The sequence below is a fragment of the Aeromonas sp. 75A genome (genome assembly GCF_051919425.1).
Taxonomy (GTDB): domain Bacteria; phylum Pseudomonadota; class Gammaproteobacteria; order Enterobacterales; family Aeromonadaceae; genus Aeromonas; species Aeromonas veronii.
Genome location: NZ_JBQBES010000002.1, coordinates 3,032,844 through 3,147,589 on the forward strand (window position 1 = coordinate 3,032,844; position 114,746 = coordinate 3,147,589).

General features: G+C 60.3%; 95 protein-coding genes, 5 tRNA genes, 3 pseudogenes and 3 riboswitches (2 of these 106 cut by a window edge). Of the genes and pseudogenes, 49 read left to right on the plus strand and 54 right to left on the minus strand.

What is annotated here, in order from left to right; translation table 11 throughout:
• Positions 1-726, plus strand: partial view of a hybrid sensor histidine kinase/response regulator gene (locus tag ACTG2T_RS14235; RefSeq protein WP_330125653.1) — the final stretch only. It extends 2,730 nt beyond the left edge of the window; the window shows 726 of its 3,456 coding nt (coding positions 2,731-3,456); its start codon lies off the left edge, out of view; it ends in the stop codon at positions 724-726.
• Between the two features lie 234 nt (positions 727-960).
• Positions 961-1,048, plus strand: a riboswitch (cyclic di-GMP riboswitch).
• 102 nt (positions 1,049-1,150) lie between these two features.
• Entirely contained in the window at positions 1,151-3,745 is a 2,595-nt protein-coding gene (locus tag ACTG2T_RS14240; protein ID WP_330125652.1) for a glycosyl hydrolase family 18 protein, read from the plus strand.
• A gap of 130 nt (positions 3,746-3,875) precedes the next feature.
• Here ACTG2T_RS14240 and ACTG2T_RS14245 read toward each other — a convergent pair whose 3' ends face one another.
• On the minus strand, positions 3,876-5,111 hold the full coding sequence (locus ACTG2T_RS14245; RefSeq protein ID WP_330125651.1) for a sensor domain-containing diguanylate cyclase: 1,236 nt from the start codon (positions 5,109-5,111) through the stop codon (positions 3,876-3,878).
• Positions 5,112-5,426: 315 nt separating this feature from the next.
• Positions 5,427-5,514, plus strand: a riboswitch (cyclic di-GMP riboswitch).
• A 104-nt stretch (positions 5,515-5,618) separates the two neighbouring features.
• On the opposite strand from ACTG2T_RS14245, the gene ACTG2T_RS14250 reads away from it, so the two are divergent.
• From ACTG2T_RS14250 to ACTG2T_RS14285, 8 genes are all read left to right on the plus strand, one after another.
• Positions 5,619-8,231: a glycosyl hydrolase family 18 protein gene (locus tag ACTG2T_RS14250; RefSeq protein WP_330125650.1), complete on the plus strand. Its 2,613-nt coding sequence runs from the start codon at positions 5,619-5,621 to the stop codon at positions 8,229-8,231.
• A gap of 73 nt (positions 8,232-8,304) precedes the next feature.
• Positions 8,305-11,286: a M66 family metalloprotease gene (locus ACTG2T_RS14255; RefSeq protein WP_330125649.1), complete on the plus strand. Its 2,982-nt coding sequence runs from the start codon at positions 8,305-8,307 to the stop codon at positions 11,284-11,286.
• 79 nt (positions 11,287-11,365) lie between these two features.
• The gene (locus tag ACTG2T_RS14260; RefSeq protein ID WP_330125648.1) at positions 11,366-13,282 is read left to right on the plus strand and encodes a glycoside hydrolase family 19 protein; all 1,917 of its coding nucleotides are present in this window, start codon (positions 11,366-11,368) and stop codon (positions 13,280-13,282) included.
• Between the two features lie 742 nt (positions 13,283-14,024).
• Positions 14,025-14,100, plus strand: a tRNA-Ala gene (locus ACTG2T_RS14265).
• A gap of 28 nt (positions 14,101-14,128) precedes the next feature.
• Positions 14,129-14,204 (plus strand) — tRNA-Ala (locus ACTG2T_RS14270).
• A gap of 63 nt (positions 14,205-14,267) precedes the next feature.
• Positions 14,268-14,343 (plus strand) — tRNA-Ala (locus ACTG2T_RS14275).
• Between the two features lie 48 nt (positions 14,344-14,391).
• Positions 14,392-14,467: transfer RNA gene (locus ACTG2T_RS14280), tRNA-Ala, on the plus strand.
• A gap of 34 nt (positions 14,468-14,501) precedes the next feature.
• Positions 14,502-14,577: transfer RNA gene (locus tag ACTG2T_RS14285), tRNA-Ala, on the plus strand.
• A gap of 168 nt (positions 14,578-14,745) precedes the next feature.
• On the opposite strand, the gene ACTG2T_RS14290 is transcribed toward ACTG2T_RS14285, so the two are convergent.
• On the minus strand, positions 14,746-16,941 hold the full coding sequence (locus tag ACTG2T_RS14290) for an ExeM/NucH family extracellular endonuclease (protein WP_227274214.1): 2,196 nt from the start codon (positions 16,939-16,941) through the stop codon (positions 14,746-14,748).
• A gap of 292 nt (positions 16,942-17,233) precedes the next feature.
• Positions 17,234-17,316, plus strand: a riboswitch (cyclic di-GMP riboswitch).
• A gap of 115 nt (positions 17,317-17,431) precedes the next feature.
• Between ACTG2T_RS14290 and ACTG2T_RS14295 the strand changes: the two genes are divergently transcribed.
• Both ACTG2T_RS14295 and ACTG2T_RS14300 read left to right on the plus strand, forming a co-directional pair.
• Positions 17,432-20,461, plus strand: coding sequence for a glycosyl hydrolase family 18 protein (locus ACTG2T_RS14295; RefSeq protein ID WP_330125264.1), 3,030 nt, complete (start codon positions 17,432-17,434; stop codon positions 20,459-20,461).
• 139 nt (positions 20,462-20,600) lie between these two features.
• Positions 20,601-21,545 carry a chemotaxis protein CheV gene (locus ACTG2T_RS14300; protein WP_005335238.1) on the plus strand — a complete coding sequence of 315 codons (945 nt, stop codon included), beginning with the start codon at positions 20,601-20,603 and terminating at the stop codon, positions 21,543-21,545.
• A 182-nt stretch (positions 21,546-21,727) separates the two neighbouring features.
• Here ACTG2T_RS14300 and ACTG2T_RS14305 read toward each other — a convergent pair whose 3' ends face one another.
• Positions 21,728-22,339, minus strand: a complete 612-nt coding sequence (locus tag ACTG2T_RS14305) for an arylesterase (RefSeq protein WP_201988184.1) — start codon at positions 22,337-22,339, stop codon at positions 21,728-21,730.
• 56 nt (positions 22,340-22,395) lie between these two features.
• On the opposite strand from ACTG2T_RS14305, the gene ACTG2T_RS14310 reads away from it, so the two are divergent.
• Both ACTG2T_RS14310 and ACTG2T_RS14315 read left to right on the plus strand, forming a co-directional pair.
• The gene (locus ACTG2T_RS14310) at positions 22,396-23,091 is read left to right on the plus strand and encodes an ABC transporter ATP-binding protein (RefSeq protein ID WP_236319110.1); all 696 of its coding nucleotides are present in this window, start codon (positions 22,396-22,398) and stop codon (positions 23,089-23,091) included.
• A gap of 36 nt (positions 23,092-23,127) precedes the next feature.
• Positions 23,128-25,575 (plus strand): ABC transporter permease, encoded by a 2,448-nt coding sequence (locus ACTG2T_RS14315; protein WP_330125263.1) that lies wholly within the window; start codon positions 23,128-23,130, stop codon positions 25,573-25,575.
• A 126-nt stretch (positions 25,576-25,701) separates the two neighbouring features.
• Here the strand turns inward: ACTG2T_RS14315 and ACTG2T_RS14320 are convergent, their stop codons facing one another.
• Positions 25,702-26,607 (minus strand): TIGR01777 family oxidoreductase, encoded by a 906-nt coding sequence (locus ACTG2T_RS14320; protein WP_330125262.1) that lies wholly within the window; start codon positions 26,605-26,607, stop codon positions 25,702-25,704.
• Between the two features lie 252 nt (positions 26,608-26,859).
• Between ACTG2T_RS14320 and ACTG2T_RS14325 the strand changes: the two genes are divergently transcribed.
• Positions 26,860-28,389, plus strand: a complete 1,530-nt coding sequence (locus ACTG2T_RS14325; RefSeq protein WP_139477394.1) for an EAL domain-containing protein — start codon at positions 26,860-26,862, stop codon at positions 28,387-28,389.
• Positions 28,390-28,461: 72 nt separating this feature from the next.
• On the opposite strand, the pseudogene ACTG2T_RS14330 reads toward ACTG2T_RS14325, so the two are convergent.
• Positions 28,462-29,639 (minus strand): annotated as a pseudogene (locus ACTG2T_RS14330) (PLP-dependent aminotransferase family protein).
• Between the two features lie 349 nt (positions 29,640-29,988).
• Here ACTG2T_RS14330 and trmB point away from each other — a divergent pair.
• From trmB to ACTG2T_RS14360, 6 genes are all read left to right on the plus strand, one after another.
• Positions 29,989-30,702: a tRNA (guanosine(46)-N7)-methyltransferase TrmB gene (gene trmB / locus ACTG2T_RS14335; RefSeq protein WP_124928700.1), complete on the plus strand. Its 714-nt coding sequence runs from the start codon at positions 29,989-29,991 to the stop codon at positions 30,700-30,702.
• A gap of 48 nt (positions 30,703-30,750) precedes the next feature.
• Positions 30,751-31,083, plus strand: a complete 333-nt coding sequence (locus ACTG2T_RS14340) for a YggL family protein (RefSeq protein ID WP_005348158.1) — start codon at positions 30,751-30,753, stop codon at positions 31,081-31,083.
• A 122-nt stretch (positions 31,084-31,205) separates the two neighbouring features.
• Entirely contained in the window at positions 31,206-32,126 is a 921-nt protein-coding gene (gene glsB, locus ACTG2T_RS14345; RefSeq protein WP_005348151.1) for a glutaminase B, read from the plus strand.
• Positions 32,127-32,155: 29 nt separating this feature from the next.
• Positions 32,156-33,451, plus strand: a complete 1,296-nt coding sequence (locus ACTG2T_RS14350; RefSeq protein WP_064335634.1) for a sulfurtransferase — start codon at positions 32,156-32,158, stop codon at positions 33,449-33,451.
• Between the two features lie 203 nt (positions 33,452-33,654).
• Positions 33,655-33,864 carry a YgdI/YgdR family lipoprotein gene (locus tag ACTG2T_RS14355; RefSeq protein ID WP_330125261.1) on the plus strand — a complete coding sequence of 70 codons (210 nt, stop codon included), beginning with the start codon at positions 33,655-33,657 and terminating at the stop codon, positions 33,862-33,864.
• Between the two features lie 167 nt (positions 33,865-34,031).
• Positions 34,032-34,433, plus strand: a complete 402-nt coding sequence (locus tag ACTG2T_RS14360; protein ID WP_005335217.1) for a DUF2541 family protein — start codon at positions 34,032-34,034, stop codon at positions 34,431-34,433.
• Between the two features lie 83 nt (positions 34,434-34,516).
• Here ACTG2T_RS14360 and mog read toward each other — a convergent pair whose 3' ends face one another.
• Positions 34,517-35,047: a molybdopterin adenylyltransferase gene (gene mog / locus ACTG2T_RS14365; RefSeq protein ID WP_005348144.1), complete on the minus strand. Its 531-nt coding sequence runs from the start codon at positions 35,045-35,047 to the stop codon at positions 34,517-34,519.
• Positions 35,048-35,440: 393 nt separating this feature from the next.
• On the opposite strand from mog, the gene ACTG2T_RS14370 reads away from it, so the two are divergent.
• The 4 genes from ACTG2T_RS14370 (at position 35,441) to folA (ending at position 37,783) form a co-directional block, all read left to right on the plus strand.
• Positions 35,441-35,776 carry a DUF3135 domain-containing protein gene (locus tag ACTG2T_RS14370; protein ID WP_231720113.1) on the plus strand — a complete coding sequence of 112 codons (336 nt, stop codon included), beginning with the start codon at positions 35,441-35,443 and terminating at the stop codon, positions 35,774-35,776.
• Positions 35,777-36,011: 235 nt separating this feature from the next.
• Complete coding sequence (locus ACTG2T_RS14375) at positions 36,012-36,809, plus strand: threonine/serine exporter family protein (protein WP_005348133.1); 798 nt, start codon at positions 36,012-36,014, stop codon at positions 36,807-36,809.
• Positions 36,806-37,273: a threonine/serine exporter family protein gene (locus ACTG2T_RS14380; RefSeq protein WP_026035076.1), complete on the plus strand. Its 468-nt coding sequence runs from the start codon at positions 36,806-36,808 to the stop codon at positions 37,271-37,273. The genes ACTG2T_RS14375 and ACTG2T_RS14380 overlap by 4 nt, the downstream gene beginning before the upstream one ends.
• Before the next feature lie 18 nt (positions 37,274-37,291).
• Positions 37,292-37,783, plus strand: a complete 492-nt coding sequence (folA, locus tag ACTG2T_RS14385; RefSeq protein ID WP_330125260.1) for a type 3 dihydrofolate reductase — start codon at positions 37,292-37,294, stop codon at positions 37,781-37,783.
• A 78-nt stretch (positions 37,784-37,861) separates the two neighbouring features.
• Here the strand turns inward: folA and ACTG2T_RS14390 are convergent, their stop codons facing one another.
• The 5 genes and pseudogenes from ACTG2T_RS14390 to prfB all read right to left on the minus strand — a co-directional run bounded on the left by ACTG2T_RS14390 (position 37,862) and on the right by prfB (position 45,036).
• Complete coding sequence (locus tag ACTG2T_RS14390; protein WP_330125259.1) at positions 37,862-38,656, minus strand: phosphoadenylyl-sulfate reductase; 795 nt, start codon at positions 38,654-38,656, stop codon at positions 37,862-37,864.
• Entirely contained in the window at positions 38,646-40,370 is a 1,725-nt protein-coding gene (gene cysI, locus ACTG2T_RS14395) for an assimilatory sulfite reductase (NADPH) hemoprotein subunit (RefSeq protein ID WP_330125258.1), read from the minus strand. Before cysI ends, ACTG2T_RS14390 begins: the two co-directional genes overlap by 11 nt.
• Positions 40,370-42,159 (minus strand): annotated as a pseudogene (locus ACTG2T_RS14400) (assimilatory sulfite reductase (NADPH) flavoprotein subunit). Before ACTG2T_RS14400 ends, cysI begins: the two are co-directional and overlap by 1 nt.
• 226 nt (positions 42,160-42,385) lie before the next feature.
• A complete protein-coding gene (gene lysS, locus ACTG2T_RS14405) occupies positions 42,386-43,921 on the minus strand; it encodes a lysine--tRNA ligase (protein ID WP_005335201.1) in 1,536 nt (511 codons plus the stop codon).
• 16 nt (positions 43,922-43,937) lie between these two features.
• Positions 43,938-45,036, minus strand: a protein-coding gene (gene prfB, locus ACTG2T_RS14410) for a peptide chain release factor 2 (protein ID WP_330125257.1) whose coding sequence is annotated in 2 segments (ribosomal slippage) — positions 43,938-44,960 and positions 44,962-45,036 — 1,098 coding nt in all. Because the reading frame shifts where the segments join, the coding sequence is not laid out codon by codon here.
• Positions 45,037-45,292: 256 nt separating this feature from the next.
• Here prfB and ACTG2T_RS14415 point away from each other — a divergent pair.
• Positions 45,293-47,164 carry a methyl-accepting chemotaxis protein gene (locus ACTG2T_RS14415; RefSeq protein ID WP_330125267.1) on the plus strand — a complete coding sequence of 624 codons (1,872 nt, stop codon included), beginning with the start codon at positions 45,293-45,295 and terminating at the stop codon, positions 47,162-47,164.
• 240 nt (positions 47,165-47,404) lie between these two features.
• On the opposite strand, the gene gltS is transcribed toward ACTG2T_RS14415, so the two are convergent.
• Complete coding sequence (gene gltS, locus ACTG2T_RS14420) at positions 47,405-48,604, minus strand: sodium/glutamate symporter (RefSeq protein WP_005348115.1); 1,200 nt, start codon at positions 48,602-48,604, stop codon at positions 47,405-47,407.
• A gap of 446 nt (positions 48,605-49,050) precedes the next feature.
• On the opposite strand from gltS, the gene ansA reads away from it, so the two are divergent.
• Positions 49,051-50,058 (plus strand): asparaginase, encoded by a 1,008-nt coding sequence (ansA, locus tag ACTG2T_RS14425; RefSeq protein WP_021229726.1) that lies wholly within the window; start codon positions 49,051-49,053, stop codon positions 50,056-50,058.
• A gap of 251 nt (positions 50,059-50,309) precedes the next feature.
• Here ansA and ACTG2T_RS14430 read toward each other — a convergent pair whose 3' ends face one another.
• Positions 50,310-50,603, minus strand: coding sequence for a YeaC family protein (locus ACTG2T_RS14430; protein WP_042061025.1), 294 nt, complete (start codon positions 50,601-50,603; stop codon positions 50,310-50,312).
• Between the two features lie 39 nt (positions 50,604-50,642).
• Positions 50,643-52,076 carry a glyceraldehyde-3-phosphate dehydrogenase gene (locus ACTG2T_RS14435; protein WP_330125256.1) on the minus strand — a complete coding sequence of 478 codons (1,434 nt, stop codon included), beginning with the start codon at positions 52,074-52,076 and terminating at the stop codon, positions 50,643-50,645.
• A gap of 211 nt (positions 52,077-52,287) precedes the next feature.
• Here ACTG2T_RS14435 and ACTG2T_RS14440 point away from each other — a divergent pair, with 211 nt between their 5' ends.
• Both ACTG2T_RS14440 and ACTG2T_RS14445 read left to right on the plus strand, forming a co-directional pair.
• Complete coding sequence (locus tag ACTG2T_RS14440) at positions 52,288-53,088, plus strand: DUF2989 domain-containing protein (protein WP_058057173.1); 801 nt, start codon at positions 52,288-52,290, stop codon at positions 53,086-53,088.
• A gap of 7 nt (positions 53,089-53,095) precedes the next feature.
• Positions 53,096-53,659 (plus strand): NUDIX domain-containing protein, encoded by a 564-nt coding sequence (locus tag ACTG2T_RS14445; protein WP_058059287.1) that lies wholly within the window; start codon positions 53,096-53,098, stop codon positions 53,657-53,659.
• Positions 53,660-53,765: 106 nt separating this feature from the next.
• Here the strand turns inward: ACTG2T_RS14445 and lipA are convergent, their stop codons facing one another.
• The 14 genes from lipA to leuS form a co-directional block, all read right to left on the minus strand.
• Positions 53,766-54,731: a lipoyl synthase gene (gene lipA / locus ACTG2T_RS14450; RefSeq protein WP_041209955.1), complete on the minus strand. Its 966-nt coding sequence runs from the start codon at positions 54,729-54,731 to the stop codon at positions 53,766-53,768.
• Positions 54,728-55,405, minus strand: a complete 678-nt coding sequence (gene lipB, locus ACTG2T_RS14455; protein ID WP_040066806.1) for a lipoyl(octanoyl) transferase LipB — start codon at positions 55,403-55,405, stop codon at positions 54,728-54,730. The genes lipA and lipB overlap by 4 nt, the downstream gene beginning before the upstream one ends.
• A gap of 62 nt (positions 55,406-55,467) precedes the next feature.
• On the minus strand, positions 55,468-55,731 hold the full coding sequence (gene ybeD, locus ACTG2T_RS14460; protein WP_005335178.1) for a DUF493 family protein YbeD: 264 nt from the start codon (positions 55,729-55,731) through the stop codon (positions 55,468-55,470).
• A 292-nt stretch (positions 55,732-56,023) separates the two neighbouring features.
• The gene (locus ACTG2T_RS14465; RefSeq protein ID WP_005335176.1) at positions 56,024-57,220 is read right to left on the minus strand and encodes a D-alanyl-D-alanine carboxypeptidase family protein; all 1,197 of its coding nucleotides are present in this window, start codon (positions 57,218-57,220) and stop codon (positions 56,024-56,026) included.
• A 186-nt stretch (positions 57,221-57,406) separates the two neighbouring features.
• On the minus strand, positions 57,407-58,372 hold the full coding sequence (locus ACTG2T_RS14470) for a septal ring lytic transglycosylase RlpA family protein (protein ID WP_330125255.1): 966 nt from the start codon (positions 58,370-58,372) through the stop codon (positions 57,407-57,409).
• Entirely contained in the window at positions 58,314-59,312 is a 999-nt protein-coding gene (gene mltB, locus ACTG2T_RS14475) for a lytic murein transglycosylase B (protein WP_244774905.1), read from the minus strand. Before mltB ends, ACTG2T_RS14470 begins: the two co-directional genes overlap by 59 nt.
• A complete protein-coding gene (rodA, locus tag ACTG2T_RS14480; RefSeq protein WP_005335170.1) occupies positions 59,312-60,415 on the minus strand; it encodes a rod shape-determining protein RodA in 1,104 nt (367 codons plus the stop codon). The genes mltB and rodA overlap by 1 nt, the downstream gene beginning before the upstream one ends.
• Positions 60,408-62,330, minus strand: coding sequence for a penicillin-binding protein 2 (gene mrdA / locus ACTG2T_RS14485; protein WP_005335168.1), 1,923 nt, complete (start codon positions 62,328-62,330; stop codon positions 60,408-60,410). The genes rodA and mrdA overlap by 8 nt, the downstream gene beginning before the upstream one ends.
• A gap of 103 nt (positions 62,331-62,433) precedes the next feature.
• On the minus strand, positions 62,434-62,901 hold the full coding sequence (rlmH, locus tag ACTG2T_RS14490) for a 23S rRNA (pseudouridine(1915)-N(3))-methyltransferase RlmH (protein WP_075113486.1): 468 nt from the start codon (positions 62,899-62,901) through the stop codon (positions 62,434-62,436).
• Between the two features lie 19 nt (positions 62,902-62,920).
• On the minus strand, positions 62,921-63,262 hold the full coding sequence (gene rsfS, locus ACTG2T_RS14495; RefSeq protein ID WP_005335165.1) for a ribosome silencing factor: 342 nt from the start codon (positions 63,260-63,262) through the stop codon (positions 62,921-62,923).
• A gap of 103 nt (positions 63,263-63,365) precedes the next feature.
• Positions 63,366-64,016, minus strand: a complete 651-nt coding sequence (gene nadD, locus ACTG2T_RS14500; protein ID WP_330125254.1) for a nicotinate-nucleotide adenylyltransferase — start codon at positions 64,014-64,016, stop codon at positions 63,366-63,368.
• Positions 64,010-65,047 (minus strand): DNA polymerase III subunit delta, encoded by a 1,038-nt coding sequence (gene holA, locus ACTG2T_RS14505; RefSeq protein ID WP_042054737.1) that lies wholly within the window; start codon positions 65,045-65,047, stop codon positions 64,010-64,012. Before holA ends, nadD begins: the two co-directional genes overlap by 7 nt.
• A complete protein-coding gene (locus ACTG2T_RS14510) occupies positions 65,047-65,529 on the minus strand; it encodes an LPS-assembly lipoprotein LptE (protein WP_005335160.1) in 483 nt (160 codons plus the stop codon). The genes holA and ACTG2T_RS14510 overlap by 1 nt, the downstream gene beginning before the upstream one ends.
• A gap of 205 nt (positions 65,530-65,734) precedes the next feature.
• The gene (gene leuS, locus ACTG2T_RS14515; protein WP_330125253.1) at positions 65,735-68,311 is read right to left on the minus strand and encodes a leucine--tRNA ligase; all 2,577 of its coding nucleotides are present in this window, start codon (positions 68,309-68,311) and stop codon (positions 65,735-65,737) included.
• Between the two features lie 145 nt (positions 68,312-68,456).
• On the opposite strand from leuS, the gene ACTG2T_RS14520 reads away from it, so the two are divergent.
• Complete coding sequence (locus ACTG2T_RS14520; RefSeq protein WP_330125252.1) at positions 68,457-68,951, plus strand: zinc ribbon-containing protein; 495 nt, start codon at positions 68,457-68,459, stop codon at positions 68,949-68,951.
• Positions 68,952-69,033: 82 nt separating this feature from the next.
• Here the strand turns inward: ACTG2T_RS14520 and ACTG2T_RS14525 are convergent, their stop codons facing one another.
• The 3 genes from ACTG2T_RS14525 to fldB form a co-directional block, all read right to left on the minus strand.
• A complete protein-coding gene (locus ACTG2T_RS14525) occupies positions 69,034-70,374 on the minus strand; it encodes a TldD/PmbA family protein (RefSeq protein WP_330125251.1) in 1,341 nt (446 codons plus the stop codon).
• Positions 70,374-71,774 carry a TldD/PmbA family protein gene (locus tag ACTG2T_RS14530; protein ID WP_330125250.1) on the minus strand — a complete coding sequence of 467 codons (1,401 nt, stop codon included), beginning with the start codon at positions 71,772-71,774 and terminating at the stop codon, positions 70,374-70,376. The genes ACTG2T_RS14525 and ACTG2T_RS14530 overlap by 1 nt, the downstream gene beginning before the upstream one ends.
• Positions 71,775-71,976: 202 nt before the next feature.
• Positions 71,977-72,495 carry a flavodoxin FldB gene (fldB, locus tag ACTG2T_RS14535; protein WP_042082737.1) on the minus strand — a complete coding sequence of 173 codons (519 nt, stop codon included), beginning with the start codon at positions 72,493-72,495 and terminating at the stop codon, positions 71,977-71,979.
• Positions 72,496-72,745: 250 nt separating this feature from the next.
• Here fldB and xerD point away from each other — a divergent pair, with 250 nt between their 5' ends.
• Complete coding sequence (gene xerD, locus ACTG2T_RS14540) at positions 72,746-73,645, plus strand: site-specific tyrosine recombinase XerD (RefSeq protein ID WP_005354107.1); 900 nt, start codon at positions 72,746-72,748, stop codon at positions 73,643-73,645.
• 72 nt (positions 73,646-73,717) lie between these two features.
• On the opposite strand, the gene mscL is transcribed toward xerD, so the two are convergent.
• Complete coding sequence (gene mscL / locus ACTG2T_RS14545) at positions 73,718-74,128, minus strand: large-conductance mechanosensitive channel protein MscL (RefSeq protein ID WP_047438040.1); 411 nt, start codon at positions 74,126-74,128, stop codon at positions 73,718-73,720.
• A gap of 316 nt (positions 74,129-74,444) precedes the next feature.
• Between mscL and ACTG2T_RS14550 the strand changes: the two genes are divergently transcribed.
• From ACTG2T_RS14550 to ACTG2T_RS14560, 3 genes are all read left to right on the plus strand, one after another.
• Positions 74,445-75,092, plus strand: a complete 648-nt coding sequence (locus ACTG2T_RS14550) for a disulfide isomerase DsbC N-terminal domain-containing protein (protein ID WP_005335146.1) — start codon at positions 74,445-74,447, stop codon at positions 75,090-75,092.
• Complete coding sequence (gene recJ, locus ACTG2T_RS14555; RefSeq protein ID WP_330125249.1) at positions 75,058-76,788, plus strand: single-stranded-DNA-specific exonuclease RecJ; 1,731 nt, start codon at positions 75,058-75,060, stop codon at positions 76,786-76,788. The genes ACTG2T_RS14550 and recJ overlap by 35 nt, the downstream gene beginning before the upstream one ends.
• A 157-nt stretch (positions 76,789-76,945) precedes the next feature.
• Positions 76,946-78,130 (plus strand): MerR family transcriptional regulator, encoded by a 1,185-nt coding sequence (locus tag ACTG2T_RS14560; RefSeq protein ID WP_330125248.1) that lies wholly within the window; start codon positions 76,946-76,948, stop codon positions 78,128-78,130.
• Positions 78,131-78,197: 67 nt separating this feature from the next.
• Here ACTG2T_RS14560 and lnt read toward each other — a convergent pair whose 3' ends face one another.
• The 5 genes from lnt to miaB all read right to left on the minus strand — a co-directional run bounded on the left by lnt (position 78,198) and on the right by miaB (position 83,869).
• Positions 78,198-79,742, minus strand: a complete 1,545-nt coding sequence (lnt, locus tag ACTG2T_RS14565) for an apolipoprotein N-acyltransferase (RefSeq protein ID WP_139398865.1) — start codon at positions 79,740-79,742, stop codon at positions 78,198-78,200.
• Between the two features lie 148 nt (positions 79,743-79,890).
• Complete coding sequence (gene corC / locus ACTG2T_RS14570; protein WP_005354092.1) at positions 79,891-80,775, minus strand: CNNM family magnesium/cobalt transport protein CorC; 885 nt, start codon at positions 80,773-80,775, stop codon at positions 79,891-79,893.
• Positions 80,776-80,870: 95 nt separating this feature from the next.
• Positions 80,871-81,335, minus strand: a complete 465-nt coding sequence (gene ybeY / locus ACTG2T_RS14575; protein WP_005354089.1) for an rRNA maturation RNase YbeY — start codon at positions 81,333-81,335, stop codon at positions 80,871-80,873.
• The gene (locus tag ACTG2T_RS14580) at positions 81,332-82,381 is read right to left on the minus strand and encodes a PhoH family protein (RefSeq protein ID WP_330125247.1); all 1,050 of its coding nucleotides are present in this window, start codon (positions 82,379-82,381) and stop codon (positions 81,332-81,334) included. Before ACTG2T_RS14580 ends, ybeY begins: the two co-directional genes overlap by 4 nt.
• Before the next feature lie 54 nt (positions 82,382-82,435).
• Positions 82,436-83,869, minus strand: a complete 1,434-nt coding sequence (miaB, locus tag ACTG2T_RS14585; protein ID WP_005335132.1) for a tRNA (N6-isopentenyl adenosine(37)-C2)-methylthiotransferase MiaB — start codon at positions 83,867-83,869, stop codon at positions 82,436-82,438.
• Between the two features lie 265 nt (positions 83,870-84,134).
• Here miaB and ACTG2T_RS14590 point away from each other — a divergent pair, with 265 nt between their 5' ends.
• The 4 genes from ACTG2T_RS14590 (at position 84,135) to ACTG2T_RS14605 (ending at position 87,841) form a co-directional block, all read left to right on the plus strand.
• Positions 84,135-85,298 (plus strand): FAD-dependent oxidoreductase, encoded by a 1,164-nt coding sequence (locus ACTG2T_RS14590; protein WP_159157473.1) that lies wholly within the window; start codon positions 84,135-84,137, stop codon positions 85,296-85,298.
• Positions 85,299-85,347: 49 nt separating this feature from the next.
• Complete coding sequence (locus tag ACTG2T_RS14595; RefSeq protein WP_330125246.1) at positions 85,348-85,914, plus strand: cysteine hydrolase family protein; 567 nt, start codon at positions 85,348-85,350, stop codon at positions 85,912-85,914.
• A 132-nt stretch (positions 85,915-86,046) separates the two neighbouring features.
• On the plus strand, positions 86,047-86,703 hold the full coding sequence (locus tag ACTG2T_RS14600) for an excalibur calcium-binding domain-containing protein (RefSeq protein ID WP_330125266.1): 657 nt from the start codon (positions 86,047-86,049) through the stop codon (positions 86,701-86,703).
• Between the two features lie 199 nt (positions 86,704-86,902).
• Positions 86,903-87,841, plus strand: a complete 939-nt coding sequence (locus ACTG2T_RS14605; protein ID WP_058057154.1) for a sensor domain-containing diguanylate cyclase — start codon at positions 86,903-86,905, stop codon at positions 87,839-87,841.
• Positions 87,842-87,935: 94 nt separating this feature from the next.
• On the opposite strand, the gene ACTG2T_RS14610 is transcribed toward ACTG2T_RS14605, so the two are convergent.
• On the minus strand, positions 87,936-88,844 hold the full coding sequence (locus ACTG2T_RS14610; RefSeq protein ID WP_330125245.1) for a LysR family transcriptional regulator: 909 nt from the start codon (positions 88,842-88,844) through the stop codon (positions 87,936-87,938).
• Between the two features lie 115 nt (positions 88,845-88,959).
• Between ACTG2T_RS14610 and ACTG2T_RS14615 the strand changes: the two genes are divergently transcribed.
• Both ACTG2T_RS14615 and ACTG2T_RS14620 read left to right on the plus strand, forming a co-directional pair.
• On the plus strand, positions 88,960-89,205 hold the full coding sequence (locus ACTG2T_RS14615; RefSeq protein ID WP_330125244.1) for a hypothetical protein: 246 nt from the start codon (positions 88,960-88,962) through the stop codon (positions 89,203-89,205).
• 20 nt (positions 89,206-89,225) lie between these two features.
• Positions 89,226-89,873 carry an HAD-IA family hydrolase gene (locus tag ACTG2T_RS14620; protein WP_330125243.1) on the plus strand — a complete coding sequence of 216 codons (648 nt, stop codon included), beginning with the start codon at positions 89,226-89,228 and terminating at the stop codon, positions 89,871-89,873.
• Positions 89,874-89,986: 113 nt separating this feature from the next.
• Here ACTG2T_RS14620 and ACTG2T_RS14625 read toward each other — a convergent pair whose 3' ends face one another.
• Positions 89,987-90,589, minus strand: a complete 603-nt coding sequence (locus tag ACTG2T_RS14625; protein WP_005335120.1) for a nitroreductase family protein — start codon at positions 90,587-90,589, stop codon at positions 89,987-89,989.
• A 248-nt stretch (positions 90,590-90,837) separates the two neighbouring features.
• On the opposite strand from ACTG2T_RS14625, the pseudogene ACTG2T_RS14630 reads away from it, so the two are divergent.
• A pseudogene (locus tag ACTG2T_RS14630) lies at positions 90,838-92,387 on the plus strand (diguanylate cyclase domain-containing protein).
• A 247-nt stretch (positions 92,388-92,634) separates the two neighbouring features.
• Entirely contained in the window at positions 92,635-93,117 is a 483-nt protein-coding gene (locus ACTG2T_RS14635; RefSeq protein WP_043822238.1) for a YMGG-like glycine zipper-containing protein, read from the plus strand.
• A gap of 80 nt (positions 93,118-93,197) precedes the next feature.
• On the opposite strand, the gene ACTG2T_RS14640 is transcribed toward ACTG2T_RS14635, so the two are convergent.
• The 5 genes from ACTG2T_RS14640 to ACTG2T_RS14660 all read right to left on the minus strand — a co-directional run bounded on the left by ACTG2T_RS14640 (position 93,198) and on the right by ACTG2T_RS14660 (position 98,145).
• Positions 93,198-94,154 carry a D-2-hydroxyacid dehydrogenase gene (locus ACTG2T_RS14640; RefSeq protein ID WP_005362328.1) on the minus strand — a complete coding sequence of 319 codons (957 nt, stop codon included), beginning with the start codon at positions 94,152-94,154 and terminating at the stop codon, positions 93,198-93,200.
• 145 nt (positions 94,155-94,299) lie between these two features.
• Positions 94,300-95,064 carry a DUF3530 family protein gene (locus ACTG2T_RS14645; protein WP_330125242.1) on the minus strand — a complete coding sequence of 255 codons (765 nt, stop codon included), beginning with the start codon at positions 95,062-95,064 and terminating at the stop codon, positions 94,300-94,302.
• 134 nt (positions 95,065-95,198) lie between these two features.
• A complete protein-coding gene (gene efp, locus ACTG2T_RS14650) occupies positions 95,199-95,765 on the minus strand; it encodes an elongation factor P (RefSeq protein ID WP_005335100.1) in 567 nt (188 codons plus the stop codon).
• 45 nt (positions 95,766-95,810) lie between these two features.
• A complete protein-coding gene (gene earP, locus ACTG2T_RS14655) occupies positions 95,811-97,007 on the minus strand; it encodes an elongation factor P maturation arginine rhamnosyltransferase EarP (RefSeq protein WP_330125241.1) in 1,197 nt (398 codons plus the stop codon).
• A gap of 94 nt (positions 97,008-97,101) precedes the next feature.
• On the minus strand, positions 97,102-98,145 hold the full coding sequence (locus ACTG2T_RS14660) for a GMP reductase (protein WP_139439959.1): 1,044 nt from the start codon (positions 98,143-98,145) through the stop codon (positions 97,102-97,104).
• A gap of 381 nt (positions 98,146-98,526) precedes the next feature.
• Between ACTG2T_RS14660 and rloA3 the strand changes: the two genes are divergently transcribed.
• The 3 genes from rloA3 to ACTG2T_RS14675 all read left to right on the plus strand — a co-directional run bounded on the left by rloA3 (position 98,527) and on the right by ACTG2T_RS14675 (position 100,962).
• On the plus strand, positions 98,527-99,021 hold the full coding sequence (gene rloA3 / locus ACTG2T_RS14665) for a retropepsin-like aspartic peptidase RloA3 (protein ID WP_005335097.1): 495 nt from the start codon (positions 98,527-98,529) through the stop codon (positions 99,019-99,021).
• Positions 99,022-99,159: 138 nt separating this feature from the next.
• Complete coding sequence (locus ACTG2T_RS14670; RefSeq protein ID WP_234881970.1) at positions 99,160-99,636, plus strand: CesT family type III secretion system chaperone; 477 nt, start codon at positions 99,160-99,162, stop codon at positions 99,634-99,636.
• Positions 99,637-99,669: 33 nt separating this feature from the next.
• Positions 99,670-100,962, plus strand: a complete 1,293-nt coding sequence (locus tag ACTG2T_RS14675) for a phospholipase (protein ID WP_330125240.1) — start codon at positions 99,670-99,672, stop codon at positions 100,960-100,962.
• A 94-nt stretch (positions 100,963-101,056) separates the two neighbouring features.
• Here the strand turns inward: ACTG2T_RS14675 and ACTG2T_RS14680 are convergent, their stop codons facing one another.
• The 7 genes from ACTG2T_RS14680 to ACTG2T_RS14710 all read right to left on the minus strand — a co-directional run bounded on the left by ACTG2T_RS14680 (position 101,057) and on the right by ACTG2T_RS14710 (position 107,646).
• Entirely contained in the window at positions 101,057-102,499 is a 1,443-nt protein-coding gene (locus ACTG2T_RS14680) for an ATP-binding protein (RefSeq protein ID WP_330125239.1), read from the minus strand.
• Positions 102,496-103,182 (minus strand): response regulator, encoded by a 687-nt coding sequence (locus ACTG2T_RS14685; RefSeq protein WP_139429381.1) that lies wholly within the window; start codon positions 103,180-103,182, stop codon positions 102,496-102,498. The genes ACTG2T_RS14680 and ACTG2T_RS14685 overlap by 4 nt, the downstream gene beginning before the upstream one ends.
• Before the next feature lie 130 nt (positions 103,183-103,312).
• Positions 103,313-103,945 (minus strand): tetratricopeptide repeat protein, encoded by a 633-nt coding sequence (locus ACTG2T_RS14690; protein ID WP_139494120.1) that lies wholly within the window; start codon positions 103,943-103,945, stop codon positions 103,313-103,315.
• A gap of 1 nt (position 103,946) precedes the next feature.
• Positions 103,947-104,816: an SDR family oxidoreductase gene (locus ACTG2T_RS14695; RefSeq protein WP_330125238.1), complete on the minus strand. Its 870-nt coding sequence runs from the start codon at positions 104,814-104,816 to the stop codon at positions 103,947-103,949.
• A 42-nt stretch (positions 104,817-104,858) separates the two neighbouring features.
• Positions 104,859-105,512, minus strand: coding sequence for a TenA family transcriptional regulator (locus ACTG2T_RS14700; RefSeq protein WP_005362310.1), 654 nt, complete (start codon positions 105,510-105,512; stop codon positions 104,859-104,861).
• Positions 105,509-106,975, minus strand: a complete 1,467-nt coding sequence (locus tag ACTG2T_RS14705; RefSeq protein WP_330125237.1) for an AMP-dependent synthetase/ligase — start codon at positions 106,973-106,975, stop codon at positions 105,509-105,511. Before ACTG2T_RS14705 ends, ACTG2T_RS14700 begins: the two co-directional genes overlap by 4 nt.
• Positions 106,972-107,646 (minus strand): thermostable hemolysin, encoded by a 675-nt coding sequence (locus ACTG2T_RS14710; RefSeq protein ID WP_330125236.1) that lies wholly within the window; start codon positions 107,644-107,646, stop codon positions 106,972-106,974. The genes ACTG2T_RS14705 and ACTG2T_RS14710 overlap by 4 nt, the downstream gene beginning before the upstream one ends.
• A gap of 144 nt (positions 107,647-107,790) precedes the next feature.
• Here ACTG2T_RS14710 and ACTG2T_RS14715 point away from each other — a divergent pair, with 144 nt between their 5' ends.
• On the plus strand, positions 107,791-108,438 hold the full coding sequence (locus ACTG2T_RS14715) for a class I SAM-dependent methyltransferase (protein ID WP_330125235.1): 648 nt from the start codon (positions 107,791-107,793) through the stop codon (positions 108,436-108,438).
• Positions 108,439-108,479: 41 nt separating this feature from the next.
• Here ACTG2T_RS14715 and ACTG2T_RS14720 read toward each other — a convergent pair whose 3' ends face one another.
• Both ACTG2T_RS14720 and ACTG2T_RS14725 read right to left on the minus strand, forming a co-directional pair.
• On the minus strand, positions 108,480-109,868 hold the full coding sequence (locus ACTG2T_RS14720) for an NAD(P)/FAD-dependent oxidoreductase (protein ID WP_330125234.1): 1,389 nt from the start codon (positions 109,866-109,868) through the stop codon (positions 108,480-108,482).
• Positions 109,869-109,896: 28 nt separating this feature from the next.
• A complete protein-coding gene (locus tag ACTG2T_RS14725) occupies positions 109,897-110,820 on the minus strand; it encodes an ABC transporter six-transmembrane domain-containing protein (protein WP_330125233.1) in 924 nt (307 codons plus the stop codon).
• A gap of 107 nt (positions 110,821-110,927) precedes the next feature.
• Between ACTG2T_RS14725 and ACTG2T_RS14730 the strand changes: the two genes are divergently transcribed.
• The 3 genes from ACTG2T_RS14730 (at position 110,928) to ACTG2T_RS14740 (ending at position 113,696) form a co-directional block, all read left to right on the plus strand.
• Positions 110,928-111,521 (plus strand): TetR/AcrR family transcriptional regulator, encoded by a 594-nt coding sequence (locus tag ACTG2T_RS14730; RefSeq protein ID WP_109867214.1) that lies wholly within the window; start codon positions 110,928-110,930, stop codon positions 111,519-111,521.
• A gap of 107 nt (positions 111,522-111,628) precedes the next feature.
• Complete coding sequence (locus tag ACTG2T_RS14735; RefSeq protein WP_330125232.1) at positions 111,629-112,831, plus strand: winged helix-turn-helix domain-containing protein; 1,203 nt, start codon at positions 111,629-111,631, stop codon at positions 112,829-112,831.
• A 115-nt stretch (positions 112,832-112,946) separates the two neighbouring features.
• The gene (locus tag ACTG2T_RS14740) at positions 112,947-113,696 is read left to right on the plus strand and encodes a substrate-binding periplasmic protein (protein ID WP_330125265.1); all 750 of its coding nucleotides are present in this window, start codon (positions 112,947-112,949) and stop codon (positions 113,694-113,696) included.
• A 98-nt stretch (positions 113,697-113,794) separates the two neighbouring features.
• Here the strand turns inward: ACTG2T_RS14740 and ACTG2T_RS14745 are convergent, their stop codons facing one another.
• A protein-coding gene (locus tag ACTG2T_RS14745; protein WP_330125231.1) for a M20 family metallopeptidase crosses the window boundary here: on the minus strand, positions 113,795-114,746 show its 3' portion. It continues 173 nt past the right edge of the window; the window shows 952 of its 1,125 coding nt (coding positions 174-1,125); the start codon falls outside the window, past its right edge; the stop codon is at positions 113,795-113,797.

Genomic DNA, 114,746 nt, shown 5'->3' on the forward strand with positions numbered 1-114,746 from the left:
AACTTCCTCACCAATGCGTTTCGCTACAACCCGGGCGGCAGGGTGCTGCTTGGTTGCCGCCGGATGGGGGACAAGATCCGCATCGAGGTGTGGGACAACGGCCCCGGCATCCCGCAGGACAAGCGGGAGGCTATTTTTGACGAGTTCTCCCGTCTCGATCACTCCCGTACCGCCAAGGAGCAGGGGCTGGGTCTGGGGCTCGCCATCGCCCGCGGCATCTCGCTGGTGCTCGGTCATCAGCTCACATTGCAGAGCTGGCCGGGCAAGGGATCGGTCTTTGCGGTGACCCTCAATCTGGCGACCCGGCCGGTCACGGCCCATCAGCTGGCGGCGCCGGTGGTGCGTGACAGCCAGCTGGAAGGGGTAGCCGTGCTCTGTATCGACAACGAGCGGGACATTCTGACCGCCATGAGCACCCTGCTCGGCCGTTGGGGCTGCGAGGTGCGCTGCGCCGTCGATCTGGCCGAAGCCGAGGAGCTGGTGGCAGACGGGTTTGTGCCAAGACTGGTGCTCTCTGACTACCACCTCGACGATGGCAAGACCGGGTTGGAGGCGCTCGCTGCCCTGCAACGGGTGTGTGGCGACGAGCTGGGGGGCATCATCATCAGCGCTGATCGCAAGAGCGAGCTGCAGGCGCAGATCCGCGAGCGTGGGTATGGCTACATCAGCAAACCGGTCAAACCACTCAAACTGCGGGCCCTGATGAACAGTCTGCTGCTGCGCTAGCCACATCCGGGGCGGCTAGCCGTGAACCTGCTCACAAAACCGTACAATGATCCTGTGGCCCGTGGTCATGGATGAATGCCGAAAACAGAGATTTATTGGCGAAGATCTCTTCATCTCCCTGCGTAATCGCCGCCAGTTACAGTATTGGCTTGCCACTGTCGGTCAACGCCGACAGTGGCAGACCGGATTGGCTCACTCTATAGTCGGGATGCGATTTTTTGCATCGCAAATGAAGTAACCGAAGGGCAAACCGATCGCAAGATCGGGACGCAAAGCTTCCGGTCCAGAGATGAGCCGTACTTGAGATAGCGGGGCCACCACAGGTTGTTGTGCACCTTTGCCAAGAGGCCGCACTGCCGTCTGCGTTACCTGTCAGGGCGTAGCCCTTTTCGTTGCCAACATAACGAAATAGGGAAATAAAAAAATGCTAAGTCCAAAGCCTACCATGCTGGCCCTCGCGGTCGGTCTGTGCTGCGCCTCGTCCGCTTATGCTGCGGTGCCCGGCAAGCCGACCATCGGATGGGGCCCCACCAAGTTTTCCATCGTTGAAGTCGATCAGGCGGCCACTGCCTACAACAATCTGGTCAGGGTAAAGGATGCCGCCGATGTGGAGGTGAACTGGAACCTCTGGAGCGGCGATCTGGGCCAGAGTGCCAAGGTACTGCTCAATGGTCAGGAGGTGTGGTCCGGCCCCTCGGCCGCAGCGGGCAGCGCCAAATTCAAGGTGAAGAAAGGGGGGCGCTACCAGATGCAGGTGGCGCTGTGCAACGCCGATGGCTGTACCCTCTCTGATGCCAAGGAGATCGTGGTCGCCGATACCGACGGCAGCCATCTGGCGCCACTCAAGGCGCCGCTGCAGGAGAACAACAAGCCCTATGCCAACAAGTCCGGCAAGGTGGTGGGGACTTACTATGTGGAGTGGGGCGTCTATGGCCGCAAGTTTACGGTGGACAAGATCCCGGCCCAGAACCTGACCCATATCCTCTATGGTTTCACCCCCATCTGCGGCGGGGATGGCCTCAACGACAGCCTCAAGGAGATCGAAGGGAGCTTCCAGGCGTTGCAACGGGCGTGTGCCGGCCGGGCCGACTTCAAGGTGGCGATGCACGATCCCTGGGCCGCCATCCAGATGCCGCAAGGCAGCCTCACTGCCCATGACGAGCCCTACAAGGGCAACTTTGGCGCCCTGATGGCGCTCAAGCAGGCCTATCCGAACCTCAAGATCCTCCCCTCGGTCGGCGGCTGGACCCTCTCCGATCCCTTCTATTTCCTCGGTGACAAAACCAAGCGCGATGTGTTTGTCGGCTCGGTGAAAGAGTTCCTGCAGACCTGGAAGTTCTTCGATGGTGTGGATATCGACTGGGAGTACCCGGGCGGACAGGGCGCCAACCCGAAACTGGGCAGCCCGAGCGATGGTGCCACCTATGTGGCCCTGATGAAGGAGCTGCGGGCCATGCTCGACGAGCTGGAGGCAGAGACCGGTCGCCAGTATGAGCTCACCTCGGCCATCGGGGCGGGGGGCGACAAGATCCAGGATGTGGACTACAAGGCGGCCCAGCCCTACATGGACCACATCTTCATGATGACCTACGACTACAACGGCGCCTGGAGCAACACCGAGCTGGGCCACCAGACCAACCTCTATCCGGCGAGCTGGGACCCCGATACCAAGTACACCACCGACAAGGCGGTCAATCAGCTGCTGGCGCAGGGGGTTGAACCGGGCAAGCTGGTGGTCGGTGCCGCCATGTATGGCCGTGGCTGGACCGGGGTGAGCGGTTATCAGGGCAACAATCCCTTCACCGGCAAGGCGACCGGCAAGGTGAAAGGCACCTGGGAGGACGGGGTGGTGGATTACCGCGACATCGTCAACAACCGGATGGGGGCTGGCTGGGAGAAGGGCTACGACGAGGTGGCCGAGGCGCCCTATCTGTTCAAGGCTTCGACCGGCGATCTCATCACCTATGACAACGAGCGCTCGGTCAAGGCCAAGGGGCAGTATGTGCTGGCCAACAAGCTGGGTGGCCTCTTCTCCTGGGAGATCGACGCCGACAACGGCGACATCCTCAATGCCATGCACGAGGGGTTGGGCCACGGCGAGGGGACGACTCCACCAGCCAACAAGCCGCCGCTGGCCAACGCGGGCAGTGACCTCAAGGTGACCGGTCCGACCGAGGTGACGCTGGATGGTTCGGCCTCACACGATCCGGAAAACAGCACTCTCAGCTACAGCTGGAAGCAGATCTCCGGCCCGCAGGCTGCCCTGCTTGATGCCACTCAGGCCAAGGCCCGCGTGGTGCTGGATGCCGTGACTGCCGACATCAATCTGGTGTTCGAGCTGACGGTGACCGATGACCAGCAGTTGAGTGCCAAGGATCAGGTTGTTGTCACCAACAAGGCGCCGCAGGCCAATCTGGCGCCGGTGGTGAGTCTACCTGCTACGGCCTCTGTGGAGGCGGGCAAGCAGGTGACCATCAAGGCGACCGCCTCTGATCCGAACGGTGATCCGTTGACCTATCAGTGGAGCGTACCGGCAGGCATCACCGCAACGGGTCAGAACAGCGCCACTCTGGTGGTGACCGGCCCGAGCGTCACCAGCGACACCGGCTATGACTTGAGCGTCACCGTCTCCGACGGCGGGCTGGATGCCAGCGCGGCAACCCGTCTGACGGTCAAACCGGCCAGCAGCGGCGGTGGTTGCACGGCAACCGATCCGGATGCGGCCAACTGGCCAGTCTGGAAAGCGGCAAGCACCTATAACAGCGGCGACAAGGTGAGCCACAACCAGCTGGTGTGGCAGGCCAAGTACTGGACCCAGGGCAACGAACCTAGCCGCACCGCGGATCAGTGGCTGCTGGTGAGCAAGGTGCAACTGGGTTGGGATGCCAATGTGGCCTACAACGGTGGCGAGCTCACCACCCATAACGGCCGTCAGTGGAAGGCGCAGTACTGGACCAAGGGTAATGAGCCCGGCAAACACGACGTCTGGCAGGATGTGGGAGCCGCCAGCTGTAAATAAGCATTGAATGGTGGCGGGGCATGCCAGTCATGCCCCGTTTTTTCTCCCCGCTTCGCCACATTCTGGCGGGTCTACCAATCGGTTTCCCCACCCAGCTTCTCTTTTGTGCCTGCAAAGCAGCCCTTCCGGGCTAGTGATTAATGCTCTCCCCGATAGCTGGCATCTGTGCCGCACGCTGCTCTTTGTGGTGCCGCTTGTGTTGATACATGCCGGCATCGGCTCTGGCAAACGCGGCGGCAAAGTCGCCGCGATAGGGGGCCATCCCCATGCTGCACGAGATAGTGGGAGAGGCGCTGGCCAGCATGGCCGTCAGCCTGGCCATCGTCTGTTGCAGCTCGGTCGGTGTCAGAGTGGTGAGCAGCACAAACTCATCCCCGCCGAAGCGGGCGGCAATCACCCCCTGACCGAAGTGCTGGCGTATGCCGTCTGCGATAAGGCGCAGGGCCTGATCACCCGCCAAATGGCCACTGCTGTCATTGAGCTGTTTGAGATTATCCATGTCGATCAGCAGCAGGGTGCCTTCCGGCTGCCCCTGCAGAGCGAGTTCGAATTGCTGGCGATTGGCGAGCCCGGTCAGCTGGTCGGTATTGGCCAGCTGATAGATGCGGCGGGACTGCTGATAGATAGTGATGGCGTGGCGAATATCCCGCGCCAGGATCGCCATCAGGTGGCTGTCGTAGCGGGTAAAGGCATTACGTTTGCTGCTGTCCATATTGATCATGCCGTAGAGCTGACCATCGATATGGATCGGGGTCGCCAGCGTGGCCTGGATGGGCAGGTCGGTGCAGTTGACCAGCAGCTCTCTGTCCTGTTCGGACAGGGGCATGGTGGCATTTATCTTCGACAGGTCGTTGATCAGCAAGGTTTTGTTGCAGCGCCCCTGAGTCAGCTTGTACTGAAAGGTGTGCTCCAGCGGCAGATTGATCCGCCGCAGTTTCACCAGATCCATGCCGATGGCCGCTTCATACCTCAACATGCCTGTGCCCGGCAGCAGCTTGATCAGGCAGCCCATCTCGGCTCCCGGGATCAACATTACGGCTCGTCTGAGCAGGTCCTCCAGAAAGGCCTCTTCGGTCTGGTATTGCGCCGAGTTGCGGGCCAGTTCGGCGGTGGTTTCGTTGATCTTGAGCGCCTCACTCAGATGCTGCCACTGGCGGTGCAGATGGTAGCGGTAGTGGCGATAGAGCCAGAAGGTGCAGATAAGGTAGCTCTGGACTAGCAAGGTGCTGGCAAGCGGCGCCCTTTGCCAGCCATTGAGGCTGTTGATAAGCCAGATCATCCCGGCCAGTGGCAAGGCATAAATCGTCAAACGAACAAATTTGTCGTATCTGGATAACCGGGTGCGTGAGGGCAATTCGCTGGGCATGAAGACACCTGCTGGCCATGCAAAGCGGCGATTATAAATTCATTAGTTGCGATACAGATGGGTCTTTTGTCGCATATTGTTCTTACTCATTGATTTTTCTCAATTTGGTGTGATGCAGATCAAAAAAATGGTGTGAGGTATCTGGTTGGAGGTGATGAGATTATGTCTGCATATCCGGCTGTTTTTTAAACATTAATTTCTTGAAAGTGGGTAATTGTCGGGGTTGGTAACTGGTGGGCTGGCAATGGTCCGATTTGCTTACTTATCAGAATTACCCTACAGTCAATCGGCGATTATTTATCGCCAGAAATAACGTTGTGACAAGGGCAAACCGATTGAAAAGTCGGGACGCAAAGCTTCCGGTCTAAGGGTCAAGACGACCTAGGATAGCGGGGCCACCACAGTAGAATGCAGGCTGCCTTTGCCAAGGGGTGGCCGTTTTTGTGTCACCTGTCGTGTTGCGTTGCCCTTTCGTTTTTCCCATAACGAAACGAAAAGGAAAGCAATATGCTAAGTCCAAAACCCGCACTGCTGGCCATGATGGTCGGTACCCTGCTCGCCTCCTCCGCCGCTTATGCGGCAGCTCCCGGCAAACCCGCCATCGGTTGGGGCCCCACCAAGTTTGCCATCGTCGAAGTCAGCCAGTCCGCGACCGCTTATAACGAGCTGGTCAAGGTGAAGGATGGCGCCGATGTGACCGTCACCTGGAATCTCTGGAACGGCGATATCGGCCAGAGTGCCAAGGTGCTGCTGGATGGCAAGGAAGTCTGGTCCGGTCCCTCTTCCGCCGCTGGCACTGCCACCTTCAAGGTGCACAAGGGGGGCCGCTATCAGATGCAGGTCGCGCTGTGCAACGGCGATGGCTGCACCCTGTCTGATGCCAAGGAGATCGTGGTCGCCGATACCGACGGCAGCCACCTCGCACCACTCAAGCCAGCCCTGCAGGAGAATAACAAACCCTATGTCAACAAGTCCGGCAAGGTGGTCGGCACCTACTATGTGGAGTGGGGGGTCTATGATCGCAACTTCACCGTGGACAAGTTGCCGGCCCAGAACCTGACCCATATCCTCTATGGCTTCACCCCGATCTGTGGCGGTGATGGCCTCAACGACAGCCTCAAAGAGATTGCCGGCAGCTTCCAGGCGCTGCAACGTGCCTGTGCCGGGCGCAAGGATTTCCAGGTCGCCATTCACGATCCCTGGGCCGCGCTGCAAAAAGGGCAGGGGTCACTGGTCGCCTGGGATGAGCCCTACAAGGGCAACTTCGGCAATCTGATGGCCCTCAAACAGGCCTATCCGGACCTGAAGATCCTCCCCTCAGTCGGTGGCTGGACCCTCTCCGACCCCTTCTTCTTTATGCATGACAAGGCCAAGCGTGACGTGTTCGTCGCCTCGGTCAAAGAGTTCCTGCAGACCTGGAAGTTCTTCGACGGTGTCGATATCGACTATGAGTTCCCGGGCGGCGACGGTGCCAACCCCAATCTGGGGGACAAGACCAAAGATGGTGAAACCTATGTGCTGATCATGAAAGATCTGCGCGCCATGCTCGACGAGCTGGAGGCCGAGACCGGTCGCACCTATCAGCTCACCTCCGCCATCGGTGCCGGTTACGACAAGATCGAGGATGTGGATTACAAGGCTGCCCAGCAGTACATGGACCACCTCTTCGTGATGAGTTACGACTACAACGGTGCCTGGAGCAATACCTCCCTGGGTCATCAGGCCAACCTCTATCAGGCCACCAACGGCTCGGCCAACAAGCGCTACAACACTGATGCAGCGGTACAGCAACTGCTGGCGCAAGGGGTCGACTCCGAGAAGCTGGTGATCGGTGCCGCCGCCTACGGTCGCGGCTGGAAAGGGGTGAGCGGATATCAGGGCAACGATCCCTTCACCGGCACCGCCACCGGCAAGATCAAAGGCACCTGGGAAGATGGCGTGCTGGATTATCGCCACATCGTCAACAGCCATATGGGCGCAGGCTGGGAGTACAACTACGACGAGACTGCCGAAGCGGCCACCCTGTTCAAGCCCTCCACCGGCGAGCTGATCACCTATGACGACGAGCGCTCGGTCAAGGCGAAAGGCCAATACGTGCTGGCCAACAAGCTGGGCGGGCTCTTCTCCTGGGAGATCGATGCCGACAACGGCGATATCCTCAACGCCATGCATGAAGGTCTCGGCCACGGTGAAGGGGTTACCCCACCAGCCAACAAGCCGCCAGTGGCTAACGCGGGCAGCGATGTGGCGGTGACCGGCCCGGCTACCCTGACGCTGGATGGCTCAGCCTCCCACGATCCGGAAAAAGGCTCCCTGACCTACAGCTGGAAGCAGGTCTCCGGTCCGCAAGCCGTGCTGGGTGATACCACGCAGGCCAAGGTGCGGGTCGATGTGAATGCCGTCAGTGCCGATACCGCGCTGGTGTTCGAGCTGGCAGTGACCGACGACCACAACCTCACCGCTCGCGATCAGGTGGTAGTCACCAACAAGGCGCCGCAGCCCAACCTGCCTCCGGTGGTGACTTTGCCTGCCAGCGTCAAGGTGGAAGAGGGCAAGCAGGTGACCATCACCGCCAAGGCATCCGACCCCAACGACGACGAGCTGATCTATCAATGGCAAGTGCCTGCCGGTATCACGGCGACCGGCCAGAACAGCGCCACCCTGGTGGTCACCGGCCCGGTGGTCGATGTCGAAACCGGTTATGACCTCTCTGTGACCGTCTCCGATGGCGCGCTCGACGCCAACGCGGCAACCCGCCTCATCGTTACCCCGATCAACGAAGGTGGTGAGGGGGGCTCTTGCAACACCACCGACCCGGAAGCGACCAACGTTCCCGCATGGCAGGTCAGCAAGGTCTACAACGGCGGTGACAAGGTGAGCCACAACCAGCTGGTATGGCAGGCCAAGTACTGGACTCAGGGTAATGAGCCGAGCCGCGCCGCCGATCAGTGGGCGCTGGTGAGTCAGGTTGATCTGGGTTGGAACGCAGCCGTTGCCTACAACGGCGGGGATCTCACCAACCACAACGGCCGTCAGTGGAAGGCCAAGTGGTGGACTCAAGGCAATGAGCCGGGCAAGCACGATGTCTGGCTGGATATCGGGGCAGCAAGCTGTAACTGAGGCCTCCTCACCGATGACGGGGCATGGCGACATGCCCCTCATTCCCGGTAGCAATATGAACGAGAACCCGACAATGACCACAAATGTGACCCGAATCGCTGCCCTCATCATGGCAACCCTGGCGGCTGGCCCCTTGTCTGCCACCACCTCGCCCCTGATATTCAATGACACGACACCGCAAAGCGATCTGGCGGGTAGCTTGGCTGCCAGCGTGCAGTTTGCCCAGAGCCAGATCCTGCCGTCCCATCCCAAAGAGGGGGATCGCCAACCCATCCTGACTAGCCTGCGCAAGAGCCTGCTGCTGGTGAAACCACTCCAGGCCGACGGGGTGACACCCATGACGGTGGAGGCCCGTGACGGCAGCGGCAAGCTGCTGGGCTCCCTGACCTTGTCGCCGCCATCGGCGCTGCCAGAGACTGTCTACCACCTCGCGGGGGCTCCCGAAGGCGGAGTGAGCTTCGTCCCTGAGAGCGGTACCACTGCCATCATCAGCAACAGTGCTGATTTGGCCAAACTGAACGACAAGAGCGGCGCCTTCCTCAAGGATCGGCTGACTGGTCGCGCGCTGGTGGAGATCCAGACTGCCGACGGCCGCTGGGTTCGGGATATCTACCTGCCCGTGAGCCCGGAGCTGGAGGGCAAGATGGTGCGGATCCGCTCCAGCGCCGGTTATAACTCGACGGCCTTCTATGGCGAGCGACAGGTGACCGTCTCCCGTGGCCAGACCCTGCAGTTCAAGTTTGCCAATGGGCAGTGGTTCCGCGAGGGGGAGCTGGAGAACAACCGCATCACCTATGCAGCGGATACCTGGAGCGGCGAATTGCCTGCCGAGTGGATCCAGCCCGGACTGAACTTCTCCGTTCGTCAGGGCAATCTCAGTGGTGAACTGCGTGACATCAAGGTCGGCGCCCCCGGCGAGCTGCTGCTGCACACCATCGACATCGGCATGCTCACCACACCACGGGATCGCTTTGCCTTTGCCAATGACATGGAGGCCCATCGCGAATACTTCCAGACCATTCCGGCCAGCCGGATGATTGTCAGTCAGTATGCACCGCTCTCCCTGCCTGAGGTGATGCTGCCCAACGGCACCCTGCTGACCGACTTTGACCCGAGCGAAGGGGGCTGGCATGGCGGCACCATGCGTCAGCGCATCGGCAAGGAGCTTATCTCCCACGGCATCGACAATGCCAACTACGGCATCAACAGCAGTGCCGGTGAAGGGGAGGGGAGCCATCCCTTTGTGGTGGCCCAGCTGACGGCGCACAACAGCCGCGGCAAATATGCCAATGGGGTTCAGGTGCACGGTGGCTCCGGTGGCGGTGGCATCGTCACGCTGGATGATTCGCTGGGCAACGAGTTCAGCCACGAGGTGGGTCACAACTTCGGCCTTGGCCACTATGTAGATGGTTTCCGCGGCTCGGTTCATCGCAGTGCCGATCAGCTCAACTCCAGTTGGGGCTGGGACAGTGACAAACACCGTTTCATCCCCAACTTCTCGCCGACCCGCACCAATGAGGATGCCTGTCTGGATGGCCAGTGCCAGCCACCGTTCGATGGCCGCAAGTTTGGCCACGATGCGATGGCGGGCGGCCGCCCTCTCTCCGGCGCCAACCGTTTCACCCTCTATACCCCCAATTCGGCCGCCATCATCCAGCGTTTTCTGGAGAGCAAGGCGGTGTTCGATGCCAACTCGGCCACCGGCTTTAGCAAGTGGAACAGTGCGATGGCCAGGATGGAGCCCTATCAGCACACAATCGAGGGGATCGAGAAGGTCGATGCCCCCATGGATGCCCTGAGCGAGGCAGGACTGAGTGCCCTGCTGGCGGATTATGGCTTGGTCAGGGTCGTCATGTGGGACGGTCGCTGGACCCGTGATATCCGGGTGCCGGTTGCCTCTGCGGACAACCGCGGGCGCAGTCTGACCATCGATCACGGGGCCGGTTACAACAGCCACCTCTTTATCAACGGCAAGGATATCTTGGTGAGCAGGGGCTTCAAGAAGAGCTTCACCTCGGATGGCCTGAGCTGGGTGGAGGTCTCCCCCATCGATACCAAGGTTGCACGCAAGCCCGAGCAGTTCGGCGTGCCGGTGACCACCCTGGTGGGCTATTACGATCCGCAAGGAGCCCTGCGCAGTTATATCTATCCGGCGCTGCACGGTGCTTACGGCTTCACCTATCCGGATGACAGTAGCACCCTGTCCGGCAATGACTGCCAGTTGCAGGTGGAGACCCGCGATGGTCTGCAGCGCTTCAGGCTGGCCAATCACAGGGCGGCGAGCAGCGTCATGAACAAGTTCCACATCAACCTGCCCACCGCCAGCGAGCCCGGACGCGCCACCATCCAGTGCCGTGGCCAGACACTGGTACAGCAGAGCTTGTTGCCACCGCAGCAGACCCTCTCCTTTACCGTCAACGGGTGGCCGCTGGAGCAGGGCGTGGTTGAGAACCAGCCTCCGGTGGTAACCGTACCGGCACAACTCGGCGGCATCGGCGGTGAGTGGCTGACCATCACTGCCGAGGCGAGCGATCCCGAGGGCGATGCGCTGAGCTACCGCTGGCACTTCCCGGCGGGCTGGCAGGCAGAAGGCGAGACCAGCGCCAACCTGCGTCTGCTGCCGCCGGCAGTCACCACCAGCGAGCAGCATGAGCTGAGTGTGAGCGTCTCGGACGGGGTACATCAAAGCGAAGGGCGCGTCGTGCTGACGCTGGAGCCCGTGGTCGACGGCTCTTGCAACACCACAGATCCGGAAGCGGCGAATGTTCCCGCATGGCAGGCCAGCAAGGTCTATAACGGCGGCGACAAGGTGAGCCACAACCAGCTGGTCTGGCGTGCCAAGTATTGGACTCAGGGCAATGAACCGGGCCGCGTCGCCGATCAGTGGGCGCTGGCGAGTCAGGTTGAGCTGGGCTGGAGCGCGACCGTTGCCTACAACGGCGGTGAGCTGACCAACCACAACGGCCGTCAGTGGAAGGCCAAGTGGTGGACTCAAGGCAACGAGCCGGGCAAACACGATGTCTGGCTGGATGTCGGGGCGGCAAGCTGCCCCTAGGTTGAGTCCATGATGAAGATGGCGGAGCCTGTTCAGGCAGGCTCCGCCTTTTGCCACAAAACCATAGAGAGCAACAATAATGAAAAAAAACCGCATCACCCTTCTGCTTGCCGGCATGGTGCTGAGCGGCCACCTGTGGGCGGCCGAGGCATACGACATCAACAAATCCTACCCGGGCGGCAGCCAGGTCAATTACAACGGCCAGGTTTTCGAGGCCAAGTGGTGGGTCAACCCGGGTCAGACTCCGGGCATGGCGGCCGCCAATGAGTGGGATACCCCGTGGAAGCTTGTCGGCGAAGGGGAGGTGACCCCGCCGGACACCGGTGGCGATGACAAGCCCAATCCGCCGACGCCTACCCCGCCGGATGGCAGCACCACCCCCGTCTATATGAGCCAGGCCGAGCTGGATGCCAAAGAGAAGGCGCTGACCGACTTCCCGGCGATGGAAGCGGTCAAGGCTTCCATCGCTACTCGGGACAATCTGGTGGTCGAGGCTGTGCAGCCGGGCCGTGCCGACAACCCGGGTAACGTCAAGCGGGTCGAAAGCCTGCTGAGCGAGAGCCAGTTCAACTACCTGTTCCCGCTGCGCGCCCCCGAGTACACCTATCGTGGCCTGTTGCAGGCGGCGGCCAAGTTCCCGGCCCTGTGCAGCGACTACAGCGATGGCCGCGATGCCGATGCCATCTGCCGCAAGACGTTGGCGACCATGTTCGCTCACTTCGCCCAGGAGACCGGCGGCCATGAAAACTGGCGCCCGGAGGCCGAGTGGCGTCAGGCGCTGGTCTACGTGCGCGAGATGGGATGGAATGAGACCATGCGCGGTGGTTACAACGCCGAGTGCCGTCCCGATGTGTGGCAGGGTCAGCAGTGGCCGTGCGGTACTTTCGACAATGGCGAGTTCAAGAGCTACTTTGGCCGCGGCGCCAAGCAGCTCTCCTACAACTACAACTACGGCCCCTTCTCCGAGGCGATGTTTGGTACGGTGCGCACCCTGCTCGACCGCCCCGATCTGGTGGCCGACACCTGGCTGAACCTGGCCAGTGCGGTGTTCTTCTATACCTATCCGCAGCCGCCCAAGCCCTCCATGCTCCATGTCATCGATGGCACCTGGCAGCCGAATGACCATGACAAGCAGAACGGTCTGGTGCCGGGCTTCGGGGTCACCACCCAGATCATCAATGGCGGGGTGGAGTGCGGCGGCCCGGTCGAGCATGCCCAGTCCCAGAATCGCATCAACTACTACCGCGAGTTTGCCAACTACCTCGGGGTGGCGGTGCCATCCGATGAGGTGCTGGGTTGCAAGAACATGAAGGTGTTTGACGACAAGGGCGCCGGTGCCTTGCCCATCTATTGGGAGCAGGACTGGAGCTATGTGGCAGAGAACCCCAACGGCGGCAAGAGCTATGCGTGCAAGCTGGTGGGCTACCAGACCCGCTTCAGCGCCTTCAAGGCAGGGGATTACAGCCGCTGCGTTCAGCACTTCTATCCGGAGGTGGTGATCGAGGATAACGGCGGTGGCACCAACCAGCCACCGGTGGCCAATATCACCGGCCCGGCGCAGGCCGAAGGTGGCAGCAAGGTAACGCTCTCTGGTCAGCACTCCAGCGATCCGGAAGGCAAGCCGCTCTCCTATGCCTGGACTATTCCGGCTGGTGCTTCAGCCCCGGCACTGGATCAGGTGACGCTGGAGTTGACTCTGCCCAAGCCGGCCAGCGATACCAAGCTGGAGCTCAAACTGACGGTCACAGATGAAGGTAATCTGAGCCGCAGCACCACCCATAGCCTGCTGGTGAAAGGAGAGGAGGGGGGCGTAACGCCGCCTGACTATCCGGCCTATAAAGAGGGGACTCCCTACAAGGCAGGCGAGCGGGTCAGCAATGGCGGTGCCAGCTACGAGTGCAAACCGCACCCCTATACTGGCTGGTGTGCCGGTGCCGCCTGGGCCTATGAGCCGGGCAAGGGAACCGCGTGGAGTGATGCCTGGATCAAGCTGTGATCCGGCATTAAGCCGAAGCAATAAAAGATGGGGCCTGCGGGCCCCATTCTTGTTTGGTGGAGTTCAGGTTTGGCCGTGGAACATCTGGCCCGGACAGGACAGCGCCTCGAAAGGGCTGTGTGATGATGTGTGTTGTTGTTTTATTACATTTTTCGTGAAAGGCTTTCAGCAATTATTTGCCGTAGCGGAAGTAGTATTCACGGGTGGAGGGGGCATAGGCATCTTTCTCTACAACGCCGTTCTTGGTGGTTGCACCGCGCAGGTGGAACAGGACTGCCAGATTCTCAAACATGGTTTACCTCATCGCTCTGTCATTTATGGTTATGGTGTGTGACCTGGGTCACGGTTTGATCCTATGGTCATTTGTGAGCCAGATCAACTTTCTGTGTTGTAAATTTACAAAAATCATGGAAAGGGTTTTCAAATGCAATGCCCTTTATGGAAAGGCTTTCCCGAGGTGACGGGGGAGAAGCTGATTACCAGCCAGCATAGAGAGGTCTGAGAGCGGGGGGCGTTGCACGGGGAAAGGGGCTTGCTGCACGGCCTCTCCTGTATAGGTGCTTGAGCCGATTTGTGACATAAAACAGAGAGATAGCACGCGCCTTGCTGGTAAAAACAGCGAACTGCTGCAATTTTGACTAAACGAATCAGTCGCGGTTATTTTAGGGTTGACAGCAAAGCGGGTGATGCCTATCATGCGCCTCCGTTGCCGGAGATAACTTCGTCAGCGCCGAGGTGAGTTGGGGTTATAGCTCAGCTGGGAGAGCGCTTGCATGGCATGCAAGAGGTCCGCGGTTCGATCCCGCGTAGCTCCACCAAATTCTCCTCGAACAATCTGGAATCAAAGGGGTTATAGCTCAGCTGGGAGAGCGCTTGCATGGCATGCAAGAGGTCCGCGGTTCGATCCCGCGTAGCTCCACCAGGTTCCTGATTGACATGAAGTACCCAGGGCAGTGCGGTGTGTATCACCCAAGCCGACCTTTGTGGGGTTATAGCTCAGCTGGGAGAGCGCTTGCATGGCATGCAAGAGGTCCGCGGTTCGATCCCGCGTAGCTCCACCATTATTTAGGATGAATGGCCGCCAGAACCATTCATTCAATACCGAATTTGGGGTTATAGCTCAGCTGGGAGAGCGCTTGCATGGCATGCAAGAGGTCCGCGGTTCGATCCCGCGTAGCTCCACCAAATTCAGAATGACTACCGGTCATTCACAAAAATCGGGGTTATAGCTCAGCTGGGAGAGCGCTTGCATGGCATGCAAGAGGTCCGCGGTTCGATCCCGCGTAGCTCCACCAAATTCTTGTTACAAGAAGCAAAAGGCCACCGCATCGCGGTGGCCTTTTGTTTTCTCCATCATTTATTTTCTCCATACGCCCGCGCCTTTCATTTGTAAATCCAATGACCTGAATGAAAAAGCCCGCGAGACTCGCGGGCTTTCTTGCACTATTCAGATGCGCTTGTGGTTAACGGCGACGTCGCCAGGCCAGCGGTAACAGGGCCAGCAGGCCGAGTCCCAGTGCACCACCGCCTGAGGAGGTGTCAGGTTTGCCGGCATCACCCTTCATGTTCAGATCGACGATGATGGGGTCGTGGTCGGAGGCGCTGAAGGGGTTATCAGATTTGACCAGGGCGTCGGTGAACTTGGCCGCGTACTCGAACTGATTGCTTTCGAAGGCGTTGATATGCCAGTCGGCTACGCCGGCCACCTTGCTGGTCAGCGCCGGGTTGGCGAGGGCGTAGTCGAGGGTGCCGAGCTCGCTGTCATAGCTGTAGGAGATGGCTTTCTCCTTGTTGAACTTGACGTTGAGATCGATCAGGCCATAGCTGCGAGTCACCTCGCGACCGAGCTGTTCATAGGATTGCTCACCGATAAAGGTGTGGGAGGCAGATACGATCTTGCGTTCGCTGGTGGCTGGATTGTAATCGGTCAGCACCCGGATCGGGTCCTCCTTGGCGTAGGAGTTGAAGTCGCCCACCAGCAGTACCTGTCCCGGCAGCTTGCTGACGGCTTCACCCAGCACCTTGGCCGCGGTCACGCGGAACTCGGTACACTTGCCCTGCAGGTCGGCCGGTTCTGTCTTGCCATCGCCGTTTTCATAGCAGCCTGACCCCTTGGACTTGAGGTGGTTGACCACCAGCGTCAGCGGATCCTTGCTGCCGGCGACGGTAAAGGTCTGCACCAGTGAATCGCGCTGACCGGCTGTCTTGGCCACACCACCAGTGGTGTAGCGCTGCTCCGGCAGCTTGATGACGCTGGCATCTCCGCTGGGGGTGAGCAGGGCAGGACGGTAGATCATCGCCACCATGATGGCGTCGCCGCCGAAGAACTTGCCATCGGTAAGGGCAGTGACCGGCAGACGCACATAGGCGTAGTGTTTGCTCGCATCTTTCTGCTGTTCGTTGAGGCGGGTCACCAGATTGTTGATGGCGGAGTTGTCGCCAAAGCCGTTGTTCTCCATCTCCATCAGGCCGAGCAGATCGGCATCCATTTCGGTGATGGCGTTGACGATTTTGGTGCGCTGTTTGTCGAACCCGGTCAGTGTCTTGGCTCCGCGGTTACAACTGTTTACTTTTGGATCTGTGTTATCTGCATCCGCCTGATCTTTGCACAAGACGTTGAGCGCGCCGCCAATGCTGGAGTGGCTGGTGAAGTAGTTGAGCACGTTGAAGCTGCCGATCCGCAGATCGCTGCCACTGGCCCGGGCGGGAGCTGGCTGGCGGTCATCTTCCGGTGTGCGCAGCAGGGAGCCGGCGCTCAGGGTGACATCGCTGGGTACCACCAGACGGAAGGCATCCTTGTTGTAAATCACCACCCCTTCCAGGCCATCGAGCTGATCACCGATACGCAGATAGCCCTGATCTGCATCCAGCGCAGGGAACCAAGGCAGGGCTCCATTTTGTACTTTGAAATCAGACTCGACCACCAGACGGTTGCTGCCATTTTTGGCGGCCAGAGCGACCGCTTCCGGGCTGCTGGCGACATGGAGCTGGGTCGGCTTGATAAGCGGCGCCTTATGGGAGAGTTCCAGGTTAGTGCGAGAGGCCTTGTAGTCGAAGCTGAAGTTGCGGGTCAGGTGGAGATCGCTGCTGCTGTCGAGCCGTACCCGCATCCCCTCGTGGCGATTGAGCGCTTGGGTCAGCGTCTCCTCTTCATTGACCTGCAGTATGCTGGTTGGCACCGTCAGCCCTTGTGCGGTGACCTGCAGGCGGGCTTTGTTGGCCTCGAAGGTGGGTTTGAGCTGGGTGCCGCCGTAATACTCCTCGACCCTGGCTTCGAGGCAGACTTCAGCCCCTGGCTTGATGTCGGCATATTTGGTCGCAAAGTCCTTGTCGCTCAGGAAGACAAAGATGCCATCTGAGGTGGCCGGATTACCATCCCCGACGGGATCGGTCAGATAGAAGCCTCTGGTCAGACTCTGGCCGAGGGTGGTGACGACACCGCGCACCATGAAGGTACCCGGACTGATTTTTCCCGTGATGTTGCCGTTTTTATCGGTCACCGTGTCGGTTGCGAACTGGCTCCCTGAGCCTGTTCCCTGAATAGTCGGAATGGGGGTGAGTTGCGCCGGATCGGAGGGGCAGACGAAGGCGGCGTGGGCACCGGGGGCAGCGAGGGCCAGCCCTACGGCCAGCGACAGCAGGGTACGAGTACCTTTCATAGTATTCCTTTTTTATTTTTGCCAGTGATTCCATAGCCTTGGCTCGTTGACCAAGGGCGCGCATTGTCACATTTCTGGCATGTCATACCAGTGAGCTAACGCACATTAAATGAATCTGGGAAGGTGCGGGAAAGCGTTTTTATGATCCCAGTAACGATATGATTTTTTTGATAATTCAATCAATTTTAACCCTGTGATCATGACGCTTTCGTGGCAGGGGATAATTCTCTTTGAGAATAAAGATTGAGGGGATCTTGTCGCCTTCCTATACTGGGTTCGTTCCTCACGGAACCCAGGTAAAGGGCAAACCGGCAGTGATGTCGGGGCGCAATGCTTCCGGTCTCGATCGTGGATCCAGATAGCGGGGTTTCCCTGGGTGAGGGGTGGTTTTTGTGGCAGGTCCATTGCCAGTTGTCTGCGCCCATCATGCAGGTTGCGATTGTTCTTTGCCTTGGTGACCAAGCCAAGACAAAACAAGGAAGATAACAATATGCAACAGCTCTTCAGACCCAGCAGGCTTGCCATGCTGGTCGCCCTTGCGGCTGCGCCCGCCTGGGCTCAGGCCGCTTATCCCGCCTATAAATCCGGTACTGCCTACAAGGCTGGCGATATCGTCAGCAACGTCGGTGCCCTCTATGAATGCAAAGAATTTCCCTATTCAGGCTGGTGCGGGGCATCCCCCTATCACTATGAGCCGGGGGTCGGTGTGGTCTGGGCAGATGCCTGGAAGCCCTATGGTGGCGAGGTGCCCCCTCCGGCGCTCGGCGTTGCCGTCAGCTCGCCAGCTGCTGGCGCCAGCTTCAACGAAGGTACCAGTGTGGCGCTGGCGGTGACCTTGAGCGGTCCGGTGACGGCGCTGGCCAAGGTGGAATATCTTGTCGACGGCAAGCTGGTCGCCACGGCGAGCGCCTCGCCCTGGAGTGCCAGCTGGAGCGCCGCCGGAGTGGGAGGCCATACCCTCAAGGCACGGGCGCTGGATAAAGACGGCAAGGTGCTGAGCGAGGCGGATTCGCGCTTCAACGTCGCCGCCGTGGTGGCGCCGGAGGCGCCCAAGGTGAGCATCAGCAGCCCGGCCAGCGGCGCCAAGGTGACCCTGGGTCGCAGTGTGGCGGTGAGCGGTAACGTCACCGATGCCAACAACGATGTGGCCAAAGTCGAGCTCTATGTCGACGGCAAGAAGGTGGGCGAAGATACCACTGCCCCCTGGCAGGTTAACTGGACACCGGATGCCAAAGGCAGTGCCGCCCTCAAGCTGGTGGCCACTGACAAGACCAATCTGAGCGGCGAGTCGGCGGCAGTGACCGTCAATGTCGAGGAGGCCGCGCTGCCGCCCACCGGTGGCAACCTCTCTTGTGACATTCGCCAGATCTATCGCCCGGATGGTTACGAGTGCATGGGGGATGACCATGCCCGTCGGGTCATCGGCTACTTCACCTCCTGGCGCACCGGCAAGAACGGCCTGCCCGCCTATCTGGTGAGCGATATTCCATGGAACAAGATCACCCACATCAACTACGCCTTCGCGGCGGTGGATGAGCAGAGCCACACCATCAAGGTGGACGATGCAGCCACCAAGATGACTTGGGATGGCGTGCCGGGTGCCGAGATGGATCCTGAATTTGCCTACAAGGGCCACTTCAACCTGCTGTCGAAGTACAAGAAGCAGTATCCGGACGTGAAGACCCTCATCTCGGTCGGCGGCTGGGCCGATACGCGCGGCTTCTACACCGCCACTACCAAGGGTGACTGCTCGGTCAATACTGCCGGTATCAACACCCTGGCTGACTCGGCGGTGAGTTTTATCCGCCAGTACGGTTTTGACGGGGTCGATATCGACTACGAATACCCCACCTCGATGAAGGATGCGGGCAATCCCAACGACTTCCCGCTCTCCAACCAGTGCCGGGCCAAGCTGTTTGCCAATTACGAGGTGCTGATGAAGACCTTGCGGGCGCGGCTCGACAACGCTGGTAACGAAGATGGCCGCAAGTATATGCTGACCATCGCCTCACCGGCTTCTGCCTATCTGCTGCGCGGGATGGAGAACTTCCAGGTCACCCAGTACCTCGATTACGTCAACCTGATGACCTATGACTTCCACGGTGCCTGGAACCACTTTGTCGGTCACAACGCTGCCCTGTTCGACAACAATGCCGACCCCGAGCTCTCCCATTGGGGCGTCTATACCCAGACCCAGTTTGGCGGTATCGGTTACCTCAACGCCGCTTGGTCTGCCCACTACTTCCGTGGTGCGCTGGCGGCTGGCAAGATCAACGTTGGCGTGCCCTACTACACCCGCGGTTGGCAGGGGGTGAGCGGTGGCAGTCATGGGTTGGGTGGCAAGGCAGCCCTTCCGAGCCAGGACGAGTGCCAGCCGGGCACAGGTGGCAGCACCATTCCGTGCGGCAACGGGGCGGTCGGCATCGACAACATCTGGCATGATCTCGACAAGAACGGCAAAGAGATCGGCGGTGGCGCTGTGCCCATGTGGCATGCCAAAAACCTGGAGCATGCAGCCAGCCTCGGCATCACCACGCTGCCGAGTTATGGCACTGCCTGGGGTCTGGATCCCAACAATCCGGCTCACGTGATGCAGGGCAAGTATGTGCGTTACTACGATGACAAGGCCCACGCGCCCTGGCTGTGGAACGAAGAGAAGAAGGTGTTCCTCTCAACCGAAGATGAAGAGTCCATGGGCCACAAGCTCGACTACATCATCAAGCGCGGTCTGGGTGGCGTGATGTTCTGGGAGATGGCGGGTGACTACGCCTTCGATCCGGCCAAGAACGAGTACGGTATGGGCAGTACCCTGACCACCCTGGCTTATGAGAAGTTTGCCAAGGCAACTCCGTACAACACCAAGCAAAACGATCTGGCCGCGCCGAGCGCCCAGCTCGACATCCAGGTCAGCCTCTCCGGCTTCAAGGAAGGGGACTCCAACTATCCGATCAACCCGAAACTCAAGCTGGTCAACAAGTCGACCCAGACCATTCCGGGCGGCGCGCGCATCGAGTTTCTGGTGCCCACCTCTACCTCTGACACCATCACGGATCAGAGTGGCATGGGCCTGAAAGTGGTGGAGAGCGGTGGCAACGACAACTCGGAAGGTATTGCCAATGAGAAGGATTTCCACAAGGTCGCCATGAACCTGCCGGGTTGGCAGACTCTGGCACCGGGGGCCGAGCTTGAAGTCGCCATGACCTACTACCTGCCCGCCGCTGGCGTGCCGAGCGGTATGCGTATCATCAGCGGCAGCCAGACCATTGGTCTCAAGGCCGAGTTCCCGACCCTGCCGGAGGCCGTGCTGGGCTCGGGTGGTGGCGAGAATCCGGGTACCAGCTGCAGCAGCCAGAACGTTAATCCGGCGGCCTACAAGGCCTATCCGAGCTGGCCGCAGGGGGATCATGCCAATGGCGGCGATCGCATCACCCATAACAAGGTGGTGTGGCAAGCGAACTGGTGGACCAGCAGCGAGCCCAAGGCAACCGATGGCAGCTGGAAGTCTGTCTGTAGCTATTGATTTTAAAATCAATGAGATAAGTGAGGCTTCGGCCTCACTTTTTTTGTCTGGTTGGTCGCTCTGGTTGAAAATGCGCCTGCCTTTCCTGGCGGGCAGCCTCTATAATAGAGTCGATTAATAATCAGATGGATATCAGCGTATGGCGAGTATATTGGATTCCGTTGATCAACGAACTCAACTGGTGGGTGAAAACCGACTCGAGTTGTTGATGTTTCGTCTCGGCACCCGTCAGATGTTCGCCATCAACGTCTTCAAGGTACGGGAAGTGGTCAAGTTGCCCCATCTGAGCAAGATGCCGGGCTCCCATCACAATATCAGTGGGGTGGCCAATATCCGCGGTACCTCGATCCCGGTGATCAACCTGCGTAGCGCCATCGGCATGCGTCCCATGCCCATCGACAGTGAATCCAACCTCATCATCACCGAGTACAACCGCACCATTCAGGGCTTTTTGGTGGGGCAGGTGGCCAACATCGTCAACATGACCTGGAAGGATATCCTGCCGCCGCCGCGCTCCGCCGGGCGCGCCAACTACCTCACTGCCATCACCCGCATTCCCGAAGATGGAGTGGATCAGATCGTCGAGATCATCGATGTGGAGAAGGTGCTGGCGGAGATCATCACCTATGACATCCGCATCTCCGAGGAGGTGCTGGACCGGGAGATCCTGCCCGAGATGCATGGCCGCAAAGTGCTGATCGTCGATGACTCCAGCACCGCCCGCAATCTGGTGCGCGAGACCCTGGGCCAGCTTGGGCTTGAGGTGATCGAGTGTCAGGATGGTTTGCAGGCGCTGACCCTGCTCAAGGGGTGGTGCGATGCTGGCAAGAAGGTGACTGACGAGATCCTGCTGATGATCACCGATGCCGAAATGCCTGAGATGGACGGCTACCGCCTGACCCACGAGGTGCGCAGCGATCCGCGCATGTCTGACCTCTTTATCACCCTCAATACCTCCCTGAGCGGCAACTTCAACGAAGCCATGGTCAAGAAGGTGGGATGCGACCGCTTTATCTCCAAATTCCAGCCCGACTTGCTGGTCGGCGTGGCCCAGGAGCGGCTGCGTCAGGTACTGGAAAGCTGAGAAGTTGCCTGCCGGTTATGCTAAATCAATAACAACACATCCCGCTTCGGCGGGATGTGTTGTTATTGGGTATTGGCGATGGATTGGGTGAATCAAGGTGCCACGCAGAGATCGTCGACCATTCAAAACATCCGATTTTGGCGGGATATTTTGTTATGGGATATTGGTGATAGACGGCGGGCTTATTGGCTGAGCAGCGGCTCCATAAAGCGGGCAACCTTATCACGGATTTGGGGCTGGGCCGCCGGGGTGGGATGAATACCATCGTTCATCATAAGTTCAGGGCGCAGCGCAATATCATCCATAAAGAAGGGCAGCAGGGGCAGATCGTTAGCCTGGGCCAACTCGGGAAAGATCTGTTCGAACTGGCGCAGATAGCGGGCACCGTAGTTGCGGGGCAGCTGGATTTGGGTCAACACCACACGGGTCTGCTGCTCCTTGGCGAGCGCGATCATGCTGGCCAGATTTTGGCGGGTAATGGTCGGTGCGAAGCCACGCAGGCCATCGTTGCCCCCCAGTTCGATCAGCAGCCAATCCGGCTTGTGCTCCTTCAGCAGAGCGGGCAGACGGGCCAGCGCCCCCTGGGTCGTTTCACCGCTGATGCTGGCATTGAGCAGAGTGTGTTTGCCCCCCTCCTCCTGCCATTTCTGGTTGAGCAGGGCGGGCCAGCTCTGCTCAACCTGCATTTGATAGCCGGCGCTCAGGCTGTCTCCCAGCACCAGCAGGGTCTGGGCCTGAGCCGACGAGAGCAGGCTGCCGAGGCCAACCAACAAGGCAAACAGAATACGCACCATCAATTCAACTCCCGCTATGGATTGTCATCAAGGGATTGGAACAAAGGATACAGAGCATGAGTTCAACCCCCATTATTGTCGTCAAGGGCCTCGGCAAATCGGTTCGCCTCGGCCAGGAAAGCCTCACCATCCTTGAAGGGATCAATCTGCAAGTCAATAGTGGCGAGACGGTGGCACTGGTCGGCGCCTCCGGCTCCGGCAAGTCCACCCTGCTGGGGCTGCTGGCCGGGCTCGATCTGCCGAGTCAGGGAGACATCGAAATCCTCGGCAAATCTCTCGGTGAGCTGAATGAGGAGGGGCGGGCCCGATTGCGCGCCGAGCAGATCGGTTTTGTGTTCCAGTCGTTCCTGCTGCTCCCGACCATGACGGCGCTGGAGAATGTGATGCTGCCCGCCGAGCTGCGCGGCGAGCGGGATTGCGAACCAAGAGCTCGCGAGCTGCTGGCGGCAGTCGGGCTTGGCGAGCGCTTGCACCATCTGCCGCCACGGCTCTCTGGCGGCGAGCAGCAGCGGGTGGCCATCGCCCGCGCCTTTATGACCCGTCCAAGCCTGCTGCTGGCGGACGAGCCGACCGGCAACCTCGACAGCAAGACCGGCGAGAAGGTGATCGAGCTGCTGTTTGAACTCAATCGCAAGCACGGCACCACGCTAGTGGTGGTAACCCATGACCATCAGCTGGCCGAACGCTGCCAGCGGCAACTGGTCATGACGGCGGGTCGGCTGGATCGCGAGGTGGCCCATGATGTGGTGTAACTGGGTGAGCTGCGGGTCAGGCGGGAGATGCAAGGGATGATGCAGTGGCGATTGGGATGGCGACTACTTCGCCGGGAAGGTTTCAGCGGCGAGCTGCGCTGGTTTGTGCTGGCGCTGGCCCTGAGCGTGGCGTGCGTCTTGAGTGTGGCATTGGTGGCGGATCGGCTCGATGCCGGACTCAAGGCGTCGGGCCGCGACTTTATCGGAGCGGATCGGGTGCTGCGCACCGCCGCCGCCCTGCCGGAGGGCTGGCTAGCCCGGGCTAAACAGGATGGCTTGGCGGTGCAGACCACCGTCAGCTTCAACAGCATGCTGTTTCACGGTGATACGTTGCAGCTTGCCTCCATTCGGGCGGTGCCCGACGGTTTTCCCTTTTACGGCAAGCTCACTCTGGAACCTGCCCGCGCCCCGGCTCCCGGCGAGATCTGGCTCTCCGCCCGGGTGATGCAGCTGCTCAAGGCCAAAACGGGGGATGAGCTGGAGGTGGGTAATACGGTGCTCAAGGTGGCAGGCCTGCTTGGCGAGGAGCCCGATCAGGGCTTCAGCCCCTTCCTGCTGGCGCCGCGTGCGCTGATCCACAGTGCCGATATCGAGGCGACCGGAGCCCTGCTCCCCGGCAGCCGCCAGCAGTGGCGCTATCTGTTCAAGGGACCGCGAGAGTCGCTGGCCCGTTACGAGCAATGGTTGTTGCCGCAATTGCAGGCCGGACATAAGTGGATCAAACCGGATGACAGCGAATCCCAAGTGGGCCGCTCGCTGGCCAATGCCGAGCGTTTCTTCCGGCTTGCCTCGCTAAGCGGGGTGTTGCTGGGGGCGTTGGCGATGGGGATTGCGGTGCGCCACTTTGCCGAGCGCCAGACCAATATGGTGGCGCTGCTCAAAACCCTGGGGGCATCCCGTCGCTCGCTCTGGCAACTGATGGGAACCCTGCTGCTGTCGTTGACGCTGATCGGTGCGTTGCTGGGTCTGGTGGCGGGCACAGCCATGCAGTGGATCACCTTGCAGCTGCTGGGGGACCTGCTGCCGCCGGATCTGCCGCCCCCCTCCTGGCGTCCCTTTGCGCTGGGGGTGGCGGTGGCGCTCTTTATCACCCTGCTGCTCGCTTTTGTGCCCTTCTTGCGGCTGCTGAAGGTGCCGCCGCTGCGGGTATTGCGCCGGGAGCTGGAGGCGGGGATTCCCCCCTGGCTGGCCCTGCCGGTCGGCCTGTTCGGGCTGTTTGCGCTGGTCTGGGGCTTTACCGCCGATGTACGGCTGGCGCTGGGTCTGGTGGGTGGCATGGGCTTGCTGATGGGGCTGCTGGCCCTGCTGGCGGCGCTGATGTTGCGGCTGGGAGCAAGAGTGAGCGGGCCTCATGCCTTGCGGCTGGCGCTGGCCCACCTGTCGCGCGAGCGCAGCAGCGGCCTGTTTCAGCTGGCGGGCTTTGCGCTGGCGCTGATGCTGTTTGGCTTGCTCTGGGCGGCCCGGGTCGATCTGCTGGATGAGTTTTCGGCCCGTCTTCCCGTCGATGCGCCCAACCGTTTTCTGGTCAATGTGGCGGAGAACGAGCGGGAGGGGATCCTGAGCGAACTGGCGGCAGCCGGGGCCAACACTTCCGACTTCTACCCCATGGTGCGCGGCAGGCTGACCCATATCGCCGGTGAGGCGGTGGGCGAGGGGGCCAGCAGTGGCCGCGAGGGGGTCGATCGGGAGCTCAACTTCACTACCACGGCAACCCTGCCAATCGACAACAAGCTGGTGGCCGGGAAGTGGCTTGCCGGGCCCGGCGAGGTGTCGGTGGATAGTGAGCTGGCCAAGCGACTCGATATCAAGCTGGGGGACATGCTCGCCTTTACCATCGAGGGGCGCAGCTTCGGCGCCAGGGTCACCAGTCTGCGCAGCATCAAGTGGGACAATATGCGGCCCAACTTCTACATGATCTTCTCCGAGGATCTGCTGGCACCCTTCTCCCGTACCTGGCTTGGTAGCTACCGGCTGCCCGAGGCGGGGCGCACTGCCGAGGTGGAGTTGATCCGCCGTCACCCCACGGTGAGCCTTATCGATGTGGATGACCTGATTGCGCGGCTCACTCAGGTATCGGAGCAGGTGAGCCGGGCGCTGGCGCTGATGCTGGGGCTGGTGACAGTGGCCGCGTTGCTGGTGCTGCTGACCCAGACTCAGGCCAGCATGGCTCAGCGTCGGCGCGAGCTGTTGCTGATGCGTACCCTGGGTGCCAGCAGTGACCTGCTGAAAAAGATGTTGCGCTGGGAGCTGGTGGCCAATGGTGCGCTGGCGGGGCTCTGTGCCAGCATTGTGGTGGAGCTCTGCTCCTTTGGCCTGCAGTGGTGGTGGTTCGAGGGGCAGTGGCAGTTCCACTGGGCCATCTGGCTCGGTCTGCCGACGCTGGGGGCCTTGCTGGTGACGCTGGCCGGGCAGGGGATGCAGCGCCAGCTGCTGGCTGGCACCCTTAGCGATCGGCTGCGGGGTCTGGGTCAGGGACTGTTGTAATCCTGCCAGCGCGAGCCGATGCCACAGAGTGCAATAGCGCAGCCACAATAAACAAGCAGCTCGGCCATTGGCCGGGCTGCTTGCTATGTGAGGTGCTGACGAGTAGATGCAGCGAGCGGGTGTGAGTTAGCGGGGCTCGCGCAGCAGATTGGTGAGGGCTCTCGGCAGCTCGGGATAGCTGAAGTGAAAACCAGCCTGTTGCAGCCGTGCTGGTATCACCTTTTGTCCGGTCAGCAGCAGATCTGCCGCCTCCCCCATCACCAGTTGCAACAGCGGCGCCGGGACGAAGAAGAGGTGTGGACGGTGCAGCGTGGTGGCAAGGGTTTGGCTGAACTCCCGGTTGCTGACCGGATGGGGCGCAGTGCCGTTGAAGATGCCGCTGCACTCTTCGTGATCCAGCAAGAACAGTATGGCGCGCACCAGATCCTGCACATGGATCCAGCTCATCATCTGGCTGCCCGATCCCATGGGGCCGCCGAGTCCGAGTCGGTAGGGGGGGAGCATTTTGGGCAGGGCGCCGCCATCCATGCCAAGCACCAGCCCGATGCGCACGATACAGACCCGGGTTTGGCGGCTCTGGGCCTCCTGCGCCAAGGTTTCCCACTGCTGGCAGAGCTGGTGGGTAAACTCATCGTTGGGGGAGCGGCACTGCTCGTCGAGGGTTTCGGTGCCCTGTCTGCCATACCAGCCGATGGCGGAGGCGTTGATCAGCACCTTGGGCGGCGTGCTGGATAGCTTGATGAGATCCACCAGTTGCTCGGTCAACAGCCAGCGGCTATCGCAGAGCTGTTGTTTGCGCGACTCGCTCCAGCGTCCGGCGGCGATGGGTTCACCGGCCAGATTGATCACCGCGTCCACGTCATTGAGGTCATCGAGCCGGTCGAGGTTATCCAATACCTTGATATCGTGACCGAGCAGGGAGTAAGCGCGGCTCCCCTGCCTGCTCAATACCACGACCTCGTGATTGACCTTGAGATGGGCAACCAGCTTGCGGCCGATAAAGCCGGTCCCTCCGGTAATAAGAATCTTCATCGCTGCATGCTCCTGCTGCCGTTTGCTCAACTTTAATGGTGTGGCTTCCCTTCAACAAGTGAGACGTGCTTCGGGAGTTTTCTGTTTGACGTTTGTTAACTCTATCCTCTTCTTACGACATATTGTTGAACAATAGTTTGAATTGATTGATTTTTGTTGTGTGGATATTTGTTGAACAATCGCTATTATGGCGACCCTTTTCGCCTGTCCACCGAGGCTGTCACCCATTATCCGAGCATCAAAGAGGCCGCCATGCCATTTCGTCGTTTGAAACTTCGCCAGCTTTACTCGAGGATTCTGTTGGCGCTGCTGATGGGGGGCGGGATCCTGCTGCTGGGGGTTGTTGCCGTTATCTGGCAGACCGTGACGGAGACAGAGCGTGATGCCGATTCACGGTTGCAGCATGCCCGGATGATGTTTGATCGCTCCATCGGCCATGCCCGGCAGGCGGCCATCAATGTGGAGGGGATGCTTGGTCACTCCTGCAAGGAGGCGGCACAACTGCTGCGCGAGCAGGTGGCCACTGTGCCCGATGTCCGTTCCGCCAATCTGGCTGTCGGCAGCCACATCTACTGCACCTCGCTCTATGGTGACTACGATGGCCCCTTCAATCCCGACCGCTATGTGGATGGCAGGCTGCAACTGCTGCCAGGCAATGAGGTCACGCCGGATCGCCCGTTGATCGTGCTGCGCCATGAAACGGACAAGGGAAGTGTGCTGATCGGTGTAGATGGCTACTACCTGCGCAATACCCTGGAGATCTCCAGCAAGAACTCCCCGATGGCTCTGGTGGTGGGGCAGAGGGCACTATTTGGCTCAGGTCAGGTCGGGGCGGCGCCCTCTCCGACAGAAGAAGGTTATATTGCCCTCGCTTCGGCCGATTTCCCCTATCAGGTCGTCACCCGGGTCACGGTGCATGACTACTGGAGCCACGCATGGCGCTACTCCAGATATACCTTGTTCCTCTCTCCGTTGCTGGCGCTGCTGATTGGATTCGGCACCTTCAGGCTGATGGGGCGTAGCAGCTCACCAGCGGAAGAGCTCAAGCGGGCGTTGATCGAGGAGGAGTTTATCCCCTATCTGCAGCCGGTGGTCTCCGGTGAGGATGAGCAGTGGCGTGGCTGTGAGGTGCTGATGCGCTGGCAGCATCCCAAGCAGGGGATGATCTCGCCGGATCGCTTTATTCCGCTGGCGGAAGATAGCGGGCTGATCGTGCCCATGACCAGCCTGTTGATGGCCCAGGTGCGCGACCACTTCTCCCCTTATGCCCGCAAGCTGCCGGCCAAGTTCCATTTTTGCTTCAATATCAGCGCCAAACACTTTCAGGATCTCGACCTGTTGGCTGACTGCAAGGCCTTTCTCGACGCGTTTAAGGACAATCCCGTTGATTTGGGGCTGGAGCTGACTGAGCGTGAACTGCTGGTGGCTGATGAGACAACCGCTCAGATGTTTGCCGAATTGCGTAAACTGGGAGTGTTGATCTCTATCGATGACTTTGGGACCGGTCACTCCAGTCTCACCTATCTGCAACAGTTTCAGGTCGATGCACTCAAGATTGATCGGAGCTTTGTAGAGATGATCGGCACGGATGCACTCTCCAGCCATATCGTTGAAAACGTGATTGATCTGGCGAAGCGACTTGAATTGATCCTGATCGCGGAGGGGGTCGAGAAGCAGTCGCAGGCGGACTACCTGCGGGCGCGCCATGTTGACTATCTGCAAGGGTATCGTTACAGCCGCCCCATTCCGATGAAGCAGTTTTGCAAGACCCTGTTTGGCTGAACGGTTGAATGGGGAGCATAAAAAACCAGCGATCGCTCGCTGGTTTTTTTGTTGGTACCGTTTGTCTGACGATCAGAGCATGCGCTGGAGGGCGCGGGCCAAGCGTTCCCCTCCTCGATGGTCGCTTCATCGACGCAGGAGAAGCTCAGGCGCAGGGTGTTCTTGATCTCGGGGCGTACATAGAAGGGGGCGCCGGGTACGAAGGCCACCTTCTCCTTGATCGCCTCATCAAACAGCGCCATGGCACTGATGTGGGCTGGCAGAGTCAGCCAGAGGAACATGCCCCCTTCCGGTCGGGTGTAGCTGACGCCGGGCGGGCAGTGACGGGCCAACGCGGCCTCCATGGCAGCGCGCTGGCGGCCATAGACCTCCTTGATCTTCTCCAAGTGAGCGTCGAGGGAGTTGTCGGTCAGGAAGCGGTGCAGCACCTGCTGGCTGAAGGCGTTGCTGTGCAGATCGGTCGCCTGCTTGGCGATGGTCACCTTCTTGCGCAGCCACTCCGGCATCACCATCCAGCCGAGCCGGAAGGCGGGCACCACGGTTTTGGAGAAGGAGCCGAGCAGCACGGTATTGTTTGGCGCCAGCTTGGCGATGGGGGGGAGATGTTCCCCTTCGAAACGCAGCTCGCCGTAGGGATCATCTTCCACCATCAACAGCTCGTGGCGCACCAGTCGCTCGGCCAGTGCCTCGCGGTTGGCACGGCTGTAGGAGACACCGCTCGGGTTCTGGAAGTTGGGCACGCCGTAGAGCAGCTTGGCATTGGATCCGCTTGCCAGCAGCGCATCCAGCGCCGCCAGATCCAGACCCTCTTCTTCAAGGGTGATCGGCTTGAAGGTGGGCTGGTAGACAGAAAAAGCCTGAATGGCGCCAAGGTAACCCGGCTCTTCGATGATGAGATCCTGCCCCTCGTCGATCAGCACCTTGCCCAGCAGATCCAGCGCTTGCTGGGAGCCGCTGGTGATGAGGATGTTGTCCGGATTGATCTGCATGCCGTGGCGGGCCAGATAGCGGTCGGCAATATACTGGCGCAGCGGGGCGAAGCCTTCGGTCGCCGCATATTGCAGGGCGGCAGCCCCCTGTTCGCGCAGCACATCCTGACAGGCCTGATCGATCGCCTTGACCGGAAACAGGTGGGGATTGGGCAGGCCACCGGCGAAGGAGATGATCTCCGGATTGGCGGCAACTTTGAGGATTTCACGGATAAAGGAAGGTTCAACCTTCTCGAAGCGCTGGGCAAAAAACGGCTGCATAGACAATTCTCTCGGCATGTGGGCGGTCGCTCCATTCGACCGCCAGGTTATCCGTTTGTATCAGATTTCAGAAATGAGGCAATGATTGTCACAAAAATCGCCAAAAAAGGGCTGGAACGACTCTGCTGCGGATTATATTGGACGGTTAGTCGGTATGGTGATGCCAGTGAGGGGGCAGGGAAGTGGATGGCCGGAATATTTGTTGCGCGAAACACTTGCGCCTTGGGCCTATCTTGGGATAATTCGCTCCCCTGTTTTCGCGGGTCGATGAAATGCCGAGCCGCGAGCGGTCCCGCTCGGGATCGGACACAAGATGTATTACCCGGATTGATGAAATAACGAGACCATTATGCCTGTGACCCAAGATGTATTTAACGAAGACGGCAAGTTCATGCGCAAGATCCGCAGCTTTGTCCGTCGCGAAGGCCGCCTGACCAAAGGGCAGGAGAAGGCCCTGGAAGAGCTCTGGCCGGTCATGGGCATCGATTTCGAGCCAAAGCAGCTCGATCTGGTCGCACTGTTTGGCCGTGAAGCACCTGTGGTGCTGGAGATCGGCTTTGGTATGGGCGCCTCTCTGGTGGAGATGGCCAAGAATGCCCCCGAGAAGAACTTCATCGGCATCGAAGTGCACTCCCCGGGCGTGGGTGCCTGTCTGGGCACCGCTCAGGAAGCGGGCGTCACCAATCTGAAAGTGATCTGCCACGATGCGGTGGAAGTGCTGGAGCACATGATCCCGAACGGTTCACTCTCCTGCCTGCAGCTCTTCTTCCCGGATCCCTGGCACAAGAGCCGTCACCACAAGCGCCGCATCGTACAGCCTGCATTTGCCCAGGATATTCGCCAGAAGCTGGCCATCGGTGGCGTGTTCCACATGGCGACCGACTGGGAAAACTATGCCGAGCATATGCTGGAAGTGATGAGCGCCGCCGAGGGTTACGAGAACACCTCTTCCACCGGCAACTGGGTGCCTCGTCCGGACTGGCGTCCGCTGACCAAATTTGAACAACGCGGCCACCGTCTGGGCCACGGGGTTTGGGATCTGATTTTCAAGCGTGTCAGCTAAGCTGGCACGTCAACACACCTAGCGTATCAACTAACTTGAGGAGCTATCATGGCCAATCGTAGCCGCCGCCTGCGCAAGAAACTGCGCGTCGATGAATTCCAGGAAATGGGTTTCGACATCAGTTTCAACTTCCCGGTCGGCACTGCCGAAGAGACCATCGATGCGGTAGTCGATGCGATGATCGATGAGGTTGTTGAACCCCGTAAACTGGCTTTTGCCGGCTCCGGTCACCTGGCCTGGGAAGGGATGATCTGCACCCAGCAACTGGGCAAGTGTACCGAAGAAGACCGCGCTGCCGTCAAATCCTGGCTGGAAGGCAAGGGGATGGAAGCCGTGGTCGTTACCGAGCTGTTCGACCTCTGGTACGGTGAACCGGCCTGATACAAGGCTGCCGCATCTGGCGCCTTGTTGTGGGTAACTGAAAAATCCCGCCGCTGGCGGGATTTTTGTCAGTGGGGATGGGATCTCCACCGCTGTTTTAGTCATGGAATCGCTTATTGCTTATGGTGTTGTCATCCGAATTACTGGCCAGCATCCTTGAAGAGGTGCGCCCGTTGCTGGGACAAGGCAAGGTGGCCGACTACATTCCGGCACTGGCTCAGGTACCGGCCGATCGGCTTGGTATTGCAGTCTGTACCGTCGAGGGGGAGCTGTTCACCGCCGGTGACGCTTTTGAACCCTTCTCCATCCAGAGTATCTCCAAGGCCCTGAGCCTGACCCTGGCACTCACTCTCTATCAGGAGGAGGAGATCTGGGCCCGGGTTGGCAAGGAGCCCTCCGGCCAGCCCTTCAACTCGCTGGTTCAGCTCGAGTTCGAGCAGGGGATCCCCCGCAACCCCTTTATCAATGCCGGGGCGCTGGTGGTGAGCGATCTGCTGGAGACACGCCTCACTGCGCCCCGTCAGCGTACCCTCGAGCTGGTGCGCCGACTCTCGGGCAACCCAGCCATCATGGCGGATCAGGTGGTCGCCCGCTCCGAATATCAGCACTCTGCCCGCAACGCCGCCATCGCCTATCTGATGAAGGCCTATGGCAACTTCGAGAACGAAGTGGACAAGGTGCTGCAAAGCTACTTCAATGCCTGTGCCATTCGCATGAGCTGCGTCGATCTGGCGCGGGCATTCATCTATCTGGCCAACCGTGGTGTGCCACTGGGCGAGAGCGTGCCGCTGCTGCCCGCCCGCACCACCAAACAGGTCAACGCCTTGCTCGCCACCTGCGGTCTCTATGATGAGGCGGGCGATTTTGCCTATCGGGTCGGCATGCCGGGCAAATCGGGTGTCGGCGGCGGTATCATCGCCCTGATCCCGGGCGAGCTCTGCGTCTGTGTCTGGTCGCCCGAGCTCAACAAAGCCGGCAACTCGCTGGCGGGCACGGCGGCGCTGGAGCTGCTGGCCGAGCGGCTGGGTCGCTCCATTTTTTAACCTTGTTCACTATGAATCGAGAAATCACCATGAAACGACATCTTCGCTTCCTGCAGGCCGCGCTGGCGACCTTACTGCTCTGGTGTGCCCTGCCCGCTGTGGCAGGGGAGTTGCCACCGCTCTCGCTGGCCGATGCCAAGGCCAAACAGGCTGTCATCCTGGATACTCGCGCCAGCTACTTCTATCAGGGGTGGCCGATGGAAGGGGAGAAGCAGGGCGGCCATGTGGCGGGCGCCGAGAACCTCTCTGCCGAGTGGAAATACAGCGATGAAGAGTGGCCAAAGGCCCTCGAAATCAAGGGACTGAAGGCCGATCGTCCGGTTGCCCTCTACGGTGCGTCCCGCGAAGTGGCTGAGGTGGCCCGTCTGCTGCGCAAGCAGGGGATCAAGCAGCTGTTCGAGCTGCAAGGGTGGCAAGCCGCACCGCGCGAGTCGCTGGCACGCTGGCAGCAGCTGGTCTATCCGCGCTGGTTGGCGGATCTGCAAGAGGGCAAGCCGGTCGCCGCAGCGCCCAAGGGTGACTGGAAGTTGTTTGAAGTGGATTGGGGTTCACCCAAGGCCTACCTCATCAGCCACATCCCGGGGGCAGGTTATATCGATACCAACAGCCTCGAAGAGGAGCCGCTGTGGAACAAGGTCTCTGACGAAGCGCTCAAGAAGCTGCTGCTGGATAACGGCATCCGTCACGACACCACCGTCATCCTCTATGGTCGCAACACCATGGCGGCTGCCCGTGCCGCGCATCTGATGATGTATGCGGGGGTGGAAGATGTGCGCCTGCTGGACGGTGGTCTGGATGCCTGGTTTATCCAGCACCTGCGTACCGAAACCGGTCTGCCCAACAAATATGAGCCGGTGAAGGAGTTTGGCGTGGCCATTCCCGCTCACCCCGAGTACTACACCACGCTAAGTCAGGCGAAAGAGCTGCTCAAGAAGCCCGATAGCGCACTGGTCAGCGTGCGTACCTGGGACGAGTTTGTCGGCAACACCTCAGGTTACAGCTACATCAAGCCGAAGGGCGATATCCCGGGGGCCAAGTGGGGTCACGGCGGGGTGGATGCCAACAGCATGAGCGATTTCCACAACCCGGACGGCACCATGAAGCCGGCCCGCGAGATCCTCGCCATGTGGGACCAGTGGAATATCGAGCCAACTCAGCAGGCTGCGTTCTACTGCGGTACCGGCTGGCGCGCCTCCGAGGCCTTCTTCTACGCCTGGCTGATGGACTGGAAACAGATCAGCGTCTACGACGGCGGTTGGTACGAGTGGAGTTCCGATCCCAAGAACCCGACCGTGACCGGTGAGCGCCAGCCCGCCAAGTCATGATTGCGTTCTTGCGCTGAAAAGAAGAGGCCGGACAGAGATGTCCGGCCTTTTTCATTGCGCTCGGCACCCGGCCAGATAACTAGGCTAAGTTGCTGATTATTGACGGCGATCCCGCTTTGCTCATCCCGCCATCCCGTGCCGTGCGATTGAACTAGGCTTCAAGAAACATCCTCGTGGTGAGGATGATCGCAGAAGAGGCCGCAATGAAAAAACTGATGATGATCCTGGTGTGCGCCCTGGGGCTGGAGGCATGCAGCTCCCAATACATTATGAGCACCAAGGATGGCAAGATGATCACCACAGAGAGCAAACCCAAGCTGGACGAGAGCATCGGCATGTATCGCTATTACGATCATGAAGGGCGCGAGGTGATGATCAAGAAAGATGACGTGACCCAAATCATGGAGCGCTAAGCGCTCTCTTGCCGCAAGGGCCGCTATCTGCGGCTCCTCTCATTTTCGCCGAAAATTCGCGCTGTTCCTCTGTTTATCCCCGCACATTCGCAGCAAATTCGGCTGTGATACAGCTTCCGTTATGGTTTAACCCTTATCATCACACTCCATTTTTTATTGGAGGTGTTATGTCCTTGATGTCTATCTGGAATTCCCGTTTTTCTGCACGCAGCTTGCTGGGTGGTGCCTTGCTGGTGGTGGCGTCAGCCAGCCATGCCGGTGACGATCAGTTCACGCTGGGGCGGACTATTTTGCTGGGAGCCGGTGATCATGGTGCGACAATTCCTTTGGTGGTTTGCCGTCAGACCAAATATATCAAGGTGAAGGCGGAGCGTGATTTGACCCTGGATCGGGTGGTGGTGACCTATGGTGGTGATCGTACCAAGACCATTCGTTTCGATCGGGAAATGAGCAGTGATAAAGAGACCGAGTGGAAATCACTGGGCTCGCGCCGTTGTGTGAAAAAAATCGAAGTGTACGGTAATTCAGAGCGCAGCAAAGCGGGCGTAAAAGTATTCGGCCGCAAATAATGGATGCGGTTTTTCTGCGCAGACAGATGAGTTAAAAATAATGGCGAGCCGTGGCTCGCCATTATTTTTTATGGTCGGGTTCGCTATTTTTTCGGCCGAAACGGCTTGATGACAGTTTCATCGCACTCGAGATACGGCCCTTCCATCAAATCGATGCAGTAGGGGATGGCAGGGAAAACTGCATCCAGACATTCGCGGATTGATTTGGGCTTGCCCGGCAGATTGACGATCAGGGTATCGTCGCGCAGCCCAGCAGTCTGGCGCGACAGAATGGCTGTCGGCACAAATTTGAGGGATTCGGCCCGCATCAGCTCGCCAAAGCCCGGCATCATGCGATCACATACCGCCTCGGTCGCTTCCGGCGTGACATCACGCTTGGCCGGGCCGGTGCCGCCTGTGGTGACGATGAGACAACACTGCTCCTCATCCGCCAGCCGGATCAGGGTCGCTTCAATCTGCTCCTGCTCATCGGGGATCACCTGATAGACAGGTTCCCACTCCGAGGTCAGATAGGCGTTCAGGGTGTCGATGATAGCCTTGCCGGAGAGGTCTTCATAGATGCCCGCGCTGGCACGATCGCTGACGGTGACGATACCGATTTTTGCCTTGCTCATGGTCTGCTCTTGAATGTCCGATAAAAGTGGCAATTAAAATAACATAATCAGTGAGATATGTTAAACCGTCAGGAGATGACGCGGGTCGGTGAGGGACGAATAAAGTGTCGAATGAAGCAAAATAAGGCCACCCGGATTTTTATTTGCAATAAAAAACAGAAAATCACAACCTAAAATGTATAAGTGTTTTATCTCGCATGAATTAAAAACAATCGCTTGTTTCCAAACACAATTAAAATAGATAGACACCCTCGTAGTGACCATTGTCCGGTTTAGTCGCCAGTGGATGGATTGAACCCTTTTTAGCCGCGTCGTATATACAGATTTATATGGCTGGGACGTGATGGTGTGGTACCGCAGTGTGTTGCCAGCAATAGTCGCCAAGGAGGGCATATGGAATTGCCTGATTTTGACACCCTGAAGGAGTTGGCTGCGAGTGAGCCCTCCCGGCTGGATGCGATTCTGGAGCAGCAGATCGACCAGTTGATGGCCCGTGCGAGCCCCGATCAGCAGCGCCGTCTGCGCGGGTTGCAGTTCAAGATTGATGGTCAGCGTCGTCTGGCGAAAAACAATCTTGATAGCTGTATCCGGATTACAAACATGATGCGGGAATCTTTTTATTTGATGCGCAGCGAAATGAGCCAGTTCAGAGAAGAGGGGGACCCTCCGTCTGAAAGCGATGGCAGTGGTAAAATAATCCATCTGGCGGACTATCGACGTCGCAAATAATCTACAATAACCCCCTTGGTTGATATTTCAGCCAAATCGGTGAGGCCATGATAAAGGGAATTGCTGGCGACCTGATTGTTATGGTTTTTAATGTTAGTCGTAATGTATTTGTGATGTGATCTCTTTTCTCCTTCTTGTAATAACTAATTAGTCAGGTTGTGATAGGGGTGGATGAATAACAGTAAAAGTTAGGCTAATATGGCCGAAATTTTTATTGCTACGACTCGAAGGGATTATGAGAAGTATCACACCAAGACGGGTGTTGTCGCGGGAGCAACAGACAGAGATCACCCGCATTATCGTCAAGGTGGGTCAGATGTTGGCCCAGTTTGGGGCGGAGAGCCGGATCATCGAGCAGACCACGGTGCGGTTGGGGATGGCGCTGGGGCTGGAGAGTGTCGAAATGGCCATCTCTTCCAGTGCCATCGTGCTCACCAGCCTCTATCAGGGGGGCTGTGTTACCACTACCCGGCGGGTGCGTGAACATGGCATCAACATGCAGGTGGTGTGCGAGATCCAGCGGATCTGCATCATGGCAGAAAAAGAGCTGATCGGTGCCCGTGAAGTGCGCCAGCGCCTCGAGGCCATCGTCCCCTTTCACTATCACCCTTGGCTGGTGGTCCCCATGGTGGGGCTCTCTTGCGGCGCCTTCAGCCTGTTGTTTGGTGGTGACTGGCCTATCTTCCTGGTGACCTGTTTCTCGTCTGCCGTGGCGATGCGGGTGCGCCAGCTGATGGCCCGCCATCACCATAGCCCGCTCATCAACTTTGCCGCCACCGGCTTTATCGCTACCTTGCTCTCCTCCAGCGCCACCTTCTTTAACTGGGGTGACCAGCCCTATCTCGCCATGGCGGCCAGCGTGCTGCTGCTGGTGCCGGGCTTTCCGCTGATCAATGCGGTCTCCGACATGGTGAAGGGCTACTTCAACATGGGGCTGGCCCGCTGGGGGACCGCGACCTTGCTGACCATCAGCGCCGCCATAGGTATCATTTTGGCCATGTCGGTCACCGGGATCTGGGGGTGGAAAGTATGATGGATTTGCTCTGGCTACTGGCCAAGGATGCCTTCTGGTCCTCCATCCCGGCGGTGGGGTTTGCCATGCTGTTCAACGTGCCGCCACGGATGCTGAAGTATTGCGCCATGGGCGGCGCGCTGGCCCACAGCCTGCGTACCCTGCTGATCCACTATGGTATGCCCATCGAGTGGGCGACGCTGGCTGCGGCGACCACGGTCGGCTTTGTCTGCGTCTACTGGTCTCGCCGTCTGCTGGCGCCGCGTCCGGTGTTCAGCGTTGCCTCCATCATTCCGATGATCCCGGGCAGTTATGCGTTCAAGACCATGATTGCGGTGGTAGAGCTCAACATCAATGGCGTGACCATGGAGTTGATCCAGAGTGCGGTGGAGAACGGCCTCAAGGCGCTCTTTATCGTCGGTGCCCTCAGTTTCGGTTTGGCGATCCCCTCTCTGGTCGTGTACCGTAACCGCCCCATAATCTGACAGACGGTGAGAGGCCCCATGAAGATTTCCATGATTGCCGCCATGGCCCACGACAGGGTGATCGGCAAGGACAACCAGATGCCCTGGCATCTGCCTGCCGATCTGGCTCACTTCAAGCGTGTCACCCTCGGTAAACCGGTATTGATGGGGCGCAAAACCTTCGAATCCATCGGACGACCGCTGCCCGGACGGCGCAATCTGGTGATCAGCCGCAATCCCGGCTATCAGGCCGAGGGCATTGAGGTGGTGGGCTCCGTCGAGGCGGCGCTGGCTCTTTTGGCAGGTAGCTCGGTGGGGGAGTTGATGGTGATCGGTGGTGGTCATCTCTATGCCGAGATGTTGCCGAGTGCGGATTGTCTCTATCTGACGCAAATCGATCTGACGGTGGAGGGAGATACCCGTTTCCCTGCTTTTGACGATGGCCAGTGGCAACGCATTGCGTGCGAGAGCCACCCTGCCGATGAGAAGAACCCGCATCCCTATAGCTTCGAGACCTGGCAGCGCCGCTGACGGGCGAATGCTAATGGGCAAATAACAACAAGGGCATCTTCGGATGCCCTTGTTGTTCTGATGGATTTCAAGACTGGATTAGATGCCTGAGCCGTCGTTCTCGCCATTTTCCTCGTGCAAACCGCACTCGCGCTTGAGGCCGAAGAAACGTGTCTGCTCCTCGCTCATGCCCGGCTCCCACTTGGCGGTGGTGTGGACATCGCCCACCGAGAGATAACCCTGTTCCCACAGCGGATGGTAGGGGAGGTCGAACTCCTTGAAGTAGTAGAAGACGTCCTTGTTGCTCCAGTCGATCACCGGCAGGAACTTGAAGCGGCCGCGCTGGATGCCGAGCACCGGCAGCTTGCCACGGCTGCCGGACTGCTCCCGGCGCAGGCCGGAGAACCAGGTCTGGGCCCCCAGCTCGCGCAGGGCGCGGTCCATCGGCTCCACCTTGTTGAGCTGGTTGTAGCGGGTGATCCCCTCCACCCCCTGCTCCCACAGGAGACCGAAGCGAGCCTCCTGCCAGGCAGGGCTGAGCTCGGCCCGGTAGATCTTCAGGTTGAGCGCGAGGCGCTCGGTCAGCTCGTCGATGAAACGGTAGGTCTCCGGGAACAGATAACCGGTATCGGTCAGCACTACCGGCACGTCGGCCCGCTCGTGGCTCACCAGATGGAGCATCAGCGCCGCCTGAATGCCGAAGCTGGATGACAGCACATGCTCCCCCGGCAGATTTGCCAGAGCCCAGCGCACCCGCTCGGGGGCACTCATGGTATCCAGCTCCCGGTTGAGGGGCGCGAGTGCCTCGACTTGCTCCTCACGGCCGAGGGCCAGCAGTGCCTGCAGGTCAAGGCGGCCATCTTCAGTGACATTAAGCGGCAGATTAAGCGGCATAGAAGTCCCTCGCAGAGTCGATAACGGGGGCAATCACCCCAACCCGGATCACGAAGTCGCCGAAGCACTCACCCTGATTGCGCTCTTTGGCCCAGCGGCCGATCAGCGCGTCCAGTTCGGCCAGGATCTGCGGCTCGGTAATGTTCTCGAGGTGCAGGCGCGGAATGCGGGTGCCCTCCAGGTTGCCCCCCAGATGAAGGTTGTAGCGGCCAGGCGCCTTGCCCACCAGACCTACTTCCGCCAGCATGGCGCGGCCACAGCCGTTGGGGCAGCCGGTGACCCGGAAGATGATGGCGTCATCTGCCAGCCCATGTTTGGTGAGCAAGCCCTCGATGTCGGTGACAAACGCCGGCAGCATGCGCTCCGCCTCGGCCATCGCCAGCGGGCAGGTGGGCAGGGCCACACAAGCCATGGACTGCTTGCGCTGCTCGCTCACGCCGTCATCCAGCAGGCCATATTGGCGCGCCAGCCCTTCGATGCGGGCTTTCTCGCTGGCAGGTACCCCGGCGATGATCAGGTTCTGGTTGGCGGTCAGGCGAAAATCCCCCTGATGCACCCTGGCGATCTCCAGCATGCCAGTTTTGAGCGGCTTGCCCGGGAAGTCCAGCAGGCGGCCATTCTCGATAAACAGGGTGAGGTGGTGCTTGCCGTCGATCCCCTCGACCCAACCGAAGCGATCGCCACGGCTGGTGAACTCATAGGGGCGAACCGGCCCGAACTGGATGCCGGCGCGGCTCTCCACCTCGGCCTTGAAGGCTTCGACGCCGACGCGCTCAAGGGTGTACTTGGTCTTGGCGTTCTTGCGGTTGACCCGGTTGCCCCAGTCGCGCTGGGTGCTGACGACGGCGGCCGCCACCTCCAGCACGTGAGAGAGCGGAATAAAGCCAAAGTCGCTCGCCTTGCGCGGGTAGGTGCTGGTGTCGCCGTGGGTCATGGCCAGACCCCCGCCCACCAGCACGTTGAAGCCCACCAGCTTGCCACCTTCGGCAATCGCCACGAAGTTGAGGTCGTTGGCGTGGATATCCACATCGTTGTGAGGCGGGATCACCACAGTGGTCTTGAATTTGCGCGGCAGGTAGTTGGAGCCCAGGATCGGCTCCTCGTCCTGCCCCAGTTTTTCACCGTCCAGCCAGATTTCCACGTAGGCGCGGGTCTTGGGCAGCAGGTGTTCGGATATCTTCTTGGCCCACTCGTAGGCCTCCTGATGCAGCTCGGACTCCACCGGATTGCTGGTGCAGAGTACGTTGCGGTTCACGTCGCCGGCTGTGGCTATGCTGTCGATGCCGGTGCTGTTGAGGGTCTGGTGCATCAGCTTGATGTCGCGCTTCAATACCCCGTGGAACTGGAAGGTCTGACGGGTGGTCAGACGGATGCTGCCGTAGAGGCTGTGCTCTTCGGCGAACTTGTCGATGATCTGCCACTGGGCCGGGGTGATGATCCCACCCGGTAGGCGGGCACGCAGCATGACGTTGTGCAGCGGCTCCAGCTTCTGGGCGGCGCGCTCCGGGCGGATGTCGCGGTCATCCTGCTGGTACATGCCGTGAAAGCGGATCAGCTGGAAGTTGTCGCCGTTAAAGCCGCCGGTGAGCGGGTCCTGCAGATCTTGCTCTATGGTGCCGCGCAGGAAGTTGCTCTCGCGCTTGAGGCGCTCGTTGTCGGCCAGCGGCCCTTCGACCGGTCCCGCTTTTGGGTGAGAAAGAGGTTGTTTGCTCATCAATAGACATCCCTTTGATAACGTTTGGCACGACGCAATTCGCTCAAATACTCTTCTGCTTCCTCACGGCTCTTGTGGCCGTGTTCGGCAATCACTTCCAGCAGGGCCTCCTGTACATCCTTGGCCATCTTGTTGGCGTCACCACACACATAGAAGTGAGCACCTGCTTCCAGCCACTGATAGAGCTCAAGCCCTGCCTCGCGCAGACGGTCCTGCACATAAATCTTGTTGGCCTGATCCCGGCTGAAGGCTAGCGAGATCTTCGACAGCAGCCCCGATTTCACATAACGCTGCCACTCCACCTGATAGAGGAAATCCTGGGTAAAGTGGGGGTTGCCGAAGAAGAGCCAGTTCTTGCCTTCCGCGCCCTGAGCTTCCCGCTCCTGCATAAAGGCGCGGAACGGGGCGATGCCGGTGCCCGGGCCCACCATGATGACGGGGGTGTCGGGGTTTTGCGGCAGGCGGAAGTTGTCGTTGTGCTCGACGAATACCCGTACCTCGCCATCCTCAATCAGCCGATCCGCCAGATAGGAGGAGGCGGCGCCAGAGCGCACTGTGCCATCTTCCTGCGGGTAGCGCACCACGCCGACGGTCAGGTGCACCTCCTCTTCCACTTCGCTCTGGGCGGAGGCGATGGAGTAGAGGCGCGGGGTGAGGGGTCGCAGCAGGCTGACCAGCTGCTCGGCCGTGAGCGCGGTGGGGAAGCGTTTCAGTACATCCACCACCTGAGCGGAGGCCACCAGTGCATTGACCTGGGCCTTGTCGCCTGCCAGGTCTTTCAGCGCTGCGTTGTCCGATATGTCAGCGAGTCCTGTGATAAAGCCGCCGTGCAGCCGGGTCAGTTCGAAGTGACTGGACAATGCGGCGCGCAGGGAGCCGTGGGCCGTGGCTTCATCGCCGGAGAGGCCGGTCAGGGCCAGCACTTCATTAACCAGTTCTGCATCGTTGTCGAACCAGACACCGAGGGCATCCCCCGGCTGATAGGTGAGGCCGGAGTCGGCCAGATTGATCTCGATATGGCGGATATCCTTGGTGGAATCCCGGCCGGTGATCTTCTGATTGACCGACAGGCTGGCAGGGAAGGGGTTCTCCTTGCTGTATTGGCTGTGGCCAACCGCCTGCTGCACCGCGCTGGCTACGCTGTTGCTGGCCGCTCCGGTAGAGAGGGTTGCGGTGATGGCGTTGAGTGCCTGTTCGCCCCAACTCTTGGCCGCATCCTGATAATCCACATCGAGGCTCGCGAGCTCATAAATCCGCTCGGCCCCTGCTTTGGCGAGGAAGTCGTCAAAATCTTTGCCGGTCTGGCAGAAAAATTCGTAGGAGCTGTCACCCAGCCCCAGCACGGCGAACTTGAGCCCGTCCAGCTTGCCAATCTTGCCTTTTTTAAGCTGCTCGAACAGATCGACGGCGCTCTCCGGCGGTTCACCCTCCCCGTAAGTGCTCACTACCACCAGCAGGTGACTCTCTTTCTTGAGCTGCTTGGGTTTGTAGTCGGCCATCGACGAAAGGGTGACGGGGAGGCCGCGGGCCTCGGCCTGCGCCTTGATGGCAGTGGCGACCCCTTTGGCGTTGCCAGTCTGGGAGCCGTAGAGAATGGTCAGGCTGCCGCTGGGCACAGCCACGGCGGCGCTGGCTGCAACGCTCTGCTGACCGGTCTGGGAGAGGCCGTAGAGATATCCGCTCACCCAGGCCAGTTGCTGGGTATTGAGGGTCGAGAGTACCTGACCCAGCTGACGTTGCTGCTCGTCAGAGAGGGGGAGAGGTTGAATGGGGAATCCTTCAATTGCATCACACGCGTCTTCCATGGTCTGATTTTTGGCCAGATTAAAGGGCGTGTTGGATAACAACAAAGAATAAAAATATCTTCTTTATTCCATTATTGAATTTTGAAAGTGATTTTGCGGTAAAGGAGATAGAAAAACGCCCCGCAGTTGCGGGGCGTGTTTATTGGCTATCACGCTCGGGATTGACCCAAGGGATTTAGCTGACTTCTGTGGGCCTTATTTCTGCGGATCTTACTTTTGTGGACGTAAGGCCGGGAACAGAATGACGTCACGGATGGTGTGGCTGTTGGTGAACAGCATTACCAGACGGTCGATACCGATGCCCTGACCGGCAGTCGGCGGCAGGCCGTGTTCCAGTGCGGTGACAAAGTCGGCGTCGTAGAACATGGCTTCGTCGTCGCCTGCTTCTTTCTGATCAACCTGATCCTGGAAGCGCTTGGCCTGGTCTTCTGCATCGTTCAGCTCGGAGAAGCCGTTGGCCAGCTCGCGGCCACCGATGAAGAATTCGAAGCGGTCGGTTACGTCCGGGTTCACGTCGTTGCGACGAGCCAGCGGAGAAACGGCAGCCGGGTACTCGGTGATGAAGGTCGGTTGCAGCAGCATGTGCTCCACGGTCTCTTCGAAGATCGCGGTGATCACGTGGCCCAGCTCCCAACCCTTCATCAGCTCGATGTGCAGACGCTTGGCAACGGCCTTGGCGCTCTCGAGGGTAGCCAGATCGTCCAGAGTTACATCCGGGTTGAACTTCAGGATGGACTCGACCATGGTGAGGCGCTGGAACGGCTGACCGAAATCGATGGTCAGGCCCTCTTCGCCCTCTTTGGCGTAACGGATCTTGGTGTCGCCCAGGATGTCCTGCGCCAGGGTGCGCAGCAGCTCTTCGGTCAGGTCCATCAGATCGATGTAGTCGGCGTAGGCCATGTAGAACTCGATCATGGTGAACTCGGGGTTGTGACGCACCGAGATACCTTCGTTACGGAAGTTGCGGTTGATCTCGTAGACACGCTCGAAACCACCGACCACCAGACGCTTCAGATAGAGCTCCGGAGCGATACGCAGGTACATGTCGATGTCCAGCGCATTGTGGTGAGTGACGAACGGACGCGCGGAGGCACCACCCGGGATGACTTGCATCATCGGGGTTTCCACTTCCATGAAGCGCTTTTCATTGAAGAATTTACGGATACCGGCAACCACCTGGGTGCGGATCATGAAGGTCTTGCGGGACTCTTCGTTGGCGATCAGATCCAGGTAGCGCTGGCGGCAGCGAGCTTCCTGGTCGGTCAGGCCTTTGTGCTTCTCGGGCAGCGGACGCAGCGCCTTGGTCAGCAGGCGGATATCGGAAACGTGAACGGAGAGCTCACCGGTCTGGGTCTTGAACAGGGTACCTTCGACACCCACGATGTCGCCCAGATCCCACTTCTTGAACTGCTCGTTGTAGAAACCTTCCGGCAGGTCGTCACGGGTGACGTAGACCTGGATCTTGCCGGCCATGTCCTGCAGGGTGGCGAAAGAAGCCTTGCCCATGATCCGGCGGGTCATGATGCGACCGGCAATCTTCACCCGTTTACCCAGGCTCGTCAGCTCCTCGGCGCTTTTGTCGTCGAACTCTGCGTGCAGATCGCCAGAGAGGCTGTCGCGACGGAAGTCGTTGGGGAAAGGATTACCCTGGGCGCGCAGGGCGGCCAGCTTGGAACGACGCTCGGTCATCTCGTTGTTGAGTTCGAGAGTTTGGTCGACTTCCGGAGTGATGGTTTGTTCAGACATGGTGATTCCTGCTTGTTTACAGACCTGATTTCAGGCTGGCTTCGATAAACTTGTCCAAGTCACCGTCGAGCACCGATTGGGTATTACGGGTTTCGACGCCGGTGCGCAGATCCTTGATACGGGAGTCATCCAGCACATAGGAACGGATCTGGCTGCCCCAACCGATATCAGACTTGGTCTCTTCCAGGGCTTGTTTCTCAGCGTTCTGCTTCTGAATTTCCAGCTCGTAGAGCTTGGCTTTCAGCTGCTTCATACACTGGTCTTTGTTTTTGTGCTGGGAACGGTCGTTCTGGCACTGTACCACGACACCGGTCGGAACGTGGGTAATACGCACCGCGGATTCGGTTCGGTTAACGTGCTGACCACCGGCACCGGAGGCACGGTAGACGTCGATCCGCAGATCCGCCGGGTTGATCTCGATATCGATATCGTCATCGATCTCGGGGTAGACGAACACAGAACAGAAGGAGGTGTGACGGCGGCCACCGGAATCGAACGGGGACTTGCGAACCAGACGGTGTACGCCGGTTTCGGTACGCAGCCAGCCGAACGCATATTCGCCGGTGAACTTGATGGTGGCGGATTTGATACCGGCCACGTCGCCTTCGGAGCATTCAATCAGCTCGGGCTTGTAGCCGTGGGCATCGCCCCAGCGCAGGTACATGCGCAGTACCATGTTGGCCCAATCCTGCGCTTCGGTACCACCGGAGCCGGACTGGATGTCGATATAGCAGTCGGAGCCGTCGTGCTGACCGGAGAACATGCGGTGGAACTCGAGATCCACCAGCTTGGCTTCCAGCTGTTCGGATTCGGCGATGGCTTCGTTGAAGGTCTCTTCGTCTTCCCCTTCCACGGCCAGGCTCACCAGCATCTCGACGTCATCCACGCCCTGGGTCAGGGTGTCGATGGTGCCGACCACGTTTTCCAGCGCAACGCGCTCTTTGCCCAGCGCCTGTGCGCGCTCGGGTTCATTCCATACGTCCGGCTGTTCCAGCTCGGCGTTGACCTCTTCTAGACGCTCTTTCTTGGCGTCATAGTCAAAGGTACCCCCTAAGAAGCTCGGTCCGCTCAGACAGCTCCTTAAGTTTATTTAATACGGGATTAACTTCGAACATCGTGAAAACTCTCAGGGTCGATGTGATTTAAAAACGGGATATTCTAGCCAATTGTGGAAGGAATAAACAGGGTTGCCTTGGCTTGTGCGGCTCATGCCGTCAATTTCTGGTGCACTTTTCTCCACCTCGGTAGAAAATATCGCCCGCCGACCCATTTTCAGGTTCAGTTTTGGCCATTCGGGTCGCTAATGACTACGTGTAGTGTTGTGCAATTTAGGGAAAAACCCGCTCCTCACCTCAATAAGAAGAACACATGATGAAAAACCTGTCACTCAAGCAGAAGATACTGTTGTCAGTGGTGATCGCCCTTTCGTTGGTGATTTTGTTGCTCTCCTGGCAGAGCTATAGCAGCCAGAAGTCCCTGTTGCTGCAAGGCAGCCAGGAGCAGTTGCAACGGCTGGGTACCCAGCAAGCCGAGCGTGTCAGCGACTGGCTCGCCGCCCGTCGCGACGTGATCCAGGCGCTCGGCAACAAAGCCGGTGCCGAACCCCTGAATGCCTTGCAACAGGCACAAGTTTCCGGCCGTTTCCAGCTCACCTATTTCGGTGAGAGCAGCGGCAAGATGAATGACTCCGATCCCTCCATCAACCGCGATGGCTACGACCCGCGCTCCCGTGGCTGGTATCAGGAGGCGATGAGCAAAGGTGGCCTGATTGTCACCAAACCCTATCTCGATGTGGCTTACAACATCATGGTGGTGACCCTGGCCCAGCCGGTTTCTGGCGGGGTCGTCGGTGGTGACCTCTCCATTGCCTCGCTGGTGGAAGACGTGACCAAGATGCAGCTGCCTGCCGACGGTTTCGCCATCATGATGCACAAGGATGGCACCATCATCGCCTACAAGGATGCCGCCAAGGCGATGAAACCGGCCAGCGAGATCGACAACGATCTGACCAATGCGCTGATCGAGCAGAGCAAGGCGAGCAAGGATCTGGTTCCGGCCTATTTCGACAACGAAGGTCGCGACAAGCTGCTGTGGGCGGTTGATATCCCCGACACAGACTGGGAACTGGTACTGGTGCTGGACAAGGCCGCGCTGGAAGCGCCGCTCTCCTCCCTGCTGATGACCCAGCTGGGGATGGCGCTACTGGTGCTGGTGGGTAGCATCCTCGCTATCTCCTGGCTGGTCAGCATGCTGCTTGGCCCGCTCACCAAGGTATCCCAGGCACTGGCTCGCATTGCCGATGGTAACGGCGATCTGACCCAGCGCATCAAGATCGACGCCAACGACGAAGTGGGCCAACTGGCCAACAGCTTCAACCGTTTCGTCGGCAGCCAGCATCAGCTGATCGGCAATATCCGTCAGCTGGCCAACGAGCTGAACGCCGATGCCGAGCGCAGTCTGGTGACCAACCAGGCCGCGGTGGACGAGCTGCAGCGTCAGCAGCAGGAGGTGACCATGGTCGCCACGGCGGTCACCGAGATGGCGAGCGCCACCATGGAGATCGCCGGCAACGCCGAGAACACCGCCGCCGCTGCCCAGCAATCTGCCCAGAGCAGTGAGCAGGGCAAGATGCTGGTCAACAAGACCCGCCAGTCCATCAATGGTCTGGCTGAAGAGGTGGGGCAGGCGACCGAGGTGATCGGTGAGCTGAGCCGCCACGCGCAGGCGATCACCAGCATTCTCTCCACCATTCAGGGGATTGCCGAGCAGACCAACCTGCTGGCGTTGAACGCGGCCATCGAAGCGGCTCGCGCCGGTGAGCAGGGGCGTGGTTTTGCGGTGGTCGCTGACGAGGTGCGGGTGCTGTCGCGCCGTACTCAGGACTCCACCCAGCAGATCCAGTCCACCATCGAGACCCTGCAACAGACCACTGCCCGCGCGGTGAGCCTGATGCAGACCAGTCAGGGGCTGGCGGACAACAGCGTGCAGGATGCCGATCAGGCGGTGCGTGCGCTGGAAGAGATCACCAGCGCCATCTCCCTCATCTCCGACATGGCGGGTCAGATCGCCACTGCTGCCGAGGAGCAGACCCAGGTGACCGGCGAGATCACCCAGAACACCACCGCCATCAAGGATGTGAGTGACGAGATCACCGCCGCTGCCATGCGCGATCTGGATCAGGCACACAGCCTTAAAGGGCGTGCTGCTGACCTGAACCAGCAGGTGTCGACCTTTATCCTGTAAGGTGCACGTCCCGGTCTGTTCCGGCTGAGATAAACAAGCCCCGCCCTCTGTCGAGTGCGGGGCTTTTTGTTGTTTGGAGGAGTGCGGGATGTGGGGATTCCGGGTTTTCTGAGTTGCTCGCGGGCCACCTTGGTGGCGGATGCGAGCCCCGGCTCTGCCTGCGTCAGTTGGCGAGTAGAGAACAAACAAAGAGCCCACCGAAAGGTGGGCTCTGCTCATATACGTCTGACTGAAAGGGAATTACAGGAACGGCATCGCCATAAACAGCTTGATCACCATGGCGTTGATGATGTCGATAAAGAAGGCGCCCACCATGGGCACCACCAGAAACGCCAGGTGGGAGGGACCGAAGCGCTGGGTAATGGCCTGCATGTTGGCAATCGCGGTCGGGGTGGCCCCCAGGCCAAAGCCGCAGTGACCTGCCGCCAGCACGGCCGCATCGTAATTTTTGCCCATCACCCGGAAGGTGACGAAGATGGCGTAGAGCGCCATCGCCACTGTCTGGGCGGCCAGCAGAATGAAGATGGGCAGGGCCAGGCTGGCCAGATCCCACAATTTCAGGCTCATCAGTGCCATGGCGAGGAACAGCGACAGGCTGACGTTGCCCAGCAGGGAGACCTCGCGATCGCTCACCTCATGCCAGTTCAGCAGGGTCAGGACGTTGCGCAGCAGCACGCCGACAAACAGCACGCAGACAAAGATCGGCAGCTCGAAGGCGCCCCCTTTGAGGGAAGCAGAGAGCAGCTCGCCACCCTTGAGGCTGATGGCGATCAATGCCAGCGTTTCGATAACGCTGAAAGTGGTGAGGGGGCGCTCCATATCCGGCATTTCGAAGCCCTGGGGGGCCTCATCCTGATTGTGCTCCTCACCGGGCACCTGCACTTTCTTCACCAGATAGCGGGCGACCGGGCCGCCAATCAGGCCGCCCAGCACCAGACCGAAGGTGGCACAGGCGATGGCGAGCTCAGCGGCGGATTGCACGCCGTACTTCTCGGAGAAGGTGGCACTCCAGGCAGCACCGGTGCCGTGGCCGCCGGAGAGAGTGATGGAGCCGGCCAGCAGCCCCATGTGGGGATCCAGACCGAGCAGGGTCGCCAGACCGACACCCAGACTGTTCTGCACCAGCAGCAGGCCGGTGACCACCATCAGGAAGGTAACCACCGCCTTGCCGCCGCGTTTCAGGCTGGCGAGATCGGCGGAGAGACCGATGGAGGCGAAGAAGGCCAGCATCAGCGGGGTTTGCAGGCTGGTATCAAATTGCAGCTCCATCTGCAGGGTGGAGCGCAGCAGCAGCAGTACCAGCGCGACCACCAGGCCGCCGGCTACCGGTTTGGGGATGTTGAAGGTACGCAGCAGCCCGACTCGGGTAACCAACACCCGGCCAAGCAGCAATACCAGAGTGGCAGCGACCAGCGTTGCGTAGGAATCAAGTTGTAACATTCAGTACTCCCATGTTGATTGGCTGTGTCTTTCATAGCAAAAGACTTACAGATTCAGCCGGGATGAAAACAGTGTGGCTTATGTGCCAGCAAAGAAGGGGAAACATCTCCCCGCCCCAGGAAAGATGGGGCTTGTGCGGGCCTGAAATGCTCAGGCATCCAGATGAGATTTTAGTAAAATCCGGCGGATTGTAGCAAAAAGCATCGTTTAATTCCATCTTTGTCGTATTAATGCTCGTTTTAGTGGTTTATTGTGACATTTAACACTATGTGGGTAGAGGGCAGAAAAGCCGAAAAGGGTGCATGGAACGGCTGTCATTTGGGGCGCCAGTCTCTATAATTCGCCGGTTTCCGCTGCACGCAGAGGCGCTGGCGGGCGTTGACATTGTGGTTCACTCCGACATGGTTCATGTTTTGGCGGTGTTCACTTCATCAAGAGGAGAGGGTGTGAAGAAGTCTATCTACATTGCCTACACAGGCGGCACCATTGGGATGCAGCGTTCCGATCACGGCTACGTGCCGATGGCGGGCTTTATGGAAGACTGTCTGGCGCGGATGCCCGAGTTTCACCGCCCCGAGATGCCGGATTACCATATCCACGAATATGCGCCCCTCATCGACTCCTCCGACATGACCCCGGCGGACTGGCAGCGTATCGCCGAGGATATTCGCGACAACTACGAGAAATACGATGGTTTCGTGATCCTGCATGGCACCGACACCATGTCGTTCACCGCCTCGGCGCTCTCCTTCATGCTGGAAGATCTGCACAAGCCGGTCATCATCACCGGTTCCCAGATCCCGCTGGCCGAGTTGCGCTCCGACGGTCAGCAGAACCTGCTCAACGCCCTCTATATCGCGGCCAACTACCCGATCCACGAGGTGACGCTGTTCTTCAATAACCAGCTCTATCGCGGCAACCGTAGCAAGAAGGTGCACGCCGATGGCTTCCACGCCTTCGACTCCCCCAACTATCCGCCGCTGCTCAATGCCGGGATCGCCATCTCGCTGGAAGCGGGCGAGTTGGGCGTGTCCTCCGCGCGGCCGCTGGTGTTGCACGACATCACCCCCCAGCCCATCGGCGTGGTGACCCTCTATCCGGGGATCTCCAGCGAGGTGATCGCCAACATCCTGCAACAGCCGGTGAAGGCGCTGATCCTGCTGTCGTTCGGGGTCGGCAATGCGCCGCAGAACCCGGCCATGCTGGCGCTGCTCTCCGAGGCTTCGGCCCGCGGCGTCATCATCGTCAACCTGAGCCAGTGCCTGCACGGCAAGGTCAATATGGGGGGCTATGCTACCGGCAACGCCCTGTCGCGGGCCGGGGTGATCTCGGGCTTTGACATGACCGCCGAAGCGGCGCTCACCAAGCTGCACTTCCTGCTGAGCCAGGACTTGCCCTCCCACCGCATTCGCGAGTTGATGCAGCAGTCCCTGCGTGGGGAGCTGACGCCCTGAGAAACTGTCCGCGACCTTACTGCGAAGCCGTGATCAAGGCTCATGTGCTGCTCGCTTGTTTGTGACCAAGAGTGCTCATGTATGCGTATACACTCCGGTTCCTGCGCTGCTCTTCACCTTGCTGACGTCTTCTCGCTACAGGTCGTGAACAGCTTCTGACCTCCCTACCATGGGGAGAGTGGAAAAAGAGGGGAGCCATTATGGCTCCCCTCTCTAGTTGCGGCCGCAGTTGGTGGACTGCCGGATCAGGTTCAGTGGTTGAGGTCGACCCGCACTATCTCTTCCTCGTCGCGATACTGACGCTTGAGCTCGCTCTTGCTCTTCATCACAATCTCGCCGTCACGACCGATGTTCATGTGCTCGGGGTTGTCGAGATGCATCGCCTGCCAGGCCATCACGGCTTGCAGGGAGGTGGCCTTCTGCTCGTCGGTCAGGGGCTTGCCATCGGGCCACTTGCCCAGCTCGACTGCGGTCTTGAGCCGCTCGTACACCTCTTGTGGCATCTGCCTGATAGCTTGTAAAAACTCACCCTGTTGAAACGACATCCGGCCTCTCCTTGAACTATTGAGCCATAAACTTCGGGGTCAGCCCGGCAGATCCTGGCGGGCTACGCCAGCCATCTGCTCCATCACCCGCACTACCTGACAACTGTACCCGAACTCGTTGTCATACCATACGTAGAGCACACAGTGATCCCCCTCGGCGATGGTCGCCTGGGAGTCGACGATGCCCGCATAACGGGAACCTACCATGTCGGAGGAGACCAGCTCGGTGCTGGCGCTGAAGTCGATCTGGCGATGGAGGGCCGAGCTTAGCGCCATCTGTTGCAGATAGGCGTTGAGGCTCTCCCGATCGGTGGCCTGCTCCAGCGACAGATTGATAATCGCCAGCGAGACGTTGGGGGTCGGCACCCGGATGGCGTTGCCGGTCAGCTTGCCCTTGAGCTCGGGCAGCGCCTTGGCCACCGCCTTGGCGGCGCCTGTGCTGGTCATCACCATGTTGAGGGCGGCGCTGCGACCGCGGCGCTCGCCTTTGTGGTAGTTGTCGATGAGGTTCTGATCGTTGGTGTAGGAGTGGACCGTCTCCACGTGGCCGTGGCGGATGCCGAACCGCTCCTGCATTACTTTGAGCACCGGGGTGATGGCGTTGGTGGTACAGGAGGCGGCGGAGATGATCCTGTCACCCGGGCCTATCACCTCATGGTTGACCCCGAACACCACGTTTTTCATCTCCCCTTTGCCGGGGGCAGTCAGCAGCACCTTGCCGGCACCGCGCGCCTTCAAGTGCTCGGAGAGGCCTGCCTCGTCACGCCAGACGCCGGTGTTGTCGACGATCAGCGCATCGTGAATACCGTAAGCGGTGTAGTCGATGTCGGCCGGGCTATTGGCGTAGATCACCTGAATGAAGGTGCCGTTGGCGATGATGGCGCTGCGCTCCACATCCACCTCGATGGAGCCATTGAAGGGACCGTGCACCGAGTCGCGGCGCAGCAGGCTGGCGCGTTTCTCCAGATCCCCCTCGCGACCACCGCGTACCACGATGGCGCGCAGGCGCAGCGGATTGGCAGCGCCGGTGCGCTCGATCAGCAGGCGGGCCAGCAGGCGGCCGATGCGGCCAAAGCCGTAGAGCACCACGTCGGTCGGCTGCGGCATCTGGCTGCGGCCAAGGGCCGGTGCCAGTCGCGCTTGCAGATAGTCCTCGATCCCCGCTTCATCCTGATGATCCTGCCAGTAGCCGACTGCCAGCTTGCCAAGGTCAACCTCGGCGGCGGTGGGTTTGAGGGCAACGATGGCCTGAAGCAGGGGGAAGCTTTGCTGGATGGGGAGGGGCGCGCCTTGGTGGCGGCGGACGACCCGGTGGGCCTTGAGGATATCGATGGTGGAGGCGTTTTGCAGCGGGCGGCCGTAGAGGGTGATCTCGACCCCTTGTTGTCGGTAGAGGCGACCAATCAAGGGCTGCATGGCTTCGGCGAGCTCCTGGCTCTCCTGCCACGCTTGCAAGTAGTGCTCGTGGGTCATTGACCAGATCCTTTATTTCACGTTGTTGGTGTAAATAGAAAATTCGTCGAATGCAGATCAGTGTAGGGGTGTATATTTCGTTATATTATTCTGCAATCGCGGCCTTATATGGCGCGCGCATTGTAATGGATATGTAACCGGTTTGCTAGCCGGAGGTGGCCCGTAAAGGCGCCAGTTGTTACCAACCCGCGTTACCAACAAGATGTGAACCATGGCCAATTTCCCCCTGCGACAGACCTTCATCATGCTTTCAGTCGGCCTTGCCGTGGCTGGCTGCAATGACGACCGGATCCACAACATCTGCAGCAACCATGCCGAGCTCTGTCAGGATCTGGTGGACGATGGCTGGTGCCGCTACGAGCGTACCGATGTGATCCGCAGTCGCTTCTATCTCAAGGAGGAGGGGACGGATCGGCGCAAGTACGAGCTGATGCGCAACCTTGAGCGCTATCTCAAATGTGCCGAGCGCTCCACCAACATCGAGTACAAGAATGCCCGCGAGCAGAAGAGTCCACGGGTCGAGGGCATGCTGGCGGCCGGGGATCAGTTGGCCCAGCTCGATGCGGCGACCCGCAATTCACAAGATCCCTACCTGCTGCTCTGGCACTGGACCAACAACACCAACGAGTTGGCTCGTCAGCAGTTTATGGCGCTGGAAGGCACCAAGGCGCTGGATGAACCCGAGCTGCAACTGGCGCTCGGCGGTATCTACGCCAAGAGCGACCCCGAAAAGGCCATTGCCACCCTGCAGCACGGTCTCTCCCTCTATCAGGAGGGGGACAAGGTGAACAGCCGCATGTTCACCTCCCTCAGCACCCTCTATATGGGCCAGAAACAGTACGGGCTGGCCTATCTGTGGGGCAAGGTGAGCGAGTCGTTTCAGGATAGCCCCGAGGTCTCAGCCAAACGTTTTGGCATCTACCACACCCTGAGCAAGACAGAGCAGGATGGCTACGATGTGCGGGCGGCTGAAATTGTCGAGCAGCTAAAGCATGGCAACTACCGGCCCTGATACAGTGATGACGACGCTCTCTCCGGCCAGCTGCTGGCCCAATCCGTTCGATCTCTCTTTCGTTCATGGCGAGGTACGTACCGATGGCCGCACCCTGGAGCGCCTCACTGTGCGTGCCGTGGTGCCCCGTGGCGACGAGCTGCTGCTCGTTCACTCCCGGGTCAACGGCGATCTTATGTTCCCCGGGGGCGGCATTGAAGCGGGGGAGAGCCACCATGTGGCGCTCGCTCGCGAGCTGCTGGAGGAGTGCGGTGCCGAGCTGCGGGAAGTGGGGGGCCTGCTTGGCGAGACCCGTGAATATCGCGCCGCCCGCGAGCCGGGGTTCGATGCCTACTGCATCCGCTCGCTCTACTACTTGTGCCGGATTGGCGATCAGCTGGTGGCCCCGCAGCCGCAGCCCTACGAGATCCGCCTTGGCTTCGTGCCCGGCTGGTTTGCCCTCGACGAAGCGCTGCAGACCAACAAGACCCAGCTGGCGGGGCCCTGTCCCCAGTGGACGGCGCGAGAGACCCGGGTGCTGGCCCAGCTGCAACGCTGGCATCAGCAGGGAATCTTCGACCACGGCTACTGAAGTAGATCAAGCCGCAACGGTCAGTGATACCAACAAAAAAGAGCGCCAATGGGCGCTCTTTTTTATTGTGAGGGTGGCGGTTACTTGGCCACTCTGTCGTGCGAGATCATTTGACCTCTTCGCCCTTGGCTTGCAGATCAGCATGGTAGGAGGAGCGAACGAAAGGACCGCAGGCGGCGTGGGTAAAGCCCAACTCCATGGCGACATCTTTCAGCTCGTCAAACTCTGCTGGCGGCACGTAGCGTTTCACCGGCAGGTGGTGGCGGCTCGGCTGCAGATACTGACCCAGGGTCAGCATGTTGACGCCGTGGGCGCGCAGATCCTTGAGTACCTCGACGATCTCTTCGTTGGTCTCGCCAAGGCCCATCATCAGACCGGACTTGGTCGGTACGTGGGGGTGCATCTCCTTGATGCGGCGCAGCAGCTCCAGCGACCACTTGTAGTCGGCGCCCGGGCGGGCGACGCGATACATGCGCGGCGCGGTTTCCAGGTTGTGGTTGAAGACGTCCGGCGGGGTCTCGCGGAACACCTCCAGTGCCTGCTCCATCCGGCCACGGAAGTCCGGGGTCAGGATCTCGATGCGGGTCTGCGGGCTGTGCTCGCGGATCTCGCGGATGCAGTCGGCGAAGTGCTGGGCACCGCCGTCACGCAGATCGTCGCGGTCCACCGAGGTGATCACCACATACTTGAGGTTCATCTCCTTGATGGTCAGCGCCAGCTTCTTCGGCTCTTCCGGATCGAGGGGGAGCGGACGGCCGTGGGCCACGTCGCAGAAGGGGCAACGGCGGGTGCAGATGGCACCCATGATCATGAAGGTGGCGGTGCCGTGGTTGAAACACTCCGCCAGATTGGGGCAGGAGGCCTCTTCACAGACCGAGTGCAGCTTGTTCTTGCGCAAGGTGCTCTTGATGTGTTCGATCTTCTGGCTGGAGGGGGGCAGCTTGATCCGCATCCAGTCCGGCTTGCGAAGGAGTTCTTCGTTGGGATCCGGCATGAATTTCACCGGGATCAGGGCCATCTTGTCGCCATCGCGCAGCTTGACGCCCGGCTCCATACGAACGGGTTTGCTCATGATTCACTCTCGGTGTTTGTTATTGTTTGATAGCCAATCAGGCGGGCCAGCTCGGCCACCAGAATGGATTGCGCCTCGGCCACGCTCTGCGGGCCGCCCAGAGCGCTGGTCTGGGTCATGGCCATGCCCGCATAGCCGCACGGATTGATGTGCAGGAAGGGGGTCATGTCCATGTTGATGTTGAGGGCCAGCCCGTGGAACGAGCACCCCTTGCGGATGCGCAGCCCCAGCGAGGCCAGTTTTGCCTCCATGCCAAGGTCATTTTTCACATAGACCCCGGGGGCATCGGCCTTGGCATAAGCCTGGATATCGCTTTTCGCGAGGGTGTTGATGATGGCTGTCTCCAGCGCGGTCACCAGCTCGCGAACCGAGAATTTGCAGCGGCGGACATCCACCAGTACGTAGAGCACCAGCTGGCCCGGGCCGTGATAGGTCACCTGACCGCCGCGATCGCTCTGCACCACCGGGATATTGCCCGGATTGAGCAGGTGTTCGGCCTTGCCGGCCTGGCCCTGGGTGTAGACGGGATCGTGCTCGACCACCCAGAACTCGTCCGGGGTATCGCTGGTGCGGTTGTCGGTGAAGGCTTTCATGGCGTCCCATACCGGCTGGTAGGGGCGGCGACCCAGCTGCCTGACAATCAGGCTGGACTGGGCGGGGATCTGGGATGACATGGCGTCCTCGCGGCGTGCTGCGGCCAAAAACAGTCGCCCCGCAGAACGGGGCGAGAGAGAAATTACAGTACGTATTTCACCAGCTCGATCTTGCCAAGGGCGTGGTACATCGCTTCGATGTGCTCTTTGCTCTGGGCAGTCACGGTCACGCGGACCGAGTGGTAGTTGCCCTTGGAGCTGGGCTGGACTGTCGGGCTGTAGGTGCCGGGGGCGTGCTGCTGCAGCACTTCAACCACCATTTCCGGCAGTGCCGGGTCGGCAACGCCGAGTACCTTGAACGGGAATTTGCAGGGAAACTCCAGCAGTTCATCAAACTTGGTATTCATTTACTCACCTTTTGCGTCATCACCGGGATGACTTCATCTTGGATGGCTAGTGGCCGATGGCCCGTGGAGGCCGCCATTTCAAGTCTATATGGGCACGACTCATAACTATATGGGCGCGGCCCGGACCGGGATCAAGGCCAGGATCGGTCAGACAAGGATGGAAGTGCTGCTTTTTACCACAAATCAGGGTAAGGCGGAACCTGCAGTTTACAGGGTTATTCACTGCCTTTGTCCGTCACAGACAGCAGCGGCGCCTGTTGGCGCCGCTGTTTGGTGAGGATTGTGCGTTGGATTACTTGAACCAGCTGGTGACCAGCAGTACCAGGTAGTCCCACAGACGGCTCATCAAGCCACCTTCCTGCACCTCTTCCAGAGCAACCAGCGGCACCTGCTTGATCTCTTTGTCGCCCTGTTTCAGGAACACGGTACCGACGCGCTGGCCCTTGGCCAGCGGCGCTTTCAGCTCGCTGTCGAGCTGGAAGTCAGCCTTCAGGTTGTTGCCCTGACCGCGGGTGACCAGCACGGAGACATCTTTGTCGACGCCCAGTTTCACTTCCGGTTTGTCGCCCATCCAGATCTTCTGGGTGACCAGCTCGGTGCCTGCCTTGTACGGGGTCAGGCTCTGGAAGAAGCGGAAGCCATAGGTGAGCAGTTTTTTGCTCTCGGCGGCGCGGGAGGCTTCGCTGCTGGCGCCCAGTACCACGGCGATCAGGCGCATGCCTTCGTTGTTGGTGGCAGAGGAGACCAGGTTATAGCCGACCTGGCTGACGTGGCCGGTCTTGATGCCATCCACCTGCAGGGATTGATCCCACAGCAGGCGGTTGCGGTTGTGCTGGGTGATGCCGTTGAAGACGAAGGATTTCTGGGAGTAGATCTTGTACTCCTCCGGCAGGTCGCGGATCAGCGCCTGACCCAGACGGGCCATATCGTGAGCGGTACTGTAGTGACCTTCCGCATCCAGACCGTGCGGGTTCATGAAGTGGCTGTCATTCATGCCGAGCTTGGCGGCCCAGCTGTTCATCAGGCTGGCGAAGGAGTCGGTGCTGCCAGCCAGGAATTCGGCCATGGCGACGCAGGCATCGTTGCCGGACTGGATGATGATGCCCTTGTTGAGATCATCGACGGAGACCTGCTTGCCCACCTCGATAAACATCTTGGAGGAGTCAGAGTAGTTCTTGGACCAGGCGTTCTGGCTGATGGTCACCATGTCGGTGCGCTTGATGTTCCCCTTCAGCAGCTCCTGGCCGATGATGTAGGAGGTCATCATCTTGGTCAGACTGGCGGGCGGCAGACGCTCTTCGGCGTTCTGCTCGGCCAGCACCTGACCGGAGTAGTAATCGATCAGAATATGGGCCTTGGCGGAGATCTCCGGCGCGGCGGGAACCACCATGGGCATGGCATTCGGGGTCGGTGTCGGCACCGGCGTATTGGCCTGGGCGGTTACGCTGATCAGTGAGGCCAGAAGAACTGAACGGGCAAATTTGGACATCTTGAAATTCCTGCGAGCCAGATGGGGATAAAATGCGGGCCTAACTATACCAGATGCGCCCGCAGGTTATAGCCCGAGATGGCGATCAGAACTGGTTTTTTATCCATCACTCCCTGTCATCACGCCATAAAACGACGTGATGACAGTGAGTAAGCGGTTAGTCACATCCGCGGCAAAGTGGGGCGATCAGGGCACGATAAAGGCCTGTTCCAGCCCGCCCTGACGTACTTTTTCCAGCACACTTGCCTGCTGGTCGGCGGCGACCGGGCCAATCAGCACCCGGAAAATGGCGCCATGGGCATCGATCCGGTAGGGTACGCCGTAACGCTGGGTCATCACCTTGCCCATCGCCTCGGCCCGATCCCGGGAGCCGCTGGCCAGTACCTGGATCATCTTGCCATCACCACTGCTGGCGGGCGCTGCAGCCTTGATAGGTGCCGCTTTGGCGGGCTTGGCGGCGGGTGCCTTGACAGGAGCCGGATCGGCGGCGGGAGTGGCCATCGCCAGCGCGGTCGGCTCACCCAGGAAGCCATCTTGCGACACCGTGTTGGAGGCCGCAGCCGGAGTGGTCGGAGTCATTTCGATGGGCTTCATCGGCTCCATGATCACCATCTGATCCGGAGTGTCGCTGATCAGCTCCAGCCGTACTCGGGCCTCACCGCTATTGACCATCTCCAGCTGCTTGGCCGCTGCGTAGGAGAGGTCGATCAGGCGCGGGCTGTTGAAGGGACCGCGATCGTTGACCCGCACTATGGTTTCCAGCCCGTTGTCCAGATTGGTGACCCGCACATAGCTAGGGATGGGCAGGTTGCGGTGGGCGGCACTGAACAGCTTGCTGTCCAGCACATCGCCGTTGGCGGTTTTCTGGCCGTCCAGATCCGGCGACAGCCAGCTGGCGGTGCCCTCTTCGCTGTAGTGTTTGATGTCGCGCCACACCTCGTGCTTCTGCTTGCCGATCCAGTAGTCCCGGTTGCCGCTGGCACTCAGGGGCTCGGGGCGCGGAATGGCGCCGGTGGCTTGCGGGATTTCGATAACGGGTGGCTTGCTGACCGGTGCTTGCGGCTCGACGGGGGCGCTCTGTTCCGGCTGGCTGCTACAGGCGGCCAGCAACAAGCTCAGGCTGAGCGGGAGGAGTTTGTGACGAAGATGCATACGCTTCCTGAATGGCTTGGCTAAGTTGATACACCGCCATCGCATAGAGTGGGCTGCGATTGTAACGGGTGATCACATAAAAGTTATGCCGTGCGACCCAGTATTCCGGTCCATCGGCTTGGGCAAACGCCAGCAACTTGACCGGCGTCTGTGGGGCCAGCGGCGTGGCGAGCTCAATCCCTGCCGCCGCCAGTTCTGACCACTGTTGTGTTAACTCGGGCTCAGGCCTGAGTAGAGGTTCGACTGCCATCAACCCGATCTGGGCCGGTTCCACCACGGATTCGCCCCAGCGCCACTGGTGGCTGGCAAAATAGTTGGCCACGCTGCCGATGGCATCGACCGGGTTGGCAAACAGGTCCCGCTTGCCATCCCCGTCAAAATCGACGGCGTAGTGGCGGTAGCTGGAGGGCATGAACTGCCCCATCCCCATGGCGCCGGCATAGGAGCCCTTGAGGGCATCGAGTTGCCACCCTTCCTCTTTGGCCAGCACCACCAGCTGGGCAAACTCCTTGGCAAAGAAGTCCGCCCGCTCCGGGTAGTGAAATCCCAGGGTGTAGAGGCTATCGAGCACCGGATGGCGGCCCATCTGGCGACCGTAGAAGGTCTCGACCCCTATGATGGCCACGATGAGCGAGGCGGGCACCCGATAGGTCTGCTCCGCGCGAGCCAGCGTCTCGGCATGTTGCTGCCAGAACTGCTGGCCGTCACGGATGCGATCCGGGGTAACAAACAGCGGCCGGTAGCGATGCCAGGGTTTGGCCTCCCACGGCTTGCTGATGGTGTCGAGCACCTCCTGCCGTAATTGGGCTCGGGCGACGGCCGCCTGCAGCTCCGCCAGCGGCACCTGCTGCTGTTCGGCGAGCAGGGCCAACCGATCCGGCGACACGGCGGCGGTCGCCATCGTGGTGGCGAGCGAGAGCAGCAATCCAACCCGTCTCATCAGGCGAGCAGTCTTCTATGAGTCTGGATGGACATCAGTATGCCAAAGCCGGCCATCAGGGTCACCATTGAGGTGCCGCCATAGCTCACCAGCGGCAGGGGCACCCCTACCACCGGCAAGATGCCGCTCACCATGCCCATGTTGACGAACACATAGACGAAGAAGGTGAGGGTGATGGCGCCGCCCAGCAGTCGCTCGAAGCTGTTCTGGGCCTGCATCGAGATAAACAGGCAACGGCTGATGACGTAGAGGTAGAGCACCAGCAGCAGGGCAACCCCTACCAGACCGAACTCCTCGCTGAATACTGCGAAGATGAAGTCGGTATGGCGCTCGGGCAGGAACTCCAGCTGGGACTGGGTCCCTTGCAGCCAACCCTTGCCAAAGACGCCGCCGGAGCCGATGGCAATCTTGGACTGGATGATGTGGTAGCCGCGGCCGAGCGGGTCTTTCTCCGGGTCGAGCAGCATCAGCACCCGCTGGCGCTGGTAGTCGTGCATCAGGAAGAACCAGAGCACCGGCATAAAGGCCAGCATCAGCAGGACCGCCAAGCCGATCAGCCACCAGCTGAGCCCCGCCAGGAAGATGACGAAGAAGCCGGAGGCGGCCACCAGAATGGAGGTGCCAAGGTCAGGCTGGGCGGCGATCAGCAGGGTGGGCAGCAGCACCATGATGAGGGCGATCACCACATGGCTGAACTTGGGGGGCAGCGAGTGGCGACTGAGCCAGGCGGCCACCATGATCGGCATGGAGAGCTTCATCACCTCGGAGGGCTGGAACTTCATAAAGCCCAGATCGAGCCAGCGCTGGGCCCCCTTGCCGATGTGGCCGAACACGTCCACCGCAATCAGCATCAGCACCACCACGGCGAACAGCGGCACCGACCAGCGGGCGTAGAGGGAGGGGGGCAGCTGGGCCAGGCCGATCATCAGGGCAAAGGCGAGGCCGCCGCGCACCAGCTGGCGCACGATAGAGTCCATATCCTGACCGGAGGCGGAGTAGAGCACCACCATGGAGAGGGTCATCACGGCCAGCAGACCGAGCAGCAGGGGCAAGTCGATATGCAGCTTGTACCAGATGCTCTGCTGGCGGGCAGAATTACTCATTGGGGGCGACCTCACTCGGTTGGGACGGCTTTTCCGGTGCCGGTGGCAGTTGCGGATCAGGGGGCAGCAGATAGGCATCCAGCATCTGGCGAGCAATGGGCGATGCAGCTCGACCACCACCACCTCCGATGGAGTTTTCCAGTACCAGAGCTACCACCGCTTTGGGTGCCTCGAAGGGGGCATAAGCAACGAACAAAGCGTTATCGCGATGCTCCGCCTTGACCGTCTTGATGTTGTAAACCTGATTTTCCTTCAAACCGACTACCTGGGCTGTGCCCGATTTACCGCCTGAGGAGTAAGGCGCCTTGGCAAACGAGTGACGGCCACTGCCTTCACTGCCATGGTTGACTCGCCACATCCCATCCTGCGCCACTTTCCAGAAGCTGTCGTTCTTGAGCTTGAGGGCGATATTGGGGTTGATGGGGGCATCGACCACCCCCGCCTGGGAGGCGGTGCTCTTGAGCAGGTGCGGGGTGACGTCGTGACCATTCTGGGTCAGGATGCTGATCGCTTTGGCCAGTTGGAGCGGGGTGGCGCTCCAGTAGCCCTGACCGATACCGACAGAGATGGTGTCACCCTGATACCAGGGCTGGCGCCAGCGGGCCATCTTCCAGTCACGGGACGGCATGACACCCTTGGTCTCTTCATAGAGATCGACCCCTGTGTACTGACCGAAGCCAAACTTGGTCATATAGCTGTGGATCTTGTCGATGCCGACCCGATAGGCGAGATCGTAGAAATAGGTATCTGCCGAGACCTCGATGGCGCGATAGACGTCGAGCCAGCCATGACCCCAGCGGCGCCAGTCGCGAAACTTTTTGGTGGTACCGGGAATGGAGAAGCTCGGGCCGCCGAAATAGCGGTAGCCCGGGGTAATGGCCCCCTCGTTGAGACCCATGATGGACATCATGGGCTTGACGGTGGAGGCAGGGGCATAGATGCCCTGAGTGGTGCGGTTCACCAGTGGCCGCGCCGGATCGTTGAGCAGCGCCGAGTAGTTGGCGCTGGAGATGCCGGTCACGAACAGGTTGGGGTCGTAGCTGGGGCTCGACTCCAGGGCCAGGATAGCGCCGGTTTTCGGGTCCATCATCACGATGGCTCCACGCTGGCCAGCCAGCAGTTGCTGGGCCTTGAGCTGCATCCGGACGTCGATATTGAGGTAGATATCCTTGCCCGGAATAGGTGGCTGGAACTTGAGGGTGCGGACAATCCGGCCGCGGTTGTTCACCTCGACCTCCTGATAGCCCGCCACACCGTGCAGCTCATCTTCGTAATACTTCTCCACCCCCTGCTTGCCGATATCCTTGGTGGCCGCGTAGTTGGCGAGTTTTTCTTCCTTCTCGAGGCGCTCTACGTCACGGGTGTTGATCTTGGCCACATAGCCCAAAGCGTGGGTGAGGGTGTCACCAAACGGGTAGTAGCGTTTGAGGTAGGCCTCGATGCTGGCACCCGGGTAGTTGTGCTGGTTGACCGAGAAGAGGGCCACCTGATATTCGGTCAGCTTCTCGTAGAGGGCGACCGGCTTGAAGCGGCGCTGGCGCTTCACTTCGGCGAGGAACTTCTCCTTGGTGCCTTCCGGCAGACCCAGCAGGGTGATCAGCTGGTCGGCAGTTTTTTCGAGATCCTTGGTCTCTTCCGGCACGATTTCCAGACTGTAGACCGGGCGGTTTTCCGCCAGCAGCACACCGTTGGTGTCATAGATGAGGCCCCGTGGCGGTGCCACCGGCACCACGCGGATTCGGTTGGAGTTGGAGCGAGTCTGGTAGGTGTCGTAGGACTCGACCTGCAGATAATAGAGATTGCCCAGCAGCACCAGCATCAGCACGACGATACCGATGTAGGCTACCAGGGTGCGCCGGAAGAACAGATTGCCCTCGGCACTGTGATCGCGCATTTCGATGCGTTGTTTCAGCATGCCTTTACCTCAAGACCCTTGGGGGCAATAAGAGCAGGAACTGCATTGTTCACTCTCTGTGATAGGGGTGAATGTGAGAGGTGAGACTCCAGAGACGCATGGCTCACTCTCTATGATATGGATGATTGGTGGTGATGCTCCAGGCCCGATAGAGGCTCTCGGCCACCAGCACCCGTACCAGCGGATGAGGCAGGGTGAGCGGTGACAGTGACCAGCTCTGTTCAGCGGCAGTCTTGCACTCGGGTGACAAGCCTTCCGGCCCGCCTACCAGCAGGGCCACATCGCGGCCATCGAGTTTCCATGCCTCCAGCTGGGTCGCCAACTGCTCCGTGGTCCAGGGCTTGCCCGGAATGTCGAGGGTGACGATGCGCGAGCGCCCCGCAGCCGCCAGCATGGCTTCCCCTTCCTTCTGCAGGATGCGCGGAATGTCGGCATTTTTGCCCCGTTTGCCTGCGCCGATCTCGACGAGTTCAAACGGCATGTCTTTGGGGAAGCGGCGACGATACTCTTCGAAGCCATGCTCTACCCAGGCGGGCATCTTGGTGCCCACCGCAATCAACTGGATCTTCATGGTCGTTACACTTGTGCTCTTATTGCGTATTCATTTGAGCGGCACCGCTCCACAGCTTTTCCAGTTGGTAGAAGTCACGGTGTTCATCCTGCATCACATGCACGATCACCGAGCCCATATCTACCAGCACCCATTCACCGCTCAGTTGCCCTTCCACGCTCAGTAGATCCAGACCCGCGTGGCGGGCCTCGCTGGCCAGATGGTGGGCAATGGCGCTTACGTGACGACTGGAGTTGCCGGAACAGATGATCATGGTGTCAGTAATGCTGGATTTGCCGCGTACATCGAGGGTGATGATGTCGCGGCCTTTCATGTCATCGATCTTGTCGATGATAAAGGCATGCAATTCTTGGCCTTGCAATGAGTCTCTCCTGTATTCCGGCGCGCAGCGTTTGCGTCAGGGCGGCGGATTATATCATGGTCACTCCCGTTTCCCATCGGGTGGGGCGGGATTACGACAGGGGCTAGCGGCGGTTGGCGCGGTAGAGCCCCTGTTGATCAATATAGTGCGCAACCGACTCGGGCAAGAGGTAGCGGGTGTCTTGCCCCCCATCCAGCAAGGCCCGCAGTCGGGTGGCTGACAGTTCGATGGGCTGGTTGTCTGCCAGCCAGATATGACCGGCCAGACGCAGATGCAGCGCGTTGGCATCCGTGGTGTGATGGCGCGCCAGCAACTGCGCCACCTCGGCCGGATAATCCGGTTGCCAGCCCGGCCGCACGCTCACCACCAGATGGGCATAGTCGAGCAGCTCCTGCCAGCGGTGCCAGCTTGGCAGGCTCAGCAGGGAATCCATCCCCATCAGAAAACAGAGCGGCGTATCGGGCAGTTCACGACGCAGCTCGATCAGGGTATCGATGGTGTAAGAGGGCTTGTCCCGTCTCAGCTCCCGCTCATCTACCACAAAGTGGTGGTTCTCCGCCGCCGCCAGTTTGACCATGGCGAGGCGCTGTTCGCTCGAGCAGAACGGATTGGCACGGTGGGGCGGGATATGGTTCGGGATCAGCCTCATCTCGGCCAGCCCGAGGGCATCGCGCGCCTCGATGGCCGGGCGCAGATGGCCGATATGGATAGGATCGAACGTGCCCCCCAGCAGGCCAATGGGCGCCTTCAGCACGGGCTGCTCTCCATCACCAGCGGCAGCGGGGTGCCATCACGAAAGCCGAGGGCAATGGTCTGCAGCATCAGCCAGGCCTGCTCGGTATCGAAGCGGCGCTGGGCATCGTCCAGCTGGGCCATCAGTTGCCACAGTTGCTGCAACTTGGCAAACGGCAGTCGGGTCAGTGCTTGCTGAATGAGCTGCTGGCGGCTCTGCCAGATACGCAGGCGGCTGAAGTGCTCCCCCAGCGGCTGGCCGTTGCGCATCGCCAGCGACAGCTCGGTCAGCTGCTCCAGCTCGCGGCAAAGGGTCCAGGCCAGCATCCCCGGCTCGGTGCCTTCGGCCCGCAGGGCGGCCAGAATGCGCTGGGCCCGGTTCACCTTGCCCTCCAGCAGGGTATCGACCAGCTGGAACGGGGTGAAGTGGGCGTGGCGGATAATGGTCTCTTGCAGATAGGTGACGCTGATGGGCTGGGGCGGCGAGAGCAGGGTCAGCTTCTCGATCTCCTGACTGGCGGCCAGCAGGTTGCCCTCGTAGGAGTGGCACATGAAGTTGATGGCATCCGGCAGCGCCTTGAGGCCGAAACGCGCAAAGCGGGCGCTCATCCAGCGCGGGAAAAACTTGGGCTCCGGATGGTTGACCGGCACATAGGTGCCAATCTGGTAGAGCTTGTCGAACCAGGCCGCCTTCATCTGGGTCTGGTTGAGGCGACCGCCACTCAGTACCAGCAGCAGGTCGGGATGAAGCTGCTTGCCAATTTCGCTGATGCGGGCAGCGAGATCCTTGTCCACCTTGGCGGGCAGCTCCAGCTCGATGATCTGGCGGGCGGAGAAGAGGCTCATGGCCTGACAGGCATCGTAGACCTGATTCCAGTCCAGCCCCTGTTCCACCACGAAGGTGTGGCGCTCATCGAAACCTTGCTTGCGGGCGACCTGACGGATGGCATCGATGGCCTCCAGTCGCAGCAGGGGCTCGTCGCCAAAAACGAGATAGCAGGGCCGAAGCCCTGCTTTGAGGTGGTCACCAAATTGTTCCGGGTAAATCCGCATCAGAAGCTGACCTGACTCAACTGCCGGATCACCTGATTGGCCGCCTGCTCCTGCATTTCGCGGTTGAGCTGCTCCTGCTCACGGGAGGAGGCGAGCGCTGCATCCGGCTTGTTGAGGAAGCTGCGGTTGAAGTTGATGGGGAAGACCTGAGTTGGCTTGCCCGGTACCGAGATGGTGAACTGGGTACCAAAGCCCAGCACATATTCGGTGTCCGTCCCCAGCGCGTTGACCGAGGCAACCTGACTGGTGCTGCCTACACCGCCCAGAGTGAGCACCGGAATGCCCTCCTTGTCGGCCAGGGTCACGCCAGAGGCCTTCAGACGGGTGGTAACCATCCGGTAGAAGTCGCTCTTGTTGTCGCCCACGACCTTCATGGTCATCAGCTCGCTCGGAATGCCGTTGCCGCGCATGTGAAAGCCGCAGCCTTGCAGCAGCAGACCAGCCAGCACGATGGCCATCCAGCGGGTGAAGATGGTGCCCATAGAAAATCCTCTTTGCATTAAGGGAAAGCGGCGGGCGCAGGGCCCGCCGTTATCATCCGTTTGCTGTCACAGATTGGCAATGATCAGTTGGCAGCCAATTAGTTAGCGACAATGTTGAGCTGTCATGGGCCGGTACGTCGTTACCCATGAGTGGCCACACAGTCAGCCAAGGTCGCCAAATGGTATGACATCAGTTGGCAACCGATCAGTTAGCGACAATATTGAGCAGCTTGCCTGGTACATAGATCACCTTGCGCACGGTCAGACCGTCGGTGAACTTCTGTACCGAGGCATCGGCCATCGCCAGCTTCTCGACGTCGGCCTGGCTGATCTCGGCCGGCACGGTCAGTTTGCCGCGCATCTTGCCGTTGATCTGCACTACCACCAGTTTCTCGGTCTCGACCATGGCCGCTTCGTCGGCCACCGGCCAGGCTGCGTGATCGATGTCGTCGCCTTTGCCCAGCATCTTCCACAGCTCGAAGCCGATGTGCGGGGTGATGGGGTAGAGCATGACTACCACAGCTTCCAGCGCTTCCTGCATCAGGGCGCGGTCTTGCTCGTCGTTGCCCAGCTTGGAGAGATTGTTCATCAGCTCCATGATGGCGGCGATGGCGGTGTTGAAGGTCTGACGGCGACCCACGTCATCGCTCACCTTGGCGATGGTCTTGTGCAGTTCACGGCGTACTGCTTTCTGCTCGTTGGTGAGAGCCGCCACATCCAGTGCGGCAACGGCGCCACCGGAGACGTGCTCAAAGGTGACGCGCCACAGGCGACGCAGGAAGCGCTGGGCACCCTCTACGCCGGAGTCGGACCACTCCAGAGTCATCTCTGCCGGGGAGGCGAACATCATGAACAGACGGACGGTATCGGCGCCGTAACGCTCGACCATCAGCTGCGGGTCGATGCCGTTGTTCTTGGACTTGGACATCTTGGTCATGCCGGAGTGCATTACCTCACGACCTTCGTTGTCGATGGCCTTGGTGATGCGACCCTTCTCGTCACGCTCTACCTTGACGTCGGTCGGGCTGACCCAGACGTTGCCGCCCTTCTCGTCTTTGTAGTAGAAGGCGTCAGCCAGCACCATGCCCTGGCAGAGCAGGCGCTTGAACGGCTCGTCGCTGTTGACCAGACCCGTGTCACGCAGCAGCTTGTGGAAGAAGCGGGCGTAGAGCAGGTGCATACAGGCGTGCTCGATACCGCCGATGTACTGATCCACCGGCAGCCAGTGGTTGGCAGCCGCCGGATCCAGCATGCCCTTGTCGTAGTCCGGAGAGCAGTAGCGCGCGTAGTACCAGGAGGACTCCATGAAGGTGTCGAAGGTATCGGTCTCGCGGAACGCTTCCTGACCGTTGTAGGTGGTCTTGGCCCACTCGGCATCGGCTTTGATCGGGCTCTGGATACCATCCATCACCACATCTTCCGGCAGCAGCACCGGCAGCTGGTCTTCCGGCGTTGGCACTACGGTACCGTCAGCCAGGGTCAGCATCGGGATGGGGGCGCCCCAGTAACGCTGACGGGAGACACCCCAGTCACGCAGACGGTAGTTGACGGTGCGCTTGCCCTTGCCGAGCCCTTCCAGCTTGCTGGCGATGGCATCGAAGGCGCCCTGGAAGTCGAGACCGTCGAACTCGCCGGAGTTGAACAGCACGCCCTTCTCGGTGTAAGCGGCTTCGCTCACCTCGACGTCGCCATCAACCGGCTTGATCACCGCCTTGATGTCGAGGCCATATTTGGTGGCGAATTCGAAGTCACGCTGATCGTGGGCCGGAACCGCCATCACGGCGCCGGTGCCGTAGTTCATCAGCACGAAGTTGGCGACCCAGACCGGTACCTTGCGGCCATCCAGCGGGTGAATGGCATAGAGGCCGGTGGCCATGCCTTTCTTCTCCATGGTGGCCAGTTCAGCTTCGGCTACCTTGGTGTTCTTGCACTCTTCGATAAAGGCGGCCAGCTCCGGATTGTTCTGGGCTGCTTGCAGCGCCAGCGGGTGACCGGCAGCGATACCGACATAAGTCACGCCCATGAAGGTGTCCGGACGGGTGGTGTAGACCTCCAGCTGCTCAGCCTGACCCTCGATGGCAAAGCTGATGTTGACCCCTTCGGAGCGGCCAATCCAGTTGCGCTGCATGGTCTTGACCATCTCCGGCCAGCCTTCCAGATTGTCGATGTCGTTGAGCAGCTCTTCGGCGTAGTCGGTGATCTTGATGAACCACTGGGGGATCTCTTTTTGCTCGACCGGGGTGTCACAGCGCCAGCAGCAGTTGTCGACTACCTGCTCGTTGGCCAGCACTGTCATGTCGTTCGGGCACCAGTTGACGGAGGAGGTCTTCTTGTAGACCAGACCCTTCTCGTAGAGCTTGGTGAAGAACCACTGCTCCCAGCGGTAGTAATCCGGTTTGCAGGTGGCGACTTCACGATCCCAGTCATAACCCAGACCCAGCATCTTCAGCTGGTTCTTCATGTATTCGATGTTTTCGTAGGTCCAGGGCGCCGGCGCGGTATTGTTTTTGATCGCGGCGTTCTCGGCCGGCAGACCGAATGCATCCCAACCTATGGGTTGCAGCACGTTCTTGCCATTGAGGCGTTGATAACGGGAGATCACATCACCTATGGTGTAGTTACGAACGTGCCCCATGTGTAGTCGACCAGACGGATAGGGGAACATGGACAGGCAGTAGAACTTCTCCTTGTCTACTTTCTCCACGGCCTTGAAGGTTTTCTTGGCATCCCAGTGCTTTTGCACTGCTGGTTCGATTGATTGGGGAACGTATTGCTCTTGCATTGGTGACATCCGGATCTGTGAAATGAATAGATAAATCAGCTGGGAAATCGTAATAGAATACCCATATCCTGCGGCGGCAACAACCGCCAGCGTCCCTTGGGCCTTAAGCCGGGCCAGATCAGGGTTTAGTAGAGGAGTTAGAGCCATGGACAAACGTCAAAAAGGGTACGAAGCCTTCATTACCGAGCTGCAAAAACAGTGGCAAGAGACTGAAGAGTTCCAGGGGGAGCGCCTCAACCGGATGATTGCCAAGGTGCAGGCCTATCTGGAGGCTGCCAGCGACCTGACTCAGGACGAGCTGGCGCTCATCGCCGAGTACGTGAAGCGGGATCTGGGCAACTATGACGAGGGGCGCCATGACGATAGTGCGCAGTTGGAAGAGTCTGCCTTTATGTTGGCCCTCAAAGACACCGTGTGGTCCTGGCTGGCGGATGTGACCGACCGCGCCCAGGTGGAGTGGCGCGAGCTGGCTGACGAGCTGGAGCATAAGGGTGTTTACGAAGCGGGTGACTGGGTGGGGCTCGGGGTCATGGTGTGCGACCAGTGTGGCTGGCGCCATACCGTGCTGCACCCACAACAGCTCGATACCTGTCCCGAATGTGGTTGCGCCGAGTATCATCGCGAGCCGCTCTCGCCCTGAGTCAGGCCTCAAGGCGGACGAGATAACGAGAAAAAGGCGCCATCAGGCGCCTTTTTCTTACTTGCAGGTTTCGTTGGGGCGTTTACTTGCCCGCGACGGAGAGGCCGCCAAAACGGATAAGCGGGGAGTAGAAGCCCTTGCCGTCGTTGTGGTGCAGGGTATCGCCGACCGCTTCCAGCTCGCCCAGCAGGCGGTAGAAGTTGCCTGCTACCGTGATGCCGCGCACCGGCTGCAGGCGAACTCCATCGCGGCAGAGGAAGCCCGACGCGCCAAAGGAGAAGTCACCGCTCACCGCATCGGCACCGGAATGCAGGCCGTCCAGCTTGACCAGCTCCAGATAGTCACCGCGCTGCACCTCCGCTTCGCTATGGGGGCCCGCGCCAAACACCAGATGGCGAGCGGTCACATCGAGGGCGCTGCGGGCGCCGCGGGCGGCCGAGCCGTTGCTGGCGACGCCAAAGTGGCGGGCGGTGGCGCTGTTGTGGAGCAGGGTTTTCAGTTCCCCTTCGCCAATCAGCAGCAGATCCGAGCTGGCCGCCCCCTCGCCATCAAACGCCTTGATGTTCATGCCGCCCGGCATATAGACCCGGCTCTCCAGAGTGAGCCAGCGTGACGCCACGCTCTGGCCGACCTTGCTGCGCCAGGGGTTGATCCCCTGCTGGGCCCACTTGCCCGACAGCACGCCCTGAAAGCAGCCAAACAGGCTGGCGAAGCAGTTGGTACTGAAGATGACGCTGTAGCGACCGCTCGGCACCGCTTCACCGGGCAGCAGACCATCGGCGATGGCGTAGATCTGCTCGATCAGGGCCTGACTATCCAGCTCGTCGAAGCGACGGCCATACTGCCCTTGCGAGTGCATCGACTGGCGGCCATCCCGTTCCACCAGCGCCGAGGTGTAGCAGCCGACGCTGAACTCGCCGTGCTGGCAGAGGGTGCCCTGACTGTTGGCGAGCCAGAGCTGGCTCTCACCTTCGAAGAAGCTGTTGTAGGGGGCGCCGCTCACATCGGGCATGGCCAGCATGTCTGATTCGAGGCGTAGGGCCAGAGCGATCTTCTCCTCAACGGGCGTGGTATCAGGCTGGTTGATCTCGGCGCAATCTGTGGTGATCCGGCTATTGGCCACCGAGATGCGCTGGTCCGCATCCACCTTGGCAAAGCGGCTGGCATCGAGGGCATCCTGCAGCATGGCATCCAGCGCCAGCTCATCGAGGGATTCCGAGTAGGCGATGCCGACCCGACCCTCTTTTATCAGGCGAATACCGAGTTGCTGGCTGCTGGTGACCTTGTATTCACCCAGCTCGCCCTTGTCTGCCTTGAGGGAGAAGGCTCTCTCCTGATTGGCGATGATGTCTGCCTCGGCGCCGAGGTCGGCCACTTTATCCAGCAGGCGGGTGAGCAGTTGGTTCATGTCGAGTTGGCTCATCAGGCGTTCCCTCCCACCAGAATATTGTCCACTTTTAGCGCCGGCTGGCCCACCGAAGTGGGGACCGAGCCCGAGACAGAGCCGCACATACCGGCGGACAGCGCCAGATTGCGGCCCACCATGGAGATCTCTTTCAGCACCTGCGGGCCGGTGCCGATAAGGGTGGCTGACTTGAGCGGCTTGGTGATTTTGCCGTGCTCGATGAGGTAGGCCTCTTGCACATTGAAGTTGAATTCACCGGTGCCGGGCTGTACCGAGCCGCCCCCCATCTTCTTGGCGTAGATGCCATGTTCGACGGTGGCCAGCATATCGTCGAGGCTATGGTTGCCCGGTTCGATATAGGTGTTGCGCATGCGCGAGGTGGGGGCGTACTTGTAGGATTCGCGCCGCCCCGAGCCGGTGCGTGCGTAGCCCGTTTTGAGGGCACCCATTCTATCCACCAGAAAACCGGTCAGAACGCCGTCCTTGATGAGCTGGGTATGCTGGGTCGCCATCCCCTCGTCATCGATGTTGATGGAGCCCCAGGCGTTGCTCTGCAAGCCTTCATCCACCGCATTGACCACCGGATTGGCGATAAGCTGGCCCATCTTGTCGTGGAACACCGACGCCTTCTTGGCCACCGAGGTGGTCTCCAGCAGATGACCGCACGCCTCGTGGAAGATGACGCCGCCAAAGCCGTTCTCCATGATGACCGGCAGGGTGCCGCTCGGGCAGGGAGCCGCGCCCAGTTTCACCAGTGCCTGACGGGTGGCGGTGAGGGCCAGCTCGCTCGGATCGATGCGATCGGCATGCTCCCACCCCATCAGGGCGCCGGGGGCCTCGTAACCGACGCTCTGCTCGCTCCCTTCCATGGCGATGGTCTGGGCCATGATGCGGTTGTAGTGGCGGCGATCGGCGACTTGCAGCCCTTCGCTGTTGAAGATTTCCACCTCTTGCTCCCAGCCCAGCACGTTGCCGGAGAACTGGCTCACCTTGTCGCTCTCGGCGCGGGCCGCCGCATCCATGGCGTGCAGATAGGCGATCTTCTGCTCCAGCAGCTTGTCTGCCGACAAGGGCAGGGCCACCGGGTTGCGATCGCTCAGGCGGGTGAAATCGAAGGCGGTGGCGGTCACCACGGGGTCGCGGCGGTCTTTGGCCGCCAGCAGGGTGACGATGCGCAGCAGCTCGTCGCGGCTGGCCAGATTGGTGTAGCCGTAGAGTACCTTGTGGCCGTAGCAGAGGCGCACGCCGATGCCGAAATCGAGGCCACCGCTGATGTTCTCTATCTGGCTGGAGAGCAGGCTGAGCTGGCTGCGGCGCTTGCGCTCGACAAACAGCTCGGCAAAATCGGCACCCAGCGCCAGCGCGTGATCGAGCACGTCACGGGCAATGGCGGGGGCCAACAGGGAGAATGGAGTCATAGAATATCCTTTTCTGGTCTGTCCGTTTGCTTCCGACATCCGGCTCTGATTGTTATGGGATGTCGAGTCCATTGTTGCAGACCAGCACAAAAAAGTCGCTATAGCGTCATGCGATGATACCGATTGAGAAAATCGGTGCGATAACTGCGCCCGGCGGCCAGGGCCAGGCGCTCAGAGTCGTTTTGCCAAAACGTGGGAAAGATCAGAGCAGGGCGTGGATTTCGCTCAGGATCTGCTCGACCCACTGCTCGATGCGCGGATCGGTCTGGTCATATTGGTTGGCATCATCGAGGGCCAGCCCGACGAAGTGACGGCCATCGTCGATCAGTGCCTTGGAGGCATCGAATTCGTACCCTTCGTTGGGCCAGTAGCCCACCAGCTTGACCCCTTTTGGCACCAGCTGATCGTGCAGCATGCCGAGGGCGTCCTGGAACCATTCGCCATAACCGAGCTGATCGCCGAGGCCAAACAGGGCCACGATGCGCCCCTCCAGATGGAGATCGGTGATATCTTCCCAGCGGGACTCCCAGTCCTCCTGCAGTTCGCCAAAATCCCAGGTGGAGATGCCGAGGATCAGGATCTCGTAATCCTCCATCCGGCGCAGGGAGACATCCTTGATATTGTGAATATCCACCAGCTCGGGGCCGATGAGGGCGCGGATCTTCTCGGCAGCCATCTCGGTGTAGCAGGTGGTGGAACCGTAAAACAGACCAATCTTCATCGCTCTTCTCTCTGTTGGCGCTTTCTCGCTTGCTTTTGGCGCGTTCTCGCATGCTCGTGTGGGCTGCGCCATGTTGGCAACACGATGGGTAACGTAAGGGGAGGGCGCCAGTCTAGCAGATTGCCATTCGACCTTCACCGCCCGGCAAGGGGCGTGGCAAACGTGCCTTATCTTTCCAATGAAAGTGCCTTGTCTTTCCAAGGAGTTGACGCGTTACAATGGGCCATCGATCCCCTGATTGCAGCGCACCATGAGCAAACCCGACCCCCATCCCCTGATTGAACCCTTTCTCGACGCCCTCTGGCTGGAGCGGGGATTGTCTGACAACACGGTCAGCTCCTATCGCAGCGATCTGGAGAAGTTCTCCCTCTGGCTCGACGAGCAGGGGAGCTCGCTGCTGCTGGCAGGGATGGACGAGATCCAGCACTACCTCGCCTGGCGGGTCGATCACCAGTTTGCGGCGAGCAGCACAGCCCGCTTCCTGTCGGCCCTGCGCCGTTTTTACCAGTATCTCAACCGCGAGAAGCTGCGCAGCGATGATCCGACCGTGCTGCTGGAGGGGCCCAAGCTGCCGAAAAAACTCCCCTCCGATTTAAGCGAAACGGAAGTGGAGGCACTCTTGAGCGCGCCGCTGGTGGATGACCCGCTGGAGTTGCGGGACAAGGCGATGCTGGAGCTGCTCTACGCTACCGGCTTGCGGGTTTCCGAGCTGGTGGGGCTCACTGCCGAGCATGTCAGTTTGCGTCAGGGCTTGGTGCGCGTAGTGGGCAAGGGCAACAAGGAGCGGTTGGTGCCGATGGGCGAGGAGGCGATGCACTGGTTGGAGCGTTACTACCGGGAAGCGCGCACCCTGCTGCTGGGGGGCACCAGCTCGGATGTGGTGTTTCCCTCCAAGCAGGCCCGTATGATGACTCGCCAGACCTTCTGGCATCGCATCAAGCTCTATGCCCTGCGGGCCGGGATCAACGGTGAGCTATCCCCCCATACCTTGCGCCACGCCTTCGCCACCCATCTGCTCAACCACGGCGCCGATCTGCGGGTGGTACAGATGCTGCTGGGTCACGCGGATCTCTCCACTACCCAAATCTACACCCATGTGGCCAACGAGCGACTCAAGGCGCTGCACGGGGAGCACCACCCCAGAGCCTGAGTGGCTGGCCTCCCAAAAACAAAAAACCGCCAGCAGGCGGTTTTTTTATCTCTACACGACAGGAGATGGCGCTTATTTCCCTTGCTGGGATTTCAGCAGATCACGGATCTCGGTCAGCAGCTCCTGATCCTTGGTCGGGCCTGCCGGGGCGGCGGCTTCCTCTTCCTGCTTCTTCTTGAGGGTGTTGATGGCCTTCAGTCCCATGAAGATGGCAAAAGAGATGATCAGAAAGTCGATGATGGTCTGGATGAACTTGCCATAGGCGATGACCACGGCGGGTGTTGCACCTTCTGCGGCCTTCAGGGTGACCGCCAGGTCGCTGAAGTCCACGCCGCCCAGGATCAGGCCGATGGGCGGCATGATCACGTCACCGACAAAAGAGGAGACAATTTTGCCGAAGGCGGCACCAATGATGATACCGACCGCCATATCGATGACGTTGCCGCGGGCGGCAAAGGCTTTGAACTCTTGAATCAGACTCATTATTTCCTCCGAAATTAAACAAGATAGCGCGTTGATTACCCTTGCCAAAGGGCGAACTCTTGTCAGGAAAAACAGAGGCTAAGCCGCGTTGTTCCTGTCGTCCTGACTAGCTTGCGGGCGTTATGAGTCCTTGGCAATCGGGGGGAGCCATTTTTTTGGTACAAAGTGATATTAATTTTTTGGTAAGTAGCTGGTTGAATGATGAGCTGTGCTGCTGTAGTTTGCTGGGTCGATTCATTCATACCACGTGAGTAAACAAGTGAAGTATTTACTACTGGGAATGATGCTTTTGTGCACATTTGCTGCCAGAGCGGGGATGGATACCCAAGCCTTGAAACAGACCATCACGGCCCGGCTGGGGGTCCCCGTCTATCTGGTTGAACCGACCCCGATTGCGGGGTTGTATATGCTGGGCACCTCACAGGGGGTGCTCTACAGCGATGCCAAAGGGGATTATGTGGTGCAGGGGGTCATGCTGGATATGACTCGCGACATGAAGAACCTGACCATCTCGGGTATGCGCGAGCAGCGCCGACTTGGGCTGGCGCAGGTGGCTCATGCCCCCATCGTGCTCAAGGCCCGTGATGAGCGTCACCGGGTTGCACTGTTTCTCGGCGAGCAGGACGCAAAGCGTCGTCAGCTCTCCGGCACCTTGCAACACCTGCAGGCATCCGGGGTGAGCGTGGCTCTCTATCCGGTGATTGATCACGCCGAACGGGCCGCCGACTGGTGCAGCGATCCCCTGCTGCAAAATGATCCGTTAAAAGCCTATTTGCCTCAAACGGCATGTAGTGAGACCCTTATCCAAAATATTGGCCTGAGCCAATGGTTGGGGGTCAAGGTACTGCCAGCCTGGGTCTCCTCCGACGGGGATCTGGTGCGCGGGTATCAGAGCCCCGAACAGCTGCTCAAGATACTGGATCATATTGATGTCCCTGCAAATCCGTCGTCGTCCGCGAGTTGATGATTCCCATCTGCCTGCCACCCTGCATCCCCTGCTTCGCCAAATCTTCGCCAGCCGTGGCGTAGAGGATCCCGCCCTGCTGGAGCGCAGCGCCAGCCAGCTGTTGCCGCCCCAGCGCCTCTATGGGATGGAGCAGGCGGTGCCGCTGCTGGCGGATGCCCTGACTGCCCAGAAACGGATCCTTATCGTCGGCGACTTTGACTGCGATGGTGCCACCAGTTCGGCCCTGTGTGTGCTGGCCCTGCGCGCCATGGGTGGCCGCCATATCGATTTTCTGGTGCCCAATCGCTTCGAGTTTGGCTACGGCCTTACCCCCGAAATTGTCGAGCTGGCGGTAGCCCGTGGCGCCGAGTTTCTGATCACGGTGGATAACGGCATCTCCAGCATCGCCGGGGTGGCGGCAGCCAAGGCGGCGGGCATGCAGGTACTGGTTACCGATCACCATTTACCGGGTCAGGAGCTGCCTGACGCCGATGCCATCGTCAACCCGAACCAGCATGGTTGCTATTTCCCCTCCAAGTCCCTGGCCGGGGTGGGGGTAGCCTTCTACCTGATGGCGGCCCTCAACACCCATCTGCGTCAGCTCGGCTGGTACGAACGGCAAGGGTTGCGAGCCCCCAATGTGGCGGATTACCTCGATCTGGTGGCCCTCGGCACGGTCGCCGACGTGGTGGCGCTCGATGGCAACAACCGCATTCTGGTCCATCAGGGGTTGCAGCGGATCCGGGCCGGGCGCTGTCGCCCCGGCATTCAGGCGCTGGTGGATGTGTCGGGCCGCGATGGTCGCCGCCTCACCGCCGCCGATCTCGGTTTTGCGCTGGGGCCGCGCCTCAACGCGGTGGGCCGTCTCGATGACATGTCCCTCGGGGTCGCCTGTCTGCTCTGCGATGATCTCAATCTGGCGCGCCAGCTTGCGGCCGAGATGGACAGCCTCAATCAGGAGCGCAAGGAGATCGAGCAGGGGATGCAGCAGGAGGCCCTCGCCACCCTGGAGCAGATCCGTTTTCGCGATGGCGAGGTGCCGTCGGGCATAGTGCTGCACCGGGACGAGTGGCATCAGGGGGTGGTGGGGCTGGTGGCTTCCAAGGTGAAGGAGAAGTACTACCGCCCGGTCATCGCGTTTGCCGAGAGCAGCGAGACCGAGCTCAAGGGCTCCGGCCGCTCCATCCCTGGCGTGCACCTGCGCGATGCACTGGAACTGCTCGATACTCGTCATCCGGGGCTGATGGGCAAGTTTGGCGGCCATGCCATGGCGGCGGGGCTGACCCTGCCTAAGGCCAACATCGAGGCCTTCGGTCGGGCCTTTGAGGCGGTCATCAGTGAGCTGGTGACACCGGAGCTCTTGACCGGGGTGCTGCTCACCGATGGCGAGTTGTTGCCGGATGAGCTCAACCTCGAGCTGGCGGAGCTGATTCGCGCCTCCGGCCCCTGGGGTCAGGCCTTCCCCGAGCCGCTGTTTGACGGCGAATTCGTGCTGGTGCAGCAGCGGCTGGTGGGGGAGAAGCACCTCAAGATGATGCTGACAACCGATTCTGGTCACGCGGTGGATGCCATCGCCTTTGGCGTCGATCTCAAGCGCTGGCCCGATGCCTCGGTCAAGCGGGTGCGGCTTGTCTACCGGCTTGACGTCAACGAGTGGCGTGGCAACCGCAGTGTGCAGCTGCTGGTGGAGCATTTGGAGGCAGCCGGTCTCTGAGTCAATAGCATCGCAGCCCTATCGCTGACAACGGCCACCCTCGGGTGGCCGTTTTTGTTGGCGGATCTCTGGAAAAGGGCGTTGACCTGTCTATAGCTTCACAGTTTAAGCTCATCTCTATCGGGTCACCTGAGGGCCCGCACCGTGAGTGATTGCCATGAAAATATCCGAACTGGCCCGCCGCTGCGGCCTCGCCCGCTCCACCCTGCTCTATTACGAGAAGCTGGGGGTGATTGCCGGCACCCGGGCCGCCAACGGCTATCGCCACTATGACGAGGGGGATCTGCAGCAACTGCAGATGGTGCAGGCCCTGCAGGCGGGTGGTCTCAGCCTCAAGCAGTGCCTCGCCTGTCTGGCTGGCGAGATAGATCAGGCGGCATTGCAGGCCCGGGTCAGGGAGCTCGATAAGGAGCTGGCGCAGATGCAGCGCGCCCGGGATCTGTTGGCGGATCTGGCAGGGTTGCGTCCGCGCTCCGGTGAGGAATTCAAGGCCTGGCAGCTGCAACTGCAGCGCGAGGCACCGGAGGCCTACTTCGCGTGGGTGATGAAACATGGTTTTAGCGAGAAAGATCGCTACCACTTGCAATGGTTGAGCAAAGACATGAATGAACATGAGCGTTACATCAAGGACTTTATCCAGCTGCTGGATGGCATGAGTTACTGGGGGCCGGGGGATCGCGCCTTCACCCAGCAGCAGTTTGCCGCCTTGCCCATCCGGCCGCGCCGGATCCTCGACATGGGCTGCGGGCGCGGTGCCTCGACCATGGCGCTGGCTCAGGTGACCGATGCCGCCATTGTGGCCATCGATCTGGAAGAGGATGCACTGGCCGCCGTGGCGCACTCCGCCCGTGCAGCGGGCTTTGAGCATGTCTCTACCCTCTGCGCCAACATGGCGGCACTGCCGGACGATCTGGCCCCGGCCGACCTCATCTGGGCAGAGGGGAGCGCCTACGTGATGGGGGTTGCCAATGCGCTGAAGGCGTGGCGTCCGCTGCTCGCGAGCCCGCAGGCTTGCATCGTGCTGAGTGATGCGGTCTGGCTGACCGATAACCCGCCCGAGGAGGCGTTTGCATTCTGGCAGCAGGATTACCCCGCCATGCAGACGCTGGCGGGCCTGCTTGAGACGGTACAAGCGGCAGGCTACCGCTGCCTGTCGCACACTCCCTTGCCGATGAGCGCCTGGAACAACTATCTGGACCCTATCGAGGTCAATCTGGTGCGCTATCGAGACGAGCTGGGGGAGAGTGCCGCCTGGCAGGACTTGAGCCGGGAAGTAGCCATCCACCGCCAATATCTGGGCAGTTACGGCTATGTGATCTGCTGCCTGCAAAAAGATGCGTGATAATTTGTCGTAAAAAAATGAGGCGCCTGCGGGCGCCTCGTTGTTTATCAGGGATTGCGGATGGCCATTACAGCTCGCGGGCCCAGGGGTGAGCCTTGGGGCGCAGCGCCAGCGCCAGACCCAGCAGCAGCACGGTCAGGCCGTAGAGGGGCCAGCTGCCAAAGCGCATGTAGGGGGTCTCGCCGTGGGCAGGACGCACCTCGCTGCGCAGCACGCCCGCTTCAAACTGCGGGATCTGGCCGATGATGCTGCCATCGATCTCGGTCACGATAGTGATGCCGGTGTTGGTGTCCCGCAGCAGTGGACGAGCCAGCTCCAGCGCGCGCATCCGGGCGATCTCCATATGTTGCCAGGGACCGATGCTGGTGCCGAACCAGGCGTCGTTGGAAACAGTCAGCAGGAAGTCGGTATCGGCATTGACGTTGCGGCGCACTTCCTCCGGGAAGATGATCTCGTAGCAGATGGCGGCGGCAAACTTGAGCCCCTTGGCGATCAGGTTGGGCTGCACTTCGTCACCCCGGCTGAAGGAGGACATCGGCAGGTTGAAGAAGGGGGCAATGGGGCGCAGCAGATCTTCAAATGGCACGAACTCGCCGATGGGCAGCAGGTGGTATTTGTTGTAGCGGTTGGAGTGGTTGTAGAAGTAGGACTCCTTGCCATCCGCATCCTGCACCCCCATGCCGAGCACTGTATTGTAGAAGCGCTGTTGCTGCTCGTCGTAGTGAATGATCCCCGCCAGCAGGCCGGTATCGTTCACCTTCATCGCCTTGTCCAGATTCTCCAGATAGGGGCCCATCGCCTTCTCGATGGCCGGGATCGCCGACTCCGGCCAGATGATGATGTCGGCATCCTGATTCTCGCGGCTCAAGTCCTGATAGGTGCGCACCGTGGGGGCCAGCGCCTCCGGATCCCACTTGAGGGACTGGGCGATATTGCCCTGCACCAGTGCCACCTTGACCGGATCGCCACGGGTGACCCAGTTGAGCTGCATCAGACCGTGAGCACCTGCCACCAGCAGGGCAGGCACCGCCAGCCAGAGCGGGGAGCGGGATTTCCACACCAGCCAGATAGCGGAGGCGGACAGCAACAGGGCGAGGGTGATGCCCTGCACCCCGAGAATTGGGGCAAAGCCCTTGAGGGGGCCGTCGATCTGGCTGTAGCCAAACCAGAGCCAGGGGAAGCCGGTCATCACCCAGCCGCGCAGCCAGTCAGCGACCAACCAGAGGGCCGGGAAGGCGAGCAGCCAGCGGCTCCAGTGACGGCCGCCAAAGAAGCGGGCAAAGACCCAGCAGGCGAGCGTCGGGTAGAGGGCCAGATAGGCGGAGAGCCCGGCCAGCAGCACAAAAGCGACCGGCAGCGGGATGCCGCCAAACTCGGTCATGCTGACGTGGATCCACCACAGCCCCGGCAAAAAGAGTCCCATGGCGTAGCCAAAACCGCGCCAAGCGGCCTGTTTCGGCGTGGCTTTGTCCAGCAGGGCGTAGAGGCCAAGCAGGGAGGGGATCACCAGCGGCCAGTAGCCGAAGGGGGAGAAGGCCAGCACGGCGATGGCACCAGAGGCCAATGCACTGAGGCTTAACAGAATTTTGGAAGTAACAGGGGATAATCTCACGGGCGATGGTGCTCGTCTTGGTGTGCAACTGGGGTCGAATGGCCGGTATCTTAACCTGTAAGCGGGGCAACGGCGAGCCTCGATGCCGGTGGCAGAGAGCACAACGCCCCGAGGTCGGGGCGTTGTTTCACACATCGAGCAGATCTGCTTATTGCGGCTCGGATTGCGCCGCCGCGTGGTGCTCGGGGATCTTCACCTGCAGCTGCTGCAGACGACGCCGATCGGCATGCATCACCTTGAACAGGTAGCCATCCAGCTCGATCTCCTCGCCCTTCTTGGGCAGGTGGCTGAAGGCGTGCATCACCAGACCGCCTACCGTATCCACCTCTTCATCGCTGAATTTGGTGCCGAAGAAGTCGTTGAAATCCTCGATCTCGGTCAGGGCGCTGATGGAGAAGACCCGCTTGCTGAGGCGGCGGATTTCGTCCGGTTCATCCTCGATGTCGTCAAACTCGTCGTCGATCTCGCCAACGATCAGTTCCAGTATGTCTTCGATGGTCACCAGACCTGAGACGCCACCAAATTCGTCGACCACGATGGCCATGTGGTAGCGCTCTTCACGGAACTCCTTGAGCAGACGGTCAACCCGTTTGCTTTCCGGCACGATCACCGTGGGGCGCAAGATTTTCTCGAGCTGCAGCGGCTCGCTGGCGTGATGGCCGCCAAACCCGAAGGGGAGCAGATCCTTGGCGAGCAGAATGCCCTCCACATGATCCTTGTCCTCGTTGATCACCGGGAAGCGGGAGTGACCGGACTCGATGATCACCGGCAGGATTGCATCCACCGGCTGGGACTTCTCGATGGTCACCATCTGGGAGCGGGGGATCATGATATCGCGCACGCGAAGATCGGCGATCTCCAGCACCCCCTCGATCATGTCCTTGGTGTCCTGATCGATGAGGTCGCGCTCTTCGGCATCGGCTATCACGTCTACCAAATCATTGCGGTCTTTTGGCTCGCCCTGGAAGAGTTGGCTGAGTTTGTCGAGCCAGGTTTTCTTCGGCGAGCCGGTACTAGGGTGATCGTCGGTCATTTTCTCTCTTGGTTACTCGTATGAACACACTTGAAATAGTTCGGGTTATATAAGGATGGTCATCTGCTGTTTCAAGACGATGACCGTCCGGCGTTTTACTCTTCGTCGTTCAGATAAGGATCGGCAAAACCGAGCTCCTGCATGATGTCGCGCTCAAGCGCTTCCATCTCTTCGGCTTCCTCATCCTCGATATGGTCATAACCTAGCAGATGCAGACTGCCGTGCACAACCATGTGGGCCCAGTGGGCCATGAGGGGCTTGCCCTGCTCCTCGGCCTCGCGCTCTACCACCTGACGGCAGATCACCAGATCGCCGAGCAGCGGCAGCTCCAGACCGGGTGGCGCCTCGAACGGGAAGGAGAGCACGTTGGTGGGCTTGTCCTTGCCGCGATAGGTGAGGTTGAGCTCGTTGCTCTCCGCCTCGTCGACGATGCGCACCGTCACTTCAGCCTCCTGCTGGAAGCCGAGAATGGTGCCGTCGAGCCAGCCCTGCAGCTGGGCTTCGGTGGGCAGGCCGTCGGTGCTGGCACTGGCCAGCTGAAGATCCAGGGTTACGCTCATTGCTCGCTCTCTTTGCTGGAGTTTGTTTGGCCGGCTACCTTCTCGGCTGCCTGTTTGGCATCGAATGCCTCGTAAGCTTGCACGATACGGGCCACCACCGGGTGGCGCACCACATCTTTGGACTCGAAGAAGTTGAACGACAGACCATCGACCCCTGGCAGCACTTCCAGCGCGTGGCGCAGGCCGGATTTGGCATTGCGCGGCAGGTCGATCTGGGTGATGTCGCCGGTGACCACTGCCTTGGAGTTGAAGCCGATCCGGGTCAAGAACATCTTCATCTGTTCGGTGGTGGTGTTCTGGGCCTCATCGAGAATGATGAAGGCATCGTTGAGGGTACGACCGCGCATATAGGCAAGCGGCGCCACCTCGATGATGTTGCGCTCCATCAGCTTCTCGACCCGCTCAAAACCCAGCATCTCGAACAGGGCGTCATAGAGCGGGCGCAGGTAAGGATCCACCTTCTGGGAGAGATCGCCGGGCAGGAAGCCGAGCTTCTCGCCCGCTTCCACCGCCGGACGGGTCAGCAGAATGCGGCGGATCTCCTGACGCTCCAACGCATCCACCGCCGCCGCCACCGCCAGATAGGTCTTGCCGGTACCGGCAGGGCCGATGCCGAAGCAGATGTCGTGGCGCACGATATTGGCGATGTACTGGGCCTGATTGGGGCTGCGTGGCTTGATGAGACCGCGCTTGGTCTTGACCGTCACCTCCTTGCCATAGGGGATGCTCGGCGCCGGTTCGTCATCCTGCTCCAGCACCCGCGACTCCTGAATGGCCAGATGGACCATGTCGGGAGTGATGTCGGTCACCTTGCCACCCTTGAGGGGCTGGGTTTCCACATAGAGGTGCTTGAGGATGACGGCGGCGGCATCCAGCTGGGCCGGTTTGCCCACCAACTGGAAGTGGCTGTCACGGTAGCTGATCTCGACGCCGAGGCGGCGCTCCAGCTGCTTGATGTTGTCATCGAAGGGGCCGCACAGGCTGGCAAGGCGCTGGTTGTCGGCGGGCTCCAGATGCAGATTCAGGGTCGAGATGTGTCGGCTCAAAATATCCTCGTCTCAAGGCGCTCCCCATCCGCCGGGCGAATGGGGAGGAGGGGATTAATGGGGAGTGAAGGCGGCAACGCCCAGCTCGTCCGGTACGTTATCCGGGCGACGGGCCAGGATTTCGCTCGGGGCGGTGGCGATCCGCAGGTTCATCTCGCTCTCGCCGCGGATGAACTTGCCGCGCAGGGAGTTGGGACGCACCTCGGTGATTTCCACGTCGGCAAAGCCGCCGATCAGGGTGTGCTGGCCTTCAAAGTTGACCACCCGGTTGTTCTCGGTGCGGCCACACAGCTGCATCGGGTCGAGCTTGGAGGGCCCTTCCACCAGGATGCGCTGGGTGGTGCCCAGCATGGCACGGCCAATCTGCATCGCCTGGTTGTTGATGACGTGCTGCAGGCGGGCCAGACGGGCTTTCTTCACTTCCATGTCGACATCGTCGGGCATGTCGGCGGCCGGGGTGCCCGGGCGCGGGCTGAAGATGAAGCTGAAGCTCATGTCGAAACCCACATCCTCGATCAGCTTCATGGTCGCTTCAAAGTCTTCGTCCGTCTCGTTCGGGAAGCCAACGATGAAGTCGGAGCTGATGGTGATGTCGGGACGGGCGGCACGCAGGCGACGGATTTTGGATTTGTACTCCAGGATGGTGTGCGGGCGCTTCATCATGGTCAGGATGCGGTCGGAGCCGCTCTGCACCGGCAGGTGCAGGAAGCTGACCACTTCCGGGGTGTCTTTGTAGACTTCGATGATGTCGTCGGTGAATTCGATCGGGTGGCTGGTGGTATAGCGAATGCGATCGATACCGTCGATAGCGGCCACCAGACGCAGCAACTCGGCGAAGGTGCAGATGCCGCCATCAAAGGTCGGACCGCGGTAGGCGTTGACGTTCTGGCCGAGCAGGTTCACTTCGCGCACGCCCTGCTGGGCGAGCTGGGCGATTTCGTAGAGCACGTCGTCCAGCGGTCGGCTCACCTCTTCACCGCGGGTGTAGGGCACCACGCAGTAAGTACAATATTTGGAGCAGCCTTCCATGATGGAGACGAACGCGGTGGCCCCTTCGGCGCGCGGTTCGGGCAGGCTGTCGAATTTTTCGATCTCGGGGAAGGCGATATCAACCTGGGCACCACGGCCCTCTTGCACTTCCTTGATCATGGCGGGCAGGCGATGCAGGGTCTGCGGGCCGAACACGATATCCACATAGGGAGCGCGCTGGCGGATGGCATCGCCCTCCTGAGAGGCAACGCAGCCACCCACGCCGATCACCAGACCGGGCTTGTTGGCCTTGAGCTTTTTCCAGCGTCCCAGCTGGTGGAACACCTTCTCCTGCGCCTTTTCGCGGATGGAGCAGGTATTCAGCAGCAAGACATCTGCCTCTTCGGGCTCTTCGGTAAGGGTGTAGCCATTACTGGCATCCAACAGGTCGGCCATTTTGGACGAGTCATACTCGTTCATCTGGCAACCCCAGGTTTTAATGTGAAGTTTCTTGCTCATTGCTTCTCTTGACTTGTTTTGAAATCGGCATGGTCAAAGGACCGCGCATTTTACTCCGCAATCTGGATACTGCCTAGCTAATATCCAGCTGGCAATGGTGCTCACCCGATACCTGTTGCCAGCAAGCTCAATAAGCTTTCTCCTTGATTTGACGCAGCAATTCCCCGTTTGTCTCACTGTTTATCAGCCGCCCTTGCGCTATCATGCTGCCATCCGGTTCACGTCCGGGCGCTGTCGCCGGACGCACCCTTTCAGGAATAAATGTATGGAACAGTGTGATATCGCCATCGTCGGCGCCGGCATGGTGGGCGCCGCCACCGCCTGTCTGCTGGCGGCTCAGGGTCTCTCGGTGCGGGTCATCGAGACCCAACTGCCGGAGCATTACGCGCCGGAGCAGCCGCTGGATCTGCGGGTCTCCGCCATCAGTCAGGCCTCGGTGGCGCTGCTGGAGCAGGCCGGTGCCTGGCACCATCTGCAACAGATGCGGCTCTGCCCCTATCGCCGGCTGGAGACCTGGGAGCTGGACGGTTTTGCCACCCGCTTCAATGCCGCCGATCTCGGTCTGCCCCAGCTCGGCTACATCATCGAAAATCGGTTGGTGCAGCTCGCCCTGCTCAAACGGATGGAGGATTTCCCCACCATCCAGACCCACACCCCGGCGGCGGTGACCAGCCTGCGTCAGAGTGCGGATGAAGCTGTGCTGACTCTGGATGATGGCACCGAGCTGGCCGCACGCTGGGTGCTGGCCTGCGATGGTGCCGAATCCCACACCCGCAAGCTGGCGGGTATCGGCGTATCGCGCTTCGAGTACCGCCAGCACTGCATGCTGATCAATATCGACACCGACTTTGCGCAGGAAGATATCACCTGGCAGCAGTTCACCCCGAGTGGCCCGCGCGCCTTCCTGCCACTGCCCGGCCAGCACGGCTCCCTAGTGTGGTATGACAACCCGGCCCGTATCCGCGCGCTGGCGGCCATGAGCAACGAAGGGCTTGCCGCCGAAGTGCGTCGCCACTTCCCGAGTCGGCTCGGCGGCTTTACCGTCACCGGCAAGGGGAGCTTCCCGCTGGTACGCCGCCACGCCAACGACTACCACGCCGGTCGGGTGGTGCTGCTTGGCGATGCCGCCCACACCATCAACCCGCTGGCGGGGCAGGGGGTCAACCTCGGCTTCAAGGATGTGGCCTGCTGGGTCGACTTGTTGCAAGGTGCTGGCGCCGACTGGCATCAACTTGTGCTGGCCGAGCGCTACGAGCGGCGCCGTCGCCCCGACAACCTGCTGATGCAGTCGGGAATGGATCTCTTCTACGGGGTATTCAGCAACGAGATTGGCCCCCTCAAGCTGGCCCGCAATCTTGCTCTCAATCTGGCGGACAAGGCGGGCCCGCTCAAGGAGATGGCGCTGCGCTATGCACTGGGGCTGGTTTGACAGGTAGGAACCAGATAACACGGGCTGAATTCGCGAAGGAGCAAAGGTGATGAACAAGGCACTGCTGGTGATCGATTTTATCAACGATATTGCCCATCCCGACGGGCGCATTGCCGCCTCGGCTGCCCATGTGCTGGAGCAGGATGCTGTTGCGCATGCCAATCAGGCGCTGGCCCATGCCCGTGCCAACGGCTGGCTGGTAGTGCTGATCAAGGTGGGCTTTGACGGCGGCTATCTGCTGCAACCCAAGGGGTCTCCCATGTTTGGTCGCGCTCACCAGTTGGGGGCGCTCTCTTTGGCTGACAGCGGCACCGACTTTCATCCGGATCTGGATGTGCAACCCGGTGATCTGGTGCTGGCCAAGCCCAGGGTCAGCCCCTTCTATGGCACGGCGCTGGAGCCTGCGCTGCGGGCCAACCACATCGACCACCTCTATCTGTGCGGGGTGAGCACTAGCTGGGCCATTCAGGCGGCAGCGCGGGATGGTCACGATCGTGACTACGCCATCACCATTCTGGAGGATGCCTGCGCCGCCGCAGATGCCACCGAGCATCACACCTCGCTGCGGATGCTGGGTCGCATCGCCGAGATCATCAAGGTGTCCCGGCTGGCTTGATCCTTAACGCAGGCTGCGCCCGATCACCGTGTTGAGATTGACTCAGCGGCTCCCTGTCGGGCCGCAGCGCTTTTGGGCAACATGATTGTCGGGCAAGATAGTGCTCACATGGATAACAACAAGGATGGACAGATGCGTTATCAGGGACGGATCGCGAGCTGGAACGAGGCGCGCGGCTTTGGATTTATTACGCCGGAGCAAAATGGCGCCGAGCAGGCAATCAATGGAGCACGCAGTGCAGGGCTGTTTGTGCACGTTACGGCGCTGCAATCAGATGGCCGCGTGCCCGAGCCGGGGGAGCGTGTCACCTATATGATCGGCAGTGGCCAGGATGGCAAACCGAGGGCGTTACAGGTCTTTTTCCCCGATCGCCCGCTCACGTTGGCGGATGCCGTGCCTTCGTCCGCATCATCAGCGGCACCATCATTTCGGGCGGCAAGTCAGCCGCCACGACCCACCTCGACCAGAGAGCGAAGTAACCCCTATCGACGTCGCAAGAGCAGCTGGAGTGGCAAATTGATCCCCCTGCTGGTGCTCGTCGGCCTCTTTTCCATCTATTCCCGTTTCTCGGCCGAGTCGATGGCGCCATTGCCGGTCTCCTCTTTCAATCAGGAGGAGGTCAGCACGCCACAGGCAACGACCTTTATTCGCCAGTGTGATGGTCGGCAGCATTGTTCCCAGATGACTTCCTGCGAGGAGGCAACCTGGTTTTTGCAACATTGCCCGAACACCAAAATGGACGGAGAGGGCGATGGCATCCCCTGCGAAAATCAGTGGTGTGGTCATTAAATGTGACTGATCAGATACATATTCTCATGATGTGCTCTTGTTATCCGGAACAGGGAAACTGGCCTGAAACCTTGCCGGATAGTGTTCGATGGTGAAATTTGGTCTCAGTTGGCTAAGTGGAAATTGGGTGCTTTACTCTATCTGCTGACTTTATTGTTAATAGATGGCGGTATGCCACTTTTGCCACAGGATGGCCATCATGGTGGATGATATACAGAGGCCGCGAAGTCACTTCTCCGAGCGGGCTCATTATCTGGCTGCGCTGCTGGATTCGCTGGAAGACCAGATATCGGTGATAGACCGGGATGGCGTGATCCATTACACCAATCTCGCCTGGGAGCTGTTTGGTGAACAAAACGGCATGCCCAAGGGATATAACTGGCTCGGAGTCAATTACATGGGGGCTTGTGACGATGAAGCCGAGCCCTCAGGATTGGCTGCCGTTGAGGGGATCCTCCGGGTTATCCGTCATCAGCAGGATAAGTTCTATCTGGAATACCCCTGCCACAGCCCCGACACCCAGCGCTGGTTTATGATGCGAGTCGCGCCGGTACCCGGGCTTGATGCCGAGTATTTTTCCATCGCCCATATCAATATCACCGAGCGCAAGCTGCTGGAGCTGGAAGTTGCCAGCCTCTCCCAACATGATCCCCTGACCGGACTGGCCAATCGGCGGCTGTTCAACAGCTTTCTGCATAACGAGTGGCGGCGCAGCATGCGTGAACACACACCGCTCTCCCTCATCATGCTGGATCTGGATAACTTCAAGGCGTGCAATGACCATCTTGGTCATCAGATGGGGGATGGCTCCCTCCAGCTGGTGGGTCATCTTCTGCAATCCTTCTGCCAGCGTCCGGCGGATCTGCCCTGCCGTTTTGGTGGTGACGAGTTTGCTCTGATCCTCGGCAATACCGATCGAGATGCGGCCCAGCGGATTGGAGAGGAGATCCGCCAGGCCATTAACGATCTCGACATCGTGGTGGCAAATAATATTCAGCTTAGCGCCAGCATTGGCATTGCTACCTACACGGCAGAGCAACTGCTGGAGGGAGAAGGGGCGTTGCTGGCCGCGGCCGATGCGGCGCTTTATTGCGCCAAGGGGGCGGGTAAAAACCGTAGTCACTGCGCCAGCTGTTGAGCCGCATTGCCGCTTTTGTCCTGCATGCGCCCCCTTGATGGGGGCGCACTGTTTTTTGGCTGGTCACGGTGTTAGCTACCAGCAAGGGTTGGTTTCAGCGCTCGGGTGTGGCCGACACAGGCAGGGGATGGCTGGCGATCACCTGCCTGACGAAGTGATCCCGGATGGGGTCGGCAAAGTCCGGATTCCATACCATGCTGACCTCCCACTCGGAGCTGGGACCAGAGAGAGGATAGAGGGTGACATCGGGCCCTGCGATAAAGCTGACGCTGCGCGGCAGGATGGCATTGCCGATGCCCGCCGCGACCAGCGCCACCAGCGTCTGGATATCCTCGGCCTCCTGGACCATGCTGGTCAGCCGATTGGCGCCGAGGAAACCGGCGATCTGCTGGCTGAGCCCGGGGCAGCGGTGGCCCACCATCTGCAACAGGGGTTGACTGGTCAGTGCCTGCTGGACGTCGAATGCGGCCGGGTCTGGTTCGGTCATTCGTGTCGGCACCGCCACCACCAGCCGGTCGATCAGCAGTCTGTGCTCCTGCAACTGGGGCATCTGAGGTCTGCGCATAAAGCCAAGCTGCAACTGGCCGGAGAGCAACTGCTCCTGCTGGATGGCGGAGGGCATATCCTGCAGATGGACCATCACGTCCGTGACCTGCTGTTTGAAGCGGGCCACCAGCGCAGGGGCCAGTGCGAAACTCGACAGACCGAAGCCAATCTTGAGCCGACCGGCTACCCCGCTCGCCACCGCCAGCGCATGGCTTTCGAACTCCCGACCGTGCTCGACCAGCGCACTCGCCTGAGTGAGCAGCTGGGCACCGAGCGCTGTCAGCTCGGCGCCGTGGCGGCCCCGTTTGAACAGGGTGCAGCCCAGTGCCTGCTCCAGCCCCTGGATCTGCTTGGTGAGGGCCGGTTGGGTGATAAAGAGGCGGCTGGCCGCTTCCCGGTAGTTGGCGGTGTCGGCCAGCGTTACAAACGCCTGTAGTTGCCTCAAGTCGAATTTCATTCCAATTGGTTATCCAAAGTGGCCATTTACTCATTATAAATTATCTAAACGCCCTGTTCTAATGGTGCTGAAAGGGGAGCCGAGCCCCCTTCGGTCTGGAACAAGGAGTCATATCATGTCGACCCAACGCTATCTCTTTTTGATCAAAGGCACCCTGGTGCTGGCCCAGCCGCTGGCCGCGCCTGAAACGGGGGAGCTGCTCGCCAGCCTGCTGCAACAGGGGTTTGTGGTCGGCCCGCTGCAGGTGTGGGCAGGCAGCGCAGAACAGGCGCTCGCCTGTTATGAGCGTGCCGCCCAGCAGCAGGCCTTTGCCGATGCACTCTCTGGCTTTCTGCCCGAGCTGGCCGGGGTGCCTGTATGAGTGTCTGTATGAGTGCAGGCATGAACACGATCACCCTGTCGGTATCCGCCCTGCTGCTCGATATGGATGGCACCCTGGTCTGCTCGACCGGCGATGTGGAGAAGGTGTGGCGGCTCTGGTGTCAGCATCATCAGCTTGCCCCTGAGCCGGTACTGGCTATGTGCCACGGTATGCGCTCACGTGAGGTGATCTGGGCGTTGGCCCCGCAGCTGGATGTGGAGCGGGAAGCGGCGCGGCTCGACGAGCTGGAGATGCAGCATACCGGCGGCGACGCCATCGCAGGGGCTGGCGAGTTTCTGCGCCGCTTGCCGCCAGAGCGTTGGGCCATCGTGACTTCCGCCAGTGAGCGGGTTGCCCGTCACCGCCTACGTTGTGCCGGTTTGCCGCTGCCCCACGTACAGGTGGGGGCCGAAGCGGTGATCAATGGCAAACCCGATCCCGAGCCCTATCTGCTGGGAGCCAAACGGCTTGGTGTCTCGCCCGATTGTTGTCTGGTGTTCGAGGATGCACCAGCCGGTATCGAGAGTGCCCTGCGTGCAGGTTGCACCGTGGTGCAGGTAGGAGGCGATGCGCCGCTCAATCCGGCGGTGGTGGCGGTGATCCGCGACTGGCGCGAGGTGAAGGTGGAGCCGGGGGAGGCGTCCCTGTTGGTGACGCTGCTCACCTGAGCGGTGGATAGAGCGTATTACGACCGCAGATTGCGGTATGAACCATCGCTATCCGCACTCTATGTTGCAATAAAAACGCCCCCGAGATGCGGGGGCGTTTTGCTATCTGACTGTTATTTGAAGACGCGGAAACGGGTGGCGTCGTCGATAAAGGTCTTCTCTCCTGCCGGTTGCTTGATGCTGCCAAAGGGCATCTGGGCGCGCAGCAGCCAGCTGGCGGGCAGGTTCCACTCCTTGCGTACCGCCTCGTCGATCAGCGGGTTGTAGTGCTGCAGGGAGGCACCGACTTTCTCCTGCGCCAGCGTCGTCCAGACCGCAAACTGGGCGATGCCGGTGGCATGTTCCGACCAGATGGGGAAGTTGTCTGCATAGAGGGCGAATTTTTGCTGCAGATCCTTGATGACGTCGGTGTCTTCGAAGAACAGCACAGTGCCGAAGCCTGCGCGGAAGCTGCCATCCACCTTTGCCTCACTCTGGGCGTAGGCTTCCGGCGGCACAATCTTTTTCAGCTCGGCTTTGACGATATCCCACAGCTTGTGGTGCTGGGCGCCAAACAGGATGACGGCGCGGGAGCTCTGGGAGTTGAAGGAGGAGGGGCTGTGTCTGATGGCATCCTGGATCAGGGCCGTCAGCTGCTCCGGCGTATGGGAGACCTGGTCGCCCAGGGCATAGATGGTACGACGTGCTTTGATCTGTTCGATAAACGGACTGCTCATAACATCTCCTTGTTCTGCTTGGCGTTGCAGCCGGTGATGGACGGTTTGTCCAGCGCCTGCCGAATCAGGTATAGACTATAACACCTGCAATGCAGAACGAGGTTAACCCGGGGTAACTAGCGTTTTTCCTGTCAGTTGATATTCGTTTGCGAACCCTGACGTTTCGTTAATGTTGGAAATGCCATTTAAGGGGCGCGAAAGTGATATTAATCAATGATTTACTCTCCTTTCTCTCCCACAATCCCCGTATGTTTTCTTGGTTCGGATGTGATGTGAGCCGTTCGTATCTCAATAAACGCTACTATGTGCTTGTCCCCCTCTCTGCATTGATTGGTTTGATGATCCTGATAGTGACGATCATCATGGCTATTGCCAGCTATCTGAGGGATATCGACATGACGGTATCCGGTTTCGGCCACATGGCATCCTCCGTTGAAGCGTCCCTGATCCACGAGATGGTGAAGGTCAATGAGCGGCAACTGGCGGTGCTGGAGGCCTCGCTCGACAAGGAGAAGATCGCTCGCGGCGGGCTGGCCGACTCCCCCATCTGGGCCATTGCACACAAGATCAAACCAGGCAACCACTACATCTACTTTTACAACCTGAACGCGGATCGTATCGACAGCTACCCGGACTGGCTACCGCCCCCCGGTTATCAGGCGGCGCTGCGACCCTGGTATCAGGTGACCACCATGCCGGGCGACGAGCTCGTCTGGTTTGGCCCCTACCCTGAATACAATACCAATGAACTGATACTCAGCCTGATCAAACGGGTGCGGGACGATCAGGGGCAGCTGCTGGGGCTGCTGATGGTCGACATGTCGTTCGACTCGCTGCAGCAGGCGCTACAGCGGACGGTTGGTGGCAATCAGGCTGCACTCTATCTTACCTTGCGCGACAGCGGCCAGCTGGTGGTGGGCAGCAATATGGATCTGCTGGCAGATCACCCCATCGAGCAGCATCAGGGCCAGCAGTGGCTCGGTCTGGATGTGTTGTGTCATGGTACTTTCCTTAAGCGCGAGCTGGCGGACATTGGCTGGGATCTGAATATCTATCTGCCGCCCGTGCTGTTTCGCAACAGCCTCTATGAGGCGCTGCAGATGGTGGTTTTGCCATTGATCTCCCTGTTTGCCATCTGGTGTTGCACGCTGAGTCTGCTGGTGCGGATCTTCCGCCAGGAGCAGGCGCTGGTGTCGGGTTCACTGACCGGTATCGTGCGCAATCTGGAGAGTTCTCCCCCCATCACCAAGGCCAATACCTGGTTTGTGCGTCGCAGCCTGAACGAGATCGATCAGGTCAGGGCCAGCTTCCTCAAGGGGCAGGATGCGCTGTTGCGGGACCCTCTGACCGGTATCATGAACCGGCGAGCCTTCGAGCAGCACAAGAGCGCGCTGGAGCTGAGGGGGGGCGCTTCTGGCTGCTGCTGTTTGATATTGATCACTTCAAAGGACTCAATGACAGTCGGGGTCATGCCTTCGGCGATCAGGTACTGTGCCGGGTTGCCAACTGTCTTGCTGATGTGCTGGGGGTGAGCACGGTTTACCGGATTGGTGGCGATGAGTTTGCCGCTCTGCTGCAACAGCCACAGGATGAGCTGGCGGAGAAGCTCAATTGTCTGCTTGACGTGGTGCGACATCAACAGTGGCGTGAGCACAAGGGGCAGGTCACCTTGAGTATCGGTGGCGCCTGCCATTCACCCGTCGCCGACCCCATCTTCGAGCGTGCTGATGCAGCTCTTTATCGTAGCAAGGAGGCTGGCCGGGACTGCTGGCATCTGGCGGATGAGGCTGCTGACTGACAGCTTTTGTCCCAGCGCGGCGGGTCTGTGCCGGGACACGACAACCAGATGGTGGGTCACCCAGCCGTAATAGTTTGGCTTTTTGGTGATTTTAATCTTTAAATTCAATTGCTTGATTTTAGACTTCCATTTTGGGCGGTGGCCGTGCGGCCATTGACTGTCGCATCCCTCATTTCTGCCGGCTGGCGAACCCCGTGGCACTTTGTATAGTGCCGCTGAATATTAATCAGGTTTGACAGGAGTACCCATGGAGATGAATTCGCGTGCTCTTCGCGCACTGGCATTGCTGGGCGCCTTGCTGGCTGGCAGCGCGACCGTGCATGCTTCCGAGACCCTCAATACCATTTTGGGTGGCGGTGCAGGCGGGGTAGCTGGCACCATGATCGGCAAGGAGCTGGGTGGCGATACCGGGGCGCTGGTTGGGGCTGCGTTGGGCGGTGCGGCCGGTGGGGCTGCGACGGCCAACAAGGGCAACAAGAATGAAGCGGCCCTTGGCGGCGCGGTGGGGGCGCTGGGCGGTGCCGCCATCGGCAAGAGTGTCGGTGGCGATACCGGTCAGCTGATCGGCGCCGGGGTCGGCGGGGCGAGTGGTTCGGCCATCGGTGCCAAGACGGGCGATGGCCACAAGAGCCAGGATCGCTATTACGATGATGACGACGATCATCACCATCACAAGCACCACAAGAAGTACAAAAAGCATAAAAAGCACAGATGGCACGACGACGATTGATGTGCGCGCAGTGAGTGCGAAAGATGCAAAACGGGGCCTGTTGGTCCCGTTGTGCATTATGTGGTGACTCGATCGTGCAGTCACACCAGCCGGTGCTGGCGGCGACCGGCGGCAAAGGCGTTGATGTTGTCGATCAGCTGATCGGCCAGTCGCTGCATCGACTCCTCGCTGGCCCAGGCCACATGGGGGGTCAGAATGAAGTGGGGGTATTGCAGCGCCTTCATCAAGGGATGGTCGGGGGGCGGGGGTTCGACGCTCGCCACATCGAAACCGGCGCCACCGAGGCGGCCGTTGGCCAGCGCTTGCAGCAGCGCCTCCTCATCCACCAGACCGCCACGGCCGACGTTGATCAGCAGGGCGCCCGGTTTCATCAGATCCAGCTCCCGCTCGCCAATGAGGTTGCGGGTGTAAGGGGTGAGCGGGCAGTGCAGGCTGATGACGTCCGAGCTTTGCAGCAACTCGTCGAGGGGCAAGCGATCCTCGTCGTGACTGGCGCCGACCTGGCTCTGGGCATAGCGTACCGTCATCCCCATCCCTTTGGCCCGCTCGCCGAGCGCCTGACCGAGCGTCCCTTTGCCGATGATACCAAGCTGCTTGCCGTGCAGATCCATGATGTTGTGGTCGAAGAAGCAGAACTGGCCGCTCTGTTGCCAGCGCCCCTCCAGTAGCGACTGGCGCCAGCAGAAGAGGTTGCGCGACAGGGCCAGCATCAGCGCCATGGCGTGCTCCGGCACCGAGGGGCCCGAGTAGTTGCGGATATTGCACACCCCGACGTTGGCGGCGCGGCACGCCTCCAGATCCACGTTGTCGCTGCCGGTGGCGGCGAGCGCGATGAGTTTGAGCTCTGGCAGCTGGGCCAGTTCGGCGGCGCCGATCCGTACCTTGTTGATGATAGCGATGCTGGCATCTTTGAGCCGTTCCACCACCTGTTCCGGGGTAGTACTTGGATAGCTCTGCCAGTGGTGGGGGAAGTCGGGGTGATGCAGGGTGATGCCCGCATCCAGGGTATCGCTGTCGAGAAACACAATCTGCTGCATGGACCTTCCTGCCATTGTTCAGGTTCGAGAGGCCATGATGCCAAAGAGGATGCGGTCAGGGCCAGCCTGCCGCTGTGTCATGGCTGGGCTTTATCCGGCAGATGTGAGCTGGCGCGCGCTTTATTGCGCCACGGTGGCGGCAGGTTTAGAGCCAGCCCAGATGGTTGAGCCAGCCCTGAATGCGGGTGGGGGTCTCCTCCAGCTCCATCAGGGCGTAGGGGCGATAGTTGAGCTTGTTGCTGCGCCGGCTCTCGCTTCTGCGGGCCTCGGCGGCCAGCAGTGGCCAGCGACCGCCATCCTCCTGATAGAGGTCCAGGGTGGGGATGGCCGCCTGAGCCACCTGTTTGGCCAGGGTCTGGTTGCTCTGCTGATTGGGGAAGAAACCATCGAGCAGCACCAGTGCATCGGGGGCGGGCAACTGTTCGCTGGCGATGAGGTTGGCAGTCCAGGCGGCGCCGGTACCTTGCGCCAGGATCAGCTTGAAGCCCCCCTCCTGCAGCTTGGCATCCGCCAGCTTGCTGATCCGCTCGGCAAACTGCTTGCGAAATGCATCGCTATTTTTCGCTTTTTTCTCGGCGGCTGGGTCCAGTTCGGTCTGCTGGGGGGAGGGCAGCAACAGCAGGGTATCAAAGCCCAGTCGGCCGAGGGCGCGAGTCAGTTGCCAGAGTTGGCCGCTGCGCTGCCAGTCGGGCAGTAAAATGGCGAGCCCCAGATAGTTTTCACTGTCGTGTTTGGCGAACAGCACCGTCTGCTTTTCGATCTGGGTGGCATCGGGTAGCCCTTTCCAGTCGCTCGCTTGCCAGTGATCGAGGGGGAGTGGCTCCGCGATGGGCGGTGCAACGTCGCTCGCCTGCGCGACATGGCCAGCCAGCAAGGTCAATAACAGCAGTGATAAGGATAATCTGGCCATAGTGTGCTCCCCCGGTTATCTGGGTTAGCGGCGGCGGCGTGATTTTCTGAAGGCGGGCGGTGTGATGGCAACCCGGAGGCAATAAAAAAGCGAGCCGGTGGCTCGCTTTTTTGCAATCAATTCAAAGCGGTCAATTAGTTGACGCGACGCTTGAATTCACCGGTGCGGGTATCGATTTCGATCTTGTCACCGATCTCTACGAAAGCGGCAACAGCCAACTCGTAGGTAGTGCCTTTCAGACGGGCAGGCTTGGTCACTTTACCGGAGGTGTCGCCACGGGCAGCCGGTTCGGTGTACTCAACTTCGCGCACGATGGTGGTCGGCAGTTCTACGGAGATGGCTTTCTCGTTGTAGAAAGTCACTTCACACAGATCTTCCATGCCGTCTACCAGGTAGTTCAGCACGTCACCCAGGTTGTCTTTCTCTACGTCGTACTGGTTGTACTCGGTGTCCATAAAGACATACAGGGGATCGGAGAAGTAGGAGTAGGTGCACTCTTTACGTTCCAGCTGAACAACGTCCAGCTTGTCGTCGGCCTTGAAGACGGTCTCGGTAGCGCTGCCGTTCAGCAGGCCCTTCAGCTTCATTTTGACCACGGCGGAGTTACGGCCGGATTTGTTGAATTCAGCCTTCTGAACCACCATCGGCTCGGTGCCGATCATGACTACGTTACCAGCGCGGATTTCCTGTGCGGTTTTCATGTAAAAAATTCCTGTTCGTGAAACGGACGGATAAAAACTGCCAGATTATATACGGCTTTCTAAAAATTTCACCAACCGTGTGACGAGATCCCCATCCCGGAGCAACTTCTGTGACCAGCTTCGCCCATGTTGCAGCCAAATCGCGCTGTATTGCGGCCATTGGGCCCAGAGTTCGCGGCAATCTTCACCACGGTTGAGAGCCAGATTGAAGCTGCGCAGCCATTGGCCGCAATCGGCAGGCAGATCAGCAAGATAGTGGTCGAGGAACTGCTCCAGCTTGACCAGATGGGCCTCCTCCTCCTGTTGGTAGATGTGCCAGAGGAAAGGACGAGCCGCCCACTGGGCCCGTACGAAGGAGTCCTCCCCACGCACCAGATTGAGATCGCAGCTCCACAGCAGCCGATCGTATCCGGCCTGATCGGTCATCGGCAGCAGCTTGATAGTGAGGTTGCCCGCGTGGAGCAGATCCCCCGCTTGGGCGGTGGTGATGGCATCTGCCAGACCGGCACCGGTGAGCACATCGTTGAGAGAGCGCCCCAGCGGCAGCAGCAGGGTGACGGGCGTGGCGCTCTGGCACCAGCTCTCGACCAGACTCTTCAGCGCATTGCTCTCGTAGGTAAAGAGACTGACCCGCAGCTCGTGCTCTTGTTTTGGCGGCAAACCGAGACTGGCCCAGTAGGCTGCCAGTCCCGCATCATCTTGCTGCCACAGCTCCCGTTCGGCGATCAGGTCGTGCTCGCACAAAAGGCCGCCGGTTTTAGCGGTAAAGCCCGGGAAGAAGAAGTATTTGTTGAGGCTTTTATTGCCAACACGCTGGGGTGAGGCGAGGCCGTGGCAATCCTCGACCCAGCTCTCCGCCGAGAGGTACTCCAGATTGATCCAGCATGGGGGGCTGGGTTGGCTCGCCATCAGCTCTATGAAGGGGGCGGGCAGCTCGCAGGCAAAGGCTTCGATCACCACCTTGGCCGGGGTCATGTCGCTCGGCAGGGTCTCATGCCAGTGCTGGATATAGATGCCATCGACCCACTGGCCATCCTGCGCAGGGTCGAGACCTGGACAGATGCGGGCGAAACTTGCCAGGTCATCCACCCAGAGCCGCACCTGAACCTCATTGCCATGTGCCGCAATATTCCCCTCCCGTTTTAGCTGGCGGGAGAGTCGCCAGGTGACGCCGATGTCGCCGAAGTTGTCGACGACGCAACAGAAGATGTCCCAGTCAAACGGGGGTAGGGGAGTTGTCATGGCGCGGGATCCCGGATGCAAAAAACCGGTGCGCAGGGTAGCACACCGGTTGACTGGCTTCTAACCGTCAGCGCGTGACGGTCGCTGCGGCAGGTTACTCCTTGCCGTAGACGTTGTTCTCTTGCTCACGAACCCGGATGAAGGTGGTGCGCTTGGTCAACTCTTTCAGCTGGCTGGCGCCGACGTAGGTACAGGTGGAGCGCACGCCGCCCAGAATGTCGCGCACGGCGTTCTCGACCGGGCCGCGGTAGGGCAGCAGCACGGTTTTACCCTCGGAGGCGCGGTATTCGGCAACGCCGCCGGCATGTTTGTCCATGGCGCTGGAGGAGCTCATGCCGTAGAACTTCATGAAGGGTGCGCCGTCTACATCGACGATCTCGCCACCGCACTCCTCGTGGGCTGCCAGCATGCCACCCAGCATGACGAAGTCGGCGCCACCGCCGAAGGCTTTGGCGACGTCGCCAGGGCAGGTGCAGCCGCCGTCACCGACGATCTGGCCGCCGAGGCCGTGGGCCGCATCGGCACACTCGATGATGGCGGAGAGTTGCGGATAACCGACACCGGTCTTGACGCGAGTGGTGCAGACCGAGCCCGGGCCGATGCCGACCTTGACGATGTCGGCGCCGGAGAGGATCAGCTCTTCGACCATCTCGCCGGTCACCACGTTGCCCGCCAGAATGACGTGGTTGGGGCAGGCTTCACGAATCTTGCGTACAAACTCGACGAAGTGTTCGGAGTAGCCGTTGGCCACGTCGACACAGATGAAGCGCAGCGCTTCGGACATGGCGAGGATTTGGCGGGTCTTGGCGAAATCTTCAGCCGAGGTGCCGGTGGAGACCATCACATGGCCCAGCAGCGCCGGGTCGGTCTCGTTGACGAAAGCTTGCCACTGCTCAAGGCTGTAGTGCTTGTGTACCGCGGTCATCATCTCGAAACCGGCCAGCGTGCGCGCCATGGCGAAGCTGCCGACGGTATCCATGTTGGCGGCGATGACGGGTACGCCTTGCCATTGGGTCTGAGTGTGTTTGAAGGTGAACTGACGGGTCAGGCTTACTTGGGAACGGCTCTTGAGAGTAGAGCGCTTGGGGCGGAACAGGACATCCTTGAAACCGAGCTTCAAGTCTTCTTCGATACGCATTACAAATTCCTTATTGAGCCTTGTTGAAAGTCACTTTTGCAGTGGCAAATTTTCGGCAGGCGCAAAAAAACCGGTGGTTTTCAGGCCCTCCGGTTTACAACAGTGTAGGCAAAAATCCCTTCAGAACAAGACTGATAATTTGTAAATCCTTGTGGTAGCCTTTGGCGTCACAACCTGAGGTTAACCACCAGTTTCATCCAGCACCGTTCGGTGCATTGCTCTCCTTCGATATTCCTGCCCGCTTGGGCCGCCGTTCGGCCACTCTTTGTCGTCTCTCTCCTGATCCGCCAGATATTATCCAAGTAGCTGAAATAAATCGGATTGACCCACAATGGGACTGTGGTAGATCTGGGCGCAGGATTGACAAGGCAGGGCAGTAAAATGGGCAAGATGATGGTGGGGATCACCCTGATGCTGGCACTGTGTGGCAGTGCGCTGGCTGAGACCCCGACCAGCTATGGCTGGATCGAGAAGGGGCTTATTTTGCCTACCGGCGTGGCGGTGAAGATGAAGCTCGATACCGGTGCGCTCACCTCTTCCCTTGATGCACGCTCCATCACCAGATTCAAACGGGATGGCAAGCCCTGGGTGCGCTTCATGCTGGTGGTGACCGATGCCGACAGCGGCAAACTGGTCAAACAACAGTTCGAACGGCGGGTCGAGCGCAGCGTGACGGTGCGCGGGGCGGGCGGTATGGAGCAGCGGCCAACGGTGACCATGTCCATCTGTCTGGGAGACAAGGTGTATGAGGAGTGGTTCACCCTGCGGGATCGCAGCAAGATGATCTATCCGGTGCTGCTGGGCCGACGTCTGCTGGCGGAGCTGGGCCCGGTGGATTCCAGTCGGACCTTTACCGTACAGCCCGCCTGCCGTTAGGGGCAATTTCGGCGTGAATCTAAAAAACGCCGTTTCACAGCTAAATCCCCGCCCCTCTACCAGAGGTAGCATCTCCACCATACCCTGAAGCGTGCGAGTTCGTTCGCCAGCAAGGGCTTGAGCGTGGAGTGCATCATAGTGAAACCCTATCAACAAATCGTATCTGAATGGCTATTGCTCGCGGGCGAACAGCAGGGCGTAGCCTTGAGTCTGGGCAGCGATGGCCACTGCCGTGTGCCATTCGGTCTGGATAGCGAGTGCCTGGTCGAAGTGCCCGATAACGATGATCTGCAGGCATGCTACCTCTATATCCCCTTGCTGCGTCTGCCTGACGATGCGGTAAGTCAGTTGCAGCTGACCCGCTCGGCCCTTGAGCTGAACATGTTTGGTTTGACCACGGGGGGAAGCCAGATCAGTCTGGACAGTCGCAGCAACCATCTGGTGCTGACCTTTTCCTCTCTCATCGAAATGCTCGATAAAACTTTGTTTACGCAGACCCTGGGCGAATTTCTTGATCTCGGCGTCACCTTGCAGACGCAATTGCAGGCGTTGCACGCCCGGCAGGAGACAGCTGCCATTCCCTCCCCGTTATCTGGCGTCATGATCCCGTGTTGATGGATCGTCATTGGTATTAATCAGGAGTAGAAGATGTCTATTCAAAGCATTGGACAACCCCAGCGCGCTACCGCTGTGGCCTCTCATGAGCATGGGGAGGTGCAATCCTCATCTCGCCAGCACTCGGTTCATCATAATCTGGCCTCTCACTATACCAGCCTCGGCTTCGGCTCCCGGGTTCTGCCGGGCAAGGTCTTGAACACCTCGCTCAAGTGGTTGACCCTCAGTGCCCCGGCTCGCAAGATTGGCATCGCCATCCAGGGCGGCCATGATTCCCATGCCCAGAGTGCCAAGGGCAAAGCTCGTTACTGGACGGGCGCCATCATCAAAGGGCTGGCCAATATCACCGGTGGTGTCAGCAGCGTGGCCAGCGGTGCGGTGACGGCCGGGGTGACCGGGGTGAAAAACCTTGGCGAGTCAGCGGCGCGTCTGGTGGCCTCCTCCTCTCTGGGGTTGGCGGGTAGCGTGATGAAGGGGGCCTCCCATCTGCCGCTCGGTATGTCAGAGCGGTTGCAACAAGGCTCACAGCAGGCCTTGAGTGCCGCCAAGGGGATCATCAAACCGGCCTTCGTGGCGAAGGCGCAGCAGGAACCGCTGACTGCCGAGGGGGCGAGAGCGGTGATGGATGCGGCCCTGCTGGCGCGGGTCAGCTGCTCCAGCAGTTATCGGGAGATGCCGGCAGGCTACAGTCACGCCACGCTGGCAGATATTCCCCCTTCGATATTGGCCCGCCGTGAAGATGGTTCCGGTGGCACCGGGAGTGCCCTGACACTTCATGTCACCCCAGGCAAGAACGAGAATGACCCCTTTATCCTGACAGGTGATGCCTGGTCTGCGCTCAAGGTCGCCGTTTACAAGCGTGGCGATACCATGGTGCTCTCGTTTGTGGGCACTCAGCCTGCCAAACGCCCCGGCACCCTGAAGAGCGATGCTGGCGCGGCCCTTGGCATCAAGGACAGCGCGTTTCAAGATGCCGACCGGCTGGTCAAGGCCTTTGCCCAGCAGTATGGCGGCAAGGTCGAGGTGCTGGGCCACTCATTGGGGGGCGGTCTGGCGCAATATGCCGGCATCAAGCACGGGCTCAAGGTCACGGCGTTCAACAGCATGGGGCTGCATGTCGGATTGCGGGATCGCCTCGCTCACAAGCTGGACGATGCCAATGTCACCCACGTCAACACCAGCGGGGATCCGCTGAGCCAGAAGGTGGAACATGGTGTGTTCGGGCTGGATGCCTCTTCCCAGGTGGGCAAGCGTTATGTGATTGAACACTCTGGCGGGCATCGCATGGAGGCGGTGACTGCAGGTCTGGATGCTCTGCTTGCCTGATCTGCCGGTGATGGCGCGGCGACAAGTCGCGTAGCGTCAGCGTGCTAATTATCTATAAACAACGCCTCCCTCGGGAGGCGTTGTTATTTTCGGATCAGGGCAGGGAGTGGGTGTGGGTCGGTAGCCAGACGCTCACCTCCAGCCCCCCTTCCGGCCGGTTGTGGACATCGAGGTCGGCGCCGTGCAGCTGGGCAATGCGCGAGACGATGGCCATGCCGAGACCCACGCCATCCCCCTGCTGGGGATTGACCCGAAAGAAGCGTTCATACAGCCGGGGCAAGGCGCTGGCGGGAATGCCGGGACCGTTGTCGCTCACATCCACCCTCACCCGGTTGCCCTCTCGCAGTACCCGCACCCTGATCTCACCCTCCGGCTGGGTGTAGCGCAGCGCATTGTCGATCAGGTTGCTGAACAGCAGTTCGAGCAGGGTGGCCTGCCCCATCACCAGCTGCGGCAATTCACACTCCAGCGACAGCTGCTGATCCTTCTTGAGCGCGATGGGTGCCAGGGTCGCGAGGGTGCCTTGCAGCAGGTGGCCCACCTCCAGTTCGGTCAATACCAGCCCCTGCTGGTTGTCGATGCGGGCCTGGGTCAGCAGTTGGCGGATCAGCCGATCGCTGCGATCGAGGGCCTGCAGCATCTTGTGCAGGGATTGCTGGCGGCTCACTTCATCTTCGGCAGCCAGGGCATTTTCACTGTGGATCCGCAGCACCGCCAGCGGGGTGCGCAGCTCGTGGGCCGCCTCGTTGGTAAACTGTTTCTCCCGCTCTATGGTCTCCGCCAGCGCCTGCATCAGCCGGTTGATCTCGTTGGTGAGGGGGGTCAGCTCCTGAGCGCTTATCTTGAGGCTGAGCGGGCTCAGGTTGGCGGGGTGACGTTCACTGATGGCCTGGGCCAGCTGACGCAGGGGGGCCAGCCCGCGGGTGATGAGCCACCAGAGCAGGGCCAGCAGGAAGGGCAGGGTGATCAGCAGCGGCAGCATGGTGAGGGTGGCCATCTTGCTGGCCAGTTCGCTGCGCTCGTCGTCCCGCTCGGCCACCACCAGCCAGGTCTGCTCCTGCTGGTTGTAGAGAGTGAAGGTGCGCCACTGGTGATTATCTTTTTCGACCGTGTCGAAGCCGATGGCCAGGGTGACCAGCGGCTGATCCGGGGCGCTGGGGGCGCGCAGCAGCAAGCCGCCCTTTTCATCGAGCAGTTGGAAGTAGAGATTGCGTTCGAACTCGTGGCCGTAGGGGGTGATCTCCCGATCCTCGCCGGTCAGGTTGAGGCTGGGGTCTTTTTGCCACTCATCGGGATTTTGCGCCTCCCACTCCTGATAGACGGTGCCGTTGGCGGGCAGTTGCCCCTGCTGGGCCATGTAGCGAGCCAGCAGCTGATTGGTGATGCGGGCCGACTGGGCGAGGCGGGCATCAAACAGCTCCTCCATCTCGTGGCTCGCCTCCATGTAGCCGATAAAGGCGCTGATGGTGAGACTCAGGCTCACCAGCGTCAGGATACCGGTGAGCAGAAAGCGGCGAATGGAGCGCGGACGTTTCATCGTGCGGGTGTCCGGCTTGGCTGTTCGAGCTGGGGAATGATGTAGCCTACCCCGCGAATATTGCGGATGAGGTCGCTGTAGAACTTCTTGCGTAGATGGTGGATATGCACCTCTACCGCGTTGCTCTCGGCGCCTTCATCCCAGCCGTAGAGGCTCTGTTGCAGCTGATCCTTGCTCAGCACCCGGCCGCTCTGGCTGATCAGCTCCTGCAGCAACTTGTATTCGTGGGGGGTGAGTTTGACCGCCTCCCCCTGATAGGTGACCTGCTGGGATTCGGGATAGATAAGGATATCGCCATACTCCAGCACCGCCTGAGCCTGCCCCTTGCTGCGACGAACCAGGGCCCGCAGGCGGGCGTTGAGCTCCTGCAGGGCGAAGGGCTTGACCATGTAGTCGTCGGAGCCGGCATCGAGGCCGACCACCCGATCGTCCAGCGCATCGCGGGCGGTGAGGATCAGCACCGGCAGTTGGTGTCCTTCACGCCGCAACTTGCGCAGCAGGCTGAGGCCATCGATGTCGGGCAGATTGAGATCGAGGATCAGGGCGGCGAACTCGTTGCTCTTGAGGGCTGCCAGAGCGGGCAACCCCTGTTGCAGCCAGTCCACCGTATAGCCGCTATGGCGCAGTGCATCCTGCATACCATCCCCCAGCATCACATCATCTTCCACCAGCAGGATCCGCATTCTTTTCTCCCTGTTTGTTGGGTGTGGCGATCTGGCTCAGCGCCAGGGCGTGCCGTGGCATAAACAACCCTGCCCACCAGTATGCAAGCTGGTGGGCAGAGTTTAAATAGTTCTTTGATCCATCAGGGTTTTATAGCTTGGCCAGCCGATCGCGGATCTCCATTCTGCGCCCTTCATCGGCCACTTCGCGACCCGGGCGGGCCGGGGCGGCCAGCGCCTTGTCGAGGTAGGTTTTGGCCTCGGCCTTGCGACCCTGATCCAGCAGGAAGTCACCGTAGAAGAAGTTGGGATCGATGCCATCCGGATTGATGGCCAGCGCCTGCTTGAGCAGTTGCTCTGCCTTTTCGTCATCGCCAAAGCCGACCGGCCAGCCGGGCACCTGATAGTAGAGGGAGCCCAGACTGGTATAGGCGGAGCCGTCCAGCGCCTTGGGATCCTGTTTGAGTGCCAGCTCCAGCTTGGCTTTGGCCTCTTTCACCAGACCCAGTGCCCCCAGCCCCCCTTTGGCCCCCGCCCAGGTGCTCTTGACGATGGCCGACCAGATCAGCAGATCGGCGCGAAAAGGCTCCTTGGCGCTGGCCGCTTCGGCCTGGGTGCTCAAGGTTTCGAGGCAGCTCTCTTTCGCCTTGCCGCTCTGTTGATACTGGCAGACGGCCCACTGTTGCTGGATGGGGACGAGGGCATCACTCGCGGCCATGACTGAGGTGGATCCCAGCAGGATGGCGATGGCACAAGAGGTCACGGATTGACGGAAAAAATTCATATTAATGCTCCTTCTTGGTCTGGATCGGGCGGGACAAGTCTGGTTGTGGCGCACTGTTGGCGCCGGTATCAGTCGTCCCTGGCTGAAGATGACGGGCATAACGTTTGATGATCGGCAGCTGTCTGGCCAGCGCTTTGTCGACGATGCCGGGCAGCAGGGCATTGAGCCGCACGAACAGCTTTTCCGGCCAGCCGAGCCAGCTGCGGCGGGTTTCGTTGCACAGGGCGATGACCGCCTCTTCGGCTACCTCCTGCGGGCTGTCGGTCTGGGTGCCGAGCGCCGCATTCATCTCGTAAGCGGCCTCGGAGTTGAGCTTGGTGCGGGTGGCGCGGGGGGCAAAGTGCAGCACCTTGATACCACTCCCCTCCAGCTCCCGTCCCAGCGCTTCGCTAAAGCCGCGCAGGGCAAATTTGCTGGCGCAGTAGACGCTGTAACCGGGGTAGCCGATGCTGCCCAGGCTCGAGCCCATGTTCATGATGATCCCCTGCTTGCGCATGGTTGGCAGCAGGGCACGGGTGAGCTGGATGGGCGCCTCGATATTGAGCAGCAGCTGGCGCTCCACCTGCTCGAAGCTCTGATCTTCCAGCCAGGCAAACTGGTTGCAGCCAGCGTTGTTGATCAGGATGTCGATCCCGTCCTCCAGCGCCGGGTGTTGCAACAGCTTGGCCCGCTCCTGCGCAGAGCCGAGGTCGGCGAGCACCACCTGATGGCGCTCGGGATGAGGCAGTGACTTGCACAGCCGCTCCAGTGCCGGGCCGCGACGACCGTGCAGCAGCAGGTGTGCCCCCTGGGCCGCCAGCTCCTGTGCCAGCTCCTCACCTATGCCACCGCTGGCGCCGGTGAGCAGCACGAGTTTCCCTTCAAGGTTCATGGTATGGATTCCCTTTTTGCTGTCTGCTGATCCGCTGCCGACTTACGGTGTGGCGGTGAGGTTGTAGAGCATCTCGCCATAAAGGCGGTAGACCACCTTGGCCCCGTGGATGATGGCGGCCTGATCCGCCGGACTCTCGACCCGATCCATCAGGGACTCAAAGAACTTGAGGTGCTCCTGATCCAGGGCGCCGTGGGAGCTCAGATAGCTCATCGCCTGGGGTGGCAGGCCGAGACCCTTTTTCAGCTGGTCGGCGACGGTGAGGGCGATGGCCACGCTGGTGCCTTCCAGCACCTGTACCATGCCGAAGAAGCCCATGGGGTTGCCGCGCTGGATCTGGTCGTAGAGGAAGGCGACCATCAGCTCGATGGGCAGCCCCGGCTGGCCGTGGCGCACCGCCTCGGCATCACCGCCACAGGCGCGGATATCGTTGAGGATCCACTCCTGATGGCCATACTCCTCGTCGATGTACTCGGCAATGGCGCCACGCACCCACTCGTACTCCTGACCCAGCTTGCCGCCGGTTGCCATCAGCAGCGGAACTGTGTGGCGCACGTGGTAGTAAGCCTGTGCCAGAAAGGCGAGATAGGTGTCACGGCTGATATCGCCACGGCGACAGGCTTCGATAATGGGGGCGTTGAACAGATGTTCACGCTCACTGGCAGTGGCTTGTTGCAGAGTCTGATAGAAGCTCATGACGATTCTCCTGTAAGGCATTGGCTGATTTGCCGGAAAAAGTGTTGGTAAATCTCGTTGCGACGGGGGCGCCCGTTGCCGGTCAGCAGCCCGGGATGTTGATCCAGCGCCACCGGCAACCAGTGGTGCAGCCGGGCATAATCGGGCAGCCGCTGGTTCAGACCTGCGATCTGGCGTGGCAGATCCGCCTCTTTGCCCGGCAGGGGCTGGATCAGCGCCACGTTGGCGGGCTGACCATCGCCAAAGACCACGATGCGGGCGATGGCGGGGCAGAGCTGTGCTTCGGCCTCCACCCACTCGGGGGAGAAGTTGCGGCCAAAGGAGGTGATCTGGACATTCTTCTTGCGCCCGGTGATATGGAGGTAGCCTTCTTCATCGAGATGGCCCAGATCGCCGGTGGCAATCTGTTCGGGAGTCGGTTCGTTGCTGCCGAGATACCCCAGCATGGCGCTGCCGCTCACCATAATTTCGCCGTCGCTGGCGATGGTGACCTGACAGTGGGGCAGGGGGCGGCCGACGCTGCCGGGCTTGTCAGCATCCGGGCTGTTGAGCGCCACCACGGAGCCGCACTCCGAGAGGCCATACCCTTCGTATACCGGCAGGCCGAGCTGGCGGGCATGTTTGATCAGGTCGGGTGCTACCTTGCCGCCACCGACGGCAATAAAGCGCAGGCTCTTGAGCTGCTGGGCCAGCGTCGGGGTGCTGGTGCAGAGCGCCAGCAGCAGGCGCAGCAGTTCGGGCACCAGCACCAGACTGTGGGTCGGCCAGCGCAGCAGGGCTTCCCCCAGCATGGCTGGATTGAGCGAACTGGATCCGGTGAAACCGAGCTCCCCGAGGGACGGAATGCGGCTGCAGGCGCCGGTCAGCAGCGGCACATAGAGGCCGGTGATGTTCTCAAGCAGGGTGGCCAGCGGTAGCAGGGTGAGGTGTTTTTCCACCTTGGCTGGCGCGACCCGCTCGGCCAGCGCATGGCTCACTGCCATCATCTGGGTCAGTGACAGGCTGACGCCCTTGGGCTGGCCCGTGGTGCCGGAGGTGTAGGTGATCTTGGCAGTGCCCTTGGGCAGCGCCGGTCGATTGGCCGGGATATAGCGCCAGAGCGGCAGCTCGCCGGTGATCAGCGAGAGCGGCTCGGCGGCATGCCACCCCTGATGATATGGGCCCACCAGCGCATCGGCGCCGCTGCTCTCCAGCAACCAGGCCTGCTGGGCCTGACTGAAGAAGTGGGGCACCGGGATCACCACGATACCTGCGCGGGTGCAGGCGAGATCCAGCAGCGCCCAGGGCAGGCCGTTGTCCAGTTGCAGCGCCAGACGGCTGATGTCGAGCTGTTGCAGCTGGCTGGCCAGACGCTGGATCTGTTGCCACAGGGTCTGGTAATCGAGACGCTGCTGGCTGCTCAGCAGCGCAGGGGATTGCGGATCCTCGTGGGCATGTTTGGCGATGGCGTCGAACAGGCTCATTGGGCGCACCTTTTTTGATGGGGCTGGTTATCACTGCTTTTGCCGCCATCCTCAAACAGGGTCGGCATGGGGGCCAGCAGATTGAGCAGCAGGCTGCGCTGGGCCAGCACCTCGCGCCCCTGATTGATGTCGCCCACCATCACCTTGGGTTGGCAACGGTAGTACTCACCCCAGGCGTCGGCGTCGGCCCCCACCTGATGGGCCTGTGCGGGGGCCAGCTCCACCGGATTGAGTTGCAGGCGGGCAAAGCTGTTGCGCAGCTTGGCGGTGCCGGTAAAGACCACGTAGTCGAGGGCGTTTTCACACAGCAGGCGGCACAGGGCCGCGAACATCAGACGGGCATTGCCCGGTTCGCTGCAGGCCAGATTGCCCACTTCGATAATGCGGTTGCGTGCCGGATAGACCCCGAGGCGGGTGTTGATGGCGGCCTCGATGGGTTGCTCCAGATACTGTTCCAGATAGAGAGGCCCCTCACTGGCATGATTGAGACCACAGGCACCGACCAGCGCCCCGTCCGCCCGATAGAGCCCCAGCAGACAGGGGAGAAAATGGGGGATGCGGGCGTTGAACTCGAGGGTGTAGGCGGCCTGGATATAGGTTTGCAGCGCCATGACTTGCTGCGGGGACTTGGCTAGCAGCAATCGGTAGGGGGCCTGGATCTCGATGGTCATGGGGGACTCCTTCTCTTGCGATGGTTTGAGAGTAAAAGGGCAAACTTAAGAAACCCTTAAGGAGCAAAAAAAGTTGTCAGCGAGGCAGCGGGCAGGCAATCTGCGCCGCTGTTATCCAACAGGAAGCCCCCAAGAGGAACCGCCATGTCATCCACCGTCAGCTGCCCCCTGTGTGCCAGCCATCGCAGTTATCCCCTGCCGGTGGCGGGCAAACGCTATCATCGCTGCCTCGCGTGCGAGCTGGTCTGGCTGGATGATGCGGATCATCTGGATGAGGCGGCGGAGAAGGCGGTCTATGACGGTCACGACAATCGGGTGGATGATCCCCGTTATCGCACTTTTCTGATGCGGGCATTTGGTGAGGTACTAGCGCGAGTGCCGCTACCTGCCAGTGGTCTCGATTTTGGCTGCGGTCCCGGCCCTGCGCTGGTGGCGATGGGGCGTGAGGCGGGTTACGACATGGTTGGATATGATAAGTTCTATGCCGACTTTCCCGAGTTGCTGACGCGTCAGTATGACTTCATCACCAGTACCGAGGTGATCGAGCATATCGCCGAGCCGCGCACGGTGCTGGCGCAGTTGTGGGATTGCCTCAAGCCCGGTGGCCTGCTGGTGCTGCAGACTCAGCGGGTGCTCGGTGACGAGCGCTTTAAAAACTGGCGCTATCGCCACGACCCAACCCACATCGTCTTCTTTGCCGAGGCATCGTTTCAGGTGCTGGCCGCCAGCTGGCAGGCCGAGCTCAGCTTCCCCCACGCCGATGTGGCGGTATTGCAGAAAGGCACGCCCTGAGGCGTGCCTTCGTCTGTTACTCGTCGGGTTCTTGCCCTGCTCTACTCCTTGTAGCCCTTGTCCTGCCACTGGTAGTACATCAGGGCAGATTTGACGCCGATTGACTTGAACGGCTCCGGCGGCAGCCACATTGGCAGGGTCTGCTCCGCGTGGTTGAACCAGGGGTGCTCCTTGCCCTGATAGAGGCTGGCTACGATATCGCCAAACAGGAAGGAGAGGTTGATGCCGTGGCCGTTGTAGCCGAGGGCGTAGTAGATGTTCTTGTGCTCCCCCATTACCCCCACCGCTTCAGTGCTGTCGCCGGTCATGCCGAGCACCCCGTCCCACACCTGTTCAAATTTGATCCCCTTGAGGGCCGGATAGAGGGTCACCAGCTCGGTCATCATCATCTCGCTGACCCGGTTGAGGTCGCCCTTGTAGTTGAGGCCGTCGTTGAAGACGTACTCGGCATTGCCGCCACCGATGACGATGCGGTTATCCGGGGTCAATACCAGATGGAACAGGATGTTGCGGGTGTCGTAGTAGGGCACCCGACTCTGCCACTGGATGGCGGCAAGCTGTTTTTTGGTAAGCGGCTCGGTGACGGCGCTCTGGGCGTGCACCGGAAATACTCGCCCGCTGAAGTAGCCAAGTTTTGAGGTATAGCCGTTGGTCGCCAGCACTATGCTGTCGGCGGTCACATTGTACTTGTCGGCCACATTGAGCTCGATCTGCTCGCCCTCCTTGATCCCCATTACCGGGCTCTGCTCGTAGATGGTGACGCCCGCCTGCTCCACCGCCTTGCGCAGGGCATTGACCAGTTTCATGGCGTGTACCTGACCGCCATTGGGGTCGTAGACCGCGCCTGCGTAGCGATCGGTGCCGAGTTTTTCCTCTGTGGTATCGGCGTTCCAGTACTGGAGCGGGATGCCGAGGCGATTGGCGGTTTTCACATAGTCGCGGTACTCGGCTATATCCTCCTCATCGAGGATCGCCTCCACATAGCCATCGAGCTTGAGATCGGCCTCGACGCCGGTTGAGGCGACCAGCGCCTGCAGCTTGCGCATGCTGGCGACGGTGAGATCGTAGTGGCGTTTGCTCGCTTCCCCCTCTTCGTAGAGATCCATCACCTCGGAGCCCGGCAGCACCATGCCGCCATTGCGGCCCGAGGCGCCGCTGCCCACCTGCTTGGCTTCGAAGATGGCGATCTTGAGCGACGGATTGGCCTTGGCCAGATGCCAGGCACTGGAGAGGCCGCTGTAGCCGCCACCTATGATGGCGATATCGACCTTCAGGTCTTGCGCCAGCGGGGCACTCTCCTCTGCCGGTTTCTCCTTGAACCAGTAGCTGGTGTTGGGCTCAAAGTCGCTCATCTTGGGGCCGCAGGCGGCGAGGAAAAAACAGCTGATACACATGGTCAACGCTCGTTGGCAAAGGGTGGTCGGATTCATCTTCTACTCCGGTTACAGATACAAAATGTCAAATCAGTTCATCAGGTTGGGCGGTATTGACCCGGCGACCGATATCTCGCAGCCGGGCCAGCTGATCGGCAAGACCGGGCCCCTCATCCAGGCTGGTGACAAAGTTCCAGAGGTAGGTCATCACAGCATAGACATGGCCTGCCGAGACCTGGGGCTGGGCCATCAGCATGGTGATGGCCAGCAGGAACAGCAGGGAGGCGCTGATGCCGACCGCCAGAAAAGCGAGTGCCTCCCGATCCGAAATCCGGATTCGGAGCCAGGCCAGCGCGCGGTAGTGGCGGGCGAGGCTGGTTGACTGGGCATGGGTGACCAGCTTGACCTCGTGCTCCAGCCGATCGTTGAGCCGCTCGTGCAGCAGCTGGTTCTTGCGCGAAAAGCCGGGCAGCAGCAGGCCGAACAGCAGCAATATCCCCATGCAGGCGATGCCGACCCAGAACTCGATCACCATCAGCATCACGGCCGCCCCGACGATGGAGATCAGGCTGGTGGCCAGGATCGGGATATGTTTCTCGAAAAAGTCGACAAACTCCCGCGCCAGAGTGACCCGCGCCACTATGGTGGATTGCCCCTCCCGCTGCTGGCGCTGGGTCAGGATCACCGGCACCGCCAGTGCCGCATAGATATGGGTAAAGGTGCGGGTATCGACCGCTCGGCGCAGGGCGCCGATGAGCCAGAACAGCAGCACGATGAGGGCGTAGCTTGAAGCCTGCCACCACTGGCCCTTGACGATGGCGTCGATGGCAAAGCCGGCGAACAGGGGATAGACCACCAGCAGGATGTTTTCGAGGGCCACCAGCGAGAAGGTGCCCGCCAGCTTGAGGGGATTGGCCCGCGCAATCGCCCCCAGCGAACGACCGGCCGAGTGTGGCAACGGCGTGGCCTGCTCGTCGCAACTGGCTGCCGAAGTGGTTGGTGTTGTCATGGGTTATCTCCTAAGATGTCGGAAACGCTAAGTTTGAGCGAGTGCTCAAAGTTTGTTTGAGCGACTGCTCAAAGTCAAGCAGATCGATTGGTATCGCAGGAGGTCAGATGGCACGCCCATCAGCAGAACAGCGCAAAGAGATGATCATCGAGGCCGTACTGGCCCTGTTTCGAGAGAAGGGGATGGCGGCATCGTCAACCCGTGATATTGCCGAGCGCACCGGTCTGGCGCGCAGTCACGTCTACCACTACTTCAAGGATTGGAAGGAGCTCTGCCTCTGCGCCGTGGAGCGTTTCACCTATCAGGAGATCGCCGAGCAGCGGGAGTGGCTGTTGCCGCTGCCTGCCCGCGAAGCGTTGCCGCTCTTTGTGCGGGACAACCTGCCGACCAGTCAGGATGCCTCCTGGGCCATCTATCTGGATGCCTGGAACGAGTCACTGCGCGACCCTGTGTTTGCCGAGAGCTACCGCAAAATCATTCTGGCGTGGCGCGAGGTGCTGGAGCTGATCCTGCAAAAGGGGATCGACAGCGGCGAGTTTGTGGCGGGCGATGCCCGGCGACTGGCGCGCCAGATCACCTCCCTCATCAACGGCTATGCCGATGACCTCATTCTGGAGCCGACCCCCGAGACGGTAGAGGCCACTTATCAAGAGATCATGCTGGTGGTCAATCAGCTGGTCTTGCCCCCGGCCCACTCATAGCGGCGCAGGCACACAAGGAAGGGGAGGCATGCCTACGTGGAGCCTCCCCCGGTTTTGTTGGCCATCCGCCGGGCGCGCGATGGTCAGATACCAGGGAGCGGTTGTTGATGTCGATTACCCATTTGTCACTGCAAGATGCCCGTCATCTGCAACTGGCGGCGCAAGGGCTGCTCGTCCCCCGCCGCAGCAAGGCGACTCCGGCCGACCTGTTGGCCACCATTCGCCGCATGGCGCTGCTGCAGATCGATACCATCTCGGTGGTGGCGCGCAGCCCCTATCTGGTGCTCTTTAGCCGCCTTGGCCAGTACGAACCGCGTTGGCTGGAGCAACTGCTGGCCGACGGCGAGATCTTCGAATATTGGGCCCACGAGGCCTGCTTTGTGCCCCGCGAGGATTACCGGCTGCTGCGCCACCGAATGCTTGACCCTGCCGCCATGGGGTGGAAGTTTTCGGCCAACTGGCTCGCTACCCATCAGCAGGAGATTGGCCAGCTTATCGAACGCATTCGCCAGCACGGCCCGGTACGGGCGGCCGATTTTGAGCGCAAAGAGGGGAAGGGCAATGGCTGGTGGGACTGGAAACCGGAGAAGCGCCATCTGGAGGTATTGTTTACCACCGGTCAGCTGATGGTGCGGGAGCGGCGCAACTTTCAACGGGTCTATGACCTGGCCGAACGGGTCATCCCCGAGTGGAGCGACCAGCGGGATCTGCCAAGCGTCGAGCATGCGCAGCGGGATATGGTGCGCGCCAGCTGCCGGGCGCTGGGGCTGGTCAAAACTGGCTGGGTCGCTGACTACTATCGGCTGCGGCGCGGCAAATATGACGCCCTGCTCCATCAACTGGCGGACGAGGGGGAGCTGTTGCAGGTACGAGTGGAGGGATGGCAGCACGGCGCTTTTGTGCACGCCTCGCTGGCTGATGAGCTGGTGCAAGCCAAGAAGGGCCGTCTCAAGGCTACCCATACCACCGTTTTGTCGCCGTTCGATCCGCTGGTGTGGGATCGCAAACGGGCCAGTGAGCTGTTCAACTTCGACTATCGCATCGAATGCTATACCCCGGCCCCCAAGCGCCAGTATGGCTACTTCGTGTTGCCCTTGCTCCATCGCGGCAAGCTGGTGGGCAGGATGGATGCCAAGGCTCATCGTCAGCAGGGGATCTTCGAGATCAAGAGCCTCTATCTGGAGGCCGGGGTGAGAGTGACCCGTCAGCTTGCGCAGGATCTGGCGAAAGCCCTGCAAAAGCTGGCTGACTGGCACCAGACACCGCAGCTTCGTTATGGTGCCATTCCGGCCAACTTGCTGACGTTGTAGCATGAAAGCGCCCCTGCAAAGTGAGCAAAATCCCTTCTGGGCTAAGCTGCAAGAGGGATAAACAGTCCGGGAGCGGGAGATGAAACGAGTGGCAACATGGTGGGCGGGATTGGCGATGGCCATCTTGTCCCCCGCGCTATGGGGGCAAGAGCCGCCAGTGAAGATCTGTCTGGGGGAGGGCAACGAGTGGGCCCCCTTTACCTACTGGGAGCGCAAGGACGGTGTGCCCGATACCAGCCGCCTGACAGGTTCGGCGACGACGCTGGTGCTCGATGCCCTGCAACAGAGCGGGCTCTCGCACCAGATCCGCTATCTGCCCTGGGCGCGGGTGCAGCAGGAGCTGGCGGATTATCGCCAGAATGGTCTGTGCGAGCTGACCTGGGATGCCAGCTACAAGCCGGAGCGGGCCGAGTTTGCCTTCTACAGCGTTCCCCTCTATTACACCCACCTCGGTTTCTTCTATCTCAAGCGCCGCTACCCTGAACCGCCGGATCTGCAGACGGTCAATCGCTCCCGGGTGTGCGGGGTGATAGGCTACAACTACACCCCCTACGGGCTTGCGCAGGAGCCACGCCGGGTCAAGCAGTTGCAGCAGGCGCTCGATATGCTGGAGCGGGATCGCTGCGACTTTCTGCCAAGCGAAATCGAACCTCTGGTGGCAGGCATCAGCCTTGGCATCTACCGCAGCGAGAGCGGGTTGCTCAATCTCGCCCTGCCCAGCCGCAAGGGATTCTATCTGCTGGTGAGCAAGGGCTCTCCCCGCGGTCACGAGCTGGTGAACATCCTCAATCAGTCGCTGGTGGCATTTCAGGAAGGGGGGCATACGGATGAGGTGATGCGCCGCTTCTTGCCAACGATGGAGTAATAGCGAAGGGTTGCTGTCATTCTGGGGGGGGGGAGGGGGCAGATACACAGAGGGCCAGCCGGAGCAAACCGGCTGGCCCTTTTTTACGTGAGAGGCTGTCAGGCCGCCAGACGGGTCAGTACCTTCACCAGCAGCTCGATGCGCGGGGCAATGCTGGTCAGATCCAGATACTCCTCGTCACTGTGGAAACCGGCACCGATGGGGCCCAGACCATCCAGAGTAGGGATGCCGAGGGCAGCGGTCAGGTTGGCATCAGAGCCGCCCCCCACCTCTTGCCAGCTGATCGGCAGTCCCAGTTCGGCGCCACACTCTTCCACCAGCAGCATCAGTGCCTGAGTACCCTCGGACGGCACCATGGCCGGTTTGTGGGCCTCGCGGGTCAGCTGGATGGTGACACCGTCCAGATGGGGCCGCTCGGCCAGGGTCAGCAGATGATCGTCGATCTGGTGGTACTCCTGATTGTCCCAGAAGCGGACGTCTACCACGGCGCTGGCATGGGCCGGCACTATGTTGGCGCCGTTGCCCCCCTCGACAATGCCGATGTTGAGGGTGGTGCCGCTCTCGAAGTTGGTCAGGGCGTTGATGGCCAGGATCCAGTGGCCCAGCTCGGTGATGGCGCTGCGCCCCTTCTGCGGTTCGTTGCCCGCGTGAGCCGCCTTGCCAGTGAAATCGATGCGATAACGGGCCATCCCCTTGCGCGCCTTGAGCAGCGAGCCATCGGCGCGGGCCGCTTCGGCCACCAGCACCTGTTTTGCCTGTTTGGCCACCGCTGCCAGCCAGTCACTGGAGTGGAGGGAGCCGATCTCCTCGTCCGGGTTCATGCAGACGCAGATGCTCAGGCGATCGCGCACCTCGCGGGGCAGTTCACGCAGGGCATAGACGATGTTGAGCAGCCCCGATTTCATGTCGGAGACACCGGGACCGTAAGCGCGCTCACCATCGATGCTCATCGGGCGGGCGGCGGCGGTGCCGAGGGGGAAGACGGTATCCATATGGCCGATCAGCATTACATCGATCTGTGCCGCATCAGGCTGGTTGCGGATCTCCAGT

Coding starts and splice junctions, on each gene's coding strand:
- ACTG2T_RS14240 (WP_330125652.1), top strand. CDS start 1,151: ATGCTAAGTCCAAAGCCTACCATGCTGGCCCTCGCGGTCGGTCTGTGC.
- ACTG2T_RS14245 (WP_330125651.1), bottom strand. CDS start 5,111: ATGCCCAGCGAATTGCCCTCACGCACCCGGTTATCCAGATACGACAAA.
- ACTG2T_RS14250 (WP_330125650.1), top strand. CDS start 5,619: ATGCTAAGTCCAAAACCCGCACTGCTGGCCATGATGGTCGGTACCCTG.
- ACTG2T_RS14255 (WP_330125649.1), top strand. CDS start 8,305: ATGACCACAAATGTGACCCGAATCGCTGCCCTCATCATGGCAACCCTG.
- ACTG2T_RS14260 (WP_330125648.1), top strand. CDS start 11,366: ATGAAAAAAAACCGCATCACCCTTCTGCTTGCCGGCATGGTGCTGAGC.
- ACTG2T_RS14290 (WP_227274214.1), bottom strand. CDS start 16,941: ATGAAAGGTACTCGTACCCTGCTGTCGCTGGCCGTAGGGCTGGCCCTC.
- ACTG2T_RS14295 (WP_330125264.1), top strand. CDS start 17,432: ATGCAACAGCTCTTCAGACCCAGCAGGCTTGCCATGCTGGTCGCCCTT.
- ACTG2T_RS14300 (WP_005335238.1), top strand. CDS start 20,601: ATGGCGAGTATATTGGATTCCGTTGATCAACGAACTCAACTGGTGGGT.
- ACTG2T_RS14305 (WP_201988184.1), bottom strand. CDS start 22,339: ATGGTGCGTATTCTGTTTGCCTTGTTGGTTGGCCTCGGCAGCCTGCTC.
- ACTG2T_RS14310 (WP_236319110.1), top strand. CDS start 22,396: ATGAGTTCAACCCCCATTATTGTCGTCAAGGGCCTCGGCAAATCGGTT.
- ACTG2T_RS14315 (WP_330125263.1), top strand. CDS start 23,128: ATGATGCAGTGGCGATTGGGATGGCGACTACTTCGCCGGGAAGGTTTC.
- ACTG2T_RS14320 (WP_330125262.1), bottom strand. CDS start 26,607: ATGAAGATTCTTATTACCGGAGGGACCGGCTTTATCGGCCGCAAGCTG.
- ACTG2T_RS14325 (WP_139477394.1), top strand. CDS start 26,860: ATGCCATTTCGTCGTTTGAAACTTCGCCAGCTTTACTCGAGGATTCTG.
- trmB (WP_124928700.1), top strand. CDS start 29,989: ATGCCTGTGACCCAAGATGTATTTAACGAAGACGGCAAGTTCATGCGC.
- ACTG2T_RS14340 (WP_005348158.1), top strand. CDS start 30,751: ATGGCCAATCGTAGCCGCCGCCTGCGCAAGAAACTGCGCGTCGATGAA.
- glsB (WP_005348151.1), top strand. CDS start 31,206: ATGGTGTTGTCATCCGAATTACTGGCCAGCATCCTTGAAGAGGTGCGC.
- ACTG2T_RS14350 (WP_064335634.1), top strand. CDS start 32,156: ATGAAACGACATCTTCGCTTCCTGCAGGCCGCGCTGGCGACCTTACTG.
- ACTG2T_RS14355 (WP_330125261.1), top strand. CDS start 33,655: ATGAAAAAACTGATGATGATCCTGGTGTGCGCCCTGGGGCTGGAGGCA.
- ACTG2T_RS14360 (WP_005335217.1), top strand. CDS start 34,032: ATGTCCTTGATGTCTATCTGGAATTCCCGTTTTTCTGCACGCAGCTTG.
- mog (WP_005348144.1), bottom strand. CDS start 35,047: ATGAGCAAGGCAAAAATCGGTATCGTCACCGTCAGCGATCGTGCCAGC.
- ACTG2T_RS14370 (WP_231720113.1), top strand. CDS start 35,441: ATGGAATTGCCTGATTTTGACACCCTGAAGGAGTTGGCTGCGAGTGAG.
- ACTG2T_RS14375 (WP_005348133.1), top strand. CDS start 36,012: ATGAGAAGTATCACACCAAGACGGGTGTTGTCGCGGGAGCAACAGACA.
- ACTG2T_RS14380 (WP_026035076.1), top strand. CDS start 36,806: ATGATGGATTTGCTCTGGCTACTGGCCAAGGATGCCTTCTGGTCCTCC.
- folA (WP_330125260.1), top strand. CDS start 37,292: ATGAAGATTTCCATGATTGCCGCCATGGCCCACGACAGGGTGATCGGC.
- ACTG2T_RS14390 (WP_330125259.1), bottom strand. CDS start 38,656: ATGCCGCTTAATCTGCCGCTTAATGTCACTGAAGATGGCCGCCTTGAC.
- cysI (WP_330125258.1), bottom strand. CDS start 40,370: ATGAGCAAACAACCTCTTTCTCACCCAAAAGCGGGACCGGTCGAAGGG.
- lysS (WP_005335201.1), bottom strand. CDS start 43,921: ATGTCTGAACAAACCATCACTCCGGAAGTCGACCAAACTCTCGAACTC.
- ACTG2T_RS14415 (WP_330125267.1), top strand. CDS start 45,293: ATGAAAAACCTGTCACTCAAGCAGAAGATACTGTTGTCAGTGGTGATC.
- gltS (WP_005348115.1), bottom strand. CDS start 48,604: ATGTTACAACTTGATTCCTACGCAACGCTGGTCGCTGCCACTCTGGTA.
- ACTG2T_RS14430 (WP_042061025.1), bottom strand. CDS start 50,603: ATGTCGTTTCAACAGGGTGAGTTTTTACAAGCTATCAGGCAGATGCCA.
- ACTG2T_RS14435 (WP_330125256.1), bottom strand. CDS start 52,076: ATGACCCACGAGCACTACTTGCAAGCGTGGCAGGAGAGCCAGGAGCTC.
- ACTG2T_RS14440 (WP_058057173.1), top strand. CDS start 52,288: ATGGCCAATTTCCCCCTGCGACAGACCTTCATCATGCTTTCAGTCGGC.
- ACTG2T_RS14445 (WP_058059287.1), top strand. CDS start 53,096: ATGACGACGCTCTCTCCGGCCAGCTGCTGGCCCAATCCGTTCGATCTC.
- lipA (WP_041209955.1), bottom strand. CDS start 54,731: ATGAGCAAACCCGTTCGTATGGAGCCGGGCGTCAAGCTGCGCGATGGC.
- lipB (WP_040066806.1), bottom strand. CDS start 55,405: ATGTCATCCCAGATCCCCGCCCAGTCCAGCCTGATTGTCAGGCAGCTG.
- ybeD (WP_005335178.1), bottom strand. CDS start 55,731: ATGAATACCAAGTTTGATGAACTGCTGGAGTTTCCCTGCAAATTCCCG.
- ACTG2T_RS14465 (WP_005335176.1), bottom strand. CDS start 57,220: ATGTCCAAATTTGCCCGTTCAGTTCTTCTGGCCTCACTGATCAGCGTA.
- ACTG2T_RS14470 (WP_330125255.1), bottom strand. CDS start 58,372: ATGCATCTTCGTCACAAACTCCTCCCGCTCAGCCTGAGCTTGTTGCTG.
- mltB (WP_244774905.1), bottom strand. CDS start 59,312: ATGAGACGGGTTGGATTGCTGCTCTCGCTCGCCACCACGATGGCGACC.
- rodA (WP_005335170.1), bottom strand. CDS start 60,415: ATGAGTAATTCTGCCCGCCAGCAGAGCATCTGGTACAAGCTGCATATC.
- mrdA (WP_005335168.1), bottom strand. CDS start 62,330: ATGCTGAAACAACGCATCGAAATGCGCGATCACAGTGCCGAGGGCAAT.
- rlmH (WP_075113486.1), bottom strand. CDS start 62,901: ATGAAGATCCAGTTGATTGCGGTGGGCACCAAGATGCCCGCCTGGGTA.
- holA (WP_042054737.1), bottom strand. CDS start 65,047: ATGCGGATTTACCCGGAACAATTTGGTGACCACCTCAAAGCAGGGCTT.
- ACTG2T_RS14510 (WP_005335160.1), bottom strand. CDS start 65,529: ATGGGCACCATCTTCACCCGCTGGATGGCCATCGTGCTGGCTGGTCTG.
- leuS (WP_330125253.1), bottom strand. CDS start 68,311: ATGCAAGAGCAATACGTTCCCCAATCAATCGAACCAGCAGTGCAAAAG.
- ACTG2T_RS14520 (WP_330125252.1), top strand. CDS start 68,457: ATGGACAAACGTCAAAAAGGGTACGAAGCCTTCATTACCGAGCTGCAA.
- ACTG2T_RS14525 (WP_330125251.1), bottom strand. CDS start 70,374: ATGAGCCAACTCGACATGAACCAACTGCTCACCCGCCTGCTGGATAAA.
- ACTG2T_RS14530 (WP_330125250.1), bottom strand. CDS start 71,774: ATGACTCCATTCTCCCTGTTGGCCCCCGCCATTGCCCGTGACGTGCTC.
- fldB (WP_042082737.1), bottom strand. CDS start 72,495: ATGAAGATTGGTCTGTTTTACGGTTCCACCACCTGCTACACCGAGATG.
- xerD (WP_005354107.1), top strand. CDS start 72,746: ATGAGCAAACCCGACCCCCATCCCCTGATTGAACCCTTTCTCGACGCC.
- mscL (WP_047438040.1), bottom strand. CDS start 74,128: ATGAGTCTGATTCAAGAGTTCAAAGCCTTTGCCGCCCGCGGCAACGTC.
- ACTG2T_RS14550 (WP_005335146.1), top strand. CDS start 74,445: ATGGATACCCAAGCCTTGAAACAGACCATCACGGCCCGGCTGGGGGTC.
- recJ (WP_330125249.1), top strand. CDS start 75,058: ATGTCCCTGCAAATCCGTCGTCGTCCGCGAGTTGATGATTCCCATCTG.
- ACTG2T_RS14560 (WP_330125248.1), top strand. CDS start 76,946: ATGAAAATATCCGAACTGGCCCGCCGCTGCGGCCTCGCCCGCTCCACC.
- corC (WP_005354092.1), bottom strand. CDS start 80,775: ATGACCGACGATCACCCTAGTACCGGCTCGCCGAAGAAAACCTGGCTC.
- ybeY (WP_005354089.1), bottom strand. CDS start 81,335: ATGAGCGTAACCCTGGATCTTCAGCTGGCCAGTGCCAGCACCGACGGC.
- miaB (WP_005335132.1), bottom strand. CDS start 83,869: ATGAGCAAGAAACTTCACATTAAAACCTGGGGTTGCCAGATGAACGAG.
- ACTG2T_RS14590 (WP_159157473.1), top strand. CDS start 84,135: ATGGAACAGTGTGATATCGCCATCGTCGGCGCCGGCATGGTGGGCGCC.
- ACTG2T_RS14595 (WP_330125246.1), top strand. CDS start 85,348: ATGAACAAGGCACTGCTGGTGATCGATTTTATCAACGATATTGCCCAT.
- ACTG2T_RS14600 (WP_330125266.1), top strand. CDS start 86,047: ATGCGTTATCAGGGACGGATCGCGAGCTGGAACGAGGCGCGCGGCTTT.
- ACTG2T_RS14605 (WP_058057154.1), top strand. CDS start 86,903: ATGGTGGATGATATACAGAGGCCGCGAAGTCACTTCTCCGAGCGGGCT.
- ACTG2T_RS14610 (WP_330125245.1), bottom strand. CDS start 88,844: ATGAAATTCGACTTGAGGCAACTACAGGCGTTTGTAACGCTGGCCGAC.
- ACTG2T_RS14615 (WP_330125244.1), top strand. CDS start 88,960: ATGTCGACCCAACGCTATCTCTTTTTGATCAAAGGCACCCTGGTGCTG.
- ACTG2T_RS14620 (WP_330125243.1), top strand. CDS start 89,226: ATGAACACGATCACCCTGTCGGTATCCGCCCTGCTGCTCGATATGGAT.
- ACTG2T_RS14625 (WP_005335120.1), bottom strand. CDS start 90,589: ATGAGCAGTCCGTTTATCGAACAGATCAAAGCACGTCGTACCATCTAT.
- ACTG2T_RS14635 (WP_043822238.1), top strand. CDS start 92,635: ATGGAGATGAATTCGCGTGCTCTTCGCGCACTGGCATTGCTGGGCGCC.
- ACTG2T_RS14640 (WP_005362328.1), bottom strand. CDS start 94,154: ATGCAGCAGATTGTGTTTCTCGACAGCGATACCCTGGATGCGGGCATC.
- ACTG2T_RS14645 (WP_330125242.1), bottom strand. CDS start 95,064: ATGGCCAGATTATCCTTATCACTGCTGTTATTGACCTTGCTGGCTGGC.
- efp (WP_005335100.1), bottom strand. CDS start 95,765: ATGAAAACCGCACAGGAAATCCGCGCTGGTAACGTAGTCATGATCGGC.
- earP (WP_330125241.1), bottom strand. CDS start 97,007: ATGACAACTCCCCTACCCCCGTTTGACTGGGACATCTTCTGTTGCGTC.
- ACTG2T_RS14660 (WP_139439959.1), bottom strand. CDS start 98,145: ATGCGTATCGAAGAAGACTTGAAGCTCGGTTTCAAGGATGTCCTGTTC.
- rloA3 (WP_005335097.1), top strand. CDS start 98,527: ATGGGCAAGATGATGGTGGGGATCACCCTGATGCTGGCACTGTGTGGC.
- ACTG2T_RS14675 (WP_330125240.1), top strand. CDS start 99,670: ATGTCTATTCAAAGCATTGGACAACCCCAGCGCGCTACCGCTGTGGCC.
- ACTG2T_RS14680 (WP_330125239.1), bottom strand. CDS start 102,499: ATGAAACGTCCGCGCTCCATTCGCCGCTTTCTGCTCACCGGTATCCTG.
- ACTG2T_RS14685 (WP_139429381.1), bottom strand. CDS start 103,182: ATGCGGATCCTGCTGGTGGAAGATGATGTGATGCTGGGGGATGGTATG.
- ACTG2T_RS14690 (WP_139494120.1), bottom strand. CDS start 103,945: ATGAATTTTTTCCGTCAATCCGTGACCTCTTGTGCCATCGCCATCCTG.
- ACTG2T_RS14695 (WP_330125238.1), bottom strand. CDS start 104,816: ATGAACCTTGAAGGGAAACTCGTGCTGCTCACCGGCGCCAGCGGTGGC.
- ACTG2T_RS14700 (WP_005362310.1), bottom strand. CDS start 105,512: ATGAGCTTCTATCAGACTCTGCAACAAGCCACTGCCAGTGAGCGTGAA.
- ACTG2T_RS14705 (WP_330125237.1), bottom strand. CDS start 106,975: ATGAGCCTGTTCGACGCCATCGCCAAACATGCCCACGAGGATCCGCAA.
- ACTG2T_RS14710 (WP_330125236.1), bottom strand. CDS start 107,646: ATGACCATCGAGATCCAGGCCCCCTACCGATTGCTGCTAGCCAAGTCC.
- ACTG2T_RS14715 (WP_330125235.1), top strand. CDS start 107,791: ATGTCATCCACCGTCAGCTGCCCCCTGTGTGCCAGCCATCGCAGTTAT.
- ACTG2T_RS14720 (WP_330125234.1), bottom strand. CDS start 109,868: ATGAATCCGACCACCCTTTGCCAACGAGCGTTGACCATGTGTATCAGC.
- ACTG2T_RS14725 (WP_330125233.1), bottom strand. CDS start 110,820: ATGACAACACCAACCACTTCGGCAGCCAGTTGCGACGAGCAGGCCACG.
- ACTG2T_RS14730 (WP_109867214.1), top strand. CDS start 110,928: ATGGCACGCCCATCAGCAGAACAGCGCAAAGAGATGATCATCGAGGCC.
- ACTG2T_RS14735 (WP_330125232.1), top strand. CDS start 111,629: ATGTCGATTACCCATTTGTCACTGCAAGATGCCCGTCATCTGCAACTG.
- ACTG2T_RS14740 (WP_330125265.1), top strand. CDS start 112,947: ATGGCCATCTTGTCCCCCGCGCTATGGGGGCAAGAGCCGCCAGTGAAG.